The organism is Rhizobium sp. BR 314, assembly GCF_047445805.1.
GTDB classification, from domain to species: Bacteria; Pseudomonadota; Alphaproteobacteria; order Rhizobiales; family Rhizobiaceae; genus Rhizobium; species Rhizobium lusitanum_B.
In genome coordinates this window covers 57,153-170,467 of record NZ_JARWLA010000009.1, presented here as the reverse complement: position 1 = coordinate 170,467, position 113,315 = coordinate 57,153, and the positions used below count along the sequence as shown (strand labels likewise).

The 113,315-nt window shown below is 58.7% G+C and carries 109 protein-coding genes and 8 tRNA genes (2 of these 117 cut by a window edge); 62 read left to right on the top strand and 55 right to left on the bottom strand.

The genetic code is table 11. The features are described 5' to 3' along the window. A protein-coding gene (locus QD461_RS14900) for an adenylate/guanylate cyclase domain-containing protein (RefSeq protein ID WP_414088432.1) crosses the window boundary here: on the top strand, nt 1–543 show its 3' portion. The gene continues 162 nt to the left of window position 1, outside the view; 543 of the gene's 705 nt are visible here — the last part of the coding sequence; its start codon lies off the left edge, out of view; the stop codon is at nt 541–543. Between the two features lie 20 nt (nt 544–563). On the opposite strand, the gene QD461_RS14895 is transcribed toward QD461_RS14900, so the two are convergent. Next, nucleotides 564–1,787, bottom strand: a complete 1,224-nt coding sequence (locus QD461_RS14895) for a tyrosine-type recombinase/integrase (RefSeq protein WP_414088431.1) — start codon at nt 1,785–1,787, stop codon at nt 564–566. Between the two features lie 598 nt (nt 1,788–2,385). On the opposite strand from QD461_RS14895, the gene ilvA reads away from it, so the two are divergent. Together ilvA and QD461_RS14885 are read left to right on the top strand one after the other, a co-directional pair. Further along, the gene (gene ilvA, locus QD461_RS14890) at nt 2,386–3,636 is read left to right on the top strand and encodes a threonine ammonia-lyase (RefSeq protein WP_414088430.1); all 1,251 of its coding nucleotides are present in this window, start codon (nt 2,386–2,388) and stop codon (nt 3,634–3,636) included. A 37-nt stretch (nt 3,637–3,673) separates the two neighbouring features. Continuing rightward, nucleotides 3,674–4,012 (top strand): HlyU family transcriptional regulator, encoded by a 339-nt coding sequence (locus QD461_RS14885; RefSeq protein WP_414088429.1) that lies wholly within the window; start codon nt 3,674–3,676, stop codon nt 4,010–4,012. 112 nt (nt 4,013–4,124) lie between these two features. Here the strand turns inward: QD461_RS14885 and QD461_RS14880 are convergent, their stop codons facing one another. Further along, the gene (locus QD461_RS14880) at nt 4,125–4,901 is read right to left on the bottom strand and encodes an SDR family NAD(P)-dependent oxidoreductase (RefSeq protein ID WP_414088428.1); all 777 of its coding nucleotides are present in this window, start codon (nt 4,899–4,901) and stop codon (nt 4,125–4,127) included. 105 nt (nt 4,902–5,006) lie between these two features. Between QD461_RS14880 and QD461_RS14875 the strand changes: the two genes are divergently transcribed. Next, on the top strand, nt 5,007–5,588 hold the full coding sequence (locus QD461_RS14875) for a TetR/AcrR family transcriptional regulator (RefSeq protein ID WP_414088427.1): 582 nt from the start codon (nt 5,007–5,009) through the stop codon (nt 5,586–5,588). 53 nt (nt 5,589–5,641) lie between these two features. Here QD461_RS14875 and QD461_RS14870 read toward each other — a convergent pair whose 3' ends face one another. Then, nucleotides 5,642–6,256 carry an FMN-dependent NADH-azoreductase gene (locus QD461_RS14870; protein ID WP_414088426.1) on the bottom strand — a complete coding sequence of 205 codons (615 nt, stop codon included), beginning with the start codon at nt 6,254–6,256 and terminating at the stop codon, nt 5,642–5,644. Nucleotides 6,257–6,393: 137 nt separating this feature from the next. Between QD461_RS14870 and QD461_RS14865 the strand changes: the two genes are divergently transcribed. Further along, nucleotides 6,394–7,362 carry a LysR family transcriptional regulator gene (locus QD461_RS14865; RefSeq protein ID WP_414088425.1) on the top strand — a complete coding sequence of 323 codons (969 nt, stop codon included), beginning with the start codon at nt 6,394–6,396 and terminating at the stop codon, nt 7,360–7,362. Nucleotides 7,363–7,506: 144 nt separating this feature from the next. Here QD461_RS14865 and QD461_RS14860 read toward each other — a convergent pair whose 3' ends face one another. Beyond that, complete coding sequence (locus QD461_RS14860; RefSeq protein ID WP_414088424.1) at nt 7,507–9,495, bottom strand: bifunctional 2',3'-cyclic-nucleotide 2'-phosphodiesterase/3'-nucleotidase; 1,989 nt, start codon at nt 9,493–9,495, stop codon at nt 7,507–7,509. Nucleotides 9,496–9,633: 138 nt separating this feature from the next. Further along, nucleotides 9,634–9,993 (bottom strand): PilZ domain-containing protein, encoded by a 360-nt coding sequence (locus QD461_RS14855; RefSeq protein WP_199088092.1) that lies wholly within the window; start codon nt 9,991–9,993, stop codon nt 9,634–9,636. Between the two features lie 161 nt (nt 9,994–10,154). On the opposite strand from QD461_RS14855, the gene QD461_RS14850 reads away from it, so the two are divergent. Then, the gene (locus QD461_RS14850) at nt 10,155–10,958 is read left to right on the top strand and encodes an endonuclease/exonuclease/phosphatase family protein (protein WP_414088423.1); all 804 of its coding nucleotides are present in this window, start codon (nt 10,155–10,157) and stop codon (nt 10,956–10,958) included. A gap of 6 nt (nt 10,959–10,964) precedes the next feature. Here the strand turns inward: QD461_RS14850 and QD461_RS14845 are convergent, their stop codons facing one another. Continuing rightward, nucleotides 10,965–11,426: an Lrp/AsnC family transcriptional regulator gene (locus QD461_RS14845; protein WP_414088422.1), complete on the bottom strand. Its 462-nt coding sequence runs from the start codon at nt 11,424–11,426 to the stop codon at nt 10,965–10,967. A gap of 150 nt (nt 11,427–11,576) precedes the next feature. On the opposite strand from QD461_RS14845, the gene ald reads away from it, so the two are divergent. Continuing rightward, a complete protein-coding gene (gene ald / locus QD461_RS14840) occupies nt 11,577–12,695 on the top strand; it encodes an alanine dehydrogenase (protein WP_414088421.1) in 1,119 nt (372 codons plus the stop codon). Nucleotides 12,696–12,701: 6 nt separating this feature from the next. Here ald and QD461_RS14835 read toward each other — a convergent pair whose 3' ends face one another. The 5 genes from QD461_RS14835 to QD461_RS14815 form a co-directional block, all read right to left on the bottom strand. After that, nucleotides 12,702–13,211, bottom strand: a complete 510-nt coding sequence (locus tag QD461_RS14835) for a DUF1203 domain-containing protein (RefSeq protein ID WP_414088420.1) — start codon at nt 13,209–13,211, stop codon at nt 12,702–12,704. Nucleotides 13,212–13,320: 109 nt separating this feature from the next. Beyond that, nucleotides 13,321–13,881: a GNAT family N-acetyltransferase gene (locus QD461_RS14830; protein ID WP_184702247.1), complete on the bottom strand. Its 561-nt coding sequence runs from the start codon at nt 13,879–13,881 to the stop codon at nt 13,321–13,323. Between the two features lie 8 nt (nt 13,882–13,889). After that, nucleotides 13,890–14,747, bottom strand: coding sequence for a 3-mercaptopyruvate sulfurtransferase (sseA, locus tag QD461_RS14825; RefSeq protein WP_414088419.1), 858 nt, complete (start codon nt 14,745–14,747; stop codon nt 13,890–13,892). Nucleotides 14,748–14,813: 66 nt separating this feature from the next. After that, on the bottom strand, nt 14,814–15,551 hold the full coding sequence (locus QD461_RS14820) for an alanyl-tRNA editing protein (RefSeq protein WP_414088418.1): 738 nt from the start codon (nt 15,549–15,551) through the stop codon (nt 14,814–14,816). A 4-nt stretch (nt 15,552–15,555) separates the two neighbouring features. Continuing rightward, a complete protein-coding gene (locus tag QD461_RS14815) occupies nt 15,556–16,596 on the bottom strand; it encodes a cysteine synthase A (RefSeq protein ID WP_414088417.1) in 1,041 nt (346 codons plus the stop codon). Nucleotides 16,597–16,892: 296 nt separating this feature from the next. Here QD461_RS14815 and QD461_RS14810 point away from each other — a divergent pair, with 296 nt between their 5' ends. Next, nucleotides 16,893–17,723 (top strand): SDR family NAD(P)-dependent oxidoreductase, encoded by an 831-nt coding sequence (locus QD461_RS14810; protein ID WP_414088416.1) that lies wholly within the window; start codon nt 16,893–16,895, stop codon nt 17,721–17,723. A 2-nt stretch (nt 17,724–17,725) separates the two neighbouring features. On the opposite strand, the gene QD461_RS14805 is transcribed toward QD461_RS14810, so the two are convergent. Then, complete coding sequence (locus QD461_RS14805) at nt 17,726–19,183, bottom strand: cryptochrome/photolyase family protein (RefSeq protein WP_414088415.1); 1,458 nt, start codon at nt 19,181–19,183, stop codon at nt 17,726–17,728. A gap of 247 nt (nt 19,184–19,430) precedes the next feature. Between QD461_RS14805 and QD461_RS14800 the strand changes: the two genes are divergently transcribed. Next, on the top strand, nt 19,431–20,543 hold the full coding sequence (locus tag QD461_RS14800) for a sn-glycerol-3-phosphate import ATP-binding protein UgpC (protein WP_184702052.1): 1,113 nt from the start codon (nt 19,431–19,433) through the stop codon (nt 20,541–20,543). A gap of 346 nt (nt 20,544–20,889) precedes the next feature. Here QD461_RS14800 and QD461_RS14795 read toward each other — a convergent pair whose 3' ends face one another. The 3 genes from QD461_RS14795 to QD461_RS14785 form a co-directional block, all read right to left on the bottom strand. Then, entirely contained in the window at nt 20,890–21,804 is a 915-nt protein-coding gene (locus QD461_RS14795) for an ABC transporter permease subunit (protein WP_414088414.1), read from the bottom strand. 7 nt (nt 21,805–21,811) lie between these two features. Further along, the gene (locus tag QD461_RS14790; RefSeq protein ID WP_184702056.1) at nt 21,812–22,696 is read right to left on the bottom strand and encodes a carbohydrate ABC transporter permease; all 885 of its coding nucleotides are present in this window, start codon (nt 22,694–22,696) and stop codon (nt 21,812–21,814) included. Nucleotides 22,697–22,794: 98 nt separating this feature from the next. After that, a complete protein-coding gene (locus QD461_RS14785) occupies nt 22,795–24,147 on the bottom strand; it encodes an extracellular solute-binding protein (protein WP_414088413.1) in 1,353 nt (450 codons plus the stop codon). A 327-nt stretch (nt 24,148–24,474) separates the two neighbouring features. On the opposite strand from QD461_RS14785, the gene QD461_RS14780 reads away from it, so the two are divergent. Continuing rightward, nucleotides 24,475–25,032 carry a sugar O-acetyltransferase gene (locus QD461_RS14780; protein ID WP_414088412.1) on the top strand — a complete coding sequence of 186 codons (558 nt, stop codon included), beginning with the start codon at nt 24,475–24,477 and terminating at the stop codon, nt 25,030–25,032. 109 nt (nt 25,033–25,141) lie between these two features. On the opposite strand, the gene QD461_RS14775 is transcribed toward QD461_RS14780, so the two are convergent. Then, complete coding sequence (locus tag QD461_RS14775) at nt 25,142–25,453, bottom strand: hypothetical protein (RefSeq protein WP_414088460.1); 312 nt, start codon at nt 25,451–25,453, stop codon at nt 25,142–25,144. A gap of 116 nt (nt 25,454–25,569) precedes the next feature. Between QD461_RS14775 and QD461_RS14770 the strand changes: the two genes are divergently transcribed. Together QD461_RS14770 and QD461_RS14765 are read left to right on the top strand one after the other, a co-directional pair. Next, a tRNA-Asn gene (locus QD461_RS14770) sits at nt 25,570–25,644 on the top strand. A gap of 755 nt (nt 25,645–26,399) precedes the next feature. Then, nucleotides 26,400–26,576: a hypothetical protein gene (locus QD461_RS14765; protein ID WP_414088411.1), complete on the top strand. Its 177-nt coding sequence runs from the start codon at nt 26,400–26,402 to the stop codon at nt 26,574–26,576. Nucleotides 26,577–26,726: 150 nt separating this feature from the next. Here QD461_RS14765 and QD461_RS14760 read toward each other — a convergent pair whose 3' ends face one another. From QD461_RS14760 to QD461_RS14725, 8 genes are all read right to left on the bottom strand, one after another. Then, a complete protein-coding gene (locus QD461_RS14760; protein WP_414088410.1) occupies nt 26,727–27,056 on the bottom strand; it encodes a hypothetical protein in 330 nt (109 codons plus the stop codon). 212 nt (nt 27,057–27,268) lie between these two features. Continuing rightward, nucleotides 27,269–28,372, bottom strand: a complete 1,104-nt coding sequence (locus tag QD461_RS14755; RefSeq protein WP_184702066.1) for a porin — start codon at nt 28,370–28,372, stop codon at nt 27,269–27,271. Between the two features lie 694 nt (nt 28,373–29,066). Then, on the bottom strand, nt 29,067–29,543 hold the full coding sequence (locus QD461_RS14750) for an acetyltransferase (RefSeq protein WP_414088409.1): 477 nt from the start codon (nt 29,541–29,543) through the stop codon (nt 29,067–29,069). 168 nt (nt 29,544–29,711) lie between these two features. Then, the gene (locus QD461_RS14745; RefSeq protein ID WP_414088408.1) at nt 29,712–31,565 is read right to left on the bottom strand and encodes an ABC transporter ATP-binding protein; all 1,854 of its coding nucleotides are present in this window, start codon (nt 31,563–31,565) and stop codon (nt 29,712–29,714) included. A 197-nt stretch (nt 31,566–31,762) separates the two neighbouring features. Beyond that, complete coding sequence (locus QD461_RS14740; RefSeq protein WP_414088407.1) at nt 31,763–32,521, bottom strand: GNAT family N-acetyltransferase; 759 nt, start codon at nt 32,519–32,521, stop codon at nt 31,763–31,765. 178 nt (nt 32,522–32,699) lie between these two features. Beyond that, nucleotides 32,700–32,996, bottom strand: coding sequence for a hypothetical protein (locus QD461_RS14735; RefSeq protein WP_414088406.1), 297 nt, complete (start codon nt 32,994–32,996; stop codon nt 32,700–32,702). 315 nt (nt 32,997–33,311) lie between these two features. Further along, a tRNA-Cys gene (locus QD461_RS14730) sits at nt 33,312–33,385 on the bottom strand. Between the two features lie 251 nt (nt 33,386–33,636). Continuing rightward, nucleotides 33,637–34,062, bottom strand: coding sequence for a Rap1a/Tai family immunity protein (locus QD461_RS14725; protein WP_184702076.1), 426 nt, complete (start codon nt 34,060–34,062; stop codon nt 33,637–33,639). A gap of 513 nt (nt 34,063–34,575) precedes the next feature. Between QD461_RS14725 and QD461_RS14720 the strand changes: the two genes are divergently transcribed. The 6 genes from QD461_RS14720 (at nt 34,576) to exoR (ending at nt 42,516) form a co-directional block, all read left to right on the top strand. Beyond that, a complete protein-coding gene (locus QD461_RS14720; RefSeq protein WP_414088405.1) occupies nt 34,576–35,247 on the top strand; it encodes a protein-L-isoaspartate O-methyltransferase family protein in 672 nt (223 codons plus the stop codon). A 246-nt stretch (nt 35,248–35,493) separates the two neighbouring features. Further along, nucleotides 35,494–36,393, top strand: a complete 900-nt coding sequence (locus tag QD461_RS14715; protein WP_414088404.1) for a DUF2497 domain-containing protein — start codon at nt 35,494–35,496, stop codon at nt 36,391–36,393. 122 nt (nt 36,394–36,515) lie between these two features. Continuing rightward, complete coding sequence (locus QD461_RS14710; RefSeq protein ID WP_414088403.1) at nt 36,516–39,359, top strand: valine--tRNA ligase; 2,844 nt, start codon at nt 36,516–36,518, stop codon at nt 39,357–39,359. A 412-nt stretch (nt 39,360–39,771) separates the two neighbouring features. Further along, the gene (locus QD461_RS14705; RefSeq protein WP_414088402.1) at nt 39,772–41,028 is read left to right on the top strand and encodes an OmpP1/FadL family transporter; all 1,257 of its coding nucleotides are present in this window, start codon (nt 39,772–39,774) and stop codon (nt 41,026–41,028) included. Nucleotides 41,029–41,342: 314 nt separating this feature from the next. Beyond that, the gene (locus QD461_RS14700) at nt 41,343–41,720 is read left to right on the top strand and encodes a hypothetical protein (RefSeq protein ID WP_414088401.1); all 378 of its coding nucleotides are present in this window, start codon (nt 41,343–41,345) and stop codon (nt 41,718–41,720) included. After that, on the top strand, nt 41,713–42,516 hold the full coding sequence (gene exoR, locus QD461_RS14695) for an exopolysaccharide production regulator ExoR (RefSeq protein WP_184702086.1): 804 nt from the start codon (nt 41,713–41,715) through the stop codon (nt 42,514–42,516). The genes QD461_RS14700 and exoR overlap by 8 nt, the downstream gene beginning before the upstream one ends. A gap of 70 nt (nt 42,517–42,586) precedes the next feature. On the opposite strand, the gene xth is transcribed toward exoR, so the two are convergent. Together xth and erpA are read right to left on the bottom strand one after the other, a co-directional pair. Then, nucleotides 42,587–43,378 carry an exodeoxyribonuclease III gene (gene xth, locus QD461_RS14690; protein WP_414088400.1) on the bottom strand — a complete coding sequence of 264 codons (792 nt, stop codon included), beginning with the start codon at nt 43,376–43,378 and terminating at the stop codon, nt 42,587–42,589. Between the two features lie 127 nt (nt 43,379–43,505). After that, nucleotides 43,506–43,838 carry an iron-sulfur cluster insertion protein ErpA gene (erpA, locus tag QD461_RS14685; protein WP_184702090.1) on the bottom strand — a complete coding sequence of 111 codons (333 nt, stop codon included), beginning with the start codon at nt 43,836–43,838 and terminating at the stop codon, nt 43,506–43,508. Between the two features lie 303 nt (nt 43,839–44,141). Between erpA and QD461_RS14680 the strand changes: the two genes are divergently transcribed. The 14 genes from QD461_RS14680 (at nt 44,142) to QD461_RS14615 (ending at nt 59,982) form a co-directional block, all read left to right on the top strand. After that, nucleotides 44,142–45,359, top strand: a complete 1,218-nt coding sequence (locus QD461_RS14680; RefSeq protein WP_184702092.1) for a deoxyguanosinetriphosphate triphosphohydrolase — start codon at nt 44,142–44,144, stop codon at nt 45,357–45,359. A 54-nt stretch (nt 45,360–45,413) separates the two neighbouring features. Beyond that, nucleotides 45,414–47,174: an arginine--tRNA ligase gene (gene argS / locus QD461_RS14675; RefSeq protein WP_414088399.1), complete on the top strand. Its 1,761-nt coding sequence runs from the start codon at nt 45,414–45,416 to the stop codon at nt 47,172–47,174. Between the two features lie 62 nt (nt 47,175–47,236). Further along, nucleotides 47,237–49,945, top strand: a complete 2,709-nt coding sequence (locus tag QD461_RS14670) for an SPOR domain-containing protein (protein ID WP_414088398.1) — start codon at nt 47,237–47,239, stop codon at nt 49,943–49,945. A 133-nt stretch (nt 49,946–50,078) separates the two neighbouring features. After that, nucleotides 50,079–50,579, top strand: coding sequence for a GNAT family N-acetyltransferase (locus QD461_RS14665; RefSeq protein WP_414088397.1), 501 nt, complete (start codon nt 50,079–50,081; stop codon nt 50,577–50,579). A gap of 120 nt (nt 50,580–50,699) precedes the next feature. Beyond that, nucleotides 50,700–51,713 (top strand): beta-N-acetylhexosaminidase, encoded by a 1,014-nt coding sequence (gene nagZ, locus QD461_RS14660; protein WP_414088396.1) that lies wholly within the window; start codon nt 50,700–50,702, stop codon nt 51,711–51,713. 23 nt (nt 51,714–51,736) lie between these two features. Next, nucleotides 51,737–52,582, top strand: coding sequence for a segregation and condensation protein A (locus QD461_RS14655; protein ID WP_414088395.1), 846 nt, complete (start codon nt 51,737–51,739; stop codon nt 52,580–52,582). Between the two features lie 16 nt (nt 52,583–52,598). Further along, nucleotides 52,599–53,321, top strand: a complete 723-nt coding sequence (scpB, locus tag QD461_RS14650; protein ID WP_414088394.1) for an SMC-Scp complex subunit ScpB — start codon at nt 52,599–52,601, stop codon at nt 53,319–53,321. Nucleotides 53,322–53,556: 235 nt separating this feature from the next. Beyond that, nucleotides 53,557–53,769: a twin-arginine translocase TatA/TatE family subunit gene (locus tag QD461_RS14645; protein ID WP_184702105.1), complete on the top strand. Its 213-nt coding sequence runs from the start codon at nt 53,557–53,559 to the stop codon at nt 53,767–53,769. A gap of 54 nt (nt 53,770–53,823) precedes the next feature. Continuing rightward, nucleotides 53,824–54,492 carry a Sec-independent protein translocase protein TatB gene (tatB, locus tag QD461_RS14640; RefSeq protein WP_414088393.1) on the top strand — a complete coding sequence of 223 codons (669 nt, stop codon included), beginning with the start codon at nt 53,824–53,826 and terminating at the stop codon, nt 54,490–54,492. Continuing rightward, nucleotides 54,489–55,310 carry a twin-arginine translocase subunit TatC gene (gene tatC / locus QD461_RS14635; protein ID WP_184702109.1) on the top strand — a complete coding sequence of 274 codons (822 nt, stop codon included), beginning with the start codon at nt 54,489–54,491 and terminating at the stop codon, nt 55,308–55,310. The genes tatB and tatC overlap by 4 nt, the downstream gene beginning before the upstream one ends. A gap of 108 nt (nt 55,311–55,418) precedes the next feature. Next, a complete protein-coding gene (gene serS / locus QD461_RS14630; protein ID WP_414088392.1) occupies nt 55,419–56,702 on the top strand; it encodes a serine--tRNA ligase in 1,284 nt (427 codons plus the stop codon). Between the two features lie 16 nt (nt 56,703–56,718). After that, nucleotides 56,719–57,483: a 5'/3'-nucleotidase SurE gene (gene surE / locus QD461_RS14625; RefSeq protein ID WP_414088391.1), complete on the top strand. Its 765-nt coding sequence runs from the start codon at nt 56,719–56,721 to the stop codon at nt 57,481–57,483. A gap of 4 nt (nt 57,484–57,487) precedes the next feature. Then, the gene (locus QD461_RS14620) at nt 57,488–58,141 is read left to right on the top strand and encodes a protein-L-isoaspartate(D-aspartate) O-methyltransferase (RefSeq protein ID WP_184702114.1); all 654 of its coding nucleotides are present in this window, start codon (nt 57,488–57,490) and stop codon (nt 58,139–58,141) included. Nucleotides 58,142–58,311: 170 nt separating this feature from the next. Continuing rightward, entirely contained in the window at nt 58,312–59,982 is a 1,671-nt protein-coding gene (locus tag QD461_RS14615; RefSeq protein ID WP_414088390.1) for a peptidoglycan DD-metalloendopeptidase family protein, read from the top strand. A gap of 77 nt (nt 59,983–60,059) precedes the next feature. On the opposite strand, the gene QD461_RS14610 is transcribed toward QD461_RS14615, so the two are convergent. Continuing rightward, nucleotides 60,060–60,932 (bottom strand): ATP-binding protein, encoded by an 873-nt coding sequence (locus QD461_RS14610; RefSeq protein ID WP_414088389.1) that lies wholly within the window; start codon nt 60,930–60,932, stop codon nt 60,060–60,062. Between the two features lie 207 nt (nt 60,933–61,139). Between QD461_RS14610 and yajC the strand changes: the two genes are divergently transcribed. The 5 genes from yajC (at nt 61,140) to QD461_RS14585 (ending at nt 65,990) form a co-directional block, all read left to right on the top strand. Next, nucleotides 61,140–61,487 carry a preprotein translocase subunit YajC gene (gene yajC, locus QD461_RS14605; protein WP_414088388.1) on the top strand — a complete coding sequence of 116 codons (348 nt, stop codon included), beginning with the start codon at nt 61,140–61,142 and terminating at the stop codon, nt 61,485–61,487. A gap of 158 nt (nt 61,488–61,645) precedes the next feature. Further along, nucleotides 61,646–64,183 carry a protein translocase subunit SecDF gene (gene secDF, locus QD461_RS14600; protein ID WP_414088387.1) on the top strand — a complete coding sequence of 846 codons (2,538 nt, stop codon included), beginning with the start codon at nt 61,646–61,648 and terminating at the stop codon, nt 64,181–64,183. Nucleotides 64,184–64,187: 4 nt separating this feature from the next. Beyond that, nucleotides 64,188–64,574, top strand: coding sequence for an Mth938-like domain-containing protein (locus QD461_RS14595; protein WP_184702124.1), 387 nt, complete (start codon nt 64,188–64,190; stop codon nt 64,572–64,574). Nucleotides 64,575–64,589: 15 nt separating this feature from the next. Next, nucleotides 64,590–65,450 (top strand): phytoene/squalene synthase family protein, encoded by an 861-nt coding sequence (locus QD461_RS14590; RefSeq protein ID WP_414088386.1) that lies wholly within the window; start codon nt 64,590–64,592, stop codon nt 65,448–65,450. Nucleotides 65,451–65,528: 78 nt separating this feature from the next. Then, entirely contained in the window at nt 65,529–65,990 is a 462-nt protein-coding gene (locus QD461_RS14585; RefSeq protein WP_414088385.1) for a hypothetical protein, read from the top strand. 11 nt (nt 65,991–66,001) lie between these two features. On the opposite strand, the gene trmFO is transcribed toward QD461_RS14585, so the two are convergent. The 3 genes from trmFO to QD461_RS14570 form a co-directional block, all read right to left on the bottom strand. After that, entirely contained in the window at nt 66,002–67,444 is a 1,443-nt protein-coding gene (gene trmFO / locus QD461_RS14580; RefSeq protein ID WP_414088384.1) for a methylenetetrahydrofolate--tRNA-(uracil(54)-C(5))-methyltransferase (FADH(2)-oxidizing) TrmFO, read from the bottom strand. A 213-nt stretch (nt 67,445–67,657) separates the two neighbouring features. Then, complete coding sequence (locus tag QD461_RS14575; protein ID WP_069611985.1) at nt 67,658–67,801, bottom strand: DUF1127 domain-containing protein; 144 nt, start codon at nt 67,799–67,801, stop codon at nt 67,658–67,660. A 299-nt stretch (nt 67,802–68,100) separates the two neighbouring features. Beyond that, on the bottom strand, nt 68,101–68,247 hold the full coding sequence (locus QD461_RS14570) for a DUF1127 domain-containing protein (protein WP_081615319.1): 147 nt from the start codon (nt 68,245–68,247) through the stop codon (nt 68,101–68,103). A gap of 861 nt (nt 68,248–69,108) precedes the next feature. Between QD461_RS14570 and QD461_RS14565 the strand changes: the two genes are divergently transcribed. The 5 genes from QD461_RS14565 (at nt 69,109) to QD461_RS14545 (ending at nt 73,903) form a co-directional block, all read left to right on the top strand. Then, nucleotides 69,109–70,248 (top strand): DUF2157 domain-containing protein, encoded by a 1,140-nt coding sequence (locus tag QD461_RS14565; protein ID WP_414088383.1) that lies wholly within the window; start codon nt 69,109–69,111, stop codon nt 70,246–70,248. Nucleotides 70,249–70,253: 5 nt separating this feature from the next. After that, nucleotides 70,254–70,862 (top strand): GDYXXLXY domain-containing protein, encoded by a 609-nt coding sequence (locus QD461_RS14560; protein WP_414088459.1) that lies wholly within the window; start codon nt 70,254–70,256, stop codon nt 70,860–70,862. Between the two features lie 144 nt (nt 70,863–71,006). Next, nucleotides 71,007–71,091: transfer RNA gene (locus tag QD461_RS14555), tRNA-Leu, on the top strand. 277 nt (nt 71,092–71,368) lie between these two features. Then, nucleotides 71,369–72,859, top strand: coding sequence for a trigger factor (tig, locus tag QD461_RS14550; protein WP_414088382.1), 1,491 nt, complete (start codon nt 71,369–71,371; stop codon nt 72,857–72,859). Between the two features lie 366 nt (nt 72,860–73,225). Then, nucleotides 73,226–73,903 (top strand): HAD family hydrolase, encoded by a 678-nt coding sequence (locus QD461_RS14545; protein WP_414088381.1) that lies wholly within the window; start codon nt 73,226–73,228, stop codon nt 73,901–73,903. A gap of 18 nt (nt 73,904–73,921) precedes the next feature. Here the strand turns inward: QD461_RS14545 and sthA are convergent, their stop codons facing one another. From sthA to phaC, 6 genes are all read right to left on the bottom strand, one after another. Then, complete coding sequence (gene sthA, locus QD461_RS14540) at nt 73,922–75,328, bottom strand: Si-specific NAD(P)(+) transhydrogenase (RefSeq protein WP_414088380.1); 1,407 nt, start codon at nt 75,326–75,328, stop codon at nt 73,922–73,924. A 107-nt stretch (nt 75,329–75,435) separates the two neighbouring features. After that, entirely contained in the window at nt 75,436–76,032 is a 597-nt protein-coding gene (locus QD461_RS14535) for a dual specificity protein phosphatase family protein (RefSeq protein WP_414088379.1), read from the bottom strand. Nucleotides 76,033–76,264: 232 nt separating this feature from the next. Next, nucleotides 76,265–77,083, bottom strand: coding sequence for a RadC family protein (gene radC, locus QD461_RS14530; RefSeq protein ID WP_414088378.1), 819 nt, complete (start codon nt 77,081–77,083; stop codon nt 76,265–76,267). A gap of 3 nt (nt 77,084–77,086) precedes the next feature. After that, nucleotides 77,087–77,923, bottom strand: coding sequence for a type I methionyl aminopeptidase (gene map, locus QD461_RS14525; protein ID WP_414088377.1), 837 nt, complete (start codon nt 77,921–77,923; stop codon nt 77,087–77,089). Between the two features lie 2 nt (nt 77,924–77,925). Further along, on the bottom strand, nt 77,926–78,675 hold the full coding sequence (gene sfsA / locus QD461_RS14520; RefSeq protein ID WP_414088376.1) for a DNA/RNA nuclease SfsA: 750 nt from the start codon (nt 78,673–78,675) through the stop codon (nt 77,926–77,928). A gap of 15 nt (nt 78,676–78,690) precedes the next feature. After that, the gene (gene phaC, locus QD461_RS14515; protein WP_414088375.1) at nt 78,691–80,538 is read right to left on the bottom strand and encodes a class I poly(R)-hydroxyalkanoic acid synthase; all 1,848 of its coding nucleotides are present in this window, start codon (nt 80,536–80,538) and stop codon (nt 78,691–78,693) included. Nucleotides 80,539–80,697: 159 nt separating this feature from the next. Here phaC and QD461_RS14510 point away from each other — a divergent pair, with 159 nt between their 5' ends. From QD461_RS14510 to QD461_RS14490, 5 genes are all read left to right on the top strand, one after another. Then, nucleotides 80,698–81,150 (top strand): hypothetical protein, encoded by a 453-nt coding sequence (locus tag QD461_RS14510; protein WP_184702152.1) that lies wholly within the window; start codon nt 80,698–80,700, stop codon nt 81,148–81,150. A 224-nt stretch (nt 81,151–81,374) separates the two neighbouring features. Next, nucleotides 81,375–82,595 carry an LL-diaminopimelate aminotransferase gene (locus QD461_RS14505; RefSeq protein ID WP_414088374.1) on the top strand — a complete coding sequence of 407 codons (1,221 nt, stop codon included), beginning with the start codon at nt 81,375–81,377 and terminating at the stop codon, nt 82,593–82,595. A 58-nt stretch (nt 82,596–82,653) separates the two neighbouring features. Then, nucleotides 82,654–83,973, top strand: coding sequence for a homoserine dehydrogenase (locus QD461_RS14500; RefSeq protein WP_184702156.1), 1,320 nt, complete (start codon nt 82,654–82,656; stop codon nt 83,971–83,973). Nucleotides 83,974–84,022: 49 nt separating this feature from the next. Further along, entirely contained in the window at nt 84,023–85,828 is a 1,806-nt protein-coding gene (recJ, locus tag QD461_RS14495; RefSeq protein ID WP_414088373.1) for a single-stranded-DNA-specific exonuclease RecJ, read from the top strand. Nucleotides 85,829–86,346: 518 nt separating this feature from the next. Further along, nucleotides 86,347–86,940 (top strand): phosphodiester glycosidase family protein, encoded by a 594-nt coding sequence (locus tag QD461_RS14490; RefSeq protein ID WP_414088372.1) that lies wholly within the window; start codon nt 86,347–86,349, stop codon nt 86,938–86,940. Nucleotides 86,941–86,979: 39 nt separating this feature from the next. Here QD461_RS14490 and QD461_RS14485 read toward each other — a convergent pair. The 5 genes from QD461_RS14485 to QD461_RS14465 form a co-directional block, all read right to left on the bottom strand. Next, a tRNA-Glu gene (locus QD461_RS14485) sits at nt 86,980–87,054 on the bottom strand. Nucleotides 87,055–87,183: 129 nt separating this feature from the next. Then, a tRNA-Glu gene (locus QD461_RS14480) sits at nt 87,184–87,258 on the bottom strand. A gap of 82 nt (nt 87,259–87,340) precedes the next feature. Next, a tRNA-Glu gene (locus QD461_RS14475) sits at nt 87,341–87,415 on the bottom strand. Between the two features lie 173 nt (nt 87,416–87,588). Beyond that, entirely contained in the window at nt 87,589–88,386 is a 798-nt protein-coding gene (locus QD461_RS14470; protein WP_414088371.1) for a hypothetical protein, read from the bottom strand. Nucleotides 88,387–88,589: 203 nt separating this feature from the next. Continuing rightward, complete coding sequence (locus QD461_RS14465; protein ID WP_414088370.1) at nt 88,590–89,030, bottom strand: VOC family protein; 441 nt, start codon at nt 89,028–89,030, stop codon at nt 88,590–88,592. Between the two features lie 198 nt (nt 89,031–89,228). Here QD461_RS14465 and QD461_RS14460 point away from each other — a divergent pair, with 198 nt between their 5' ends. The 3 genes from QD461_RS14460 to QD461_RS14450 all read left to right on the top strand — a co-directional run bounded on the left by QD461_RS14460 (nt 89,229) and on the right by QD461_RS14450 (nt 90,562). Then, nucleotides 89,229–89,807 (top strand): cold-shock protein, encoded by a 579-nt coding sequence (locus QD461_RS14460; RefSeq protein WP_184702162.1) that lies wholly within the window; start codon nt 89,229–89,231, stop codon nt 89,805–89,807. 1 nt (nt 89,808) lies between these two features. After that, nucleotides 89,809–90,321, top strand: a complete 513-nt coding sequence (locus QD461_RS14455; protein ID WP_414088369.1) for a DUF192 domain-containing protein — start codon at nt 89,809–89,811, stop codon at nt 90,319–90,321. A 164-nt stretch (nt 90,322–90,485) separates the two neighbouring features. Further along, a tRNA-Pro gene (locus QD461_RS14450) sits at nt 90,486–90,562 on the top strand. 200 nt (nt 90,563–90,762) lie between these two features. On the opposite strand, the gene QD461_RS14445 is transcribed toward QD461_RS14450, so the two are convergent. Continuing rightward, the gene (locus tag QD461_RS14445; RefSeq protein ID WP_414088368.1) at nt 90,763–91,359 is read right to left on the bottom strand and encodes a GNAT family N-acetyltransferase; all 597 of its coding nucleotides are present in this window, start codon (nt 91,357–91,359) and stop codon (nt 90,763–90,765) included. 808 nt (nt 91,360–92,167) lie between these two features. On the opposite strand from QD461_RS14445, the gene QD461_RS14440 reads away from it, so the two are divergent. Next, the gene (locus tag QD461_RS14440; RefSeq protein WP_184708573.1) at nt 92,168–92,473 is read left to right on the top strand and encodes an ETC complex I subunit; all 306 of its coding nucleotides are present in this window, start codon (nt 92,168–92,170) and stop codon (nt 92,471–92,473) included. A 90-nt stretch (nt 92,474–92,563) separates the two neighbouring features. Beyond that, nucleotides 92,564–92,640, top strand: a tRNA-Arg gene (locus tag QD461_RS14435). Nucleotides 92,641–92,719: 79 nt separating this feature from the next. On the opposite strand, the gene QD461_RS14430 is transcribed toward QD461_RS14435, so the two are convergent. Both QD461_RS14430 and QD461_RS14425 read right to left on the bottom strand, forming a co-directional pair. Next, the gene (locus QD461_RS14430) at nt 92,720–92,881 is read right to left on the bottom strand and encodes a hypothetical protein (RefSeq protein ID WP_414088367.1); all 162 of its coding nucleotides are present in this window, start codon (nt 92,879–92,881) and stop codon (nt 92,720–92,722) included. 92 nt (nt 92,882–92,973) lie between these two features. Beyond that, on the bottom strand, nt 92,974–93,585 hold the full coding sequence (locus QD461_RS14425; protein WP_414088366.1) for a LysE family translocator: 612 nt from the start codon (nt 93,583–93,585) through the stop codon (nt 92,974–92,976). A 104-nt stretch (nt 93,586–93,689) separates the two neighbouring features. On the opposite strand from QD461_RS14425, the gene QD461_RS14420 reads away from it, so the two are divergent. Next, nucleotides 93,690–94,157: an Lrp/AsnC family transcriptional regulator gene (locus QD461_RS14420; RefSeq protein WP_414088365.1), complete on the top strand. Its 468-nt coding sequence runs from the start codon at nt 93,690–93,692 to the stop codon at nt 94,155–94,157. Between the two features lie 84 nt (nt 94,158–94,241). Here QD461_RS14420 and QD461_RS14415 read toward each other — a convergent pair whose 3' ends face one another. The 4 genes from QD461_RS14415 to QD461_RS14400 all read right to left on the bottom strand — a co-directional run bounded on the left by QD461_RS14415 (nt 94,242) and on the right by QD461_RS14400 (nt 98,505). Next, nucleotides 94,242–95,015, bottom strand: coding sequence for an amino acid ABC transporter ATP-binding protein (locus QD461_RS14415; RefSeq protein ID WP_184708553.1), 774 nt, complete (start codon nt 95,013–95,015; stop codon nt 94,242–94,244). Nucleotides 95,016–95,035: 20 nt separating this feature from the next. Next, nucleotides 95,036–96,190, bottom strand: a complete 1,155-nt coding sequence (locus QD461_RS14410) for an amino acid ABC transporter permease (RefSeq protein ID WP_414088364.1) — start codon at nt 96,188–96,190, stop codon at nt 95,036–95,038. A 1-nt stretch (nt 96,191) separates the two neighbouring features. Beyond that, entirely contained in the window at nt 96,192–97,382 is a 1,191-nt protein-coding gene (locus tag QD461_RS14405; RefSeq protein ID WP_414088363.1) for an amino acid ABC transporter permease, read from the bottom strand. Nucleotides 97,383–97,479: 97 nt separating this feature from the next. After that, nucleotides 97,480–98,505 carry an amino acid ABC transporter substrate-binding protein gene (locus tag QD461_RS14400; RefSeq protein WP_184708547.1) on the bottom strand — a complete coding sequence of 342 codons (1,026 nt, stop codon included), beginning with the start codon at nt 98,503–98,505 and terminating at the stop codon, nt 97,480–97,482. A gap of 373 nt (nt 98,506–98,878) precedes the next feature. Here QD461_RS14400 and QD461_RS14395 point away from each other — a divergent pair, with 373 nt between their 5' ends. Continuing rightward, complete coding sequence (locus QD461_RS14395; protein WP_414088362.1) at nt 98,879–100,069, top strand: cystathionine beta-lyase; 1,191 nt, start codon at nt 98,879–98,881, stop codon at nt 100,067–100,069. An 84-nt stretch (nt 100,070–100,153) separates the two neighbouring features. Here the strand turns inward: QD461_RS14395 and QD461_RS14390 are convergent, their stop codons facing one another. Together QD461_RS14390 and QD461_RS14385 are read right to left on the bottom strand one after the other, a co-directional pair. Continuing rightward, nucleotides 100,154–101,326 (bottom strand): FAD-dependent monooxygenase, encoded by a 1,173-nt coding sequence (locus tag QD461_RS14390; RefSeq protein WP_414088361.1) that lies wholly within the window; start codon nt 101,324–101,326, stop codon nt 100,154–100,156. Between the two features lie 29 nt (nt 101,327–101,355). Then, on the bottom strand, nt 101,356–101,601 hold the full coding sequence (locus tag QD461_RS14385; protein WP_184708541.1) for a zinc-finger domain-containing protein: 246 nt from the start codon (nt 101,599–101,601) through the stop codon (nt 101,356–101,358). Between the two features lie 202 nt (nt 101,602–101,803). Between QD461_RS14385 and QD461_RS14380 the strand changes: the two genes are divergently transcribed. Beyond that, nucleotides 101,804–102,589 (top strand): alpha/beta fold hydrolase, encoded by a 786-nt coding sequence (locus QD461_RS14380; protein WP_414088360.1) that lies wholly within the window; start codon nt 101,804–101,806, stop codon nt 102,587–102,589. Between the two features lie 21 nt (nt 102,590–102,610). Here the strand turns inward: QD461_RS14380 and QD461_RS14375 are convergent, their stop codons facing one another. After that, nucleotides 102,611–103,411 carry an enoyl-CoA hydratase-related protein gene (locus QD461_RS14375; RefSeq protein WP_184708537.1) on the bottom strand — a complete coding sequence of 267 codons (801 nt, stop codon included), beginning with the start codon at nt 103,409–103,411 and terminating at the stop codon, nt 102,611–102,613. A gap of 76 nt (nt 103,412–103,487) precedes the next feature. On the opposite strand from QD461_RS14375, the gene cysE reads away from it, so the two are divergent. From cysE to clpA, 5 genes are all read left to right on the top strand, one after another. Then, complete coding sequence (gene cysE / locus QD461_RS14370; RefSeq protein ID WP_414088359.1) at nt 103,488–104,351, top strand: serine O-acetyltransferase; 864 nt, start codon at nt 103,488–103,490, stop codon at nt 104,349–104,351. 127 nt (nt 104,352–104,478) lie between these two features. Then, complete coding sequence (locus tag QD461_RS14365) at nt 104,479–104,682, top strand: DUF3126 family protein (RefSeq protein ID WP_168806070.1); 204 nt, start codon at nt 104,479–104,481, stop codon at nt 104,680–104,682. Nucleotides 104,683–105,058: 376 nt separating this feature from the next. Continuing rightward, a complete protein-coding gene (locus tag QD461_RS14360; RefSeq protein WP_414088358.1) occupies nt 105,059–105,424 on the top strand; it encodes a phasin family protein in 366 nt (121 codons plus the stop codon). Between the two features lie 287 nt (nt 105,425–105,711). Beyond that, complete coding sequence (gene clpS, locus QD461_RS14355; RefSeq protein WP_184708531.1) at nt 105,712–106,065, top strand: ATP-dependent Clp protease adapter ClpS; 354 nt, start codon at nt 105,712–105,714, stop codon at nt 106,063–106,065. A gap of 10 nt (nt 106,066–106,075) precedes the next feature. Next, entirely contained in the window at nt 106,076–108,604 is a 2,529-nt protein-coding gene (gene clpA, locus QD461_RS14350) for an ATP-dependent Clp protease ATP-binding subunit ClpA (RefSeq protein ID WP_184708529.1), read from the top strand. A 109-nt stretch (nt 108,605–108,713) separates the two neighbouring features. Here clpA and QD461_RS14345 read toward each other — a convergent pair whose 3' ends face one another. From QD461_RS14345 to QD461_RS14330, 4 genes are all read right to left on the bottom strand, one after another. Then, entirely contained in the window at nt 108,714–109,145 is a 432-nt protein-coding gene (locus QD461_RS14345) for an HIT family protein (protein ID WP_414088357.1), read from the bottom strand. A gap of 41 nt (nt 109,146–109,186) precedes the next feature. After that, nucleotides 109,187–110,374: a GNAT family N-acetyltransferase gene (locus QD461_RS14340; protein ID WP_414088356.1), complete on the bottom strand. Its 1,188-nt coding sequence runs from the start codon at nt 110,372–110,374 to the stop codon at nt 109,187–109,189. A 219-nt stretch (nt 110,375–110,593) separates the two neighbouring features. Continuing rightward, the gene (locus QD461_RS14335; protein ID WP_414088355.1) at nt 110,594–111,313 is read right to left on the bottom strand and encodes a glycerophosphodiester phosphodiesterase; all 720 of its coding nucleotides are present in this window, start codon (nt 111,311–111,313) and stop codon (nt 110,594–110,596) included. Beyond that, the gene (locus tag QD461_RS14330; RefSeq protein WP_414088354.1) at nt 111,313–111,780 is read right to left on the bottom strand and encodes a RidA family protein; all 468 of its coding nucleotides are present in this window, start codon (nt 111,778–111,780) and stop codon (nt 111,313–111,315) included. The genes QD461_RS14335 and QD461_RS14330 overlap by 1 nt, the downstream gene beginning before the upstream one ends. Nucleotides 111,781–111,915: 135 nt before the next feature. Between QD461_RS14330 and QD461_RS14325 the strand changes: the two genes are divergently transcribed. Together QD461_RS14325 and QD461_RS14320 are read left to right on the top strand one after the other, a co-directional pair. Beyond that, nucleotides 111,916–112,743, top strand: a complete 828-nt coding sequence (locus tag QD461_RS14325; RefSeq protein ID WP_414088353.1) for a cell envelope integrity EipB family protein — start codon at nt 111,916–111,918, stop codon at nt 112,741–112,743. Between the two features lie 206 nt (nt 112,744–112,949). Next, a protein-coding gene (locus tag QD461_RS14320; protein ID WP_414088352.1) for a toxic anion resistance protein crosses the window boundary here: on the top strand, nt 112,950–113,315 show its 5' end (the start). It continues 714 nt past the right edge of the window; only the first 366 of its 1,080 coding nucleotides appear in the window; its start codon is at nt 112,950–112,952; its stop codon lies off the right edge, out of view.

The following is a 113,315-nucleotide window of genomic DNA, read 5'->3' as shown; positions in this document are numbered from 1 at the left end:
TCGACCAACATGGTCGACACTCTCGGATGGGAAAAAGCTGCCGAGATATACAAGTCGTTTCTGTTTTGCTCCGGAAAGATCATCCGCAACAAGGGCGGCACCATCACATCCTACGATGGCGACCGCGTAATGGGTGTTTTCGTTGGGGATCATCAATCTACGTCGGCAGCAAAGTGTGGGTTGATGATCAATTGGGCTGTGCAGGAAATCATTAATCCAGCGCTGAACAAGCAATATACGGGCAACACATTCACCGTCAGCCAAGTCGTTGGCATCGACACCAGCGAGGTCCGGGCCGCCCGCACCGGAGTGCGCGGCGATAACGATATCGTCTGGGTCGGCCGAGCGGCAAACTACGCGGCTAAGCTGACGGAGATAAAGCAAGCGGAGCGGACTTGGATCACCAAAGACGTCTATGACCGGATGGCTGAGGAAGCAAAAATAGGGGGAAATCCTAAGCAAGATATGTGGAAGAGATATAAATGGTCAGAGCACGACGGCTCAACCATTTATGGGTCAACTTGGCGGTGGTCGTTCGACTAGCCTTCTCTTAGGTATAGCAATCATCCCCGGTGCACATTCCGCTTCTCATGCTCAGCAATCTGCTTCTTCGACTTCACCTTACGCCGCACGTTCACGGCGGCGGCGCTGATGCTCGTCGCAATGTGTGAAGCGTAGTATTTCTCGATCATCTCGACGCTGGTGCGGCAGTTCTTGGCCACCTGATAAATGTCGGCACCCTCCATCAGCCGCAGGCAGATGTAGGTATGACGGAGGCTATAGGCCGTGCGGCGATTGCCCTCACGGTCGAACTTCAAGCCTTCCTCCTCCAGAATATTGTTGAACATCTCCGTGTGGCTGTCCTCGAAGATCAGCGCATCCGGCTTCGGGTCGTTTCGCTTGAGGAGACGCTCGAACGGATGCACTGCGCTGGGCATGCTCTTGCAATAGCCCACGCCGCGCTTGCCGCGCACCTGGATCAGGAGAATGGTCTCCTTGGTTTCTTCGTCCTCGACGATTTCAACATCCCGATATTGAAGCCGCTTGGCCTCATCCGGCCGCAAGCCGGTATTGGCCATGAACAGTACGTAATCGTGCAACTGCTGCGCATTCCACTCGAAGCGCTTGCCTTGGTGCTCTTCGGCGCGTTTCCGGGTCGCCGTATAGAGCTGCTTGTACTCGGCGGCAGAGAACCACGCCCGGTGCGAGATCTTCTCCGCCGACTTGTACGGAGTCGACAGATCCGGCAAGTGGGTGAGCCAACCGTGGCGGATGGCCGTCTTGAGAACCTGCCGGAGCACCACGATTTCCTGATGCAGGGTGTTCTTGGCGGGCAGCTTCTTGACCGGCTTGCCGTCGGGATCGTTTGCCGGCGTCACCTCGGGTGCCGTGGTGTACCGCATCACCCGATACTCCTGCACCTTGCCGGTCGTCACCTCCGACAAGCCAAGCTCGCCGAAGAACGGCGTCAGATAAAGGCGTAACCGGCGCTCGTTGCCGCCAACGTAGGTGCGGTTGCGGGTGCCGCCGGTCACCACGTCATATTCTTCAAGATAGCGCTTTGCGGCCTCCTTGAAGGTTTTCTCGTCCTTCAGCCCGCCACCTTTCTCCTTGGCCTTCATCCGGAAGAACCAGTCCTCCGCGAATTCCTTCGCAAGGGCAAGGCTGTCCTCGCGGGTACTCGTCCGCCAGTTCTTGCCGTTGATGCGGGTCGAGCACTGCCACAGCTTGCTGTTCTCACGGCGGTAGACCAGAACCTTGCCGCCCAAAATCTCATGACTGGCCATGCTTCAATTCCATCCTTGCGTTCCGAAAAGTGTGATTCAGACTGTGTATGGAATGTGTACGCCGAAATGGCGGATATTTTATGGCGGTATAAATTCTAAATAGCTGATTTTATGCGATTAAATTCGACTTCGTGAACCCGTGCAGCCAAAGGCCGAGGGATTTTAAGTCCCTTGCGTCTACCAGTTTCGCCACGTCCGCGTGCTTTTTCCCTTCAAGCACTTGAGCGATTCAGTCAAGGAAATGTTTTTCAAGGCAAGCCAAGTTATGTGCCTGCCGCGCACGGATTTATGTCCTGCGAGGCCACAGCGGCTCCTGAAGAGGCCGGATAGGCTCAGGCGAAGCCCGCCTGCGCCGACGGATCGGTGTTGGGGCGGGCCTCTGACCATCATCATGATGGCTGTGTCATATTGGACGCAGGGGAAGCTTTGCTGTCAACTCGCAGATTTTGGGAATTCCGCTGTCAGAGACATAAATAGTTAATTGCGGGTAAGCGGCGGCAATATCGCTGCGACAGATCCGAAAGAACCACAAACAGGCTTTCTTTGCTCATGTTTCCTGTGTCATAGCGGGTGCTTATTGAAGAAGGACGGATAAGCCGTGGACAAACAGACTGTTCTCGAAGCAACCGAGGCCATGCGTGGCCTTTTTCCCGCAACGCCGCTACAGCTGAACGAGCACCTTTCCGCCCGCTATGGTGCCGATATTTGGCTGAAGCGTGAAGATCTGACGCCGGTGCGTTCCTACAAGATCCGTGGCGCCTTCAACTTCTTCCGCAAGGTGATTGCAAAGGGCGGCACGGGAAAGACCTTCGTCTGCGCATCCGCCGGTAATCATGCCCAGGGCTTTGCTTTCGTCTGCCGCCATTTCGGCGTGCCAGGCGTGGTCTACATGCCGGTTACCACGCCGCAGCAGAAGATCGACAAAACCCGCATCTTCGGCGGCGAGTTCATCACGATAAAGCTCTTCGGCGATTTTTTCGATCAATGCTATCAGGCAGCCCGCGAGCATGTTGAGAGCATCGATGGCGTGATGGTGCCGCCCTTCGATCATGCCGACATCATCGAAGGGCAGGCGACCGTTGCAGCCGAAATCGTCGAACAATTGCCTGATGGCGTCGTTGCCGACCGCATCCTGCTGCCCGTCGGCGGCGGCGGTCTCGCAGCAGGGATCACCGGCTATTTTGCCGACACGGTTGCCCGCGACGCCTTCACCTTCGCCGAGCCGGCCGGTGCACCGAGCCTGCGCCGCAGCATCGAGGCAGGGCATGTCGTTGCGCTGACCAAGGTGGATAATTTCGTCGATGGCGCTGCCGTCGGCCGGATCGGCGATCTGAACTTCGCCGCGCTTAAGGATTTTTCGGCGGGGCAGGTCCACCTCATCGAGGAAAACGCCATCTGCGTCACGATCACCGATATGCTGAACGTCGAAGGCGTAGTGCTGGAGCCGGCCGGGGCGCTGGCGATCACGGCGCTCGAAAAGCTCGATCGAGACAGCATTCGCGGCAAGACCGTCGTTGCCGTCGTTTCCGGCGGCAATTTCGATTTCGAGCGCCTGCCTGACGTCAAGGAACGCGCCATGCGCTATGCCGGGCTGAAGAAATACTTCATTCTGCGTCTGGCGCAACGCCCCGGCGCGCTTCGCGATTTCTTGAACATGCTCGGCCCTGAGGATGACATCTCACGCTTCGAATATCTGAAGAAGAGCGCCCGCAATTTCGGCTCCATCCTGATTGGCATCGAGACGAAGAATCCGGATAATTTCAAACAGCTTATCGCCAATTTCGAAAGCTCCGGCATGGGCTACGAGGACATCACTGAAAACGAGATCCTGGCAAACCTGATCATTTGACTTTGCGAGCCTACAACCTTCATGCTAAAGGCGATCCATGGCTTCGTTCTTTTCAAATATCATCTCGATCTTCACCGGTGGTCCGGCACAGCCGGGCGCTGAGAAATCTGGCGGCTCTACGGTCAGCGCAGAGCCGCAGGTTCATGCCGGCTGCACGATCCATGCGACCCCGCAGCGCGAGGGTAACCAATTCCGCCTCATGGGCCGGATCGAGAAGGACGTGAACGGCGAGATTCTGGTGCGTACTTTCATCCGTGCCGATGTCTTCACCTCCTCGGACGATGCCGTGGAATCGACCTTCCGCAAGGCACAGCAGATCATCGACCAGAACGGCCCCTCGCTGTTCGGCGACGGCGAAAAGGTTCGCCAGGTCTGATCGGTATCGGGTTTCTGTCATACCCGTATGATCGCCGGGCCGCCTCCCGCAATGGCTATGGCGGCCCATGATACTCATTCAAATCGCTTGCTGATTGGATTTTCGCTCAGGCTCAAGCCGCGCGAAACATCTTGGCGCCGGATGGAGCGTTGATGGCGCCGCCGTCGACGGTGATTTCGATGGCCGTGACGTTGGCGGAATCATCCGAGGCGAAATAGAGCGCAGCCTTGGCGATTTCGTCTGCCTCGCTCATGCGGCCAAGCGGGGTCATATTGCCATAGCGGGTCTGCAGCGCGTCCAAAGCTTCCGGCGTGGCGGCGCGTGGATCCCAGATCGGCGTCTTGGTTGCGCCAGGCGTGACCTGGTTGACGCGGATGCCGCGCGGTGCAAGTTCAGACGCGAGATTGCGCGTCATGGCGCGAACGGCACCCTTGGTGCCGGCATAGGCCGAAGCGCCGGGGATGCCGAGGACGGCATGGACCGAGCCATTGAGGATTACCGAGCCGCCGTCGTTCAGGTGCGGCAAAGCCGCTTGCACCGTGAAGAAGACGCCGGTGAAATTGATGCGCACGATGGTTTCGAACTGCTCAAGCGTGGTCTTGCCGAGTGGGGTTTCTCCGGCAATTCCGGCGTTGGCGAAGACGATATCGAATTTTCCAAGCTTTTCGGCGGCCTCGGCAAATGCCTTCTCCATGGCCGGGATGTCGGTCGTGTCGGCCTGCAATGCCAGAATGCCGCTACCGAGTTCTTCAGCAACTGCAGCCAGTGTTTTCGCGTTGCGGCCTGTTATGGCGACCTTGGCGCCTTCGGCGAGGAAGAGGCGGGCTGTGGCAAGCCCGATACCGCTGTTTCCGCCGGTGATGACAGCAACCTTGTTCTTGAGACGCATGTTCGTAGCTCCTGTTGGCTTTCGTTATGATCTGGATTATGATCGCTATCTATAAGGATTACGATCGTAATCCATTTTGTCAAGCCGGGCACGAAGGGATTTTCGATGGGCCGCTCGCAACTGGAAAAGCAGAAGACGCACGAACGCATCGTCACGCTCGCTGCCAAGCGTCTGCGTGAAGAAGGATTGGAAGGAATTGGCGTCGCCGATCTGATGAAGGAGGCTGGTCTGACAGTCGGCGGCTTCTACAAGCATTTCGGCTCCCGCGACGAACTTGTGGCGGAAGCCATGGAATCGGCAATCGGATCGTGGCGGCGGCAACAGGAGAAGCAGGGAATTGCTCCCGAAAGCATATCGCTGAACGACTATGTCGACGGCTACCTTAGCGAACGTCACCGGGATCATTGCGGCGAGGGCTGTGCCTATGCAGCGCTGACGGCGGATATGGCGCGCAGCAGCGATGCGGTTCGCGCAGTCGCGACCGAAGGCTTGCGAATGAATTTCGAGACCATGACGACACGTATGCCGGAGCCTGAGACCGCAGAAGCCAGGCGCAGGGCGATTATCGCCTCCTGTCTTATGACCGGCGCGCTCGGCCTTGCGCGCGTGGCGAACGACGAGGCGCTTTCGAACGAAATTCTGGAGACGGTGAAGCAGTTCGTGAAAGTACTGCCACAGGCTAAATAGCAAAGCGGCCGGTTGGAGCCGGCCGCCTGTTATTGTCGGAATAATGCTGTCGATTAAGCGGCGAGGGCCAGCTCGGAAGCGCGGGCCTGAGCGGCGCCGATAGCCTTCTCGGCAGCTTCCGGACCAAAGGCGACGCCTTCCACATAGACGGTCTCGACATCGGTGATGCCGATGAAGGCCAGAACCGACTTCAGGTAGGGAACAGCGTGGTTCAGCGGAGCAGCCGGGCCTTCGGAGTAGACGCCGCCGGAGGCGAGCACGATATAGGCCTTCTTGCCGGTTGCGAGACCCTTCGGGCCGGTTTCGGTGTAGGTGAAGGTACGGCCGGCGCGAGCGACGTTGTCGATCCAGGTCTTAAGCGACGAATAGATGTTGAAGTTGATGAGGCCGGTGCCGATGACGACCGTGTCGGCTGCGAGCAGCTCGTCAACCAGCGCGTCGGAAACCTTGACGAGTTCTTGCTGTTCGGGAGTGCGGGCGTCGGCCGGCGTGCGGATAGCGGCCGTGAAGGGGCCGTCGATGTGCGGCAGGTTGTCGGCTGCGAGGTCGCGCGTGACGAGCGTCTTGCCCGGATTATTGGCCTTGATCTTCTCCGCAAGCTCGACGGCGATCTTGGTGGAGAGCGAGTCCGGGCGCGGGCTGGAAGTCAGAAGCAGAATGGAGGACATATCCGTTTTCCTTTTCAATGGGTTGCGAAAATCGGCTGGGAGAGTCCGATCTCGTTCGGGTTAATAGATAAGTCCTCAGTGCTATCGAGAAAAACTGTGATAATATGGATTGTAATTATCGATAGAATGGATGGCCGATGCTTCCCAATCCCACCCTTGACCAGCTGCAGGTGTTCCTGACCGTTGCAGAGTCCGGCAGCTTTTCCGCGGCTTCGCGCGTTCTCAATCGTGCGCAATCGGTCATCAGCTACACGATCGCCAATCTGGAGGCCCAGCTGGAAATGCCGCTGTTCGAGCGTTCCGGCTCTCGTCAGCCGAAGTTGACGGATGAGGGCAGGGTGATGCTGGAGGATGCGCGCCGGATCCTCGCCGATCTTCAGGTGATGCGCGCCAGGGTGAAGGGTCTGAAAACCGGGCTTGAGGCGGAGGTGGCTGTCGCCATCAGCGTCATGGTCCCTGTGCACGCCACCGTCGAGGTGCTGCGCGAATTCCGCGATCGCTTTCCCTATGTGTCGCTGCGGCTCGATACGGGCGAGCTCGGCACGATGATGGAGCTGGTCAATAGTGGCAAGTCGACCATCGGTATCGGCGGCGCTGTCGTCAAACAGGATGATGCGCTGGTCATCGAGCGCATCGGCCACTCCTTCATGATGCCGGTCGCAGCACCCACGCATCCGCTGGCGCAGCTCGGAAGGCCGCTGACGCTGGCGGATGTGCGCGAAGAGGTTCAGCTTGTCGTCACCGATGCTTCAAGCCTCACCAGCGGCAAGGATTTCAATGTCCTGTCCTACAAGACCTGGCGCGTCAGCGATATCGCCACCAAGCATCAGCTGGTCAGAGGTGGTCTGGGCTGGGGCGGCTTGCCGGCATCTTTCATCATGGAAGATCTGCAGAAAGGCCGGCTCGTGCCGCTGCCTCTCGATGCCTACGATCAAAGCGAATATCCAATCTATGCCATCCGCAAGCTCGATAATCCGCCCGGACCGGCTGCAGCGTGGATGATCGAAGCCTTCCGTTCACGCCTGTCGCACTGCCCGAACCAGGCGGATTTCAAGGCGGCGGTCGAGATGTTTAATCCTGAAGAAAAGCGCTTGGCCGCTGAGTGAAAGTCCTCTCCTCGCTCAAGCAATTCCAGGAAAAGTGCATAGCGGTTTTCCGTCCGGAATTGCGTAAAAATAAGGTGAGAGAGCGGTCCAGAATTTCCGTGAAAAACTGAACCGCTCTTAAGGAGAGGGCCTTTCGTTGCGGGCTTAGAGCACCAGCCGGTAGTTGCGGAAGCCATCCGCACCTTCGCCGGCGTCTTCGATCTTCACGCTCTTGATCTGACCGAGGAAATCCTTGGCCTTCGGTGAGCTCTGGAAGACGACGGTCGTGCCCGGCAGCGGCTTGAAGGTCCAGTTGCCGTCGGCGGTCGGATTGATCGTGCCCTGTTCGTGAACATAGCGCACGATGACGTCACGGTTGGTATCGGGCGCCTGGTAGATCACCTTGTCGGCGCCGATTTCCGGGAAGTTGCCGCCGCCGCCAGCGCGGTAGTTATTGGTGACGACGACGAATTTCTGCGCAGGGTCGATCGGCTTGCCGTTGAACTGCAGGTTCTGGATACGGTTCGAATCGGCATTCGCGACCTTGCCGTCATCGCTGAAGCGGCGCGGCTGCGAGACGTCGATCTGGTACGTCACGCCGTCGATGACGTCGAAATTGTAGGACGGGAAGCTGTTGTTGATGATATCCGCATCCTTGGCGCCAGGCTTGACCTGATTGAACATCGCGGCCGACATTTCCAGCCAGTTCTTGACCTGCGCGCCGTTGATGACGACAGCCTGCACTGTGTTCGGATAGAGATAGAGGTCGGCGACGTTCTTGATCGCGATATCGCCGGCCGGAACGTCCGTATAGTAGTCGGCGCCGTTGCGGCCGCCGCATTTGAAGGGGGCTGCAGCCGAAAGAACCGGTAGGTCCTTATACTGCGTCTCCTTCAGCATCTGCTTGATGTACCAGACCTGCGCCTGGCTGACGATCTGCACCGACGGATCGTCAGCGACCAGCGCGAAGTAGGAATAGAGCGGCGCCGAGGTCTTGCCGACAGGCGTGCGGACGTAGGTCAGCGTTGCTTCGTGCTCGGCCTTGGCGGCTTCGACGACTTCCTTCTTGTCGGCGACATCAGCGATGACCTTCTTCTTGTCGTCGCGATGGTAGATCGGCCGCGCTTCGGAGGTGAAGTCGACAATCTTCCAGCCCTTGCCGTCCTTTTCCAGCAAGAGGTCGATGAGGCCGAGATGCGAGCCCCAGAAGCCGGCCATGACGGCGGGCTTGCCGTGCAGCGTGCCCTTGACCGGATCGGCATCCTTGACGCCGTCCCAGGTCTTCGGGCCGGGGAAGACGAGATGCTGGTGGCCGGTGAAGACGGCATCGATGCCATCGACCGACGCAACATAGAGCGAGGCGTTTTCCATCTTCTCGCTCGGGCCGCTGCCGTCGATGCCGGAATGCGAGAGTGCGATGATGATGTCGGCGCCTTCGGCCTTCATGACCGGCACCCAGGCCTTGGCAGCCTGAACGATATCGCGGGTCTGCGCCTTGCCTTCGAGGTTCTTGATGTCCCAGAGCATGATCTGCGGCGGCACGAAGCCGATGAAGCCGATCTTGATCGGGCTTTCATTGCCGGCGCCATCTTTGATCTTCTTTTCGAGGATCAGATACGGCTTGAAGAACAGGTCGTCCTTCGTCGGGTCGGAGGCGAGCTGGCCCTTGGTCAGGTTGGCGCAGACGAATGGGAAGTTCGCACCGGCCAGCACCTTGAACATGAAGTCGAGGCCATAATTGAATTCGTGGTTGCCGAGCGTTCCCACAGAGTAGCCGAGCGTGTTCATCGCCTTGATGACCGGGTGGACGTCGCCGTCCTTCATGCCGTGCTGATAGGCCATGTAGTCGCCCATCGGGTTGCCCTGCAGCACGTCGCCATTGTCGATGAGGAGCGAGTTGGTGGCTTCTGCGCGGATATTGTCGATGATCGTTGCCGTGCGCGTCAGGCCCATCGTGTCGTTCGGCTTGTCGGCATAATAGTCATAAGGGAAGACGTTGACATGGATGTCGGTCGTTTCCATGAGGCGCAGATGCGCCTGGTTGCCGGCTGCGCGCGCGGCGAAAGGATGCAGCACGATCAGCGCCGCCGTGGCGCTGAGGCCTTGCAGCAGGGAACGGCGCGACATGCTGGGCAGATCCAGAATGGAAGACATGGAACACTCCTTCAACGATAGGGCTATTGTCCGTCGATCATCTCTCGGGCGAGCGGAGATTAGGACGATTTGCGAAGGTGTGCACCAGGAATGTGACAGGCTTATTGTGGTTGTGAGTTCATGAACGCGAACTTTTGATCAGCGTTTCAGAACCGGCTTTATGTCCTTGTGGAAAAAGCGAAAATAGGAAGCGACCTTTGCCGATGCATTGGACGAGCGGTCGAATTCGATGCCGATGCGGCCATTGTGGGTCCAGCGCACGAAGCCATCCAGCAAACCGATATCATCGCACTCGACACGAACCTTGCTGCCGGCTGCGGCATAGAGCGGCGATTGCAGATCGAGAGCGATCCCGTTTGTGGAAATATCGACGACCCGACCGGCGACAAGCTTGGTGAAGTAGCGAACCTGGCCCATCAACCGGGCATGGTGGCGCGGCGAACCTCGTGTCTTGATTTTGAGATTGCCTTGCACGAGAGATTTCGAAGAGAACTGCATGATGTTATCCCAGCCCGTACATCTTTTCACATCTTGAATAGCAGGTGTGCATTGAGAGATGCTTAGGGTAATCGCTAAGATTGTAGCGAGCCGTCCCGAATCGGACCGAACTTGGGTGCCCGAGCCTCGACCGGCGATAGGACTATTGAGAGGTGCGGAACATGCGTATCGTATCGTTGAATGCCTGGGGCGGCCGGCTACATGGGCCGCTGATGCGCTATCTTGTGGACGTCAATGCGGACGTTCTGTGCCTGCAGGAAGTGGTCCGAACGCAGGATGCGGATGCAGGATGGCTGGTCTATCGCGATCATGGCGTCGAACTTCCGCAGCGCGCCAACCTCTTCGAGGAGTTGAAAGCTGCTTTGCCGGCTTATGATGCCTTCTTCCACCCGGTTGCTAGGGGCGATCTCTTCGACGGCGACCGGCGGCTCTTCTCCGAGTTCGGGCTAGCGACCTTTGTGCGCAGGACGCACCCGGTCATTGCTCAGGCGGCGCGCTTCGTCCATGGGGATTTTTCGAGCGACGGCTATGGGCCGCACCCGCGCTCGCGCAACGCTCATTGCATCCGTCTGTTCGACTACCGATGCGGCTCTCGCATCACGATTGCTCATATGCATGGCCTGCGCGATCTTGAGGGCAAGGGTGACACGCCAGCACGCCGCCATCAGGCCAATGCATTGGTGGATTTGATCCGGCAGGTAAAACAGGATGGCGATCGGCTTGTCGTCTGCGGCGATTTCAATCTGCTACCGGGCAGTGAAACCTTCGAAATACTGGGCACGCTGGGATTGATCGATCTTATCACCTTGCGAGGACATGACGACACGCGAACCTCTCACTATCGCAAGCAGCCACGTTTTGCTGACTACATGCTGGTGACGCCGGATATCGAGGTCATCGACTTCGATCCGGTTGCCGAGCCCGAAGTTTCCGATCACCGCGCATTGCTGCTGGATATTCGCTAACGAAGGTCAGAGGCCGACATTCGGCCGCTCGATGACTTCGCGCAATGCGAAGCTCGAATTGATCTTCACGACATGGGGCAGGGCGGAGAGCCAGTCGCGATGGATGCGCTCGTAGTCCTCAAGGTCCCGCGCAGCGACGCGCAGGATATAGTCGTACTCGCCGGACATGAGGTAGCAGGCAAGCACGTTCGGACAGCGTTTCACCGCCGTCTCGAATTCCGAGAGCGTCTTGGCAAACTGGCCGGACAGCGAGATATGCACGATGGCAATCATCTTGTAGTCCAGCGCCTTCTGCGAGAGATGCGCGTGGTAGCCGGCAATCACGCTGCCCTTTTCGAGGATATCGAGCCTTCGCGAGCAGGCTGAGGGGGACAGGCCGACTTTTTCGGCCAGTTCCGTATTGGTGATCCTCGCATTCTGCTGCAGCATCCGCAGAATCGAATGATCTATGGCGTCGAGGTCGGACATTCGAAGAACTTTCGAAAAAACTCCTGTTTGCGCAATAAATCACGAAAAATGACTGCAGTGCAAATTGTCTTTGCAAGGACATTGCGGGGCTGTGGTGGTCTGATTTCGATCGGAGAAAATAAGACGCACAAGCATTCGAGGAGGAGTGAAATGCGCGTTGGTTGCCCCAAGGAAATCAAGAACCACGAATATCGAGTCGGCCTGACGCCGGCGTCGGTTCGTGAATATGTCGCCCACGGCCACGAGGTCTGGGTGGAAACGAAAGCCGGTGCCGGTATCGGAGCCGACGATCATGCCTATGCTGCCGCCGGCGCAAAGATCGCCGCGAGCGCCAAGGATATTTTCGAGAAGTGCGACATGATCGTGAAGGTCAAGGAGCCGCAGCCCTCGGAGTGGGCGCAGCTCCGTGAAGGCCAGCTTCTCTATACCTACCTGCACCTTGCACCTGATCCGGAACAGACCAAGGGCCTGCTGGCCTCGGGCGTGACCGCCGTCGCTTACGAAACGGTGACTGACGAGCGCGGCGGCCTGCCGCTTCTGGCGCCGATGTCCGAAGTTGCCGGCCGCCTGTCCATTCAGGCGGGTGCCACGGCTTTGCAGAAGGCCAATGGCGGCCTCGGCATCCTGCTCGGCGGCGTGCCGGGCGTGCTGCCGGCCAAGGTGACGATCATCGGCGGCGGCGTCGTCGGCCTGCATGCCGCCAAGATGGCAGCCGGCCTCGGCGCCGACGTCAGCATCCTCGACCGCTCCCTGCCGCGCCTGCGCCAGCTGGATGATATCTTCAACGGCCGGGTGCACACGCGCTACTCCAGCATTCAGGCGCTGGAAGAGGAAGTCTTCTCCGCGGATCTCGTCATCGGCGCTGTCCTCATTCCCGGTGCAGCCGCACCGAAGCTGGTCACGCGCGAAATGCTGTCAGGCATGAAGAAAGGCTCTGTCATCGTCGACGTCGCCATCGACCAGGGCGGCTGTTTCGAAACCTCGCACGCGACCACTCATTCCGAGCCGACCTATGTGGTCGATGGCGTCGTGCACTATTGTGTTGCCAACATGCCGGGCGCGGTGCCCGTCACCTCGGCACATGCGTTGAACAACGCCACCATCTATTACGGCCTCGCGCTGGCGGATCGTGGCCTCCGCGCCATTGCGGAAGACAAGCATCTCCGCAACGGCCTTAATGTTCATAAGGGCCGCGTCACCAACAAGCCGGTAGCCGAAGCGTTGGGCTACGAGGCCGTCGCGCCCGAAAGCATCCTCAACGTAGCCTGATACCAATCAGATAAAGGCGCCGGCATCCGCAAGTGCCGGCGTCTCGACTTTGTCGATCCGGCACTGATAGCAATTGTTGCGTGCCGAGCGGACGTGGACATAGGCAATGTCGGGCCGTCCCAGCAGCGCCGCCGCATAGGCGGGAATATCTCCGGTCGGCGTCACCGCGCCGGTGCCGTAGACGATGCGATCGTTGTTTCCGTAGCCGCGCACGATGAAATCCCGGCTGCTCGCCAACATCGGCGGCAGGACTTCTTCCGCTTCGTAACGCTTACAGGGCATCTTGTGCAGAAAGATCGGGCCGGTCTCCGCATAGGGCTGCAGTTCCGGGAAGGGACGATAGGCAAGGACGAACAGCTCCTCGCCGGCTTTGATGTTGTGCAGGCAATGCCGGCAGGGATGGCCCGGGCCGTCCGAGATCATGGTTTCGGGTTGACGGCCATAGGCATCCGCGCCGCCACTCCAGAGAACTTCCGCGTCGAATGTCGGCATGGCTGCAAAAGCGATGGAAGGCATGGCAAAACTCCTTTCGAGATCTGCCATGTGATGCGCTGGAGCGAGATGGGAAACCACCCGATTCCTGCTACCGGCCGGAAAGCCGCCGCGTTCAGGTGTTGGAAATGCACTAGCCGTTCTTCGCGAGTTCCAGCAGCTCTTTGTCGCTCAAGGGGCGGACGATGCCCTTGCCGGTGGAAATCGGCGAGAAACCGAACATCTGATAGAGCTGAAGCGCTCGCGGGTGATCGAGATCGTTGGTGGTCGTCACGATGCGCTGCGGGTTCAACGACCATATGGCATAGAGCGACTGGAGCAGGAACCACTTGCCGATGCCGAGGCCGAGCGCATGCTCGATAAGGCCGAAATGGCTGAGCTCGATCGTTTCCTCATCCTGGCGGAAATATTCGAAGAAGCCTGCGGGAGCGCCGTTGACGTAGAGCACACTGATATCGTTGCGCTGATCGTGAAGCACCGCAGCCAGCTCCTCGTCGGAGAGGCGAAGGCGATCCACCCAGTGCCAGCGCGCGCCGACCTGACGATACAGATAGCGATAGAACGGCAGGGGAATGCCGGGCGAACGCATGATGGCCGTCTGGATGTTGACGGGCACCGCCAGGCTGGTCTTGGGCGGTGCGGTCATCTCCAGACGAGTGATGTGAACCTTGATCGACGAAGGTGTTTTCACGATCTTGATGCTCAATCTTGACCGGTGACGATGGGGGTATCCGTGCGGCTGCCCCATTCCGACCAGGAGCCGTCATAGAGCCTGTTGCTGCCATGGCCGAGAGATTCGAGCGCCAGCGTGATAATTGCGGCGGTAATCCCCGAGCCGCATGTCGTTACGACAGGTTTTTCCAGATTGATGCCCGCTTTCTCGATCGTCTCGCGCAGTTCCGGCAGGGACTTGAATTTGCCGTTCGTGGCGAAGACGCCCGATGGCAGGCTCCTTGCACTCGGCATGTGGCCGGAACGCATGCCTTCGCGCGGCTCCGGTTCGGTTGCGGCAAAGCGGCCGGCGCTGCGGGCATCGGCGATCTGCGAGGAGCTGCTGTCGACAATGCTGCGCATCTCGTCGAGAGCGACGACGCGGTCGCCGTTGAACTTCGGCTTGAATATTGCTGGCTCGAAGGCCGGTAGCACCGTTTCCAGCGGCCGTCCCTCAGCCTTCCAGCCATCCAGGCCACCATCGAGCACGTAGACGTTCGGTGCGCCCATGACGATGTGGAACAGCCACCAGACGCGCGGCGAGGCAAACACGCCCGGGCCGTCATAGACGACGATGCGATCCGTTTCGCTGATGCCGAGCTTGCCGACCTCCGCCGCGAAGAATTCGGGCGAGGGAACCATATGCGCGAGATTAGTCGAGTGATCGGCTATCCTGTCCTGATCGAAGCGGATAGCGCCTGGAATATGGCCACTGGCATATTCTGCGTCGGCATTGCGCTTCTGCGCCGGCAGGTAGAAGGACGCGTCGAGAATGCGCAGGTCTTTGGCGCCCAGCTCGCCTTGCAGCCACTCGGCGGATACGACGAAACGGCTCTTGTCCGCTGCCATGATGATCTCTCCCTGCTGTAGTTTATTGGTCTTGATGTCGAGATATGGAGACGAGCGCCAGCCCGGTCAATTCTCGTCGGCCGGGGTGCCGAAACGAATGCGGAAGCGGCGGTTTTCCTTGCCCTTCTTCTCGATCTTCGCAATGTAGATCGCGCCGACCTCCTGCGTCTCCGACACATGCGTGCCGCCGCAGGGCTGGCTGTCGACGGCCGAATCCTCGCCGATGCAGACGAGGCTCACGCGACCGAGGCCCATCGGCGGGCGCACATTCTTGGATTTGACAATGCCCGGATTGGCAATCAGTTCCTCGTCGGTGATCCACTGGACGAAAACCGGATGGTTCTCGTTGACCAGCGCCATCATTCGCGCCGTCACCTCGTCTTTGTCGATCGTCTCGCTCATGTCGAAATCGACGCGGCTTTCCTCTTCGCCGACAGCAGCGCCAGTGATCGGATAGGAGCAAACCACCGAGAGCAGGTGGCAGGCGGTGTGCATACGCATCAGCTTGTAGCGGCGCGACCAATCGACATGCAGCACCAGCTTTTCGCCAACGATGGGCAATGGTTCGCCCTCGAGCGGCACATGGATGATGATATCCTTGATCGGACCATGCTTCGTCTGGCCGAGCATGATCCTGGAGCCGTCACCGCGCTCCAGAAAACCGGTGTCGCCCGGCTGACCGCCCGAGGTGGCGTAGAAACAGGTCTGATCGAGCTCGATGCCCCCGTCTTCGTGGATCGCGGTTACGACTGCTTCAGTGGTCGAGAGATAGAAATCGTCACGATAGAGGGCATTGACGGTCATTTGATCACGCTGTTGTTTCGTATGGGACGGCGATATCCGCCCGCTTTTCCAAATAGGCCGGCAACGGCAAGCCCTTGGACTTCAGGAAGTCGCGATTGAATAGCTTGGACTGATAGCGATTGCCGTAATCGCACAGGATGGTCACGATGGTATGTCCGGGACCGAGATCCCTGGCTAGGCGAACCGCGCCGGCGATATTGATGGCCGTCGAGCCGCCCAGGCACAGGCCCTCATGCTCGACCAGATCGAAGACGTAGGGAAGCGCTTCCGTATCGGTGATCTGATAGGCGTAATCGGGCGTAAAGCCCTGCAGGTTCGCTGTGATGCGGCCCTGGCCGATGCCTTCGGTGATCGAGGAGCCGGAGGATTTCAGCTCGCCGTTCTTATAGAACTCGTAGAGTGCGGCGCCTTCCGGATCGGCAATGCCGATTTTGATATCTTTGTTGAAGGCGTGCAGGCCAATCGCGACACCTGCCAGCGTGCCGCCGGAGCCGACCGAGCAGATAAAGCCGTCGACCTTGCCATTCGTATCGGCCCAGATTTCCTTGGCCGTCGTCTCGACATGGGCCTGACGATTGGCAACGTTGTCGAACTGGTTCGCCCAGATCGCACCGCTCGGCTCGGTCTTTGCCAGCTGTTCGGCAAGCCGGCCCGAAACCTTCACGTAGTTGTTCGGGTTCTTGTAGGGGACGGCCGGAACCTCGACCAGTTCGGCGCCGAGCAGCTTCAGTGCGTCCTTCTTTTCCTGGCTCTGGGTTTCCGGAATGACGATGACTGTGCGGTAGCCGAGCGCCTTGGCAACCAGCGTCAGGCCGATGCCGGTATTGCCGGCAGTACCTTCGACGATGACGCCGCCGGGCCTCAGTAGGCCCTTCTTCTCGGCATCGCGGATGATGTAGAGCGCTGCGCGGTCCTTGACCGATTGGCCCGGATTCAAAAACTCGGCCTTGCCGAGAATGGTCGAGCCCGTCGCCTCGGAGGCGCCCTTGAGCTTGATCAACGGCGTATTGCCAATTGCTTCGAGGACGGACGGATGGACGGTCATTGGAATCTGCCTTCTGTTCGCAACTACTGTAAGAACGGTCTTTTCCCTTCACAAGGCTGCATAGGCAAGAAATTCTGTTCCTCGCTATTTGTTCATGCCGCAAAATTCGACTTGGCGGCGATCATCGGCCTTTGCTTTTTCCTCGATTGGTCTGTCTCCGTTTGGTGACATTGTATTCCTCGCCAAGCCGCCAAACTGGCCGAAAGCGGCCACAATGATGCGCTAGTTCTAAAATGCCACGGACGACCGCTGTTTAAGCGTTTGATATAGGCGGCCGCCAGCCAAGGAGAAGAGCCATGAGCCCGTTCATCGCACGCCCTGAACACGGAGTCGTCTGGATCACCGGCGCCAGTTCCGGTATCGGCCGCGCGCTTGCACTGAAGCTGGCCGAAGAAGGCTATAAGGTTGCGGTTACAGCGCGCAGCCATGAGAAGCTCTTGGCGTTGCAGGTTGAGGCGAGCGCGCTTGCAGGCAGCATCGTTGTTCTCGACGGAGATGTCACCAATTCCGAGGATATGGAGCACACCGTTGCCGCTATCGAATATCAGCATGGCCCGGTTGCCCTGGTGATTCTGAACGCCGGCATCTATCTGCCGGCGCGGGGAGAGGATCTCAACCACGAAGCCTTCGAACGCAGCTTCGCCGTCAACCTTCATGGTGTCGTCAATTGTCTCGTTCCGGCAGTACGTCATATGCGGGCAAGAGGCTATGGCCAGATCGCATTCGTATCCTCCTTGGCGGGCTATAGCGGCCTGCCAGGTACGGCTGCCTACGGGGCCAGCAAAGCCGCCATCATCAATATGGCCGAGAGCCTGAAATTCGAACTCGACCGCATGGGTATCCATATCCAGCTCGTCACGCCAGGCTATGTCGACACGCCGCTGACGGCGCAGAACACATTCAAGATGCCGGATATGGTATCGGCGCAGCAGGCGGCCGACGCGATCGCCGCAGGATTGAAATCGTCAACCTTCGACATCAGCTTCCCGAAGCGCATGGTCTATCGGGCAAAGCTGATGAGGTTCTTGCCCTATAGTCTCTATTTCCGAGTGCTCAGATATTTTCTCGGTAGCGGCCGCAAGCGCCGGGCGGTCGGAACGCCGGCGACCCCGCATCCGGCGGAATAGGACTATTCATCACGCCTCAGCGACGCGTGCGCATCGAGCGCGCGTTGCCGTGCGGCGGCATGATCGATGATGGGGCGCGGATAGTGCGTGCCGAGTTCTATGCCCGCGCACTTCAATACATCGTCAGGCGCCTCGAATGGCCGATGGATGTATTTTCTGTCGAGAGCGGCAAGCTCCGGCACGAAGGTTCTGACATAGTGGCCATCCCGATCGAATTTCTCCCCTTGCAGTACCGGATTGAAGATGCGGAAGAAGGGCGAGGCATCGGCCCCGGATCCCGCCACCCATTGCCAGTTTGCTGCATTCGCCGCCGGATCGGCATCAACGAGCGTATCGCGAAACCAGGCTTCGCCTTCGCGCCAGTCGATCAACAGATCCTTGATCAGGAATGATGCGACGATCATCCGGACGCGATTGTGCATCCAGCCATGGCGCCAGAGCTGCCGCATGCCAGCATCGACGATCGGATAGCCCGTCTGCCCGCGCCGCCAGCTGTCGAACAGCTTAGGATCCTCACGCCATGGAAAATCGTCGTAGCGGTCGCTCCAGTTCGCGTAACCGAGTTTCGGGAACTGGAACAGCTGGTGGTAGCAGAATTCGCGCCAGGCAAGCTCCTTGCGGAAACGAACGATATTGTCGGTCGGGATCTTGCCCGAGAGACCGCGCGTTGCATGCCATACGCGCGCCGGGGAAATCTCGCCGAGCGCCAAGTGGGGCGAGAGCAGGGAAGTCGCCGGCTTGTCGGGAAAATCGCGATCGACCGCGTAGCCGTCGATTGCGGCATCGATGAACTCCTCGAGTTTTTCATGTGCCGCGGCTTCTCCCGGTGTCCACATATCGGGGAAGTCGTACGCCCAATTCGGTTTCGAGGGGAGCAAGGACCAGCAGTCCAGCTTGTCCGACCGCGGCCAGCGCTGAGGTGCTGCGAGCTTCCCAGGCGCATCGATGGGAAAGGGCGGTTCGCCGGATTGCTCCAGCGCCCGCCAGAACGGCGTGTAGGTCTTATAGGGCGTGCCGGAGCCGGTGCGCAGGCGTGACGGCTCATGCAACAGCTGGCCGGCAAAGCTGTTGGCCTCGATGCCCTTGTTTCGCAGCGCCGTCTTTATGTGCGTGTCCACCGCTATGCCGGCGGGATCGTAGCGCCGGTTCCAGACCACGGCTTCCGCATCGGTCTCCGCAAGAAGCGCTTCAAGCACCGTTAGCGCATCGCCCTCTCGAAGGATGAGCTTGCTGCCGAGCCTGTCGAGCGACTCCTGCAATGCAGCAAGCGAATGATGCAGCCACCACTCTTGCGCGGCACCGAGCGGTCCGCAGCCTTTCGCTTCCGGCTCGCGAATATAGACGGGAATGATCGGGCGGTCCGATATCGCCGCAGCATGCAGGGCATGATTGTCATCCAGGCGCAAATCCTTGCGAAACCAAAGCAGGATGGGGTGAGGCTCTTCCTTCGATGTCGTCATGGCTCTGGCCGTTCGCCTCTTCATTGCTTTTCAAAATGCTCTGCCGCTGCCGGAACCCTTATACGGCGGTTGCCTCCAAATGGTTCCACCACCCCGCGTTTTATAAGGAAATCCAACACGCAACTCTCGTGAGGAAATCTGAATGTCGAATGTGATATAAGGGATCCTTGTCACTGTTCTGTAATGCAAATTCGTTAGCAGTCCACCCGATTGACGTGCCCAGAATTGACAGACGGGGAAGATTGAAATGGCGGAAATTCGGATCGAACAAGTTCGCAAGGCGTATGGACGCAATCAGGTTGTCCATGGCGTTGACCTGAACTTTCGCTCGGGAGAATTCGTCGTCATTCTCGGACCGTCCGGCTGCGGCAAGTCCACGCTGCTGCGCATGATCGCCGGCCTTGAGGATATTTCCTCTGGCGAGATCATCATCGACGGCAAGGTGGTCAACCAGCTTGAGCCGCGCGAACGCGGCTGCGCCATGGTTTTCCAGAACTACGCGCTCTATCCGCACATGGATGTCGCCGCGAACATGGGCTATGCCCTGAAGGTTGCCGGCGTGCCGCGCGAGGAGCGTGACCGCCGCATCAAGGAAACCGCCAAGATCGTCGGCCTCGAAGATTTCCTCGCCCGCAAGCCCGCCGAGCTTTCCGGTGGCCAGCGTCAGCGCGTCGCCATGGGCCGCGCCATCATCCGCGAACCGAAGGTTTTCCTTTTCGACGAGCCGCTTTCCAACCTCGATGCCAAGCTGCGCGTGCAGATGCGCGTCGAAATCCGCCGCCTGCACAAGCGTCTGTCGGCCACCTCGGTCTTCGTGACCCATGATCAGGTCGAGGCCATGACGCTCGCCGACAAGCTCGTCGTCATGTACAAAGGCAATGTCGAGCAGGTCGGTACGCCGCTTGAAATCTACAACACGCCGCGCACCCGCTTCGTCGGCTCCTTCATCGGCTCTCCGGCGATGAACTTTCTCGAAGGCACCTTCTCAGCCACAGGCGAGCAATTCATCTTCGATGGCCTGCCGATCGGCATCGACGCCAATATCGGCAAACGTCACGCCGGCAACCCGGTCGCGCTTGGCATTCGTCCTGAACATGTACGTCTTGTGCCGGCAGGCACGCCGGGCGCCATTCCGGCCACGGTCGACTTCGTCGAAGAGCTCGGCGCCGGCCGCGTCATTCATTGCGATATCAACGGATCGAGCTTTGCCGTTGCCGTATCGGATCACACCACCGGCCAAACCGGCCAGTCCGTCGGACTTGAGCTGCCACAGCAGCACACGCATCTCTTTGCCCAGGATACCGGTTTGCGGCTTGACGCCATTGCCGCCGTCACGCCTCTCAAGGTGCTGGCACACTAAAGTTTCAAACATCAATTTTCAGTACGTGCGCCCGGAAATCCTCACCGATTTCCGGGCTTTTTTCGCAAGCGAATAGCGATGCCGCCAGAGGCCCAGCCTGGTCGTGTGCTGAGATTCGGCGTATCGCGCACACCGTCGCTGTCAGCTGCTCGCAACGATCGCCTGTTTCGAAATCAAATCTTGGTAGGGGGCGGGGCCGCCATCTCGGCGGAAGCTTGATGGGCGCGGTTTGGTTCCGCTCTCGCCGGGGAGAAGAATGGCTGATCAGCGATAGCCGATCCACGCTTGCAGGTGGGCCAAGGTAGGCGCCTGCCGCTCGCCCGATAGAAAGCGGCAGGCAATTCGATCACTTTTCAGTGGCGATCAGGCCGCGAACGAACCAGCGCTGCATCAGGACTACGACGAAGAGCGGCGGCAGCATGATGATCAGCGTGCCGGCCATGGCGATATGCCATTCGGGGAGGCCGCCAAAATTCGGTATGAGTGACTTGAGCTCGTGTACCGCTGTGACATGCGCGGGATCGGTGGTCACCAGCAGCGGCCAAAGATACTGGTTCCACGCCCACAGGAACATGATGGTGCCGAGCGCGGCCATGTTGGTGCGTGACAACGGTATCAGAATGTCGACGAAGAAGCGCAGTGCTCCCGCGCCATCCATGCGTGCTGCCTCGGTCAGCTCGTCCGGTATCGTCAAGAAGAACTGACGATAGAGGAAGGTACCGGTCGCGGTCGCGATCAGCGGCAAGATCAGGCCGATCGATGAGTTGAGCAACCCCAGATTCAGCGCGACCTCGATGCCTGTGAGTTTTTGGATGAGCCAGCTGATACCGGTGATGTCGAGGATCGCCTGATAGGGCGACAGAACGTTCGCAGCGACCGCATAGGTCGGCACGATACGCACTTCGAGCGGCAACATCAGCGTTATGAAGATCAGCCAGAAGATGAAGTGGCGGCCTGGATAGCGGAAATAGACCAGCGAGAAGGCGGTGATTGCCGAAATAAGCACCTTGCCTATTGCCACCCCGGTAGCGAAGATCAGGCTGTTCAGCAGCTTGGGTCCGAGATTGGCGGTCGTCCAGGCTGTCTTCATGTTGACCCAGAAATCCGACCCGGGGATCAACGACATCGGCACCTTGTTGACGTCGGCAAGATTGTGGGATGCAGCAATGGCGACGATGGTTATCGGTCCAATCGCCACCACGAAGCCGATGAGCAAAATCAGATGGGTAAAGAAATTAAGGATAGGTGTGCGCTCGACCATGTCAGCCTCAACGGTAATGAACGCGCTTCTCGATGAAGCGGAACTGGAAAACGGTGAGCACGATGATCAGCAGCATCAGAATGATGCTCTGTGCCGCCGCACCAGAAAAATCGAGGCCTTTGAAGCCATCCGAATAGATCTTGTAGACCATGAGATTGGTCGAGTTGTGCGGCCCGCCAGAGGTCATGATGTCCACAATACCGAATGAATCCTGAAAGCTCTCGGTGATGTTGATGACGAGCAGGAAGAAGATCGTCGGCGTAATCAACGGGAACTGGACGTCCCAGAAGCGGCGCAGCACGCTCGATCCGTCCATGGCCGCCGCTTCGATCAGTGAGCGCGGAATAGCCTGAAAGGCCGCTAGGAAGAAGATGAAGCTATAGCCGATATATTTCCAGGAAAAGGCGGCGATAATGCACGCCATGGCGGCATTGCCGTCCAGGCCCGGATCCCATATGCCGGGCCACCATTGATTGACCACGGCGATCAGGCCGGCTTCCGGTGCGAGGATAAAGCGGAAAGCCATAGCCGATGCTGGAGCTGCAATTCCGTACGGCCAGATGAGTACGACGCGGTAGATTTTCGAGCCGCGAAGCTGCCTGTCGGTCAGGGCTGCGAGTATCAGCGCACCGATCATGGAAATACTGGTACTGATCGCTGCGAAAATGATGCTGATCGTGACCGAATTCCAGTAGTCGGAACTGGCGAGGATCGATTTGAAATTGTCGAGCCCGACCCAGATGTTGCCACCGCCCCAAGGCTGCTGCAACGTCAGCGACCAGAAGACAGCCTGTCCGGCCGGCCAATAGAAAAAGGTGAAGATGAGGAGCAGTTGCGGCACTGCGAACAGAATGCCGACGCTCCATTTGCTGAAGGTTATGCGCTTTTCCATTGTCTCTTCCGGCTTGGGATCCCGATACCACGCTGGTTCTCATAACGAACGTCCGCCGAGAAACCCCGGCGGACGCTGTCTGTCATGAGCAGGGCTGCTTACGGCAGCTGCTTGCCCTTGTAGGTGGCTTCGAAACGCTCGAGAACGGCGTCGCTGTTCTTGACCAGGTTGTCGATGCCTTCCTGAACGCTGACCTTGTTGGCGAAGATGGCCTGCATCTGATTGCCGAATTCGGCGCGGATCTGCGTGAAGTTGCCGAGGCGGACGCCGCGGGTGATCGGGGTCGGCTCGGAAGCGGTCAGGCTGGCGATGGCGACTTCGCGGCCCTTATAGGGAGCCTTGTCGTAGAAACCGCTGGACTTCATGAAGTCGAAGCCGGACTTCTTGACCGGGATATAGCCGGTGTTGGTCGACCAGAAGAGGGCGGTTTCAGGCTTGCCGATGAAGTCGAGGAATGCTGCAGCACCCTTGTATTCGGCGGCAGACTTGCCCGAGAGAACCCAAAGCGATGCGCCGCCGACGAGCGAGTTCTTGCGCTCGGTACCAGCGTAGACCGGAAGTTCGGCAACATCCCAGTTCATGCCAGCCTTCTGGGTCTTGCCGACCGTGCCGTGGTCGCCAACCGAGGTCATGATCATCTGGCAATCACCGGAAGCGAAGGCCTGAACCATGTCCTGACCGAGGTCCTTGGACTTGATCTTGATGAGGCCCTGGTCATACCAGCTCTTGAGGTCCGTCACATACTTGACGAACTTGGTCTTGTTGACGGTCAGGCGTGCGTCGAGGCCGTCATAGCCGTTGTTCTTGGTGGCAACCGGCTGATCGTGGATGGCAGAGAACTGTTCCATCAGCTGCCAGCTTTCGTTGGCAGAGATGTTGATGGCCATCGGGCACTCGTAGCCAGCGCCCTTCAGCGCCTTCATGGCTTCGGCGGCTTCTTCCCAGGTCTTCGGAGCAGCAGTCTTGCCGATCTTGGCAAACGCGTCCTTGTTCCAATAGAGCAGGGCCGTCGAGGAGTTGAACGGGAAGGAGAGCAGTTCGCCCTTCGACGTTGCGTAGTAACGGGCGATGCCGGGGAAGTAGTCGTTCCAGTCGACCTTGTGGCCGTTTTCCGACATCAGCTTGCTGACTGGGTAGTAGGCGCCCGAGAGCATCATCGTTGCTGTGCCGACGTCGTAGACCTGAACGATGGTCGGCTGCTTGCCGGCGCGGAAGGCGGCAATCGTGTTCTGCAGAGCGGCGTCGTAGTTGCCCTGGCTGACGCAGGAAACTTCATAATCCTTCTGGGAATCGTTGAAGTTCTTGCAGAGCGTCTGAACGACGCGTTCGAGGTCGCCCGACAGGCCGAACCAGAAATCGAACTTGGCCGGAGCGGCAGCAGCAGGCAGAGCCAGCGCTACGCTCATGACACCGGCTGCTGCAGCCGAAATGCAGTTTTTAAGTTTAAACATAATCCCTATTTCCTTTTTGAAAGCTCGGAACCGGTGGTCTTGCGCAAGTCCGCGGTAGCGGCGTTATAGACAAGCTGTGTGACAGTTTGTTGAGGGCAAGAATCCCCGTTTTGGCGGGATTTTTCGCCAAATGGGCGCACTTTCGGACGGATCGTTCCTTGCAGGATTGTGCATATGACGCCTCGCCAATCACGGCGTGCAAGCCGTCCTTCTCCTCCACAGCTTGGCGGCGGGTGGGCGAGGCGAGGTCGTCTTGGTTGCTGAGGAGGCGAGCACCGTTGCAAGATGAAGCTCAGCGAATCCCGGAGGCGATGGAGGAATGAGAGCATGGGTCTGAGCGAGCGTCAGAAGATGGTTGGCGGGGAATGGTATTGCTGCTTCGATCCCGAACTCGATGATCTGCGTTGGCAGGCGCGGGAAGCCGTCCACGAGCACAATACGATGTCGCCTGCCCAGCGCGGCAATCTCGGTCCTGCTCTGGCCAAGCTCCTAGGCGATGTCGCCGAGACCGCATTTATCGAAGCGCCGTTCCATTGCGCATACGGGATCAACATCTCGCTCGGCCACCGGGTCTATCTCAATGCCGGCTGCACCATTCTCGATAGCGGAAGCGTGCGCATCGGTGAGGGCAGCATGCTGGGGCCTGGCGTGCATATATATTGTGCCGAGCATCATAAGGATCCGGCGCTGCGTGGAGCGGGTCTCGAAATCGCTCGCCCGGTCGCGATCGGCGCGAATGTATGGATCGGCGGCGGAGCGATCCTCATGGCGGGTGTAACGATCGGCGACGGAGCTATTATAGGGGCGGGAGCGGTCGTGACGAAGGACGTTGCGCCAGGTGCGACCGTTGTCGGCAATCCTGCGCGACCGATCGGCGCGAGATAGGCGCCCTCAAAGCATGTCGGGCAAACCGTGCGGCGGTCTTGCGACAACGGCATGTGCGACATCAAAGATCTATGGCAGGGGATACGAATCTCGGAGAGGGCGACGTTCCTCAGTTTACGGGGCGGCGCTTTCTTGCCCACCAGACTGAAAAGCGGCGACGCCAGCGGCGCACGGCGGGCATATCGTGCGACAGCACGATGAGGCCCAACGGCAACATCCAGAAGCCAAGCACAGGCAGAAAACCGAGCAGCCCGCCAAAAACGAGCGCTATCCCCAGGCCAACGCGCGCAAGGCGAGATCGGGGCAGTGGAATTCTCACAGAACCGAAAACCAGCTCGCGAGTGGATGGATCTATGCCAAAACGCCTTGTTTTCCGGGCGTTTCGGTCGGTATTTGCTGTCGTTCCGCTGTGATCGGTCATCCACAGGAAATGGTGAGGCGACGAAATAATGCAAGAGAAATGCATTTTTTTGAAAAAACCGCTTGGCAAATCGGGAAAGCATTTGTAGAAGCCCACTCACACCGCGCCAAGCGCATTCCCTGGTAGCTCAGCGGTAGAGCATTCGACTGTTAATCGACAGGTCGCCGGTTCGAATCCGGCCCGGGGAGCCACTCTTTCTTCAGATGAAGCAAGAAAAAATCATACGCATATAGCCCAATAAGGCTTATTGCGATGTGCTGAACATCCCGGCTTTTCCCTAAATCACTAAAATCAATTTGGCCCGCGCAACGTTGCCCGTCGTCGTTTCGATGTGGCGTTTGCCTTGTTCTTTCCGAGCTGGCTTCTCTTTCGATCCCAGTTGTCGCCGTACCTCGACGGCCTTGAACTCAAAGCAGGCGGCGATGCGAGTCGGCTTTGCCCTGTTCCAGGGGCCGTGGTTCCTGGCGCAAACCCTGTGACAAACCTTTTGGGACAGCGCTTCCTGCGCCGCTTTTGTGGCGGAAGGGTAGGTCTATCAATACAACTTAAAAGATCATATCTAGCCGTCTCGGCCAAAGGTGGTTCCTGCTTCTTGGAGGAGTGGGCCGTACTTCTCCGCGGACGACTGCCACGATGGAGCGAAACAGGAGGACGCGGGGGGGGGGCGACCGGCTGTCATTGTCCAGCAACAACAGGCGCTTGCATCCACGTCGGGCCATTGCTTCTCGATCGGAGCGTGCGTTCGAGGGGGATACACCACTCCGATACAGCCATGATTCCTGGCAGCCTCATCGCAGACCCATGCGGCGTTTCATTAAATTTTGTTCACCTTACGGTTGCTTCCGGGAATATGCGTAGATGTTCATGTGGCATTAATATGAGCCGGCGCATCTACTTGGATGCGTGAAATGCGCAGCATAGTCCCCCAATGCTTTAGAGGTTCGACATGAAAAACCTGCTTCTTGCATCCGCACTTGCACTGGCATCGGTCTTCGCCTTCAGCGCACCGTCCGAGGCAGCTCCGATGCATCATCGTCACCATCATCAGCACTGCCATATGAAAAAGGTGAAGCATAAGGTTCACGGCCGCTGGGTCGTTCGCAACGTCCGCGTCTGCCGTTAGACGGTTCGAACTGGCGCAAATTCCCTACACAGCAATTCGGCCGCTCCCGATAGTCTCGGAAGCGGCCGTTGGTTTTTTGGATAACTTTGTGACCGGGATGCATGGCCGGCGGTTCGCTACCCTACACAACCACCGCGGACCTGCGCCGCGTCAGGGACGGATTTCCAGCATCACGCCGCCATGGTGTCGGTGATAATAGGGGCGGTCGTCATACCAGCCGCGATGCCAGCCTCGGTTCCAATGCCGACGATCCCAATCCCGCTCTCCGTCATTGCGCCAATGGTGACGGGCACGCCAGTAAGACCGGCGATCATAGTCTGAATCAGGGTGCCAGCGTGAACCCTGTTCCTGCACGAGAATGACATTGGGGGGCGGTGCCGGTGAAACGCCGAACGGGGCTGCCATTGTCGGCAGCGCGACCGACAGCAAGGACCCAACGGTCAATGCGGTGGTCAGAGCGATTGAAGCGATATATTTCAAGGCGGTAACTCCTTTATTCAGCTTCGTCCCTTTCATCCTTAAACGCCACGGCCGCGACAAGGTTCCCCCTTCTGGTTGATGGGGGCGATGCCGCGACACGCGTTTTTGGAGAGGAAGCCTTCGTTTTCAGGAGCTTGCCGGCAAGAAAAAAGGGGGCCGGCAGGGAAAGCCGGACCCCTTCCTTCTCTGATCGGAGGTCAAATCTGATCAGGTTAGAAGTTGCGCTCGAAGCGGAGAATGCCGGAGATGGTGTCATCATGGGCATAGTCATAGTGAACGTAAGTCAGTTCCGGCTCGACCAGGAGGTTCTTGACCGGGTTGAACTTCAGGTTCGTCGTTGCTTCGAAGATCTTGGAGTCGCTGTAGGCGAGCTGAACATTCCACTTCAGCTTGTCGTTGACCGGAACGCCAACGCCGCCCCAAACTGCCCAATCGCCCCAGCCGCACTTCGATGCATTGACAGTGCCGTTCGGCGCCGTGCAAGCGGAAACGTCCTGGTTGGTGCCGGCATACTTGTTGAGCTTGCTGCCGTCGGTGTTCCAGCCGCCCATCAAGAAGGCCGAGAATGCGCCGAAGTCAGCATCGATACGAGCCTTGATGGCGCCTTCTTCGACGATCGAGTCGTAACCGCCAACGACCTTGAAGCCCCATGCACCGGACTTGAAGCCAGCACCGGCAACAACGTCAGGAGCGTAGTGGTTTGCTTCGTCGTCGGTCCACCAGCTTGCACCGTAGGAAGCGCCGGAGCCGCTGGAGTTGCTGTCTTCAACCGAGACCACAGCCGAGAAGCCGTTGCCGGCATCATATTCATAGGTGATCTGGTTCAGTTCGTACGGACCGTCATAGATCACGTCGTCGTTGATGACGTCGCCGGCGTAGCCGATGTAGGAGTTGTACTGCGAGTCTTTCTTACCGACCGTGAAGCCGCCGAGGCTGATGTAGGACCACAGCAGGTTGGTGCTGGTAGCGTTACCGTCATGCCAGTCCCAACGAACGATGGTTTCGGTCTTCAGCGGACCGTATTCGGTGTCGGTTGCGGTGCTGACATTCAGCTCAGCACGGGTGTGCCACAGCGTGCCGTTATGGCTATTGCGGTTGTAAGCATCGTACCATTCACCTTCCGTACGAACCTTGCCGCCGATCTTGAGGCAGGTTTCGGTACCCGGGATGAAGAAGTAGCCCGCACCGTATGCGTCGCAGATGCGAACGTATTCCAGCGGCTCCGGCTCGGCGGCAACGATGGCATCCGCTGCGTGAGCACCGGATACTGCTGCCAGCGCAGCAGCGGAGCCAAGAAGAAGGCTCTTGATGTTCATAATAACTCCAATCTCTCTTGATTGGGCGTGAGATATCGCGCCGAAAATCGACGTGCCCAACCCCATCCCGTTCATGTTCCCTATCAGTAGGTGCGAAGTAATCAGCCTCGCGAACTATTTCCTGAACCTGCTTCACTGATTTGGCAAGATACTAAGATGAGCGAACTATATGTGCCCTATTCGAAAAATAAGTTTGTTGCAAAAATGACGCAATTCAACGGTGACACCGGTCAGGCGCCACATTTCGCTCTTCATCGGGATAATCGGAAAACGGTGCCGTTGGGCCGGACGCGACGGGAAACCTCGCGATAGCGCGGGCGGCAAAGGATTAGTTGGGTGGGAAAATCATGACGATTCACGGTCAATCGCATTTTGCAGCGATGCCACATGTCAGGCGGTTTTGCGGCTCTCTAGACCATGGCATAGACGAAGCCTGCCGGTCTCGTGGAGGTCCTTGGCGCCGCGCAGCGTCATAAGGGTGCGTCCGACGACACTACTGGGGGCGTAGTCTCATCGGACGCGGCACTGCCCGGCTCAGGGGTGGCATCTAAGCCGGTAGAAATGAGCCTAGCATCTACCATAGGTTTCTATAACCTACCTGAATGGGCTGGCCGAGCCGCTGCTCTGGCATGGCGCATTTGGCTGCCAACCGAGGAGGACCGGTCCGAGCTATCGAAGCGTCGAAAACAGCGGTTCAGCCCTTCGGCCTATCCCATCGCAGATGAAGGATCGGGTAGGGACGGCCCTGATCATCCAGTTCCGAACGGCTCGTCACCTTAAAGCCGAGACGTTCGTAGAAACCTGTCGCATCCGGGTTCTGTTCGTTGACATCGACCGTCACGGCATCTTTTCCTGCCCGAAAGCTGTCGAGAAGAAGACGGCCCAAGCCCATTCCCCGGCTGTCGGCGTGCACGAAAAGCGCATCCACATGATGTTCGGTGGTCCCCAGAAACGCGTGCGGGAGATCATGGTCGTTGACCGCTACCGTAAATTCGGCATTCGGCAGATATTCCTCAGCGACCATCTTGCCGATCGTCTCGCGATTGGCAGCATCGAGAAAATGGTGGGTAGCTTCGACCGCCGTCCGCCATATCTCGTAATTCCGCAGGAGGTCGGCCGAATTGGCCTGCCGCAAATGGAACACGTCATATCCTTGAGTGTCTTTTGCCATTGGTAATAGTCTTTTGAAGTTTTGGACCGCACACGGAAAAGTTGTCCGGCGGCAGAACCCGCCCTGTCGACCGGCTGCGCTGTACCTGGCTTCAAGCCTGTCGTCCATCACGAGGCGATAGGCAAATGGCCGATAGAACCGCCAATTTCAAACCCAGCGTGTCGGGAATTAGCCGACCTCCTTGGCGAGGAAGCCATCCGTTTGGCGTTTCCATAAGCGGGCAAACAGGCCGTCCCGTTTGACCAGCTCTTCCGGCGGACCTTCTTCCACTATGCGCCCGTGGTCGAGTACAATGATCCTGTCCATCTTGGCGATGGTTGAAAGACGATGCGCAATGGCGATGACAGTCTTTCCCTCCATCATCAGATTGAGCTTTTCCTGAATGGCTGCTTCCGATTCGCTGTCGAGAGCCGAAGTTGCCTCGTCCAGCACCAGAATCGGCGCATCCTTCAGCAGCACCCGCGCTATGGCGATGCGCTGGCGCTGACCGCCGGAGAGCCGTATGCCTCGATCGCCCACGAAGGCGCTATAGCCTTTGCGGCCTTCTCCATCGGCAAGGGCGGCGATGAAGGCTTCGGCGCTTGCCATCTTGGCGGCATGCTCGATCTCGTCCTGCCTCGCTTCGGGCCGGCCGTAGCGGATATTGTCACCGACCGAGCGATGTAGCAGCGCGACGTCCTGGGCGATGACGCCGATATTTCGGCGAAGGCTGGCTTGCGTAACCTCACGGATATCCTGTCCATCGACGAGGATTGCGCCGCCCTTCAGCTCGTAGAAACGCAGCAGCAGGTTCACCAGCGTGGTCTTGCCGGCGCCCGAGAGGCCGACGAGCCCGACTTTTTCGCCTGCGCGCACAGTGACCGACAGGCCATCGATGATTGGTTTCCCGGCTTTGTAGGCGAAATGGATGTCCTCGAAGCGTATTTCTCCGCGACTAACAGTCAGTTCGCCCGCGCCGGGCCGATCTGTAATGGTGGGTGGTGTCGTCATCACCGGCATGGCATCCTTGATGGTGCCGATCGCCTGAAAGATCTGCTGAGCCATCTGCAGGAACGTGAAGGTCTGCCCGGAGAGGCGGTGCAGAATATAGACCGCCGCGACGAACTGCCCAATCGTGAGAAAGCCCGCGACGAGGCCGGAAAGGCCAATGGAAAGTATCGACAGCCAAAGCGCCATGTTGAGCGCCACGACAATGAGTTCCGAGGTGCGATAGATGCGCTGTTCCCTATGCTGCGTCTGCACCGATTTCTGGATGATGCTGCGGATCGCGCCGGCTTCAGTGTCTTCTGCCGCGAACTGCTTGATCATCTGCATGTTGCTGTAGAGATCGGTGATGGCACCGGCGACGAGGCTGCGCTGCTTGGCCGTGCGGCGCGAGCGTTCGGCGAAGGTCGGTGCCATCTTCAAGGCGAGAACGACGTTGAGCGCGATCCATATTAAGACCGGCAGCGTAAGCTGCCATGACAAGGCACCGAGAAGAACTACGGATCCGACCATTTGCAGCAGGAACCGCGGAATGGTCTGGAAGCCGATGATGATCTGCTGTTGGACGGCCGACGCCACCTGCGACAGGCGTGACGCGACCTGTCCGGCAAAGAGATCATGAAAGAAGGCGAGATCCTGCCGTTCCACCGCTTTGTGACCTTGCCACTGGATCGCAGCGGGCATGCCGACGCTCAGAGTATGAGAGGTGAGGGTGTTGGTGAGGAACGAGGCGATGGGCATCGCCGGAAAGATCAGGAGCCCGAGGAAGGCAAGCAGCAGCCAATCATTGTGAACGAAGGCAGGCGCGCCCATTTTCGTAACGCCGTCGACGATAACAGACAGTCCCCAGACAATCGCCAGATTGATGGCTTCGACCGCCATGGAGGCAAGGGTCATGGCGATCAGGATGCCGCGAAACATCGATATGAAATGCAGAAGCACCATCACCGGCCCCTTGGTAGGCAGCGGTTGATATGGGATGTCCAGCGGTTTGATCAGCGCTTCGAAGGGACGATAGATTGCGTCTGAAATCGACATGGGCCGCTCGAGTCAAAATGGGGGTGAGACGCGGGCACTCGGTTACGCGGATCACATAGAATCATCTTCCGGCTGTAATCTCAACGGGGAATATGCTGTTGATTGATCTGGGCGCGCGACGCCGCTGCGACAATACACTCGATATGCGGTTGCGAGGCGCCCGGGCAGCCGCCTTGCGAGACAGGATGGGGTTTCGATCAGCTTAGGGAATCGGTTGCAACGACCTCCCACTTCCCGAACTCTGTCAGGCCGATGGCCGTCGCTAGCGCCATCGAGGCGTGATTGTCGAGCTGGCAGCGATATTGCGGTTCGTATCCCTGCGCATAGGCTTGCCGGCTGATGGCCCGCACCACGTTTCGGGCATGACCTTTTCCCCGGAATGCGGTCAGCGTCAATACGCCGACATCGGCGATGAGGGCGTCGTTCCACGGATAGATGCTGGCGGCGCAGACGAGATGCGGTCCTTCAAACGCACCGAATACCAGCCAGTGGTCCAGCTCCACATAAGCCGCGTCCAGGTCCTCATCCGAAGCTGCCGCCTGAAACTCCTCGAATATAGCGCGATCCAGCTCCGTCAATTGCCGTACTTGGTTTGGGGAGGTCTCCTGCAGAAACGATTGTTTCGCCGGCTCAAGATAATAGAAAACTGCATCCGCGCCATTGAGAATTATCTCGGCGTTTTCCAGCTCCCGACGAAATTCGGCCTCAGAGAGGTCAGCTTTCTCGTGCAGGCCTAACCTGTCGGCGACCGCCGTTGTCACAGCCGCTTGAACCGCAGCCTCGGGCCGATGCAGCATCATCGCGCGGTTGTCGTCATCAAGATCGGGGCAGACTGCGAGAGAAAATTGATCGTCGCGATGAAGGATCGTGCCGGTCTGGAAGTGCTTTCGCCAAAATGCCGTCACCGTCGCGGAAAAGAGGTCGCGTTGGTGATTCAACCGTGATGTGTCGCTCATCTGTATATGTCCCCTTGGGGTGTATAGGCGTCAGTTAGTCCGATCCGGGTCATGTTGCAATTGTCATGGGCAATTTCATGCCTATGCTGGCTTCTCAGGCCTTGTTGTCGCCGACGCGGCCCGACCGCTGGCGATCGGGCATAAATCTCTTGTTGGCATCGGTGTCGAATCGCCGGCGCTAATCCGTGAGCTTGCCAATTACGAGATCGGCAAAGAGGCCGAGAAGGGCGGTCGCGACGAGGATCGAGCTTGTGGCGGTTGGATTCTCCCTTGCCGCCTGCACGACATTTCGCCCCTCTGCGCGTGCGTGGTCGGCAATGTGGGTGACTTTCGCCTTGGTCGAAGAAAGGGCTTCGTCAGCTCGCTCAGAGGCACTGTCGATCCTTTTCACCAGGTCGGCCGAAAGCTTGCCGATCTGGTTTCGAAATTCCTCGATTTGCGCGTTGATGTCGTGATCGAGCTTCATATCGGCCATGATGTTTTCCTGACGAATAGTGAAAGTGCCTGTCAGGAACGACCGGGATTCAATTCGGTTCCGCAGCCGGCGCGATTTGACGCGGGACGGAGGTGGATCATCGTTGAAACGGTTGCCGCTATCAATGATGTGATGATCCGTCAGACCGGGAAGCTGCTCAGAAAACCTCACGGCGAAAGCATCCGACTGCCACAAGAAGAACGGATCAATCTTTGCTGCTTGCGGGGAAGCGAAGTAGCCTGAGCGTAAACAGCCAAATCCGAAACTCTCGGTGCGATTTGAACTGCTTAAGACGGCAATGTCAAAGGGGAGGGATGGAGGCCTCGCCCGGAATCGAACCGGGGTGCAAGGATTTGCAGTCCTCTGCGTAACCACTCCGCCACGAGGCCATCCGATGTATGAAGGCGAGTGATGGCGGGCGTTTAGAACGAATCTTGAATCGGCGCAAGGGCCTCGATTTGAATATCGTTCTTTTTTCACTGTCAGCCGCAGATTGCTGTCGGCTCACGCACTCACTGAAGATCGCTGCCTACCGGCAAAACCCTGCAATCATCGCCAGATGCAGTCGCACATTTATCCAGAGATACGCAAATCGCCACTACAGCACCTCCATTACCGCGAAATCAGGATCTTGGGGGGCTCACTCTTCCAGGCAGGGGAAGGCGAATTTGAAGGAGCGTGCGATCAGTCCGCTGGCTGGCCGTTCGAGCTGCCAGGAATGCTCTGCCATCCATTTGCACGCGATCAGGGTCGCCCGCGTGTTGGTGAGATCGGGCGGGAGGCAAAAAGCGCCGACAAACTGTTGAAGATAGCGCTCATAACGCGAAGAGTTCTTCGGTGTCTGCTTGGTCGCGTGGATCGTCAGGTTCTTCGTGCGCTGCGCTTCGTCGAGAATGCCCTGCACGTAAACGGAGGCAAGTCCGCGTTCTTCCTCGCACCATTCATCGAGCTGCTTGCCGGTAACGACATGCCCGATCACGGGCGCGGGCTTTTCTGGTTCTTCATCGCTCAAAGCGACCTGGGGTATGAGAAGAAGGGACGCTGCGAGGAAGAGCGAAAGCCGCATTCGACGACCTACATCATTGAAGAGAGACTGGCAGCCAGAAAAACCACTAGCGGCAGAGACGTTGCCACGAAAAGCACGAGAGAGACAGGCATCCAGCCACCTTCTATTGAAATTTAATCTTAACCCGAATGACTTCGGGCCGGAAGGTCGATCAGTCGCCAAGTTCAGGCGGTCCAATGGAGGCAAGCGTGGTCTTGGGAAGTTAACATTTTATTAATGGAGCGTTCCGCCTTGAAGCACCTTCTAATCTTTGGATAACGAATGGAAGCGTCGTCCGTGAGCCGTTCCGTGTCTTGGCGCACCATTCCGGCCAGAGTTTGTCCACATTCGGAGATGTGCGCATGGATGGAAGCGGCATTGCTTCCATCCATGCAATGTCGGCTGTTGTCTGGAGGCGACGCATCTGCATGAATCTCGGCGCGTGTTGCAGCGATGCCTTGAAAGCGTAGCCGCAGGCGATTAAGAAACGCGTAGCACTGTAGCAAAGCCGGCCTGACAAGGGCGCAAGAGGATATGATGGATTTCGAAGCAGCACGCGTGAAGATGGTCGAGAACCAGATCCGTACGACGGATGTCACCTCCCATTCCGTGTTGAATGCATTTTTCGCGGTTCCGCGCGAAAATTTCGTACCTGAGAAGTCGAAGCTCCTGGCCTATATCGATTGCGATATCGAGGTTGCGCCGGCTTCAGCCGGTAGGCCTGGCCGTTTCCTGATGGAAGCCTCGCCGCTGGCCAAGCTGCTGCAGCTCGGCGCCATTACCAAGGAAGACAAGGTTCTCGATGTCGGCTGCGGCACCGGTTACGTCTCCGCCGTCCTGTCGCTTGTCGCCGGCAAGGTCGTCGCGCTCGAATCCGATGAGGATCTGGCGGCCCAGGCAAAGACCAATCTTACTGCGCTCGGCTATGAAAACGTCACCGTCGTCACCGGCGACCTCGAAAAGGGCCATGCAGGCAACGGGCCTTATGACGTTATTTTCCTGAACGGATCGATCGAGCAGCTGCCGCAGGGGCTGCTGGACCAGCTCAGCGAAGACGGTCGCCTGATCACGGTACTTGGCTATGGCCATGCCGCACGCGCCACCGTTTTCATGCGCGAGCGCGGCGCCTTCTCGGAAAACGTATTCTTCAACGCCTCGATCAAGCCGTTGCCGGGCTTTGCCAAGGCCAAGGAATTCGTATTCTGATCTTTCGACACGGTTGAAGATTGCATTCGGCAGGCGTCTTCGGGCGCCTGTTTTTTATTGTCCAGGCCTGTGGCAGAATCAATCTCATCAAAGCGATTCGCAGCAATCGTTACAAAACTGTGCATCACCGGGTTTAGTGCTTTCCAGGTGATTTTTTTCCCGAGGACAGTCATCTAGGGTGGCACTGATTCGGGTGCCCACCCTCGCGGGTTTCCGGTCGCTGAATATGGGAAAACGGGGATGAATATGGCTCAGCCAAATGTAGTGCGTGAACCGTCCATGGAAGAGATCCTGGCGTCGATCCGCCGGATTATCGAAAGCAACGAGCCGGGTAACGCCAAGTCGGTGCCGCCAACCCATTTTGCCGCCGAACGTGATGACGATATTCAGCTGACTGTCGACGAGGAGTTTGCCGCCGCAGATCGTGCCCGGGCCGCTGGGCAGGATCCGCGTTTCGTTGCTGCAAACTCGCAAGTCCCCGTCGCTGAGCCGGAAGGCGCGAACCGCGGTCTGTCGCTGGCGGATGTTGCCGCGCGCGTTCGTGCCGCTTCCGAGCGGAATGCCGCCATGCTGAGCGCCGGGCGCGAACTGCCCCAGCCGCGCGAGCTGCCGCCGGCCATGGCCGCACGCCTTGCGGAAGTCCGGGTCGAGCCGGTTGTCGATTATCCGCTGCGAAACATGATTCCCGATGTTGCTCCGCCTGTGGCCGAAGCGACGCCAATGGCCGAGCTGGAGCGAACGATCGTAGAGACCGCGTCGCGTGAAGCTGTTGTTGCTCCGCTTGTCGTGGAAGCGCCGCAAGTCGCAGCTCCGGTGGAAACGCCGGTCTTTCAAACGCCGGATGCACACCGACCCGTCACGCAGGAGGCCGAGCCCGTTCTCGAGCAGGCAGAGACTCCTCTCGCTGCGATGCAGCCCGTTTCGTCATCGCCGTTGATGTCGGAAGCCGCCGGCGCACAAGTCTCCCGTTCGTTCGAAGAGCTTGCAGCTATCGTCGATGGCGGTCCGCGCCGCTCGCTCGATGAGCTGGCGCAGGAGATGCTGCGGCCGATGCTGCAGGAGTGGCTCGACGATAACCTGCCGACCTTGGTCGAGCGCCTTGTGCGCGAAGAAATCGAGCGAGTGGCCCGCGGCCCGCGCCGCTGACAAGCCTGAGCTTAGGGTAACCGATCCGCCGCTCCGGGCTCCGGGGCGGCTTTTTTATTGACTTGCCTACGGCCATCCTATTTACAACCCGCATCACCCAGTCCTCTAGATCCGGTCAAAACATGCTCGACAAAACCTATGATTCCGCCGCCGTCGAACCGAAGATCGCCCAAAAATGGGATGAAGCCGACGCTTTTCGCGCCGGTGTGAACGCCAAGCCGGGCGCCGAAACCTTTACCATCGTCATCCCGCCGCCGAACGTGACCGGTTCGCTGCATATGGGCCATGCGCTGAACAACACGCTGCAGGACATCATGGTGCGGTTCGAGCGCATGCGCGGCAAGGACGTTCTCTGGCAGCCCGGCATGGACCATGCCGGCATCGCCACGCAGATGGTCGTCGAACGCCGTCTCGCCGAGCGCCAGCAGCCGGACCGCCACAAGATGGGCCGCGAAGCCTTCATCGAGAAGGTCTGGGAATGGAAGGACGAGTCCGGCGGGTTGATCTTCAACCAGCTGAAGCGCCTCGGCGCTTCCTGTGACTGGTCGCGCGAGCGCTTCACCATGGATGAGGGCCTGTCCAAGGCCGTTCTCGAAGTTTTCGTCACGCTCTACAAGGAAGGTTTGATCTATCGCGACAAGCGGCTGGTCAACTGGGATCCGAAGATGCTGACGGCGATTTCGGACATCGAAGTCGAGCAGCACGAGGTCAACGGCAACCTCTGGTACCTGCGTTATCCGCTGGAGCCGGGCGTCACCTATCAGCATCCGGTCGCCTTTGATGAAGAGGGCAAGCCGACCGAATGGGAAACGCGCGACTATCTCGTCGTCGCGACCACCCGTCCCGAAACCATGCTCGGCGATACCGGCGTTGCTGTTAGCCCGGAGGACGAACGCTACAAGCCGCTCGTCGGCAAGCATGTCATCCTGCCGATCGTCGGTCGCCGTATTCCGATCGTCGCCGACGAATATCCCGACCCGACGGCTGGAACCGGCGCGGTCAAGATGACGCCTGCGCATGATTTCAACGACTTCGACGTCGGCAAGCGTCGCGGTTTGCGCGTTGTCAACATTCTGACTCCGGAAGCCACCGTCACCATAAAGGACAACGAGGATTTCCTTGAAGGCCTTGACAATCCTGCGGCCCTGCATGGAGCCTGGGACGAGCTGGAAGGTAAGGATCGCTTCGAGGCGCGTAAGATTATCGTCCGCATTTTCGAAGAATCGGGCCTGCTGGACAAGATCGAGCCGCACAAGCACATGGTTCCGCATGGCGACCGCGGCGGTGTGCCGATCGAGCCGCGCCTGACGGAACAGTGGTATGTCGATGCCAAGACGCTCGCCGAACCGGCGATCGCATCGGTTCGCGAAGGCCGCACCAAACTCGTTCCGAAGAGCTGGGACAAGACCTATTACGACTGGATGGAGAACATCCAGCCATGGTGCGTTTCCCGTCAGCTGTGGTGGGGCCATCAGATTCCCGCCTGGTACGGTCCGGATGGCCAGGTTTTCGTCGAAAAAACCGAGGAAGAGGCGCTGCAGGCCGCGATCCAGCATTACCTTTCGCATGAAGGGCCGATGAAGGCCTATGTCGAAGACCTGTTGGAGAACTTCAAGCCGGGCGAAATCCTGACGCGCGACGAAGACGTGCTCGACACCTGGTTCTCGTCGGCGCTCTGGCCGTTCTCGACGCTCGGCTGGCCGGATGAAACGCCGGAACTGGCGCGCTACTATCCGACGAACGTCCTCGTCACCGGCTTCGACATCATCTTTTTCTGGGTTGCCCGCATGATGATGATGAGCCTTCACTTCATGAAGGACGAGAATGGCGAGCCTGTCGAGCCGTTCAACACGGTCTATGTCCACGCTCTGGTGCGCGACAAGAACGGGCAGAAGATGTCGAAGTCCAAGGGCAACGTCATCGATCCGCTCGAGCTGATCGATCAGTACGGTGCCGATTCGCTGCGTTTCACCCTGGCGATCATGGCTGCGCAGGGCCGCGACGTGAAGCTCGACCCCGCCCGCATCGCGGGCTACCGCAACTTCGGCACCAAGCTATGGAACGCCACCCGCTTTGCCGAAATGAACGGCGCCAAGAGCGATCCGCATTTTGTGCCGGAAGCGGCCGAGCTCACCGTTAACCGATGGATCCTCACGGAACTGGCGCGGGCAGAGCGTGACGTGACCGAAGCGCTTGAAAGCTTCCGCTTCAACGATGCGGCAGGGGCGCTTTATCGCTTCATCTGGAATCAGTTCTGCGATTGGTATCTCGAGCTCCTGAAGCCGATCTTCGGCGGCGAAGACGAAAATGCAAAGGCAGAGTCGCAGGCCTGCGCAGCCTACGTCCTCGAGGAGACCTACAAGCTGCTGCATCCGTTCATGCCGTTCATGACCGAAGAACTCTGGGCGCATACGGCGGGTGAGGGCAAAGAACGTGACGGCCTGATCTGCCACGCGGATTGGCCTGCACCGTCCTATGCAGACAATGTTGCCGCAGACGAGATCAATTGGCTGATCGACCTCGTTTCCGGCATCCGCTCGGTTCGTTCCGAAATGAACGTTCCGCCGTCGGCGACTGCGCCGCTGGTCGTCGTCGATGCCAACAGCCTGACGCGCGAGCGCCTGTTCCGCCACGACGCCGCTATCAAGCGGCTTGCACGTGTCGAAACAATCTCTCTCGCCGACACGGCGCCGAAGGGAGCCGCGCAGATTGTTGTCGGCGAAGCGACCGTCTGCCTTCCGCTTGGCAGCCTCATCGATCTGTCGGCCGAAAAAGCCCGTCTGGAAAAGGCGATTGGCAAGAACGACCAGGAGATCGCCCGCATCTTCGGCAAGCTTTCGAACGAGAAATTCGTGGCGAACGCCAATCCGGACGTCGTTGCTGCCGAACGCGAACGTCTCGGCGAGCTTGAAGGGCAGCAGGCAAGCTTGAAGGTGGCCCTGGCGCGGGTCAGCGAAGCCGGCTGACGGCGAAAGTCTAACGAGTCTAAATAGTTAGTGGGGCATGCGGTGAGAGCCGCGTGCCTCTTTTTTTGGCCGATCGATTCGGAATGGCTTTGGAGCGCTGAGAGATCAGTCGCCGCCAGCTTCGCACAGGTGAAATGAATTACCCCTAAAATTGGTAGGCAATTTCGAAAAGCAGAACTGTTGTCGGATTGTAACAGAAATGTTGCAGTGAAGAATGAGAATCTACGCAGGGGTAAAAATGTCATTCAAAGAGCAAAATATATCTAATTTTTTAGGCGCCTGGAAGCAGAGTTCACTTTCTTACGTAAATCAATTGCTAACTTCCTTGGTCGTTGCTCGTCATGGCCGCATTGCCAATTCATTCGATCGTCGCAACAATCGAATAAATGAATGCACCAGTGGGGGAGACACAATGGCATTTTCTCTTGCGTTGAGGGGCGCGGCCGCTCTCGTCATCGGCTCGTCTTTCGCCAGCGCAGCTTTTGCAGGCGGCCTGGATCGCGGCGGTTACGATATCGATCTGTTGTTCGATAAGGGACGTTATGCTTTCGAATCCGGCGTCACCTACGTAATGCCCGATCGTAAGGTGAAGAATGCTCGGGATACCTATCCGAACGACGGCAATCTGAACAATCGCAGCCACTCGGCCGATGCGTCGTCCAACTATGCGGTACCCTATATCGCCTTCAAGGTTGGTATTACCGATGATCTCGACTGTATGGCTGATTACTCGCAGCCGTTCGGCGGTCACCTCAACGAGGGCCTGAATTGGGCCGGCGCCAACAATGAAATCGAGACCAAGGTGCGCACGAACAATTATTCGGCCACCTGCTCTTACAAGTTCGATATGGGGCCGGGACAGTTCCGTGTGATCGGCGGCGGCTTCTATCAGGAAGTCAGCGGTTACAAGTCGCGCTTGGTCTACGACACGGTCGGACCTGTTGCCGCGATTTACAACGGCGTCGGCTCGCTTGATGTCGACGGCCACGGTTGGGGCTGGCGCGCTGGTCTGGCCTATGAAATTCCGGAATATGCCTTCCGTACCAGCCTCGTCTACAACAGCCGGGTCAAGTACGACAACCTCAAGGGCACCGTCGATCTCACCGAAGTGCCTCCTCCGGTCGTTCCCGGTGGTTTCGGCGGCAAGGTGACCTCCGTCTTCGGATCGGCCGATGCGCCCGACTCGCTGGAATGGAAGGTTCAGACCGGTATCGCGCCCGATTGGCTTGCCTTCGGCTCGGTCAAGTGGACGAACTGGAGCATTCTGCAAAGCATTTCGCTTTGCCCGACCGCTAACAGCAGCATCGCTTGCAACAAGCGGACGCAGTTAACGTCGCTCGATCTTCTGTATCAGGACGGCTGGACGATTACCGGCGGCATCGGTCACAAGTTTAATGACAAATGGAGCGGGGCCGTCAGCCTGACATGGGACCGCGGCACGAGCGAAGGCTACGGCATGAACTCCGATACCTGGACGCTTGGCGCCGGCCTTGCCTATAAGGCGACGGACCATGTTCAGTTCAATTTCGGTGGCGCGCTCGGCCTGATGACATCGGGCAAATCCGGACCGGTCACGCGCGGCGGTGTCGTGTATGGCAATGATGTCTCGTATAGCTTCGGTAATGACTTGGTCGCAGCTCTTCAGACTTCAATGAAGGTCAGCTTCTAAGGATAACCCCTTGGATTGAAGCAGGTTTATCGCCTGCCTCCCACCATCGCCATCGACGCTGCGAGCTCTATCAGGCCTCGCAGCGTTTCCTTGTCGGGCGTAGCTCGTCAAGGTACCAAAACGGTCTGTTTGCGCGGTTTATGGTTAAGAAAATCTCTGCGCCGATAAATTTTTTGTGACGAATTAGCAACACTCTATTTCAACGTATTGCAAGCTCGTGATGGGATTACAATTTGTCCATTTCCCGCCACAAATGGGGAGCAGCGATTACACGGGCACAGGGGCAAGCCTTGTAGAAAGTGCATAAGCGGTCGATGGGTGAACTTCCACTTTGGCATAAGCAAAAATCCGGGATCGGGGCTGCAGGGCTTCCGGTGCGGCTGGAGAATCTTTGTCTCTCAAGGGAAGTCGTCAATCCGGCTATGTTAGATCTCACTCTTCGGGATGCTCATGAGAGCGACGGTTCGGTGGTGAGATATGATATCGGCCGCTCGAATGCTGGTTTGGACACAATTGCAAGCTATGCTCGCAATTGTGGCAAACGGCTTCGGTTGAGTGTCACAGGAAGCCTCCTTTCCGGGAGCGCTTCGGTCTCGTGCGCCATCAGGGAAAACATTCGTGAAACCGACGGCGGCGATGCAATTGCCGTTATGGGTCCGAATGGAGCGAAAGAAATCGACTGTTATGTTTAAGTCCGAGTTCATATCAGCGAGAGTCATGATGCTCAGCCTGTCCCTTGCCACAGCGGTGGTGCTGACAGGTCAAGCCCGGGCATTCGATATCAATGCCGGCGTCTCCAAGGAATCAGGCCCGTTCGACCTCTTCAAATTCGGCTTCAAGGCCTACAAGAACGGGCAGAAGGAAGAAGCGGTAGAGGCTTATCGTTACGCGGCCGAAAAAGGCCATACAGGCTCGCGCTGGGCTCTTGCCAATATGTATGCCGATGGCGACGGCGTCAGACAGAACGATTTCGAAGCCTTCAAGATCTATAGCGAGATCGCGCAGCAGGGCGTGGAGCCGGGCTCTGAGGATACCGGCTTTTTCATCAATGCGCTGCTTGCTCTTGCAGGCTATTACAAGACCGGTATTGCCAACAGCCCGGTGAAGGTCGATCTCGGCCAGGCTCGCCAGCTTTATTTCCAAGTCGCGTCGACCTTCGGCGTTCCGGAGGCTCAGTTCCAGCTCGCGCAGATGATGCTGTCGGGCGAGGGCGGCTCTCCTAATGTCCAGCAGGCGAAGAAATGGCTGAACCAGGCGCGCAAGAGCGGCCATCCCGGCGCTATGGCCGTCTTCGGCAATCTTCTTTTCCAGGAAGGACAGTCGATTCGTGGATTGGCCTTCATGACGGCGGCGCTCGACAAGTGTAAGCCGAAGGATTGCGGCTGGATGGAAGACATCCAGGAGCAAGCTTTCTCGGTTGCCAACGAGAATGACCGCCGTGTCGCGGTCTCGATGGCGCATCAGCTTGATGTTGCGGGCTCCGACTGAACTGACATGAGCTGCCGCGTAGCACAGTGGCCGTAAACGGCGCCGAGCCCGAACCTGTCAGATTTGAGGCCTAGTTGCCGAAATTAAGATGCGCGATGACGGGCACATGGTCCGAAGGCTTTTCCCAGGCACGCACATGCTTTTCGATTGCCGTTGTCGTTAGGCGATCGGCAGCTTCCGGCGACAACATCAGATGATCGATGCGGATGCCATTGTTCTTCGGCCATGCCCCGGCCTGATAATCCCAGAATGAGTAGAGCTTGACGGCATCGGTCGTTGCCCGCACCGCATCTGTGAAGCCGAGATGCTCGAGCTGACGGAAGGCCTGACGCGTTTGCGGCAGGAACAGTGCATCGTTTTCCCAAACCTTCGGATCGAAGCAATCATGCGGCTCGGGGATGACGTTGTAGTCGCCGGCGAGCATAAGAGGCTCCTCCAATGCAAGGCGATCAACCGCGAATTTCCGCAGTCGCTCCATCCAGGCGAGCTTGTAGGGGTATTTTTCCGTATCGACCGGATTGCCATTCGGCAGGTAGAGGCAGCAGATGCGCAGCGCGCCATGCCCTTCGATTGAAAACACCGCTTCCATGAAGCGAGCCTGCTCATCACCATCGTCGCCCGGCAGGCCGCGCGTCACTTCGTCCGGCTTGGTCTTGGAGAGAATCGCAACGCCGTTGAAGCCCTTCTGCCCATGCGTCTCGACATGATAGCCGAGCGCCTCGATCTCCAGCCGCGGAAAGCCTTCGTCGACCGTCTTAATCTCCTGCAGGCAAACGATGTCTGGGCTCGAAGCCTTCAGCCACTGGCAGAGGTTCTCGATACGCGCTTTGACACCGTTGATGTTCCAGGTGGCGATTTTCATGGGCGGCCCATCCTTTGCTTCGCCCCGTTGTATCCGCAGCGCATCGACTTGACTACAGCTCATATGAGAACCGGCCAGGAGCGAAGGCTCCGAGCCGGTGATCAAACTGTGGAAAAAGGGCTGGGGGTCAGATGGCGAAACTCGTGCCGCAGCCGCAGCTTGCGACCGCGTTCGGATTCTTGATCTGAAAGGACTGGCCAAGAAGGTTGTCGACGAAATCGATCTCGGAACCGGCCATGTAGACCAGGGAGAGCTGGTCGATCAAAACAGTCGCGTCGCCTTTTTCGACGACGATATCGTCATCCTCCGGGCCATCGACCAAGTCGAACTTGTATGAAAAGCCGGAACAGCCGCCGCCTTCGACCGCGACGCGTAGCGCGTGCTTTCCGGCCTCTGCGCCGACGATGGCGGCGATTCGCTTTGCCGCAGCATCGGATAGGGTAACACTTGTCTCAGTCATATTTCCTCCTGCCGGGGTCAAGATCCGGAGAGAACCAATGGGCCGCCGAGCTTTCAAACGGCTGATATCGATAGCCTTTATCATGAAAGCCAGGCCGGTGACAGCTTTGGTTTGGTTGTTGAGCCCCACACCATTTTGCTGTTTTCTTGTCTATAGGTATGAAGGCCGCAGAGCGGCGTCAATGGCTGGGATGTTCGAGATTCGGCTGTTTGCCCGGATTGGCGGCAACCCGAGCGATCGATTGCAATGGAGTGGCTGTCGCGCCGAGGAGGTGCGGAAGCCAAATGCCGGAATGGATTGAAAATGACAATTGATACGCATGCATTGGGTTTCGGATATGGCGAAAAGGCAGTCTATGCGACGGATCCTTGGGCGTCGCGAGGAAGGCTCTATGAGGAGGGCGGCAGCCCGACACGCTCCGAATTCCAGCGTGATCGCGATCGGATCGTCCACACCACCGCTTTCCGCCGGCTGAAGCATAAGACGCAGGTATTCATCGCCCAGGATGGCGATCACTACCGTACCCGGTTGACGCATACGATCGAGGTGGCGCAGATCGCCCGTGCCTTGGCCCGTGCCTTGAAGCTGGATGAGGATCTGGCGGAAGGCGTGGCGCTGGTGCACGATTTCGGCCATACGCCCTTCGGTCACACCGGCGAGGATGCGCTGCATGAAGTGTTGCTGCCCTATGGCGGCTTCGATCACAATGCCCAGTCTCTGCGCATCGTCACCAAGCTCGAGCGTCGCTATGCCGATTTCGACGGGCTCAATCTGACGTGGGAGACGCTCGAAGGCCTGGTCAAGCACAATGGCCCGTTGATGACGCCAGACGGCAAAGGCATCCGTGGACCAGTGCCGCAGCCTATTCTCGATTACTGTGAAATCCACGATCTGGAAATCGCCTCCTATGCCAGTCTCGAAGCGCAGGTTGCGGCGATCGCCGATGACATCGCCTACAATACGCATGATATCGATGATGGCTTGCGGTCCGGCTACCTCACCTTCGACATGCTGGAAGAAGTGCCGTTTCTCTCTGGGTTGATGGCGGAGGTGAGGGAACGCTACCCGCATCTGGAGGCCAGCCGTTTCACCCATGAAATCATGCGCCGGCAGATCACCCGCATGGTCGAGGACGTCATCGCCGTTTCGCAGCAGGCACTTGCCGAAATCAAGCCGGGGAATGTTGCCGACATCCGCGCCGCCGGGCGCGTCACCGCGACCTTCTCGCCCGCGATGGCCGAAACCGACAAGCAAATCAAACAGATGTTGTTCAAGCGCATCTATCGCCACCCGGACATCATGCGCATCCGCGCCGGTGCCGCGCAGATCGTCACGGATCTGTTCCAGGCCTATATGGACAACCCCAAGGAGATGCAGAGCCATTACTGGGTCGACCATATCGCCGGGCTTGCCGTTGCGGCCAAGGCACGGCATGTGGGCGACTATCTGGCCGGTATGACGGACACTTACGCCATCAGCGCCCACAAGCGGCTGTTTGACCAGACTCCCGATTTGCGGTAGGCAGCGCGGCGTTGGGCCGACACCGGCCCGCCCAAGCTATGCGTGGATCAGAACATGAACCTTTTCACCGATTTCGAAGTAAGAATTAAGAGCGCTCTCGAACAAATTGATATTGTAAGAGAAAAGCGATCGGAACTTGATTTCGGGCGCGTTGGCGTGGAGCCACCGCGAGATGCCAGTCACGGCGATGTCGCCACCAACGCGGCCATGGTTCTGTCCAAGCCGCTGGGAATGAACCCGCGTGCGCTTGCCGAAATTATCGTCGCCAAGCTGAAGGAAGACGCCGACGTCGCCGAGATTTCCGTCGCCGGTCCGGGCTTTATCAATATCCGCCTTGCGGTCGGCTACTGGCAGCGCCTGCTGTCGACGATGGTCTCCGAGGGCGAGAAATTCGGACGTTCTGCTCTCGGCGAAGGCCAGAAGGTCAACGTCGAATATGTATCGGCCAATCCGACCGGCCCGATGCATGTCGGCCATTGCCGTGGCGCCGTTGTCGGCGATGCGCTGGCGAACCTGCTCGCCTTTGCCGGCTATGCGGTCACCAAGGAATATTACATCAACGATGCCGGCTCGCAGATCGACGTGCTGGCGCGGTCGGTCTTCATTCGTTACCGCGAAGCGCTCGGCGAGCCGGTCGGCGAAATTCCCGCGGGCCTTTATCCGGGCGACTATCTGGTTCCGGTCGGCGAAGCGCTTGCCAAGGAGTTCGGCACCAAGCTGCGCGGCATGCCGGAGGATCAATGGCTCCCGATCATCAAGGAACGGGCGATCGACGCGATGATGGCGATGATCCGCGAGGATCTGGATGCCCTGAACGTTCACCACGATGTCTTCTTTTCCGAACGCACGCTGCACGCCAATAGCGCAGCCCTGATCCGGACTGCGATCAACGACCTGACCTTCAAGGGCTATGTCTACAAGGGCGCGCTGCCGCCGCCGAAGGGGCAGTTGCCGGAGGATTGGGAGGATCGCGAACAGACGCTCTTCCGCTCGACGGAAGTTGGCGACGATATCGATCGTCCGCTGATCAAGTCGGATGGCTCCTATACCTATTTCGCCGCCGACGTCGCCTACTTCAAGAACAAGTTCGACCGTGGTTTCAACGAGATGATCTATATTCTCGGTGCGGACCATGGCGGCTACGTCAAGCGACTCGAAGCCGTGGCGCGCGGAGTGTCGGACGGGGAGGCAAAGCTGACTGTGCTGCTCTGCCAGCTCGTCAAGCTCTTCCGCGACGGCGAACCCGTAAAGATGTCCAAGCGCTCAGGCGACTTCGTCACTCTGCGCGAAGTTGTCGATGAAGTCGGCCGCGATTCGGTCCGCTTCATGATGCTGTATCGGAAGAGTTCCGAACCGCTGGATTTCGATTTTGCGAAGGTGACCGAGCAGTCCAAGGACAATCCGGTCTTCTACGTGCAATATGCGCATGCCCGCTGCATGTCGGTCTTCCGCCAGGCCAAGGAAGCGTTCCCGGATCTCGATATCGCCTCGCTCGATCTCTCAAAGGCGGTCATAGACACGATCTCCGACCCGGCGGAGCTGCAGCTGATCGCCAAGGTTGCGGAGTTCCCGCGAATCATCGAAGCTGCGGCACAGTCGCAGGAGCCGCATCGCATCGCGTTTTACCTTTATGATCTGGCTAGTTCCTTCCATGGACACTGGAATAAAGGTAAAGATTTACCTGAATTACGATTTGTTAACGATAAGAACCGAGAATTGAGCATTGCCAGACTTGGGCTGGTGTACGCTGTCGCGTCGGTTTTGAAGTCGGGTCTCGGTATAACCGGGACCGCAGCGCCGGATGAAATGCGATAAACGTCACCATTTACCCACATTGCACTGGCATTTAACTGTAGCGTTTGCGAGTGGAACGGGTGATGGCAGAAAAACAGTTGGCGTATCGCGCAAGCGGAAACGACGGGTTCTTTGCGGAGGATGATCCGCTCGCGGAACTTGCCCGCATCGTGGGTTTCGAGCCGCGCCCCGCTGCTCAGGCGGCTCCTGCTTCTCAGCGTCAGGAGCCCGCCTTCAATCTCGAAGACGAGCTTCTTCGCGAGTTCGAGCGTTACGATACGCCTCGCATGAATCCGGCAAATGACACCTCGGCTCCGTCGGCCCAAGTTGCTCCGGTCGATCCAGTTCCGGCCCCGGCTTCGCGGCCTGTCGAACCGGTACGGGCCGAGCCCACCTTCGAAGAGATGCCGCAGCCAGCGGCTCCGGCAAGGCCGATTATGGGCGCCCGCGATCTGATCGAAGAGCTGGAGATGTCGATTGCTCCGGCGCTGCAGCAGGTTTCCCAATTGGAGCCAAAGGCTGCACCGATCCAGCCGCCCGCATCGCCGGTCGCCAAGATACCCCAGTCTGCAGCTGCCACGGTCCGGCTGCCACTCGCCAATTTCACGCTGGCATCTGCCCAGACGCAGCGCGAACAGCCGGCGCCGGCTGCGGTTTCCCCGGTTGCCCCGCCGCAAAGCACTGCTCCCGTCGATGCGTTGCTCGACGAGATGGCTATCGATTTCGGGTCGCCTCAGGCCGCCGAGCCCGCATACCAGCCGCAGGCGGCAATCGCGCCACAGCCTGCTCCTGCCGTTGCCCGGGTGCCGGAGACGCAGAAATCCGCGCAGGTCGATGCTGCAGCTCTTTCGGCTGAAATCGATGCCCTGTTGGCGGATGTTGATCGTTATCCGGTTCCGGCGAAGTCGAATGCGGTCGTTACGAAAAACGAGCCTGCTTTCGGGAACTTCGGTGTAACCGCCACCGAATATCCGGTCGCGCCGGTAGCGCCTGCGCCGCGCCACGAAGATCCGAAGCCGATCACCTTTGGCGTCGAGGATCCGTTCGCAGATCAGGATTTTGAGTTCGATCTGGCCGATATCGAAATGGAGCTCGCCGAGCTTGATTTCGCAGAGGCTGAGAAGCCGGCTTCCCGGCAGCCGACCCAGGCTGCTCCGTTCGTTGAGCCGCTGGTCTCCCGTGCCGCACCGACGCTCTCTGCTCCGGCAACTGCAGCAGTAGCGCCACAGCCGGTTCCGGCGGCGCCCGTCGCCGCACCCGTGTCGCAGCATGCAGCGCCTGTCTTTGAAGCCGATCAGGCTCTGCCCTTCGACCCGACGGAGATTTCCGAGACGGAAGAGCGCGTCGAAACCTTCGAGGGTTCGCACGTTCCGCACCTGCCGGCGATCGAGCCGGAAGAACCGATCGCCGTTCCGCCCGAATATGATTTCGATATCGATTCAGAGATGGCGAGCCTTCTCGGCACGCCCGCAAAGGAAACCTCACCCGAGCCATTCAAGCCTGCCGCTGCCGCAGCGCTGGGTGTCGGCGTCGCGGCGGCTGCTTCCTGGTCGAAGAACACAGCCGCCCAACCGGCTGCAGCGGTCGCCAAACAGCCGATCGAAGAGTTCGATGAATTCGAGCGTGCGCTGGAAGAAGATTTCCGCCGCAGCTATCGCGAAGCATCCACTCCGGTCGAGAACGTCGCTCGCATGACGCTGAACCCGGCAGCGGGAAACCGCCGCACCGGTCGTTCCGTGCGTGGCATGGTGACGGCTGCTGCCGTTATCGTCGCGCTCGGTGCAGGCGGCTACGGTGCCTATAGCTGGGTGCGCCATGGCGCGCCGATCTCCAATTTCTCCGGCGAGCCGCGCGTCATCACTGCCGATGCGGATCCGGTGAAGGTGGCTCCGGAAAATCCGGGCGGCACCGTTGTCCCGAATCAGGACAAGGCCGTTTATGACCGTGTGGCTGGTGACAGCACCGCTGCGCCGAAGCAGAAGGAACTGGTTTCCTCCAATGAGCAGCCCGTCGATGTCGTTCAGAAGACGCTAATCCCCGAATCCATCTCTCCCGACGATGGTAGCGGAGATCAGGTAACGCCGACTGCCGTTGGCGAGACCTCGGACCCGCGTCTGTTGCCGAACCAAAATGGCGGCAATGCCAATGTTGCCGCCAATGGCGACGATCAGGTTCCCGCCGTGTCGCCGCGCAAGGTGCGGACGATGATCGTGAAGCCGGACGGTTCGTTGGTCCCGCGTGACGAACCTGCGCTTGCTCCGGCGACGGCTGCCAAGACGGCGCCTGCTGCAACGAACAATCAGGTTGCTTCGACCGGTGCACGTCCGGCGGCAGCCAATACCCAGCCTGCAGCACAGCCCGACAATGGCGACGCAGCAAGCGCCGAAAGCACGCCGATCCGCGTCGTCAAGACTAATCCGGTTCCGACGGCTCGCCCTGAAACCGCCAAGGCAAGCACCGTTGCTGCGGCACCGGATGCCCAGCCGAAGCCTCAGCAGTCGAAGCAGGTTGCAGCGGCGGCTCCGGTCGCGACCGCTGCGGCGAGCGGTGGCGCCTACGGGGTGCAGATCGCATCCCTGCCGACCGAAGCCGATGCGCAGAAGTCGCAGGCCAACCTCAAGGTCAAGTTTGCCAACATCATCGGCAACCATCCGCTTGAGATCCGCAGGGCCGACATCGCCGGCAAGGGCACCTACTATCGTGTCCGCGTCGTTGCCGGCACGAAGGATGAAGCTGCGGCGATTTGTGAGCGTTACCGTGCCGCTGGCGGCACCTGCCTGATCTCGAAGTAAAGAGCTGGGCTGGCAGCGCAGCCCAAATCGAACGAAACAATCCGCCCGCGGCGTTCAGGCTGCGGGCGGATTTGCTTTTGTGGGATCTTTGCCCGCATATCCGGGCGTGGAATGCCCGATAAAGAGGCCGGACATGCATCTATCGACCCAACGCACGATCCTCAGGCCTTTTGCGCCCGGCGACGCGCCGGATATCTTTGCTTGCATGTCGCCGGCAATTACGCGCTTTATGGCCTGGGAGCCGCCATCCACGCCGGGCGATTTCGAAAAGGTCTGGCGAGCATGGCTGGATGCGGCACGGGATGGAACGGAGTTTCATTTCGTTGCCCGTTCTTGCAATGACAATCGCTTCCTCGGCATCGTCGGTGTGCATGCAGCCCGCTCCGATACGCCTGAGCTCGGGATTTGGCTCCGCAGCGATGTGCATGGAAAAGGTCTTGGCCGCGAATTGATCGGGGCGGTGATCGGATGGGCAAGCGGATCGTTCCCTGTCCGTCACTTCGAATATCCGGTCGCCGAAGAGAATGTCGTCAGCAGGCGTATCGCCGAAACATATGGCGGCGAGGTGAGGGCACGCAGAAGCGATCCCAAATATCAATCTGTCGTCTATCATATCCCGCCGCGGCGGACGTAAGCCCGCCTCGGGGGCAGGCCACGGCTCTTGAACCCGCAATATCAGGCCGATAACGCTGTTTTTGTGTATCTTGCCTTGACCTCACTCGCGTTTCGCGTCGCCAGTCTCTATGATTCGGAAATGACCGAATCGAAATCCATGATCCTTGGCTGTAGCGGCCATACCATCACACCCGAAGAACGCTCCTTCTATCAGGCCGAGCAACCTTGGGGTTTCATCCTGTTTGGACGCAATATCTCCGAGCCGACGCAGATCGCCGACCTCGTTGCGTCCTTGCGCGATAGCGTTGGCCGCGATGCGCCTGTTTTCATCGATCAGGAAGGCGGCAGGGTGCAGCGCATCCGCCCGCCGATCATTCAGCATTACCCCTCCGGGCAGGCTTTGGGCGACATCTATCGTCAGGACCGCGAGCGCGGACTGCGCGCCGCTTGGCTGATGTCGCGGCTGCACGCTTTCGATTTGCTGAAATTCGGCATCAATGTCGATTGCCTGCCGGTGTTGGATGTTCCGGTGGAGGGGTCGAGCAATGTCATCGGCAATCGGGCCTATGGCTCCGATCCAGTGACGGTGACGGAGATGGGCCGCGCGGCGGCCGAAGGCTTGAAAGCCGGTGGTGTGCTGCCCGTTATGAAGCATATGCCTGGCCACGGCCGTGGTTTTGCCGACTCGCATCACGAGTTGCCCGTCGTTTCCGTGCCGCGTGCGGAGCTTGAGGCTCATGATTTTGCCCCGTTCGTCGCGTTGAAGGACGAATTGATGGCGATGACGTGCCATGTGGTCTTCACCGACATCGATCCGAGCAACCCTGCCACAACGTCGCGCAAGGTGGTCGAAGAGATTATCCGTGGCTATATCGGCTTCGATGGGCTGCTTCTGTCCGACGATACCTCGATGAATGCCTTGAAGGGCACGATCGGCGAGCGCGCTGCGAATATCATTGCTGGCGGGTGCGATATCGTGCTGCATTGCAATGGCGTTATGGACGAGATGCAGCAGGTAGTTCGCAATGTTCCTGCGCTGGCGGGTGCATCGCTGGCAAGAGCTAAGGCGGTCGAAGCGGCGTTCGGCAAAAATGATGGGTCTGACGAAGCTGCCATTCGCGCAGAATTCGATGCGATGTTTGCGGTGGCGTAAACCGGACTCGGAGGAGCTGACGGGTGAACAAGGTAGGCGGCACGGAAAAGCCTCAGCAGGCGGCAACGCCGATGGACAGGATCTGGCAGGAGGGCGAGACGCCGCGCGGCTCGCACGAGCCGGCTCTGGTCGTCGATATCGCCGGCTTCGAAGGGCCGCTTGACCTGTTGCTGCATCTCGCCCGCACGCAGAAGGTCGATCTATCGAGAATTTCGGTGCTCGCGCTTGCCGAGCAGTATCTTTCCTTCGTCGATGATGCCCGGCGCATCCGCATTGAACTTGCCGCTGACTATCTCGTGATGGCCGCATGGCTTGCCTATCTGAAATCCAAGCTGCTTATTCCGCAGCAAAGCAAGGAAGAAGGCCCGACCGGCGAGGAAATGGCGGCAACGCTCGCTTTCCGCCTGAAGCGCCTTGAAGCGATGCGCGATGCGGCAGCGAACCTCGTCAACCGCAATCGACTGGGTCGCGATATCTTCGTCCGCGGCGCGCCCGAGCATATTCCGGATCGGCGCCAGTCCGCCTTCGATGCCAGCCTTTACGACTTGCTCACCGCCTATGCGGGCCTGCGGCAGCGACAGGCGATCACGCAGGTGACGATCGAGAAACGCCGCGTCTGGTCGCTGGCTGACGCCCGCGTGATCCTGGACCGGATGATCGGCGAAATCACCGATTGGACGGCTTTGGAACATTATTTGCTGCGCTATATGACAAGCTCAAGCGATCGCGTTACGGCCATAGCCAGCGCTTTTGCTGCGTCGCTCGAACTCGTTCGCGAAGGCCAGATGGAAATTCGCCAAGAAGGCGCATTTCAGCCGCTCTACATGCGGCGCGGTCCGAAACATTCCTCGCTTGAAGCTGCGGAATAGGGCGGGGGATACGAGCGTGATCGAGCCGCATGACGATCAGCATGGCAACGAGCGCGAGGCCGCGGTCTCGGAGGCTGACGATCGCCGCGCCAGCGAGGCTGAGCGCATCGCCGAAGCTCTAGTTTTCGCGTCAGCACAGCCCGTTTCCGAGGCGTTCATCGCCGAACGTGTCGCGAAGGACATCGATGTTGCCGCTATCATGCGGAAACTCAAGGCGGATTATGCCATGCGCGGCGTCAATCTCGTGCAGATCGATGGCGCCTGGGCCTTTCGAACGGCGGCCGATCTCTCATTTGTGATCCGGCGTGATGAAAGCGAAGTTCGGAAGCTCTCGCGTGCCGCGCTGGAAGTTCTGGCTATCATCGCCTATCACCAGCCGGTGACGCGCGCCGAGATCGAAGACATCAGAGGCGTGCAGACCTCCAAGGGCACGCTCGATGTGCTGATGGAGTCAGGTTGGGTTCGTTTCCGTGGCCGCCGTCGTACGCCCGGCCGACCGGTCACGCTTGGCACCACAAGGGATTTTCTCGATCATTTTGGCCTGGAAGAACTCCGCGATCTGCCGGGAATCGAGGAATTGAAGGGGGCAGGGCTGCTGTCTGGCCGCATTCCGGCCAACTTCAGCATACCGTCACCCTTGATGAGCGACGAGCTCACGGAAGACGAAGATCCGATCACGCAGATGGATCTGGAAGAACTGGGCCTCCTGCCGCCTAGCGGCGAATCCTCAGGCGACTGAGCCTCTTCTCGCATCGTCATCGCAATATTGGCCGCTCCTTTCAAAAGATAGCGGCAGGTCTCTCTTTTGCCATCAGTAGATGCGAATATGAAACCACCCTCCTGACCTGGAGACGCGCGCTCGCTGCTCGCGACGTTTGTCATCCCCATCTGCGTGGATGCAGCGCATTTTGTTGTTTGAAAAACAAACGTAAACGTCTTACATCGTGAGGACATTGAAATCGGGAGTTATCGCAATGGGTTCTCTAAGCATATGGCACTGGCTCATCGTCCTGGCCATCGCGCTTTTGTTGTTCGGCCGTGGAAAGATCCCGGAGCTGATGGGGGACGTCGCTAAGGGCATCAAGAGCTTCAAGAAGGGCATGAGCGACGAGGACGAAACCTCTGCGCAGACGACGTCAACATCGACGTCCCGCACTGTCGAGCACAAGGCTGACGAAACGAAGTAAACATGTCGGGCAAGCGGAGGCCTGGCGGCTTCCCGTGTGCCCAGGAGCCTTTGCATGTTCGATATAGGCTGGTCGGAGCTGGTGGTTATTGCCGTCGTGGCCCTCGTGGTCATCGGCCCGAAGGAACTGCCGGCAACGCTGCGGACAATCGGCAAGATGACGGCGCGCGCCCGTAAAGTCGCCGGCGATTTTCGTGCCCAGTTCGACGAAGCGATGCGTGAAGCGGATCTGAATGACGTCCGGCAGACGATTGCCGATGCGCAGAAGCTCAATCCGGTGAATTCTCTGCGTGAGGCAATGAACCCGTTGCGCGAGATGGGCAACGAGATAAAGGCCGATCTCCAGCGTTCGACGACGCCGGACAAGCCAGCAATTGCCGCCACGCCGCTGCCGGCAGAGCCGGTACCGGGTGTCTCGGCCGGCCTGCCGGAAGCGCTTTCGGCAACTGCCGCGCCGAGCAATCCGTCGCCAGCGGCGGCGGCTGCGACGCAATCGGTCCCGATTGTCAGCGAAACCGTCGCAAAGCCGAAGAAGCCCAGAGCCAAAACGACCGCGAAGGCCGACGAAGTCGCCGCCGGCGCGGTAAAGACGCCCGTTGTCACGGAAAAGCCAAAGCGTGCGCCACGTAAAGTGGCAACCGCTGCCGTAGCGAAAACGCCCGCAGCTCCCAGGAAGCGTGCTACAGCTAGCAAGACAACGCCGAAGAAGAAGGACGACGCATGACGGGTGATATCGACGATAAGCCGCAGCCGCTTATCGAACACCTTATGGAATTGCGCACGCGGCTCATCTGGTCGCTCGTGTCGTTTTTCGTTGCCTTCATCGCATGTTTCGCCGTGGCGAAACATCTCTTCAACTATCTGGTCTATCCCTATAAATGGGCGGTCGAATGGGCGAATCTCGACCTTGCAAAGGCCGAGCTGATCTATACCGCGCCGCAGGAATTTTTCTTTACCCAGGTCAAAGTCGCCATGTTCGGCGCCCTGGTAATTTCCTTCCCGATCATCGCCGCCCAGATCTACAAGTTCGTGGCGCCAGGCCTCTATAAGAACGAACGCTCGGCCTTCCTGCCGTTCTTGATCGCGTCGCCGATCCTGTTTCTGATGGGCGCGGCGCTCGTCTATTTCTTCTTCACGCCCATGGTGATGTGGTTCTTCCTGAAGATGCAGCAGGCGCCGGGCGACGGTCAGGTGGGTATCGCGCTGATGCCGAAGGTCTCGGAATATCTGAGCCTGATCATGACGCTGGTCTTCTCTTTCGGCCTTGTCTTCCAGTTGCCGGTCATTACCACGCTGCTGGCGCGCGTCGGTCTGTTGACGTCGACCTGGCTTGCGGAAAAGCGCAAATTCGCGATCGTCTTCGCCTTTATCGTCGCCGCCGTGCTTACGCCGCCGGATCCGATGTCCCAGATCGGCCTTGCACTGCCGACGATCCTTCTCTACGAGATTTCCATCTACGCGGCGCGACTCGTGGAACGCCAGCGTACTCGGCAAGCGCTTGAAGAGGGTGGCGAGAGTTCCGACGTTGCCAAGACGGATTGACGTTTAGGCGAGGGAGGCCTCAGCCTCGTTTCTCAGGTATTTGCCGTTTCGACCTCCGACCGAAGTCTCGGTCGGAGTTTTACTCATGTGAAACGACCTGGAACGAAGATGCTTGATATCAGATGGATTCGTGAGAATGCCGAGGCTTTCGATGCAGCGCTTGCCAAGCGCGGCATGGAGTCTCTGTCGCAAAGCCTCATCGCGCTCGACGAGAAGCGCCGGTCCGTCGTGCAGTCCGTCCAGGATATGCAATCCCGCCGTAATACCGCCTCCAAGGAGATCGGCGCGGCGATGGCGCAAAAGAATACTGAGCTTGCCGAGAAGCTGAAGGCGGAAGTTGCCGACATCAAGGTCTCGCTGCCGGCTGCGGAAGAGCAGGAGCGCGCGCTGACGGCCGAGCTCAACGATGCGCTGTCGCGCATTCCCAATATCCCGCTTGAGGATGTGCCAGTCGGCAAGGACGAGCATGATAATGTCGTCAAGCATTCCTGGGGTGCCAAGCCGACGTGGAACCATCAGCCGAAGGAACACTACGAGATCGGCGAAGAGCTTGGCTATATGGATTTCGAGCGCGCCACGAAGCTTTCTGGCTCGCGCTTCACCGTGCTGACATCGCAGTTGGCACGCCTGGAGCGTGCGCTCGGCCAATTCATGCTCGATCTGCATACCGGCGAGCATGGTTACACTGAAGTCAGCTCGCCTCTGCTGGTGCGTGACGAGGCGATGTTCGGAACCGGCCAGCTGCCGAAATTTGCAGAGGATCTGTTCAGAACCACGGATGGTCGCTGGCTGATCCCGACCGCGGAGGTTTCGCTGACCAACCTCGTTTCTGGCGAGATCCTTGATCATGAGAAGCTGCCGCTGCGCTTCACGGCTCTGACGCCATCCTTCCGCTCTGAAGCAGGCTCGGCTGGCCGCGATACGCGCGGCATGCTGCGTCAGCACCAGTTCTGGAAGTGCGAGCTGGTGTCGATCACCGATGCGGAAAGCTCCATTGCCGAGCATGAGCGGATGACCGCCTGCGCCGAAGAAGTGCTGAAGCGCCTTGGCCTTCACTATCGCGTCATGACGCTGTCGACCGGCGATATGGGCTTCGGCGCTCGCAAGACCTATGATCTCGAAGTCTGGCTGCCGGGGCAGGATACCTATCGCGAAATCTCTTCCTGCTCGGTCTGCGGCGATTTCCAGGCCCGGCGGATGAATGCGCGCTATCGCGGTAAGGAAGACAAGAGCACGAAGTTCGTTCACACGCTGAACGGCTCCGGCACGGCCGTCGGCCGCTGCCTGATCGCAGTGCTTGAGAATTATCTGAACGCCGACGGCTCCGTCACTGTCCCCGACGCACTGCTGCCATATATGGGTGGTGTGAAGAGGATCGAGAAAGCGGCTTAAATCGAGGGGTGGGGCGATGCGCATACTTCTGACCAATGATGACGGCATTCATGCCGAAGGTCTGGCGGCACTGGAGCGCATTGCCCGCACCCTCTCCGATGACGTCTGGGTCGTGGCGCCCGAAACCGATCAGAGCGGCCTTGCCCATTCGCTGAGCCTGTCGGAGCCGCTGCGCATGCGCAAGGTTTCCGACAAGCACTTCGCGCTGCGGGGCACTCCGACCGATTGCGTCATCATGGCGATCCGCCAGGTTCTGGACAAAAAGCCCGACATCATCCTTTCAGGGGTCAATTCGGGCTCAAACGTCGCCGATGACGTTACCTATTCCGGAACCATTGCCGGGGCGATCGAAGGGACGTTGCAAGGCGTTCGTTCTTTCGCGCTGAGCCAAGCATATGTGTACGAGAATGGTGCCCGCATCGTGCCCTGGGAAGTGGCGGAGGCGCATGCTCCGGCTCTGCTTGGCAAGCTCATGAATGTCGATCTGCCCGACGGCACCTTCCTGAACCTGAACTTCCCGAACTGTCGCCCGGACGAAGTTGCCGGGACGGAAGTGACGGCGCAGGGCAATCTCGCCTTCAACGTTCAGGTGGAAGAGCGTGCCGATGGCCGCGGCTTCCCTTACTACTGGCTGCGTTTCGGTGAACGCAGCGGCATCTTCCGTCCGGGAACGGATATTCAGGCGTTGAAGCAAAATCGCATTTCGGTAACGCCTTTGAAACTGGATCTGACGGATTATTCGGCGCAAGACCGCGTGGCGCGGGCGCTTGGTATGGAGTAACGGATTGACGCCTCGTTTGGTGGAGAAGGAAGGCTTTGCAGCTGTTGTTCTGCGGCTGCGGGCTGAAGGCATATTGGATATCGATCTGATGACGGCCGTCGAGCAGACGCCGCGCCTGCCTTTCGTGCCGCCGCAATTTGCCGAGGATGCCTATTCCAGCCGGACGATTCCGATCGAGTGCGGCGCCTTCATGGAAGGCATCGACCTTGTCGTGCGCATCCTTCACAGCCTGAAGATTAAGCCGGGCCATCGCGTGCTCGAAATCGGCACGGGCAGCGGCTTTACTGCCGCCGTCATGGGGCGAATCGTCGAGCGCGTGCTCACCGTCGATCGCTACAAGACCCTGACGACATCAGCGCAGCAGCGCATGGATGCTCTGGGCCTGCGCAACGTCATTATTCGTCAGGCCGATGGCAGCGTCGGGCTGCAAAGCGAGGGCACTTTCGACCGCATCCTGGTGACATCAGCCTTTTCGACCATGCCGCGCTTCTATGCTGAGCAGTTGGTGTCGGGCGGATCAATGATCGCGCCGCTGATCGTCTCCGAGGATGTTTGCCGCCTGGTGCGGCTGACGAAGACCGGTAGCCGCTTCGAGCGCGAGGAGCTTTTCGACGTTCCTTACCAGCCCATCGTGCCGATGCTCGCCTCTTATCTTTGAGGCTCAATTCAGGCGGATGCAGCCGAAGCGGCAGGGCCGAAGGCTGCTTCTTTTTTCTATGGTTAGCAATTCCTCAAAAAAACACATGCCGCACCAGTGCTTTAACCGCATGGTAAGATTAACGCGCTTTAATCGACCCATAAACGGTTGCGTCTTAAGTGGGTCGAGTCATGGGTTTCAGTCTTTCTTCAAACTTCGGTAAATCGGCAGGGAAAGTCCTTGTGGCCATTCTTCTGGCGAGCACTGCAACAGCTTGTAGCTCAGACACGACCCGTTTCAGCGGGCTCTTCAACAAGACGGACAATGTGACGACGGGTTCGATAAACCGTCGAAGCCTCAATGGTCCGAACGGCGATCCGGTGCCGCGCGCCGATGTTGCGCAAGCCGGGGGCTACGGCCGGCAGGATTATTCGCAGCAGAGCGCACCGGTCTCGCAACCCTATCCGAACTCCCCGGCTCGCTATAATCCCTCTTACTCCAGCGCGCGGGCATCCGCGGCGCCGGTCGCAATTCAGCGCTCCGAACTTGCTCCTCCCGGCGCTTCCGCCGAGATCGCTCGTCCGCGAGCCGTCTCCAGGGCTGAAAACGAGGCCTTGGCCCAGCCATTCCCGGCGACGCGTGGCAATAGCGGTTCGCGCAACGCTCCGGCGCTCGCACCGGACACCCTGTCGACCGGCACGATCAAGACGGCCGCCACTACGCCGCAAATGTCTCCGGGCTGGACCACGGTCAATGCTCCGAGCGTGACGCTGCATCAGGGCGAAAACATCGCACTGCTGTCGCGCCGCTATGGGGTTCCGGAGAAGGAAATTCTGCGGGCCAATGGTCTGCGCAACGGCGCCGGTGCTCAGCCCGGTCAGCAGATCATCATCCCGACCCAGAATGGCGCAGGTGCCTCGAGCCCTGCGAAGATGGCTTCGGAAGCTACGGATCTGTCGAAGGGCGGCAAGATGCCAGGTCCGGGCAAGGCTCCGCAGCAAGACGCGCTTGCGCTGCCGTCCGGCAACCAGATGCGCGGCAAGTCTCAGGCCGGTCTTCCCGACCCGAACAAGCTTGCCGCCGGTAACGGAAAAGGCCCCGGCCCGAAGGGTGCTGGCAGCTATGTCGTCAAACCGGGCGACTCGCTGGCGAGAATTGCCAAGGAAAGCGGCGTTAGTGTTGCCGAACTGAAGCGGGCGAACAACATGCAGGCCGGCGACAGCATTCGCATCGGTCAGGCGCTGGCATTGCCGCATGGCGCCGTTGCCTCGGCCGATCCGGTCAAGACCGCTTCTATCGAGCCGCAGAAGGTCTCGGTTAAGCCGGGCGCCGTGCCTGTCGCTGAACCCGCTGCCAAGCAGGCACCCAAGGTTGCCGCGGTAGCCGATGCTCCGAAGGCGAAAGAGGTGGCCTCGATCGCTCCGAACCAGTCGATCAACGATGCGGCCAAATCAGACACGCAGGCGGATGCGCCCGAGGCAACCGGCATCGGCAAATACCGTTGGCCGGTCCGCGGTGCTGTCGTCGCCAGCTACGGCGCCAACGTCAATGGCAGCCGTAACGATGGTATCGACATCTCCGTTCCCGAGGGTACGCCCATCAAGGCCGCCGAGAACGGCGTCGTCATCTATGCCGGCAATGGCCTGAAGGAACTCGGCAATACGGTCCTCGTCCGTCACGACGACGGCACGGTTACGGTCTACGGCCACGCCGACGCACTCAGCGTTGCTCGCGGCCAGAAGGTTCAACGCGGTCAGACCCTCGCGACATCGGGCATGAGCGGCAATGTCAGCCAGCCGCAGCTCCATTTCGAAGTCCGTAAGAATTCGGCTCCAGTCAACCCAATGACGTTCCTTGAATAGGTCGTGCGTCTCAAGGACTCTGCAAAAAGCCCGGCGTTTGTCGGGCTTTTTGTCGTTTGGAGCATTGTATTCGCCGATCAGTCGCGCTCGAGGACGATGCGCAGCCGCCCGGCGAGATCCTGGATGTATTGCCATGCAACGCGGCCCGATCTTGCGCCGCGCGTCGTCGCCCATTCCAGCGCTTCGTGGTGTATCTTGGTGCGGTCGAGATCGAGCTTGAAATGGTCGGCATAGGCGTCGATCATTTGCAGATAGTCTTCCTGGCTGCACTTGTGAAAGCCGAGCCAGAGACCGAAGCGATCGGAGAGTGAAACCTTCTCTTCGACTGCCTCTGACGGATTGATCGCCGTCGACTGCTCGTTCTCCATCATGTGGCGCGGCAGCAGATGGCGACGGTTCGAGGTGGCATAGAACAATACATTGTCCGGGCGTCCCTCGACGCCGCCGTCGAGCGCTGCTTTTAGCGACTTGTAGGCGGTGTCGTCGTGGTCGAAGGAGAGGTCGTCGCAGAAAATGATGATGCGATGCGGCGCGGCCTTCAGAATGTCGAGCAGCACCGGCAGCGACGAGATATCTTCGCGATGGACTTCGATGAGCTTCAGCGACACGCCGGTCGCGCGGCGTACATCCTCATGGACCGCTTTGACGAGCGAGGACTTGCCCATGCCACGCGCGCCCCACAGCAGCACGTTGTTGGCAGCAAAACCCTCGGCGAAACGCAGAGTGTTTTCGTGCAGAATGTCGCGCACATGATCGACACCGCGAATAAGGGTGATCGCCACCCGGTTCGGCCGCGGCACGGGCTGCAGATGCAGTCGGGCAGGAGCCCATACGAAGCAGTCGGCGGCATTCCAGTCATTGATGGCCGGAGCCGGCCCGGCCAGACGTTCGACAGCATCGGCAAGGCGACGAACTTCGGCAAGGATCAGGGCGTTTTGGTCTTCAGTCACCGTTTTCCTCCTGAATATTGAACAAGAAAGTCGTAAAATGCGCGCGCTGTCTTGCCGGGTATCATGCTCCTTTCGGGCCTGAAAGGCTAAGAGACCGGGAAAACGGTACGGTTGGCGGCTGTTTTTGTTGCAATCGCCATGCGCGTAACTATATTCCGGCCACCTGACGCGGGCCCGGTTCCCGCAAGGAGTTCAAGGGAGTTCTCGATGTTTATCACCAACGCATATGCGCAGAGCGCTACAGAGTCGGCCGCTAGCGCTTTCGGCGGTTCCGGCTTTGAAATGATCATCCTGTTTGTGCCGCTGATGGTCGTTTGGTATTTCCTTCTCATCCGTCCGCAGCGTGCGCAGGCGAAGAAGCGTGACGAGATCCTGAAGAACATTCGCCGCGGCGATCAGATCGTTACCAGCGGCATTGTCGGCAAGGTCACGAAGGTCATCGACGAGAAGGAACTCGAAGTCGAAATCGCAGACGGCGTTCGCATCCGCGTCGTCCGCAGCGCCATTTCCGAAGTTCGCGTCAAGGGTGAGCCCGTCAAGGCCGACGCAGCGTAAGCTTCTCGCGTGCAGGCAGCTCGCCTGGCGAGTGCATGTCTTCGAAAATCGGAATCGACTTTCTTGAGAGACTGTGCACAAATTCAAGGTGTTACTGCGCCCATTGCAATTCCTATGGAGAGCGGGGCGCAGTAGAGAAGCCCAAATTCGAGAGAGCGATGCTGCACGTCTCCTGGTGGAAGACCACCCTGATCTGGTTCGCCGTTCTCTTGAGCGTGCTTCTTGCCATCCCCAACCTGCTTGGGGAGCATACAGTTTCCTCGCTTCCTTCCTGGTGGGCGCATAGAAAGATCGGGCTCGGGCTGGATCTGCGCGGCGGCTCGCATCTTCTGCTGAAGATAGAACGGGACGATGTCGAGAAGGATCGCCTTGAAAATCTCGTCAGCGATATCGCGAGCCGGCTGCGCACCGTCAATATTGCCTATTCCGGCCTGACCGGGACCGGACGGAAGATTGAGCTTCGCATCAACGACACCGCACAGGTCCAGGCTGCCCTGACGGCATTGCACCCGCTCACGGCAGGATCGGATAAGCCGCCGGTCAAGCTTTCCCAGGGCGCGAACGGCGCAATGACCTTCGATATCACCGACGAGGATATCAATAGTCACGTCTCCTCCGCTGTCGTCCGCTCGATGAAGGTTATTCGTGATCGCATTGCGCAACTGGGCGTGGGCGAGCCTTTGATCCGCCGTCAGGGGCGGGATCGCATTGTCGTGCAAGTCCCCGACCTTGCAGATCCACAGCGGTTGAAGAACCTTCTCGGGCAGCCAGCCGAACTCAGTTTCCGCTTGGTCGATCAGTCCATGACGGTACAGGCGGCCATGGATGGCCATCCGCCCGCCGGCTCAGACGTCATGTTTTCCGAGGACGATCCGCCAGTCGGTTATCTCGTCCAACGACAGCCTATCCTCTCAAACGTGGATTTCGCCGACGCCGAGGCTGTGGTCAACAACGGAGGCGGGACGGTTTCCGTCAAGTTGACGCCGGAAGCAGGCCATCGTTTCGCGCAAACGACGGCAAGCAATCTTGGCCGGATCGTTGTCGTGGTGCTCGACGATCAGATCATCTCCACCGCCGCGCTGAAAACGGTGATCGCAACCGGGGAAGTCGATATCCCCGGCGACTTCACGGCCCAGGGATCCCAGGACCTTGCCGTGATGATCAAGAGCGGACCGTTGCCCGCAACGCTGACACCGGTCGAAGAGCGAACCATCCAGCCCGGCCTGGGCAACGAGGCGGCGCGCTTCGGCATCATTGCCTGCATCGCCGCCGCATTGTTCGTGACCGCCCTGATGATCGGCTTCTATCGTCTGCTCGGCGTTGTCGCGACCATCTCGCTGATCATCAACATCGTGATGGTCGTCGCTATCATGGGATTGTTCGGCATAGCACTGACATTGCCCGGTGTTGCCGCAATCGTCCTCATCATCGGTATCGGGCTCGATGCTCTGGTTTTGATCTACGAGCGCGTGCGCGAGGAGGAAAAGAAGACCCATCTCCTCGTCGATGCGCTTCGCCATGGCTTCAATAGGGCCGCGGCAACCGTGGCCGACGCCAATCTGACGGTGCTCATCGTCGCTGCCATTCTGTTTTACGCCAGCAGTGGCTCCGTGCGTGGCTTCGCAGCGACCCTGATCATCGGCGTTTTCACGACCTTCTTCACCTCATGCTTCGTCACTCGCTCGCTCGTGGACATGTGGATATCGCATCGCAAGCCGCGCACACTGCTTGTCGGTGTTCGCAGCGGTGTTTTCGACAATGCCAATATCCGCTTCATGGGCATTCGCCGCTTCACCTTCACGATATCGGCGGCTCTGTCGGTTGCGACCCTTCTCGCCTTCGCGACGGTCGGCATGCATCTAGGCATCGATTTCGCCGGCGGCTCCATCATCGAGGTTCGCGCCAAGCAGGGTGTTGCCGATCCGGCAGATATTCAATCCCGCCTTGAGAATATCATTCCAGGCGACGTCCAGGTCGATAGGCTCACCGATCGCCTGGGAGCGGTCATTCGCGTGCATGCGCAGGATGGGGGAGAGAATGCGGAACAGTCAGCTGTAACTCTCGTGCGCGAGGAATTGGGCAAAGACTATGATTTTGCCCGCGTCGAGGTCGTTGGTCCCGCCGTTTCCGGCGAAATCACGACCACCGCCTCGTTTGCCGTTCTCGCGGCACTGATTGCAATTTTGATCTACATCTGGCTGCGGTTCGAATGGCAGTTCGCAGTCGGCGCGATCATCGCCACACTGCACGACGTCATCCTGACGCTCGGCCTTTTCGTGCTATCAGGCATGGAATTCAACATGACCGGCATTGCCGCGATCCTGACCATCGTCGGCTATTCGCTGAACGATACGGTGGTGGTCTACGACCGGATGCGCGAGAACTTGAAGCGCTATTCGCAGATGCCGCTGCCGATCCTGATCGATGCCTCCATCAATCAGACACTATCTCGGACCATTCTGACATCCGCGACGACGCTTCTGGCACTGTTCGCGCTCTACATTTTCGGCGGCCAGGTGATACGTTCGTTCACCTTCGTGCTGCTTTTCGGCGTCGCCGTCGGCACTTTCTCGTCGATTTATATTGCGGCGCCCGTGCTGATCCTGTTCAAGCTGCGTCCGGACAAGTTCCAGGCCGGCGGTGAAAGCAATGGGCCTGCAGCCGGCGACATTCAGTCAGGCAAACCAGCGGTGTAAGACATTGGCAAAAGGTATAGAAATTCGCAACGCGCATTTTCCAGGGCGCGCACCGATCGACGCTTATGGCAATGGTGGCTTCCGCTTTGCCGACATGTCGCATCGTGGTTCGCTGCTTTGCCTGCCATCGGGCATTTACGGCTGGGACATGCTGCAGGGCGATGCTCTGACGCCAGATCGTTTTCAGAGGGTTCTCGATGAGGCCGCCGATATTGAAGTGCTGCTCGTCGGCACGGGCATGGAGCTGCGGCCGCTGCCGGCCGACCTCAAGGCTGCCTTACGCGCCAAGCAGATTTCGTCGGACCCGATGAGCACAGGGGCGGCGGTACGCACCTTCAATATCATGCTATCCGAGTCGCGCGCCGTGGCCGCTGCACTGATTGCGGTTTGAGATCCGGACCGAAGCATGACGACGACAGCCGCGCCGCGCGACAATCGAGACATTTGCCTCGCCACGCTTCGAGATACCGATCGTGATCGTTATCTCGCCTGCCTGCTGGCACCGGAAGACAAGCGCCCCGCGCTTGCTGCGCTCTATGCCTTCAATGCCGAATTGGCACGCATTCGCGATCTCGTGCATGAGCCACTGCCGGGCGAAGTGCGAATGCAATATTGGCGCGATCTTCTCGAAGGCCAGGCGCACGGGTCGAGCGAAGCCAATCCGATTGCCGCCGAGCTCCTGACGGCGATCGAGCAATACCGGTTGCCGCGCCAGACGCTGATCGACATGATCGATGCGCGCATTTTCGACCTCTACGACGATCCGATGGAGACGCGTGGCAATCTCGAAGGCTATGCCGGCGAGACGGCATCAGCTCTCATCCAGCTTGCGAGCCTGGTTCTATCGGCGGAAGAGGCGAAGCGTTCGGCCGATGCCGCGGGTCACGCCGGCGTCGCCCAGGCGATTGCCGGGTTGCTGTTGCTCATGCCGCTCTATCGTCATCGCGGCCAGCTGTATCTGCCTCTTGAGATTCTCACTGCGACAGGCCTCGATCGCGATTCATTCCTTGCCGGTGAAGATCGGGCCCGTATTTCCGTGGCGATCGAGGCATTCGCAGGTCTCGGCCGCGAGCACTTGGCCAAGGCCAGGGCGGCTGGCGCCATCCCGGCTGCGGTGTTTCCGGCGTTTCTGCCTGCCACGCTGGCAGAGCCCGTCTTGAAGAAGGCCCAATCGCTCGGAGCCGGTCTTTTCGACCATCCGCTGGCGCTGCCGCAATGGCGTCGTCAGATGCGCATGGCGATAGCGTCGATCACAAAGAAAATCTAAAATACACCAAGCTCGCGCAAGTCTCGCCGTCTATGACGACGGATGGGCAACTTGATTTGCATTTCAGGGGGATCTGCCGTGGGTATTGTCGTCTGGTGCATACTGTTTGCGATCGTCATCTTCTTTGCCTATTTCGCGACGCGCATGGCGTCGCAGAACAAGGAAGATGGTCTGCACGACACCGGCCTCGCCATTCTGGAATTTGGCCGGGCCTTTCCGATGGAGGCTATCCGCCAGCTGCAGACGACGGCGGACGGGCAGGCGGTCTTCGTACGTCTGCATGATGACAAGGCCGGCTTCATGCGCAACGTGCGCAATCATTTCAGTGTCCATCTGATCGAGCCCGGCCGGGCACGTGCCAAGCTTTCAGGAACCGGTCGCGGCCTGACGGTCGATTTTCTCGACGTGCCGCATCACAACGGCACATTCGAATTCAAGAGCCCGGATGAAGCTGCGGAGGTCTCGCTCTGGCTTCTCGGCAATTATGTTGCCGGTGATGACATGAAGCTCGAGCATCACGCCCCGCCGGCAAAGGCCTGAACGTCAAAGCCTTAGGTTTCAGGCGTTTCCGCAAGCATGGGTGCCTGCACGCCCAGCCACTTGGCGCAATCGCCAAGCGCGCGCTTCGCGATGAGCTGGCGCTTCATGATCGTCTTGTCTTTGCCGCGGAAGCGCTTGATGCCTTCCGGCTTGACGATCGAACCCGGCTCCAATTCTGGAAAAAGTCCGAAATTGATGTTCATCGGCTGGAAGGAGCGCTTGCCCGGCTCTTCGTCAGAAACGATGTGTCCGCCGGTGATGTGGTTGAGCAGCGAGCCGAGCGCAGTCGTATTGGGCGGCAGGGATGCCGCTTCACCCTTGCGCTCAGCAGCCGCAAAACGGCCGGCGAGCAGGCCGATGCTGGCGCTTTCGACATAGCCTTCGCAGCCGGTGATCTGACCGGCAAAGCGCAAGCCCGGCCGCGACTTCAGCACCAGTGAGCGATAGAGCAAGGTCGGCGAATTGATGTAGGTATTACGATGCAGGCCGCCCAGGCGGGCGAATTCCGCATTCTCGAGGCCTGGAATCAGCCGGAAGATCTCGGCCTGCGCGCCATATTTCAGCTTCGTCTGGAAGCCGACCATATTGTAAAGCGTGCCGAGCGCATTGTCCTGGCGCAGCTGCACCACAGCATAGGCCTTGACCGTGGGGTTATGCGCATTGGTGAGCCCCATTGGCTTCATCGGGCCATGGCGCAGTGTCTCGCGACCGCGCTCGGCCATGACTTCGATCGGAAGGCAGCCGTCGAAATAGGGCGTGCCTTCCCATTCCTTGAAGCCAACGGCGTCGCCGGCAATCAGCGCATCGAGGAAGGCGTTGTATTGCGCCTCGTCCATCGGGCAGTTGATGTAGTCCTTGCCCGTACCGCCCGGTCCAACCTTGTCGTAGCGGGACTGATACCAGCAGAGATCCATGTTGATGCTGTCGCGATAGACGATCGGCGCGATGGCATCGAAGAAGGCGAGCGCATCGGCGCCGGTTTCGGCCTGAATGGCGCTGGCGAGCCCTGGCGCCGTCAGCGGGCCGGTGGCGATGATCGCCTGGTCCCATTCCCTCGGTGGCAGGCCCTGGATCTCTTCGCGGATGACTGTGATCAATGGATGGCTCTGCACCGCCTGCGTCACCGCCGCGGAAAAGCCGTCGCGGTCGACGGCGAGCGCGCCACCGGCCGGCACCTGATGCTTGTCGGCACATGCCATGATCAGCGAGCCGGCCATACGCATCTCAGCATGGATGACGCCGACCGCATTGCTGGTCGCGTCGTCCGAGCGGAACGAATTGGAGCATACGAGCTCGGCGAGGTCGTCGGTCTTGTGTGCCTCGGTGCCGCGTACGCCGCGCATTTCATGCAGGATGACGGGTACTCCGGCATTGGCGATTTGCCACGCGGCTTCCGAGCCGGCGAGGCCGCCGCCAATGACGTGGATTGGGGAGTGAGAACTAGTCTGTGTCATGTGCGCGTCATTATCACGAGCAGGGCGGCGATCCAAACGCTTTACCGGAGCAGGGCACGCAAAAGTGGGCAGAGATTCGGTGAAAGCGATAGGCGCAGAACCCGCAAGTCAACCACAACGAGGCAAGTTGATGGGTATCGACGAACATAACCGCCCGGAATCAAAAACGGCGCCGAAAGGCGCCGTCTTGAAGCAGTCTGCAGTTTCGACCGATTAACGGAAAGAACGAGCAGCGATGTTGCGGATTTCGTAGCGGCTGACGCCGATGTCCGAAAGGGTCTGGCTGGAGAGGTTGCCGAGTTCATTCAGAGTGCGGCGGTAGCTGATCCAGTTCTTTGCAATGCGAATCGGGTTCATGATCTTATCCTCAGTATCTTGTTTGCGGGCGGTACGATTACCGCCTCAGCTGTTGCACTCTATATAGGCGCAAACGCGCCTTTTGTGCAGTGCAAATAAAAGGCGTCTGCTATGCATTTGTGCAATATGACGCCCAAAAACCTACCAATGCTTAGAATTTGGTCGACTTGCATCTCGCGAATGGTTCAGAGCGGATCATGGAATGTTGCGATGCACAATGAACAAAAAGAACGCCCGTCGCGGAGGTCCGCAACGGGCGTTGTGAAGGCTTTCGCTAGTGGGCGAAGCCTATCCGGCGATTAGCGGCCGGTGGCTTCGCGAGCAACGCGATGAATGTCGGCGCGGTCGATGCCGAGGTCGTGCAGTTCACGAGCGCTCATGCGGCCGAGTTCGTTTACGGTCTGACGATACTTGCGCCAGTTGTTGAAGGAGCGGGTCAGGTTCATTTCAGTCCCTTTCGAGGATTTGGAGATCTCGTAGCCCCGTGATTGGTGCCGCCGTCGATCTGATGCCTCCTTATATATGCTGCGCCGCAAGAACTAAAAGCGCCAAAGCTTCATGTCACCCATGCACCTGATGCATATCGTGTGGGCAGTCTGCCCAAGAAGATGGCTGCTTTATGTGCATATCGCGGCTGAAGCGGGGGTGGACTTGGGCGCATGACACCAGTCCCAACCGGCATTTCAAGGCTGGTTGCGGTGCTCGCCGTCATTCGGCCATGTTTTCGCCAGCCTTGCGGTTTTGAGGGAGGTCGACTGGTCGTGGCTGATCTGGGGGAGCCGCCGGAAACTGCGCTGAGAACGCAATCCGTCATCTGGTCGCATTTCACGGATGTCGCGCATAAACCGATTGAAACGGGCAAAAAATAACGCCCACCGCGGGAGGAGGATGCGGTGGGCGTCATTTATAGTGATTGACGACTGGGAGGAGGAGGGTCGTCAATCCATCGGAGCGCACTGGGAGGAGGAGTGTGCGGCTCCGAATTCCGTGTCGGGAAAATCGATCCCAAGGCTCTTTCCGACTAAGGCCGGCCCGGCGCGCCACCGCCGTGCAGTGTTGAGTTATAAATAGTATGACTTTTATCTTTTGTGCAGCGCAATAATTTCATAATAGGCATGTCGTCAGCGCATGTCTCGTATGGGTATCTCGATACCGATCTTTAGAATACACAGCAATCGCTTAATATCACATTAACGAAACAGCTCTCGGCAGTGGACGATCATTTGGCCGTCCGTGCTGGGGCGCATCGATTGCATGATGATTTGTGATAACTCTTCTCGGATGGGGAATCGCAGCGAGGAGCCGGGATGTATAGAGGCAGGCTGGAGCGGGATCTGAAGATCTGGGTCGACAAGGGCCTTGTCGACGCGGCGGCGGCAGAGGCTATGCTGCAAGAATATGATGGTCGCCAGACGAGTTTTAGTGCTGGTCGGGTTCTGGCCATTATTGCGGCCACGCTTCTCGGCCTTGCACTGCTGCTCTTCATTTCCGCCAATTGGGAAGCGATCCCGAGGCTTGCGCGTCTGGCGGCGCTGGTCGCCATGATATGGGCCTTTTATCTCGGCGCCGCCTACCTGCTGGCCCTGGGGCGCTCGATTCTTGCCGCAGCGCTGCTCATTCTCGGCACGCTGAGCTTCGGCGGCGCCATGGCTCTGGTCGGACAGATGTATAATATGTCCGGCGACGAACTGACGATGATGATCGTCTGGTTTGCTTCGGCCTGCATCGTGGCGGCGTTGTTTCGCTCAAGCGCGCAGGTCGCGCTTGCGGGCTTTCTCGCCTGGACATTTTGCGGCTTCTATCTTTGGGATCATTTCAACGACTGGGATGGCCTCATGCCTTGGGTGCCGCCCCTGATGTCAGTAGTTCTGATCATCCTCGTCAGATATGTCGACGCACCGGGGGCACGGCACTTCGCCTATCTCATGCTTGTCGGATGGCTGACATGGCTTTTTGGCCAGCATGAAAGTCAGAATGCGGCGATCCTTTTCGCGGCCGTCGGAATGGTGGTCTTCCTTGCCGTCAGCGTTCCAGCCTCGCCACTCATGCCTGTCGTGCGGTCGGCGGGGGCCGTGCCCGGCTTTTATGCCTTTCTTCTTGCCTCGATCGGCCTCTTCCTTGTCCATGCGGAAATCGGCGGCGGCATTTTCTCCAGCAGTGCTTGGGTCGACCACAGGCTGCCGCTTATCCTCGTGGCAGCCGCAACGCTGGCAAGCGCGGTGGTGGCGATCGCTCTTGGCGGCCGTGACAATGGCGCAGTGCGCTATCTCGCTTACTTCGTCTTTGCCTGCGAGGTTCTTTATATAGCCAGCGAGACCATCGGTTCGATCATCGGCACGGCAGGTTTCTTCCTGATCGCCGGCCTGATGGTAGCGTTTGCCGCATGGGTGGTCATCCAGCTCGAGCGACGATTCTCCAACGCAGACAGGCAGGAGACACGGGCATGACCGATATGGCCGACAAGAACATTGCCACCGTCACTCCGCGCCGACTGTGGGCAGCAGCCATTATCGTCGCCATCCTGCAGACCGCCGTCCTTGGCTATATGGTCGGCGAACGGGCTTGGGGCTTGCGAAGCGGTGTCGAAGTCATTCTGAAGACAGCGCCTGTCGATCCCCGCGATCTCCTGCGCGGCGACTACGTCACCTTGAACTACGACATTTCGCGGGTTCCGATGTCGACGCTGCGCGACGGACCGCCGAAAATGAGCCTGACCACTCAGGTCCTGTCCGTTCGGTTGAAAAAGCAGGAGGACGGCTATTGGGGCATTGTCGAATCATCCTTTAAGCCGCTTGAGCCAAAGCCTGATACCGTCATCCTGAAAAGCTTGCCGTTCGACTATACATTTTATGGCGACGCCACCGATGCGTCGCAGGAGATGATCGGCGTGATCTATGGCATCGAGCGCTATTATGTGCCCGAAGGACAGGGGCACGACATCGAAAGCGCACGCAATGCCAATCGCGTCGCTATCGCCGCTCGTATCTCTTCCGACGGCAAAGCCCACATCAGAAGCCTGCTTCTCGATGGCAAATCCGTCTATGAAGAGCCGCTTTACTGACGATATTGGCCCGAAGATGCCGATAAGCTTTGTGAGCAGTCGTGGAACCGTCATTTTTCCTTTGCGTGGTTTGAAACGGGTGATATAGAGACGCCGCGCTCCGGAAGCCCCCATGGGCAGGCATTGCCATGCGGTTTTGGGAACGCGGGTATGGTGAAATTGGTAGACACGCCAGATTTAGGTTCTGGTGCCGCAAGGCGTGGGAGTTCAAGTCTCTCTACCCGCACCAAGACGTCTTATGGACGGGGGAGGCTGATGAAGTCCGTCTCCCGATATGCCGTAGGACGCGCCATTTTGCCCAGGCATCCCGCTTCGAATGGGGAGTGGATCAGATGCTCTGGCTCGAAACGAGGATTGAGCTGCCTTTTGCGCGTTCGTTGGAAGGCGCGGCGCTCTTGGCAAAATGATAGAGAATTGCATCCAAGCCACGCTCGGGATTTTCCGGCGTCGTGCTCATCGTAACGAACGGCTGTCTGGGCACGGCCGCCATGAATGAAGGTAGGACAATGCAGGTTATCGAAACGCTCGCTGAAGGGCTGAAGCGCGAAATCAAGGTGGTCATCCCGGCCAAGGACATGGAAGTGCGCATGAACGAGCGCCTGGCCGAGGTCAAGGACAAGGTCCGCATCAACGGCTTCCGTCCCGGCAAGGTTCCGGTTGCTCACCTGAAGAAGGTCTACGGCAAGTCGATCATGGCTGATCTCGTCAACGAAATCGTTCGCGACCAGCCGCCGGCAATCCTGACTGAGCGCGGCGAAAAGTCGGCTACCCAGCCGGAAATCGCCATGACCGAGGACAAGGACGAGGCAGAAAAGATCCTCGCTGCCGAAGCTGATTTCGAATTCACGCTCTCCTACGAAGTCATCCCGGCGATCGAGCTGAAGTCCGTCAAGGGCATCAAGGTCACTCGCGAAGTCGCTGAAATCGCCGAAGACGAAGTTACCGAGCAGATCCTCAAGATCGCTGAAAGCGCTCGTAGCTACGAAACCAAGAAGGGCAAGGCTGCCAACGGCGACCGCGTCACCATCGATTACCTCGGCAAGGTCGACGGCGTTGCCTTCGACGGCGGCAAGGACGAAGATTCGCAGCTGGTTCTCGGTTCGAACCGCTTCATCCCGGGCTTCGAAGAGCAGCTCGTCGGCGTCAAGGCTGGCGAAGAGAAGGTCATCACCGTAACCTTCCCGGCTGACTACCCGGCCAAGAACCTCGCAGGCAAGGAAGCCACCTTCGACATCAACGTCAAGGAAGTCGCTGCTCCCGGCGAAATCGAAATCAACGACGAACTCGCTTCCAAGCTCGGCCTCGAATCTGCCGATCGCCTGAAGGAAATCGTTCGCGGCCAGATCGAAAGCCAGTACGGCTCGGTTACTCGCCAGAAGGTCAAGCGTCAGATTCTCGACCAGCTCGACGAAATGTATCAGTTCGACACGCCGCAGAAGCTTGTCGACGCTGAGTTCGCGAGCATCTGGCGCCAGATCCAGGCGGATCTGGCTGAATCCGGCAAGACCTTCGAAGACGAAGACACGACCGAAGAAAAGGCTCGCGAAGAATACCGCAAGCTCGCTGAGCGTCGTGTTCGCCTCGGTCTCRTTCTCTCCGAAATCGGCGAGAAGGCCGGTGTCGAAGTCAGCGAAGACGAACTGCAGCGCGCTCTCTATGCTCAGCTCCAGCAGTTCCCGGGCCAGGAAAAGGAAATCCTGGAATTCTTCCGCAACACGCCTGGCGCTTCCGCTAACCTGCGCGCTCCGATCTTCGAAGAAAAGGTCATCGACCACCTGCTGACTGAAGTCGACGTTACGGACAAGACCGTTTCCAAGGAAGCGTTGCTGGCCGACGACGATGACGAAGACAAGCCGGCTGCCAAGAAGGCTGCTCCGAAGAAGAAGGCTGCTGCCAAGGCTGAAGCGACCGAAGCTGCTGCCGAAGGCGAGGAAGCTGCCGCTCCGAAGAAGAAGGCAGCTCCGAAAAAGAAGGCTGCTGAGGACAGCGCCGAGTAATCGGTTCTTCTTCCGGACTGAAATCAAGAGCCCTGCCGTTTGCGGCAGGGCTTTTTTGTTGTGTCAACGCAGGGACTCTTTTGTCGCTTCCCTTTATCCGCGATTGGGGCTGTAGTGCCTGTTGCGGTGGCGGCTGGAAGACCGACTCTCCTTTGAGGCACTGCCTGCAGCGCAGATCGTCATCGGATACGATGGGCAATTCTTGCCTGCGTTATCGGTCCTCCATCTCGAAGCGCAGCACGATAGAGCAATTCCAGGAAAAGTGCGCAGCGCTTTTCCGTCCGGAATTGCTTGCAACAAGGGGATAGAGTTTTTTGCGGCTCGAAGAAAAGCGGAAAGGCCCCAAGATTATGAAGGAGGTCGAATTTGATTGAAGCCGCGATGTTTGATCTGGATGAAACCCTCATCGACCGGCGCGCTGCGCTGATGGCATTCCTGCCGGATCAGTTTAAGCGACTGGGGGACCAATTAAAGGGCGTCACTTTTCAGAATTTTCAGGACACGTTCTTTGCCTTGGAGAAGCACGGATTCCTCGACAAACAGAAACTTTACCCGCGATTGGCGGCAGCGCTTGGCCTGGGGAGCGATTGTGAAACTCTCTTGCTTTCCGATTTTCAGAGGCGATACCCGCAATTCGCGAGACTGTCGTTTGGCGCCCTCGAAGCGCTCATTGCGTTGCGGCGGCATGGCTTGAAGACAGCCATTATCAGCAACGGCCACACAAACGTTCAAGCTGCAAAAATCGAGATCACCGGGCTTCGGAATGTGGTCGATCTCGTTGTCATTTCGGAGGATATCGGTTTGCGAAAACCGGACCCGCGAATTTTTCAGCTAGCGGCCGAACGTCTGGACGTAGTCCCGGCACGCTGCATTTTTGTCGGCGACAATCCAGAGGCGGATGTCGGGGGTGCGGAATCAGCGGGAATGACAGGCGTGTTTTATGGCGCCGGCTCATCTTGGCCGGACGCGCTGCCATCCCCGAAATACCGGATCGACACTTTCGCCGAAGTCCTCCCCCTGATTGAAACCCTGCATGGAGCTTAACGTAAGCTTCATGGGTGCTCAAAGCTCCGACTTGATGTCGCCCATGCGGTTCCACGCGTCGAGGCCAGCAATCTTGTAGGCTTCGGCGAGGGTCGGGTAGTTGAAGGTGTTCTCGACGAAATATTCGACGGTGCCTTTGAGGTTCAGCACAGCCTGGCCGATATGGACGAGCTCGGTGGCACCTTCGCCGACGATATGGACGCCGAGCAGGCGGCGTGTCTTCAGCGAGAAGATCATCTTCAGGAGGCCGGTGTCGAGGCCCATGATATGGCCACGCGAGGTCTCGCGGAACCGGGCGATGCCGCATTCATAGGGGATGTGCCGTTCCTTGACTTCTTCCTCGGAAAGGCCGCAGGTGGAAATCTCCGGCACGGCATAGATGCCGTAGGGGAAGTACTTCGGCGGCTCCTTGGCGATCGCGCCGACGGCGACGCGGGCGGCGATACGGCCTTGTTCCATGGACGTCGAGGCAAGGCTCGGGAAGCCGACGACATCGCCGGCGGCGAAGATATGCGGAACCTTGGTGGCAAAGGTTTCCGGATTGACGCTCAGGCGGCCACGACTGTCAGCTTCGAGCCCGGCGGCTTCGAGGTTGAGCGTATCGGTCGCGCCCATCCGCCCGGCGGCGAACAGAACCATGTCCGTCGTAATGTGGCGTCCGTTGTCGAGCGTCAGCTCCACTTTGCCGTTCGGCAGGCGCTCCACTTTTTCGGCTTTCTGTCCCAACAGCAGCTTCATGTTGCGGTCGCGCAGCTGGTAGATGAAATCCTCGACAATCTCCTTGTCGATGAAGTCGAGCATGGTGGATTTCGGATCGATCAGCGTCACCTGCGTATCGAGCGCGCTGAAGATGGTCGCATATTCGATGCCGATGACGCCGGCGCCGATGACGACCATCGACCGGGGCAATTCCTCGATCTCCAGCAGCTCGTCGCTATCGAGCACCGTCTTGTTGTCGAAAGGCATGTAGTCGGGACGAAACGGCTTTGTGCCGACTGCGAGCAGAATGCTGGCGGCGGATACGGTCACCACCTCGCCATCATCCTTAACGATCTGCATGGTCTGGGGATCGACGAAGCTTGCCTTGCCGCGAATGTGCTGAACCCGATTGCGCGCAAACTGATGCTCGAGCACCTCGACTTCATGGTCGAGGGTAATGAGCAGACGACGGCGGAGGTCCTCGGCGCTGATCTCCTGTTTGACGCGATAGGCGCGTCCATAGAAGCCGCGTTCGCGCCAGCCGGAGAGATTGAGTGCGGTTTCACGCAATGTCTTTGAAGGAATGGTGCCGGTATGGACCGATACGCCGCCGACGCGCTTGCCTTGCTCGACGACGAGCACCTTCTTGCCGAGTTTGGCGGCTTGAATGGCGCCTCTGCGGCCGGCAGGGCCGCTGCCCACCACTAGGAGATCGAATTGGTCCATCGGGAAGCCTCGGATGATTGAATAGGGAATCAATGTCGCAACGCAACATGCTCCGTCAACCGGTAGCTGCTCAATGTTACAGAATATCTAACGCAAACTTCGCGTCTTCAGGAGGCAGAAAGCCGAAGCCAGGGTTCCAGCTTCTCGAAGGTGCGATCCATCGCATAGGCGCGCAGAAAGGAGAGTGAGATGTGCCCGTAGACGATCGACATCTGATGCTCCGCAGTCGCTTCGTCGACCTTGGCGATGGCGGCGAGATAAAGCGCGGAGGCAAGTCCGGTACGATCCGAGCCCGCCTGACAGTGAATGAGAATAGGCTTCGGCGCGTCGCGCATGATGGCGACCAGTTGCTCCGCCTGTTCCTGCGTCAACTCACGGGCCGACGACATGCGGAAGTCGATGTGGTTGATATCGAGCTGTTTGGCTTCGGCAACCTCGTTGTCGTACCAATGATGGCCGCTATTGTCGCCGCGCAGATTGATGATGGTCTTGATGCCATACTGCTTCTGAAATTGCGCTATCGTCTCGGCAGAGGGCTGCGAAGAACGATAGACTTCGCCTTCGATGACGGGATGGAAGTTGGTCGTCCAGACCATGTGAGCATAGAAGCCGCCAGCGGTCACCGCGAACCCTCCGACTAGAACAGCCGCAACGCGCGCCGCACGACGGAGATAACCGGTAAACGTTGGTGATGTCTTCTGCATATGATCTCCGGATCGGCCGAACTCTCAAACGAATAGGCCAAATCAAAACAATGGCTTCCGCCGGCGGACACGCCAGTTTAGGCTTATTATTTCTTCTGCCAGATCATCCTGACGCCGAACTGAAAAACGGCCGAAGCAATGAAACGAGTCGATTCTATTCGCGGATGTGGAATATTTAATATAAGAATATTAAATTATATTAATGTTTATTGCGCTGCTTTGATGCGATACTTCAAATAAGTCGCAATGCGCGGAAGCTGACGTGCCCGTTCTTGCCGATGATAATATGATCGTGAACGGTAACGCCCAGAGGCTTGGCCGTGTCGATGATCGTCTTGGTCATCTCTATATCGGCCCGCGAGGGAGTAGGGTCCCCTGATGGACGGTTGTGCACGAGGATCACGGCTGAGGCGGAGAGCTCAAGCGCACGTTTGACGACTTCGCGTGGATAGACCGGCGTGTGATCGATCGTGTCGAAACCCTGAATTTCGTCCGCGATCAGCGCATTCTTCTTGTCGAGGAAGAGCAGTCGGAATTGTTCTCGCGCTTCGTGCGCCATAGCGGTGTGACAGTTGTCGATCAGCGCTTTCCATGAGGACAGCACCGGCTTGCCCGCCAGTTCGGTCTTCAGCATGCGCTGCGCCACGCTCGCCATCAGCTTCAGATCGAGCGCAACGGCGTCGCCGACACCCTTGACCTCGGTCAGCAGATTGACGGGAGCGCCGAACACTCCGCCGAGCGTGCCGAAGCGGGCAAGCAGAGCTTTTGCGATCGGCTTGGTGTCACGGCGCGGGATCAGCCGGAAAAGCAGCAGTTCCAGAATTTCATAGTCGGCAAGCGCCGCATCGCCGCCATCGCGATAGCGGTTTCGCAGCCGTTCGCGATGGCCGTGATAGTCGGCCTCGGCCTTGGCAGGCGCAAGCTTTGCCGCTTTTGTCGGGAAGAACAATCGCTCGTCGAAAAGAGGAGCCTCTTCCAAAGCCTCCGCAGTCCCACCGCCATCTAGGCGCATGTCTCCATGTCCAGTGGAAAGAGCGGGACGCTTCGCCATGAATTATCCCCGCAACGGCGGCAGGCCGGGGCGATCGAGACCGCCGGGCGATAGGGTAAAGATCTCGCAGCCCGTTGCGGTCACGCCGACCGTGTGTTCGTATTGAGCCGAGAGTGAACGGTCACGCGTAACGGCGGTCCAGCCATCACCCAGCACCTTCACATGCGGCTTGCCGAGATTGATCATTGGCTCGATGGTGAAGATCATGCCTTCGCGCAGCTCCGGTCCGTCGCCGGAGCGGCCGTAATGCAGGATGTTCGGCGAGTCATGGAAAAGGCTGCCGACGCCATGGCCGCAGAAGTCGCGAACGACCGAGCATCGCTCACCCTCGGCATAGACCTGGATCGCTTCGCCGATTGCGCCGGTGCGGGCACCGGGATGTACGGCGGCAATGCCGCGCATCAGGGATTCGTAGGTAACTTCGAGAAGTCGCTCGGCCGAGCGCTTGATCTCGCCGACCGGATACATGCGGCTGGAATCGCCATGCCAGCCCTCGAGCACGTAGGTTACGTCGATATTGACGATATCGCCTTCGCGCAGCGGCTTGTCGTTGGGAATGCCATGACAGACGACATGGTTGATCGACGTGCAGGAGGATTTCATGTAGCCGCGATAGTTCAGCGTCGCCGGATAGGCGCCATGATCCATGCCGAATTCGAAGACGAAGCGATCGATGGTGTCGGTTGGCACGCCGGGTCCGACGATGGCGGCGAGTTCATCGAGGCAACGGGCGGTCAGCTGGCATGCCTTGCGCATCCCGGCAAACGCGTCCTGTCCGTAGATGCGGATAGCGCCCGTGTTTTTTGCCGGCGCCGTTGCCGCTTCGATGTAGTTCACCATGGTTAGCCTTTAGCAGAGATCTTTGTACTGGTATCTAATGCAGCTATGCCGGGTTCGTCTATCGGGATCAACCCGGCAGGCGCTAATTCTGTCGGCGAAACCCTGCATTTCAGTGCGTACACCTCCACGCCACGCGTCAACGCACGATCGAAGGCTTTCGCATAGACGGGATCGAGATCGCCGCAGATCCGGAAGCGATTGCAATCATGCCGCTGGATCACGAAGAGCATGATGGCGCGGTGGCCTGCCTCCACCATATCGCCCAGCTCCTCCAGGTGCTTGGCGCCCCGGGCTGTCGCTGTATCGGGAAATTCGGCGAGCCCTTGTTGTCGCATGAAATGGACGTTTTTCACCTCGACATAGGTGGTTGTCCGCCGAGGGTCGGTCAAGAGCAGGTCGATCCGTGAGTTGCGGCCATAATTCTGTTCACGCCTGACCGTGGTATATTCGCCGAGGTCTGAGACTTGCCCGAGAGCAATTGCCTCGGCGGCGATCCGGTTCGGCATGGCGGTATTGACCCCGACCGTCGTCCCGTCTGCCTCGATCAGCTCGAAGACATGCCGATATTTGCGCTTGGCGCCGTCGTGCTCGGAGAGCCAGATCCGCGAGCCGGGGGCAGTGAGCCCCATCATGGAGCCGGTGTTCGGGCACGAGCCGGTGATTAAGGTCCCGTCCTCCAGCTCTGCATCGAAGAGGAAACGCTTGTAGCGCGCAATCAGTCGGGCGGGAACGAGGGGGGAGTTGAACAGCATGTGCGGATCGACCGGTTAGGCCCGTTCCATCACATAGCTGCCGGGCGCCTCCTCAAGCGCGTTGAGCGCCAGGCCGCCGGGTTGCCGTGCCGGAGCCATGCGATGGTCCTGGGAGAGGATCCAGGCATGCCAATGCGTCCACCACGAGCCGGGCGTTTCGTTGGCACTCTCCAGCCAGCGCTCGTATTCGCCTTTCACCGGGCCGCCGGTCCAGAACTGATACTTGTGCTTGTCCGGCGGGTTGACGACACCGGCAATATGGCCAGAGCCGGTCAGCACAAATTCCACAGGGCCGCCGAAGCACTGGCTGCCGACGAAGACGGATTTGGCGGGAGCGATATGGTCTTCGCGCGTTGCCAGATTATAGACCGGAATGCGCACATCCTTCAGCGACAATGTCTTGCCGTCGAGCACCATCTTGCCTTGGCTCAAGGTATTGTTGAGATAGCAATTACGCAAATAAAACGAGTGGTTGGCGGAGGCCATTCGAGTGGAATCTGCGTTCCAGAACAGAAGATCGAAGGGCAGGGGATCCTGACCCTTCAGATAGCTGTTGATGAAATAGGGCCATATGAGCTCGGAGGCGCGCAGCATATTGAAGGCCGTCGCCATCTTCGAGCCTTCCAGATAGCCGACGACATTCATCTGCTGTTCGAGCGACGCGATTTGTTCCTCGTCGACAAAAACCTTGAGGTCGCCGGCAAAGGTGAAGTCGACCTGCGTGGTCAGGAAGGTCACGGTGCGGATGCGCTTGTTCTTTTCCTTGGCGTGCAGGGCGAGCGTCGCCGCCAAGAGCGTGCCGCCGACGCAATAGCCCACGGCATTGACCTCCTGTTCGCCGGTTGCTTTCTCGACGGTCTCCAGCGCGAAATCGATGCCCTCGCGCGCATAGGAGGTCCAGTCCTTTGTCGCATGCCGTTGATCGGGATTGACCCACGAGATGACGAAGACGGTGTGACCTTGCTCCACACACCATTTTACAAAGGATTTCTGCGGGTTAAGGTCGAGAATGTAGAATTTGTTGATCCATGGAGGGCAGATCAGCAACGGCCGCTTCAGAACCTTGTCCGTTGCTGGCTGGTATTGGATGATCTGGCAGACATCGCTTTGCGCGATCACCTTGCCTGGGGTCAGTGCCATGTCGCGCCCGACGGCGAATTTGGTCATATCGGTCTGGCGCAGCCGCAAATCCCCGCGGCCAAGGCTGATGTCCTCAGCGAGCATCTTCATACCACGCACGAGGTTTTCGGCGTTGGAGGCGACGGTTTCCCTGTAGAGCTGCGGGTTGGTCGCAACGAAATTGGTCGGCGAAAAGGCGGCCGTGATCTGCTTTGTATAGAACGCTGCCTTGTGACGCGTGTGTTCGTCTAATCCTTCCGCATCGCCGACCAGCTTCTCAGCCCAGCCCGCGGTCAGGAGGTAGGTTTGCTTTAGAAAGTCGAAGAAGGGGTTCTTCTGCCAGTCGTCGTCGGCAAAGCGCTTGTCCTTGACCGGTTCGGCTTCTGATGTCGCGGACGAATCGCCGCTGAGGCGCTGCATGGTTTTTGTCCACAGGCCGAAATAGCCCGAGAGTAGGTAGGTTTGCGCTTCCAGCGTTCGCCGCGGATCGGAAAGCCAGTATTCGCCGACCTTGGAGAGAGTTTTGACAATGTCGGTGATCGGATCGGCAACGGTGTCGACCTTCTCGCCGCGCTCGCGCGGAGCGAGCCATGCGGATGCTGCTTTTCCGAGGTTTTCCAGGGCGCGCGCGAAGTTGACAGCCATCGCCTCGGGATCTCTGACGATGTAAGGCTCGACTGACTTTGGATCGAAACCCGCAAAGCCGCCATTTCCTTCATTCTTATCCCGCTTGCTGTCGGTCACGCATCATCCTCCCGGCGGCAGCTGTGTCTTGTTTTCCATTTGTACATCTTGCGGGAAAAGGAATACAAGTCGAATGAAACGCAAGCCTGCTCTTGCTTTGCCGCTGCGACAAATTTAACAGTCTCAGCCCACGGCAAGGAATTGGGCAGGACGACAATTATGGGCGGCGGCATGGTGGCAAGACTGAACCGGTATTCCGTACTCTGCGGAGCGATGTGCGGAATTCTCGCGTTGACGCTCGCGGGCTGCTCGACGCCTGAGGAAAAGGCGGCATACGCCAAGCGCAAGCAGCCGCCGCAGGCGGTTATTGTGAAGCCCGCAAAGGGCAGCCCCGTCAACGATGTGAGCACGCAGCAATTCTATAAGGACGGCTATCCTTCCTTTAACGCACCGCCTACCGCCGCCAATGTGCAGATCAACGATCAGCAGGCGGGCGACATGGTTAAGCAGATGACAGCGCTGGGTGCGCAGCGCAAGGCCGGCACGATCTCGGAGGCCGAGTATCAGAAGCGCGTCGCCGCGATGCGCAAGCTTGCCGCCGAACATGGCCAGGATACGCTGCAGGAAATTCAGAAAGAGGGCAGCAGCCAGCCGGGCCAGACGCAGAATTAGCCTTGCGTTTCAGGCGATTTCGACGCAAAGCGTTCGGACAGGCCGAGTTTGGATGCGTCTTTATCGGTTAAGTGCACTTTGCGTGCGCAGCCGCCCAAGATTCACCGTATCTTTCGAGAAGACATTGGTTGCGGCGCCGCGAGTTCCAAGTTCGTATCGCGGCTGTCCGGGAGAGCAACGAACTTAAGTGCGGTTTTGAGGGCCGCTGTCCCATGGGGAAAGAAATGGAAGAGTTTCATAAAGTCCGGCGTTTGCCGCCCTACGTTTTCGAACAGGTCAACCGTTTGAAAGCAAGCGCGCGAGCGGGCGGGGCGGACATTATCGATCTCGGCATGGGCAATCCAGACCTTCCTACCCCCAAGGCCATCGTCGATAAGCTGTGCGAGGTGGTCCAGGACCCGCGTACGCATCGCTATTCCTCCTCCAAGGGCATTCCGGGCCTTCGCCGGGCCCAGGCGGCTTATTACGCCCGTCGATTTGGCGTGAAGCTCAATCCTGATACGCAGGTGGTCGCCACCCTCGGCTCCAAGGAAGGCTTCGCCAATATGGCGCAGGCAATCACCGCGCCGGGCGATGTCATTCTCTGCCCGAACCCGACCTATCCGATCCATGCTTTCGGTTTCCTGATGGCGGGCGGCGTGATCCGTTCGATACCGGTCGAGCCGGATGACAGTTTCTTTCCGCCGCTTGAGCGCGCTGTGCGTCACTCGATCCCGAAGCCGCTCGCACTCATCCTGAACTACCCGTCGAACCCGACGGCCTATGTGGCGACGCTCGATTTCTACAAGGAAGTCGTGGCCTTCGCGAAGAAGCACGACATCATCGTGTTGTCGGATCTCGCCTATTCCGAGATCTATTTCGACGACGTGCCGCCGCCGTCGGTGCTTGAGGTTCCAGGTGCCATCGACGTCGCCGTCGAGTTCACCTCGATGTCGAAGACTTTCTCCATGCCCGGCTGGCGCATGGGTTTTGCCGTCGGCAATGAACGGCTGATCGCGGCCTTGACACGCGTGAAGTCCTACCTCGACTACGGCGCCTTCACGCCGATCCAGGTGGCGGCGACGCATGCGCTCAACGGCGACGGCTCCGACATCGCGGAAGTGCGCAACATCTACAAGCGCCGCCGCGACATTCTGGTTGAGAGCTTCGGTAAGGCCGGCTTCGACGTGCCGCCGCCGGCTGCAACCATGTTCGCCTGGGCGAAGATCCCGGAAAAGTTCCGTCATCTCGGTTCGCTGGAGTTTTCCAAGCTGCTGGTCGAAAAAGCCGATATCGCGGTTGCACCGGGCATCGGCTTTGGCGAGCAGGGCGACGATTATGTCCGCATCGCGCTCGTTGAAAACGAGCACCGCATTCGGCAGGCAGCGCGCAATCTCAAGCGCTTCCTCTCCGCTGCGGATGAAACGATGCACAATGTGATTTCGCTGAACGCACATCGTTCGTAATGTTCTGTGGCAGCCGTCTCGGCGGCTGCCGCCCCAATATACTGATCAGGAATTTTCCATGGCAGATGCCCTCAAAATCGGCATTGCGGGCTTGGGTACCGTCGGTGCCTCGCTCGTCCGCATCATCCAGAGTCGCGCTAAAGAGCTTGCCGCTACCTGCGGTCGCCCCGTCAAGATCGTCGCAGTCACGGCGCGCGACCGTACTAAGGATCGTGGCATCGACCTTACTGATATCGAGTGGTTCGGCGGTCCGGTGGATCTAGCCCAGAAGGCTGATATCGATGTGTTCGTCGAGCTGATCGGCGGCTCCGAGGGTGCTGCCAATGCAGCTGTGCGGGCAGCGCTTGCGCGTGGTCTGCATGTCGTCACAGCCAACAAGGCGCTGCTTGCCTATCATGGCGTCGAACTGGCTGAGATTGCGGAAGAAAAGGGCGCGCTGCTGAATTTCGAAGCGGCGGTCGCCGGCGGCATTCCCGTCATCAAGGCCCTGCGCGAATCCCTGACGGGCAATACGATTTCGCGCGTTTACGGCATCATGAACGGCACCTGCAACTACATCCTGACCCGGATGGAGAAGGAGGGCCTGTCCTTCGCAGATTGCCTCAAGGAAGCGCAGCGCCTCGGCTATGCCGAAGCGGATCCCGCTTTCGATATCGAAGGCAACGATACCGCCCATAAGCTGGCCATCCTGACAACGCTCGCTTTCGGCAACCGCATCGCGGCTGACGACATCTATCTCGAGGGCATTACCAACGTCTCCATAGAGGACATCCGTGCGGCCGCCGACCTCGGCTACCGTATCAAGCTGCTCGGCGTCGCCCAGCGCACGGAAACCGGCATCGAACAGCGCGTGCATCCGACCATGGTACCGCTCGATTCGGTCATCGCCCAGGTTGATGGCGTCACCAACGCCGTAGCGATCGAATCCGATATTCTCGGCGAATTGCTGATGGTTGGCCCGGGTGCGGGCGGCAACGCCACCGCATCGTCCGTGCTGGGTGATATCGCCGATATCGCCAAGAGTCGCCCGGGCGAGCAGCGCGTGCCGGTGCTTGGCCATCCGGCCAAGGCGCTCGAGCCCTATCGTAAGGCGCAAATGCAGAGCCATGAAGGTGGCTACTTCATTCGCCTGACGGTCCTCGACCGCACCGGCGTCTTCGCAAGCGTCGCCACACGCATGGCGGAAAATCATATCTCGCTCGAATCGATCGTCCAGCGGTCGACGCAGCATCTGTCGCCCTCGGCGCATCAGACGATCATCCTCGTCACCCACGCGACGACGGAAGATTCGGTTCGCAAGGCTGTCGCGGCCATCAAGACCGAGGGCTACCTGGTCGGCGAACCGCAGGTCATCCGCATTGAGCGGCCGAAGGAATAGGCTGACTGGCGGCGTCCGCTGACGCTGCCGTCCTCATGATTTGGGAGAGATGGTGGAGCAACCGGTCGATCCAGTTCAGCGTGCCTTTCTGGGCGTCGAGCATTCCGTTTCCGGCAATCGCTGGGTTTCCCGTCTCGATCAGGCTGGTCAGAACAGGGCGCTTGCGATCGCGCAGGTGCACGGCCTGCCGGAACTGATTGCCCGTGTGCTTGCCGGACGTGGCGTCGGCATCGATGAGGCCATGGCCTTCCTCGATCCGACGATCCGCAGTCTGATGCCGGATCCTTATTTGCTGACCGATTGCGAGAAGGCGGCGCAGCGCCTTCTGCGCGCGATCAAGGCGGGTGAGACTGTTGCGATCTTCGGCGACTACGACGTCGACGGAGCGGCCTCCTCGGCGCTGCTTTATCGTTTCCTGACCCATTTCGGCGTCCCTGCGAGCATCTACATCCCGGACCGCATTTTCGAAGGTTACGGCCCCAATCCCAATGCCATCAATCAGCTCATCGACAATGGCGCGAAGCTGATCGTGACCGTCGATTGCGGCTCCACGAGCTTCGAAGCGCTCGAGGCGGCGAGGGCGCGAGACATCGACGTCGTGGTCATCGATCACCATCAGGTCGGGCACGAACTGCCGCCATGCCAGGCATTGGTCAACCCGAACCGCGAGGACGATCTATCCGGGCAAGGGCATCTCTGCGCCGCAGGCGTCGTCTTTCTCGTTCTGGTCGCGGCCTTGAAGCAGCTGCGAGAGGCGGGCGATTCCCACGTGCGTTCGATCGATCTGCTTGCCTGGCTCGATATCGTCGCGCTCGCGACCGTCTGCGACGTCGTGCCGCTCAAGGGGCTCAACCGCGCCTATGTCGTCAAGGGCCTGATTGCGGCCCGGCATCAGGGCAATCCCGGTCTTGCGGCTCTCTTCCGCAAGGCGGGGCTCGGTGGTCCGGTGACGCCCTATCATTTCGGCTTCCTGATCGGCCCGCGCATCAATGCGGGCGGCCGAATCGGCGATGCAGCGCTTGGAGCGCGCCTACTGACGCTGGACGACACAGGCGAAGCCGAGACGATCGCCGGCAAGCTCGATGAACTCAATCGCGAGCGCCAGGCCATGGAGGCCGCGATGCTGCAGGAGGCGGAGGCCGAGGCACTGGCGGAATACGGCAATGGCGACGGCGCCTCGGTTATCATCACGGCGCGGGAAAACTGGCACCCCGGCATCGTCGGCTTGATCGCATCGCGGCTGAAGGAAAAGTTTCGCCGCCCGGCCTTTGCCATCGCCTTTGATCCGATGGGCAAGGGCACAGGCTCCGGTCGTTCGATCAGCGGCTTCGATATGGGGCGTATGGTTCGCGCTGCCGTGGATGCCGGATTGCTGGTCAAAGGCGGCGGCCACGCGATGGCAGCTGGCCTGACGGTGGAACGAAGCAATCTCGGAAAACTGCGCGGCTTCTTCACGGAAAAGGCCGAGAAGCAGGTGGCAGGCCTGGTGGCGAATGAAACACTGAAGATCGACGGCGCAATCGGTGCAAGCGGCGCGACCGTGGAGCTGATAGATCGCCTCGAAACCGCCGGTCCCTACGGCTCCGGCCATCCGCAGCCTATTTTCGCTCTGCCGAGCCATCGGCTGCGCGATTCCCGCCTTGTCGGCCAATCGCACATCAAGATCACCCTGGAAGCGCAGGATGGCGGCCGCGTCGATGGCATCGCATTCCGCGCTGCAGAGACGCCGCTCGGCCAGCTTCTGATGTCGTCCCGCGGCGCTCAGATCCATGTCGCAGGCACGCTCGGTGCCGATCACTGGCAGGGAAGCCGCCGCGTACAACTCCGCGTCACGGACGCTGCCAAGGCTCCCTGAGCGACCATTAGAACAGCCCAAGCGATGAGCTTCGGCGATAGCAATGAACTATCGTCTCGCAGCATTCGATAACTGCGTCCAACTATTGCCATCTCTGCCGAAATATTCGTTCAAATCACGCAGCGCTGCGATCGATGATCTTGGATGGTACCGATGTCCTTCAGACTTAGGTTTTTGGTGTCGCTCACGACAGCGGGAGCTGCCGGTTGGCTATGGGCGCGCAATGGCGCTTACGGCTTCAACACTTTTTTGCGGCGTGGCGGCACCTACTGGATTTCAGTCAAGCCTGACGATTCGCGCCTGTCACCCTCCATGCGGCTGGCGCTCCGCGATCCGCAGCCGGTGGCGCAACCAGGCCCTCTTGTGTGGCAGGAGCCTCGGAAAGGCTTCGAGGTTGCTGAACTGCCCGTCATGGTGAACGGGAGTGAAGCTGATCGCATCTTGCTGAACCGCATAGATCCCGCGCTATATCGTTTCGTAGCGAGAAATTCGCCGGACGGAGACAGAGGCATCGATGAATGGAGCGCGTATTGCCGGAAGCGCTCCTCATTGTTAACGGCAGCTACTACGACCTCAAGGGGATGCCGGATACGCCGATCAAAAGCAATGGTATCGCCATGGGGCCGGCGACATACGATGCAAAGGCCGGCGCTTTTATCGCAGGCGATGGATTCGCCGATATCAGGGATCTGACCCATCAGGACTGGCAAGGAGCGTTCGCAGGCGCGGCCAACGCCATGGTCTCTTACCCTCTGCTGATTGGTTCCGATGGACAGACCCACGTCAACGCCAAAAGCCGTTGGCTGGCCAACCGCACCTTCGTCGGCAAAGATGGTGCGGGCCGCATCATTGTCGGGACCACAAAGGAAGCTTTCTTTCCGCTCGCAGCATTGGCAGTGTTTTTAAAAAGCTCCCCTCTGGATCTAAAGAAAGCGCTTAACTTCGATGGCGGGCCGATTGCCCGCCAACGCGTCCGTTTGCCGGGATTCCAGAGAAAGTTCTACGCGCGTTGGGAAGCGCAGGCCCATGGCAATGACGTTCAGCTTCTGAGGTGGCCGATATCAAGCGCTGCGTGGTCTATGCCGATGGTTTTGACCGTCGAACCGAAGTAGCGCGCAGCTTTGAAACTTCTCGATAATTGGGAGAAACAGTGGCACGCCCTAGGGGAGTCGAACCCCTCTTTACAGAATGAAAATCTGTCGTCCTAACCGATAGACGAAGGGCGCGTGCTGTGGCGCCCTTATAGTCAGCACCTTTCATTCCCGCAAGCGGAAAATCGAGAAAAATCCCAGAAAAATCCATGGCTAGAGAAAGATTTTTCGAGGCATTGTGGAAAACTTCGAAGCATCGGGATCTGGTACGCCCTAGGGGAGTCGAACCCCTCTTTACAGAATGAGAATCTGTCGTCCTAACCGATAGACGAAGGGCGCGTGGCGCATAAGCAAGATAAGAATAGCCTAATCGCTTTGCAAGCAATGTCTTAAATGATTTGGTTCGGGAAGGAAACAACAGTGGCACGCCCTAGGGGAGTCGAACCCCTCTTTACAGAATGAAAATCTGTCGTCCTAACCGATAGACGAAGGGCGCGTGCAGCTGTTGTGTGGCGCGCTTATAGCGAGGTGATTTCATTCCTGCAAGCGGCAATTTTGCTTTTTTGTGGAAAAAATGACAGATGGATGAAATTGCCGCCGGCGATGAATAAGTGAGACTTAACAGGGCCTTGCTGGCGGCACCGCAGATTTCTTGCAAAGCCGGGCTCTTTATTCCTCAGGAGCACCCTTTGCAGGTTCCACCAGCAGCTTGCCGTTTTGGGGTTGGTTTTTCGAAGCCACGAACTGCGCCAGGATCGCTGCCTGCTTGCTGTTCAGTTCACGGACATTCGGGTTTGGCGTGGCCGAGACTCCCGATGCCGTGACCTGCGCAACCGGCTGTGACGAATTTGCCGTGGGGGCTGTTGCGTTGCGAATGACGGGGGGCGGCAGCACATCCGCGGAGGTGAGGCCGTTTACAGCGGCAGGTTCGGGCGATTGCTCCGTCATGGGCTGCACCATGGCGGGTGGCGTGCTGTAGACGCTACGCATCATCGGTGTGATCGCCTGCCCACCGTCAGGCTGATTCTTGGCGAGCGTTCCGTCCGGATTGGCGGCGATCGGCGCCGGCGCGGCAAAGATGCTGTTTCTGCTCGCGTTGACACCCGTCGGCTGCGTCACCAGTCCGGCAATGCCGGTCTGCGCATCGGTGGGAGGCGCCGCAGGGGCAGGGTAGAACGCCTGATTCTGCTGGGTGACGATCTGCTGGCGCGTGTTGGCGACGCTATGAACCAACGGGTCACGATAGGCAAGGTCGCCCTTGCGACGCCGGGCATCGGCCTTGTCGTTCATGTCGGCGGCGAGCTGCTCGGCTGCTGTTGGTTGAGTTGCAGGCTCTGCCGCGGCTGCAGCTGTTTCCTTCGGCGTCTTGCCCGTTGTGGCACAGCCAGCGATCATTACAAATGACGCAATGACGGCAATAGTACTTGCGAGCTTTTTCCCGCCGTATAAAATCTGTTGATCGCCCATAGGACATTCCCCGCAAAAAGGTTTGCATCGGAACGGCCTCTGGCGAGGGACGACGATATCGCACGCGCTCACTGGGAACGATAACGTGCCATATCCGATGCATGATGCTTCGAGTCGTCCAAGCATGCCGGAGGATGGGCATTGGCGGCAAGCGCGAAACGGATGGTCCCGCGCGTGCCGTAAGCCTCGCGAAAGTTTCCGTCTTACCAGGCGCCGGTGTTGGGCATGGAGGCCCATGGTTCGGCAGAAGGAAGGTTGGCGCCCTTTTGCAGGATTTCGATGGAGATACCGTCCGGAGAGCGCACGAACGCCATGTGGCCATCGCGCGGCGGGCGGTTGATTGTGATGCCGTTGTCCACCAGATTCTGGCAGGTCGCATAGATATCGTCGACCTCATAGGCGAGGTGACCGAAGTTGCGTCCGCCGGCATATTCCTCCGGATCCCAGTTGTAGGTCAGTTCCAGGCTGGGCGCGCCGTTGCTTCGAGACGACTCGGCATCTTCGCTGGCGGCAAGGAAGACGAGTGTAAAGCGACCCTTCTCGTTTTCGTAGCGGCGGGTTTCGACAAGCCCGAACAAGGTGCTATAAAAGTGCAACGAGGCGTCGAGATCGGTGACGCGAACCATCGTATGGAGATAACGCATTCTATTTCCTCTCTTTAATGTGAAGCTGGCCAGATCTTCGAACAAAGCACCAGCTTCGCGCAAGTCTTGGAGCGATAATCTTAGGGTGGGAATAACCGAAAACTAGGACTTGCGCTTTTCCGTTACCAAGATGTTAATCTTGATATCAGGGAATCAGTTAACCGTAACAGTGTGACGCGTAATCGAGGGCTGGCTAAGATGGGTGACAGAATTTCATCGAAGGGAATTGTCGACTTCGAAGAGATGTCGGGTGATGCCGTCGAGCTCATCGAAATTTCGGGCGTGGTCAAATGGTTCGATGTCGCCAAGGGCTTCGGTTTCATCGTGCCTGATAACGGCATGCAGGATGTGCTGCTGCACGTGACTTGCCTGCGTCGCGATGGCTATCAAACGATCCTCGAAGGCACGCGCATCGTTGCCTTGATCCAGCGTCGCGAGCGCGGTTATCAGGCCTTCAAGATTCTCTCCATGGATCAGTCCACAGCTGTGCATCCCTCGCAGATGCCGCCGGTGCGCACGCATGTGCAGGTCACCGCTACGAGCGGCCTGGAGCGCGCACTGGTGAAGTGGTTCAACCGCACCAAGGGCTTCGGCTTCCTGACGCGGGGCGAGGGCACCGAGGATATCTTCGTGCATATGGAAACATTGCGCCGTTTCGGCCTGGCAGAGCTGAGGCCGGGGCAGGTGGTGCTCGTGCGCTTCGGACCCGGCGAAAAGGGGCTAATGGCTGCGGAGATCCATCCGGATGCGCCAAGCCCGGCAACGCGGCCTCACTGACATGAAAAGAGATTTGGTTCTCAAGGTTTTAAAAAGCGCCGTTTTGGCGCTTTTTATTGTTGGAGCGGGTGCCTCCGCTTCGTTTGCCGCACAAACGACAGAACAGCAGTCGGTGAAGTTCGAATCAGAGCCGTTGTCGATCGTGTCCGCCAAGGGCGGCATGCATAAGTTCACGGTGGAACTGGCCGCGACGCCGCCGCAGCTGGAATACGGACTGATGTACCGCGACAAGATGCCGGCCGATCACGGTATGCTGTTCGATTTCGGCACGTCGCGTCCCGTGATGATGTGGATGAAGAACACCAAGCTGTCGCTCGACATGCTGTTCCTGGATCAGAAGGGGGTCGTCACGCATATCCAGGAAAACGCTGTGCCCTATTCGGAAGCGATCATTAGTTCTAACGGGCCAGTTGCCTATGTCATCGAGCTGAACGGCGGTATCGTCAAGAAGCTCGGCCTTGCCATCGGCGACAAGGTGACGAATGCCACCATTTCCGCGAAGGCCGCCAAATAGATTTTCACCGGGGAAGATTTCCCCAGCATGATTTTAGCTGTTGCAGCGAGCGGATGAACCGTGTATCTCCCCACTCGTTCCGCCAGACAGCTATCTGGCGGTGCAAAGCAGAGACATGAAGCCATTTGCCGAAAAGCGATGTTCTGGCGATCATGTCGACGGTACGGAGTGTAGCGCAGTCTGGTAGCGCATCTGGTTTGGGACCAGAGGGTCGGGAGTTCGAATCTCTCCACTCCGACCATTTAAATAGCTGATCCGTTTCCCATAAAATCAGGTTTGTGAGCAGCAAGTCTATTGGTGCGTGCCGAATCATGTCGGCTTTGGCGCCCTTTGATATTTCCTCGTTGCGCTTCTGCTGTTTTCGGACTCTCCACGCAGGCCCCAATGTCACGCATCTCTGCAGGAGATTGCTCTTGTTGCACACGATGTTTGCCAGCCATTTCATGCCCGCATCAGCGGCTGCCGTGCAAGGACCCAATATTCTCGCTCGGTTACCTTTTCGAAGCATAGGATCTCGTCATTGAAGCCCAGCCGGCGATAGAAAGACAGACTGAGCGGATTGAACGTCTCTAGAAAGCACGTCGCGCCTTGGCGGTCAGCTCGGTTCAACGTCATTTCGACGAGACGTTGCGCCAATCTCTGCCCTCGCGCTTGCGGTCGTACGCCTAGAATCGGCAGATACCATCCGTCGAAAACTTGCTGAGGGACTTGATCGGCCATCGATTCCGAAATCCGGAGATAATTGTCAAATCCCCGGGCTCCCAACAGCTTGGCAAGCCCTTGCCGGCGTGTAGCGACGTGGATTTCAATATCGCTGCTGCTCGCCTCATAGGTATGCCAGAGGGCCGCGCCATCGGTGCCGCCATATTGTACCTCGCCGATTGCCCGCGCTTCGGTGATTGCAAGATCGAAGTACTTGGCGAGAACGGCTTGTCTTCCTTCTTCGTCGTCACTGGATTCGATCGTTATCGCACGATAGAACGGGTCGTCGCGGAAGGCCTCGACGAGGGGCGTGCAAACGAGCGAAATCTGGTTCACAAACAGCTCCGGGAATGAAGGGTGGATGTGTTTGGGCGCTTTCGTTTGTTTGGAGAGCCTAACGCCGTCATCCTAGGAGGCCAGGGTTGTCTAGGTCCAGTTGAAAATGCGGCTATGATGCCACGTCATGCATCATAGGTTGCCGTCGGCCATGGACGTCCTGGGTGTATCGAGCCGAACTCAGATCACGTGGAATTATACGTATCGCCCGGCCAGTCTCATCGAAATCTGAAAGCGATAGAGGAAGGGCAACTCGTTGCGGCGATCAGTGGAAAAGCTGCAACGCCATAAGGCCTATAGTCGTCAATGCCGACGATACGGTCAGAGCAATCAGCAACGAAGTCGACATCATATCGCTCCCAAGGGATCCCGCTGAAAACACGGGACGTTGTTTGGCGAGACGTTGTCTATCGGAACCGACGCGTTCCGTCGCGTGACACAAGGCGTGACACGGCGATACCGCACCGATATCCCCAGGCAGTGCATCCGACATCAGAATCGCTTAGCTGCGCATAGCTTGGCGAGAGATCGGGCGCGGTTGCCTAGGCAAACGCAGAGAAATGGTCAGGTTCCAGGGACGTACAATCGCTAGTTCCCAGCGTGCTTCGAGCTTTGGCCTTGCATATCGCCCACGTTTTGAGGTGCCTCAGCAGGCGTGAATTTGCGCCGCTTTTAACGGTCTTTTTGCTTGAAACTAAAGGGATTCGCGGCTAATCAAACGACATACATGCTCGGCCCTGAGGGGGCGTTGCAAGACAAGTGAAGCACAAGGCGGGTCGCTCCCGCTTCATTCGGAGGCGCTGTAGCGATGCCTGCCAAGATCTACCGTCCAGCAAAGACCGCCATGCAATCGGGCAAGGCCAAAACCAATATATGGGTTCTGGAATTCGATCAGGAAACCCCGCGCAAGATCGATCCGATCATGGGTTACACCTCGTCGGCCGATACGCGCCAGCAGTTGAAGCTGACGTTCGATACGCAGCAGCAGGCCGAAGACTATGCCAAGCGCGAAGGCATCGACTATCGCGTCATCGCGCCGAAGGACCCGATCCGGCAGGTGGTGTCCTATACCGACAATTTCCGCTTCAACCGCATCCAGCCCTGGACTCACTGAAGGCAGGAACTTATTGAACGCTGCCCATTGAGTTGGGCGGCAGTTTCAGGCATGTGTTGGCCGCCGCGCGCAAGGCGCGGCAGGCTTCACGGCCCCTTAGCTCAGCTGGATAGAGCACTTGCCTTCTAAGCATGTGGTCGCAGGTTCGAATCCTGCAGGGGTCGCCATTTCTATATCTCATATTGCGCAGCTGCGTGATTGCGGCACCGGGGATATCCGCCGGGAATGCGCAAACCGGTGGTGGCCTCAACGGGCAGCTGCTGGCCAGCCGCCCACGGCTGCCGGTCTCGTCGCGTCCAGCGCCATCTGGAAAAGATCGTAGCCGAACATTGACCCGCTTAGTTTGATGACGATGATGGCGGCGCTCAGAAGAGCAAGTCCGCCGATAATCCTGTCGCTTCTCTTCACAGCCCGCTTCCCCTAACGCTTTGTGAATGCCCCATATTTCGCGATTATCGGGGCAGTATATCGCGTTTTGCGTGAAGTGCTACATCGCTCGTTCAAGCCGCCAGTCGCCCCGCAGCGATTAGCAGGAGACCGCCGGCGATGCCTTCGATCCAGCGACGGCGGCGGTCGCTCACGACTGTTCGGGAGCTGAATGATGTGAGAACGAGGCTGAGACAGGCATAGAACACACCGCAGAGCCCGATGAAAACGGCAGAGAGCAGGGCTGCCTGCAACGCTATGTTTCCAGCGTGGCTGATAAACTGCGGCAGGATGGCGAAATAGATCATCATCCCCTTCGGATTGAGAACGGCTGTGAGAAAACCGCGCCGGAGCGCATCCGCGGCGGCCACCGCTCGCGCCGGAGCTGATGTGCCGGCCTTCATCGAGGAAATGAGCAGGCGAGCGGCGAGATAGGCAAGATAGGCGATACCGAGCCAGCGCAGGAGCATGAACAGGCCCGGCGAGGCGGCAATAATTGCGGCGACCCCGAGCGCGGCAAGCGCGGAATGGACGAGGTAGCCGGTACAGATTCCAGCCGTCGAGCGCAGCCCGGCGCCAGCGCCGCCGGACATTGCCTGAGATGCTACGAACAACATATCGGGCCCCGGCGTACAAATGAGTGGCAGGACGGTGCTCGCGAAAAGAAGGATATTGGTGTTTTCCATAAATGAAAGCTTAGAGCCAAGCAGGCGCAATTGGCTTGCGTAGATGCCAATTTCATGAGGATAATTGGCATTGCAATTCAATCCTTGAGCTATTTTGGTAGAGGATGCCAATGAGACTGGATGAGATCGACAAGCGCATCCTGCGCGCGCTGCAGCGGGACGGGCGGATGCAAAATGTGGAACTCGCCAAGGAGGTAGGGCTTTCGCCATCGCCTTGTCTGCGGCGCGTGAAGCTTCTTGAAGATGCCGGCGTCATCGATCGCTATGTGGCCGTAGTAAATCCCGTCAAAGTCGGTTTGCCGCTTTCATTGTTTGCTCGCGTCTGGCTGACGGCCCAGGATGCCGAGACCATCGATCATTTCATCGCCGCGATGAGGAAGCTGCCTGAAGTTATGGAGTGCTACATCATGCTGGGAGAAAGCGATGCGCTGTTGCGCGTCGCCGTTTCCGATCTTGATGACTACAGGCAGTTCCAGTCCACGCATCTGACGAAGGTGAACGGCATCCAGAACGTCAAGACGGACGTGCCGAGCCAGGTTGTCAAGCAGACCTACGCTCTGCCCTTGCGTTGAACTTCTTCGGCTGTCGTGCCATACGAAAACCCGCCGGTTGCAGTGCCGCCGGCGGGTTTTCACTACGATATTGTTGCTGTCAGCCTAGTGCAGGATCTGGCTGAGGAAGAGCTTGGTGCGCTCATGCTGCGGATTGTCAAAGAATTCCTTCGGGGAATTCTGTTCGACGATCTGGCCCTGGTCCATGAAGATGACGCGGTTGGCGACTTGGCGGGCAAAGCCCATTTCGTGGGTCACGCACAGCATGGTCATGCCTTCCTCAGCAAGACCGACCATCGTATCGAGCACTTCCTTGATCATTTCCGGGTCGAGCGCTGAGGTCGGCTCATCGAACAGCATGATCTTCGGGTTCATGCAGAGCGAGCGGGCGATCGCCACACGCTGCTGCTGACCGCCGGAAAGTTGGCCTGGATATTTCTTCGCCTGTTCCGGAATCTTGACGCGGGTGAGGAAGTGCATGGCGATTTCTTCCGCCTGCTTCTTCGGCATCTTGCGCACCCAGATCGGCGCCAGCGTGCAATTTTCCAGGATGGTCAGGTGCGGGAAGAGATTGAAGTGCTGGAACACCATGCCGACCTCGCGGCGCACTTCATCGATTTTCTTCAGATCGTTCGTCAGTTCCGTGCCATCGACAATGATCTGACCCTTCTGATGCTCTTCCAGACGGTTGATGCAGCGGATCATCGTCGACTTGCCGGAACCGGAAGGGCCAGCAATGACGATGCGCTCTCCGCGCATGACCTTCAGGTTGATATCGCGCAACACATGAAAGTCGCCGTACCACTTGTTCATGTTGACGATGTCGACCGCGACTTCCGTCTCGGAGATGGTCAGTTTTTTGGGTTGGGCTTCAGCCATATTTGTAGTTCCCTCAGTTTTTATCGCTTGTGGCCGGTATCGAGATGGCGCTCCACGAAACCTGAATAGCGCGACATTGCGAAACAGAACAGCCAAAATGTGAAACCGGCGAAAATTAGGCCGGTGACTGGCGTCACCGCGCTTGCCCAATTCGCATCCGAGAAGTTTTGCCGGACGATGCCGAGCAGGTCGAACATGCCGATGATCGCAACCAGCGACGTGTCCTTGAACATGCCGATATAGGTGTTGACGATGCCGGGAATGACCAGCTTGATGGCCTGCGGCAACACGATCAGCCGCATCTTCTGCCAGTAGCCGAGGCCGAGTGAATCGGCTCCTTCGAACTGGCCCTTCGGCACGGCCTGCAGGCCGCCGCGGATGACTTCGGCCATATAAGCCGAGGTGAAGATCGAGACGCCCACCACGGCGCGCAGCAGCTTATCCACAGTCCAGCCCTGCGGCATGAAGAGCGGTAGCATGTAGCTGGCCATGAACAGCACGGTGATCAACGGCACGCCGCGGATGATCTCGATGAAGATCACGCACAACATACGCACGACGGGCATCTTAGAGCGGCGCCCGAGTGCGAGCAGGATGCCGAACGGGAAGGAGACCGCGATCGCCACGAAGGCAATGACCAGAGTCACCAGCAGGCCACCCCATCTTTCCGTTTCAACTGTCTCAAGGCCAAAGCCGCCATGAAGCAGGAAGAATGAAATAACCGGCAGCACGAAGAATGCGATGATCGCGTTCAATCCCTTTCGGGGAGCCGACGGTATGAGCAACGGCGCGAAGCCGATGATCATCAGGATCGCGACGAGTATCGGCCGCCAGCGTTCGTCCGGCGGGTAGAGGCCGAACATGAAGACGAGGAATTTCGCGCGGACGAAGGCCCAGCAGGCGGCATTCCAGCCGTCCGGCTGCGTGCCGCCCTGGACGGTCGTGGCGCAGAAGGTGCGGTCGGTTCCGTTCCAGACTGCGTGCACGAACAGCCAGTCGACCAAATGCGGGATTGCCCAGGCGAGCAGGGCTACGGCGAGGACCGTCAAAACGACGTCCTTCGGCGTGGCGAAGAGATTCTTCTTGGCCCAGTGCCAAGGCCCTTTTTCGCTGGCGGGTGCCGGCTGTGCCGACAAGAGCGATTTGCTGACGAAGCTCTGATTTGCAGCAGACATCTTATCTCTCCACCAGAGCCATTTTGGCGTTGAACCAGTTCATGAACAGCGATGTGATGATGCTCAGGACGAGATAGATGACCATCCAGATAATGACGACTTCGACGGCACGACCGGACTGATTGAGGATTACGCCGCCGACCGCGACGATATCGGCGTAACCGATGGCGATGGCGAGCGAAGAGTTCTTGATCAGGTTGAGATACTGGCTCGTCAGCGGCGGAATGATGATGCGCATAGCCTGCGGGATGACGATCAGCCTCGTGATGGCCGATGCCCGAAGACCCAGCGCGCCAGCAGCTTCCGACTGGCCCTTGGGCACGCCGCGAATGCCGGCGCGCACGATCTCGGCAATGTAAGTCGCTGTATAGAGGGAAAGCGCCAGCAGGAGAGCTATGAATTCCGGCCCGACGACCGCCCCGCCCGTCAGATTGAACTTACCGGCGATCGGATAGTCGAAGGAAAGGGGCATGCCGGTTGCGAAGAAAATTAGCAATGGCAGGCCGATCAATATGCCGACCGCCGCCCAGATCGTGTGGAATTGCTGTCCCGTCACCGCCTGACGCTTGTGCGCCCAGCGCGCCACGAAGAACGCCGCGCCAATGGCGATCAGCAGGGCAATGCCAACGGCCCACATGCCTTGGCCGAAGATTGGTTTCGGGAAAGCCAGGCCGCGATTGCTGAGAAAGCTGGAGAATGGCAGATGCACGGCATCGCGCGCCTGCGGCAGCAGCACCAGAACGCCGCTATACCAGAAGAAGATAACCAGCAGCGGCGGAATGTTGCGAAAGATCTCGACATAGGTCTGGGAAAGCTTGGCGATCAGCCAGTTGCTGGAAAGCCTGCCGATGCCGATGAGGAAGCCGACGATGGTCGCGGCAAAGATACCGACGACCGATATCAGGAGCGTGTTGAGCAGGCCGACGAGCAGTGCATCGATATTGGTGGAATCACTGGAGTAGGGGATCAGGGCCTGTCCCAGGTTGAAACCGGCGCGTCCTTCGAGAAAGCCAAATCCGAAGCTGCGGTTCAACGCATGCAGGTTGTCGACCGTGTTCGTCACGACGAACCAGCAAAGGCCGGCGAGGACGACGATCGTCAGAGCCTGATAGAATGCCCCTCTGACTCTGGGATCGTAGAATACAGATGCGGATGATCGCTCGCCGCTAGGCGAATTTGCTGTAATTGCCATGCAAAATTTTTCCCCAATGTGCCTGTTTCAGGCTTGTTTTCTTTAGGGGAGAAAGGCGGCGTTCCGCCTCTCTCTAGAAGTTGGCCTTGTCTAAGGCTTAGCGCACCGGAGGTGCGTACTGGATGCCACCCTTGTTCCACAAAGCGTTGAGGCCGCGGGCGATCTTCAGCGGGCTGCCTGCGCCGATGTTGCGGTCGAAGACTTCGCCGTAGTTACCGACGCCCTTGATGATATTGTAGGCCCAGTCGTTGGTCAGGCCGAGATCGGTGCCGATCGTGGAGCCCTGCTCGGCGCCGAGGAAGCGCTTGATGTCCGGGTTTGCCGAGTTTTTCATCTCGTCGACATTTTTCTGCGTGATGCCGAATTCCTCGGCATTGACGAGCGCATAGGCCGTCCAGCTGACGATGTTGAACCACTGGTCGTCGCCCTGGCGGACAGCCGGGCCAAGCGGTTCCTTGGAGATGATTTCGGGCAGAACGACGTTGTCGTCCGGGTTCTTCAAGGTCAGGCGGAGCGCATAGAGACCCGACTGGTCCGTCGTGTAGACGTCGCAGCGGCCGGAATCGTATGCCGTGTTGACTTCCTCAAGCTTGTCGAAAACAACCGGATTGTACTGCAGGTTGTTGGTCTTGAAGTAGTCGGCGAGGTTGAGTTCGGTCGTCGTGCCAGACTGGACGCAGATGGCAGCACCGGAAAGCTCGAGCGCCGACTTCACGTTCAGTTCCTTGCGAACCATGAAGCCCTGGCCGTCATAATAGGTGACCGGACGGAACTTGAGACCGAGCGCGGTATCGCGGTTGATGGTCCAGGTGGTGTTGCGAGAAAGCACGTCGATTTCGCCCGACTGCAGCGCGGTAAAGCGGTCCTTGGCGCTGAGAGGAGTGAACTTCACCTTGGTCGGATCGCCGAAGACGGCCGAAGCGACTGCGCGGCAGAAGTCGATGTCGAAGCCGGCCCAATTGCCGGATGCATCGGGCTGCGCAAAGCCGAGAAGGCCCGTATTCGCGCCGCATTGAATGAAGCCCTTGGCCTTGACGTCGCTCAGCGTCGAAGCCGAGGCACCAGAAACGGAGTAAGCCAATGCTGCGGCTCCGAGAAATGCGGAGAGAGCAAACTTGTTCATCTTTCCCAACCTTTGTTCTATTGTTTTATAGTTAAAGCGTATCGCTCCCGAAGCGGGTTCTTGCCGAACCTCATTTCCTCACTCTCCAGGGGCGAGTGGTCCTATCACAGTCGCAAATGGATTGGCGGTCAAGAGAGCGCTCGGATTATTGGCCGTTTATTCGGAGATTTCGCCTTTTGGGGCTGAGAAACGGGCATTTGGCGTCAAAATGAGCACTGTTTTGCCAAAAATCTGCACGAAACCGAGGATTCGCGCACTGCTTTCGTTATTTTAGCCTTGTAATAATATGCTATGTCGACAGGATCGGGGTTGACCCAACTGGACTTGCTCGCCACAAATCCAGCTTCCTACAGCGCCAAAGGCATATCCGGACATGAAAGACAAAGACACACTCCTGCAGACCGCCGGCATCAACACGCGTTTGTCCCATATCGGCAATTCGCCATTCGACTTCCACGGCTTCGTCAACCCGCCCGTGGTGCATGCCTCGACGGTGCTGTTTCCCAATGCCCGCGTGATGGAGACGCACGACCAGAAATATACCTACGGCACCCGCGGCACGCCGACGACCGACGCATTGTGCGAGGCGATGGATGCGCTGGAAGGTTCGGCCGGAACGATCATCGTGCCCTCAGGCCTTGCCGCGGTCACCGTACCGTTTCTTGCCTATCTGTCCGCTGGCGATCACGCCCTGATCGTCGATTCGGTCTATGGTCCTACGCGTTTCTTCTGCGATACCATGCTGAAGCGCCTCGGCATCGAGGTCGACTACTATGATCCGTTGGTCGGCACCGGTATCGAACAATTGTTCAAGCCGAACACCAGGCTGGTTCATACCGAGGCACCGGGTTCCAACACCTTCGAAATGCAGGATATTCCGGCGATTTCGGCCGCCGCTCATCGGCATGGTTGCGTGGTGACGATGGACAATACCTGGGCAACGCCGCTCTATTTCAAGCCGCTTGATCATGGTGTCGACGTTTCCATTCATGCGGTGACGAAGTATCCGGCGGGCCATTCGGATATCGTCATGGGAACCGTATCCGCCAATGCGGCCCACTGGGAGCGCTTGCTCGACGCGCACGGCCAGCTTGGTATTTGCGGTGCCCCGGACGATGCCTATCAAGTGCTGCGCGGGCTGCGTACCATGGGCGTGCGTCTCGACCGCCATCAGGAGAGCGCGCTTGAGATCGCGCGCTGGCTTGAGGGCAGGGAAGAAGTCGCACGGGTTCTGCACCCGGCGCTGCCGAGTTTCCCGAGCCACGAGATCTGGAAGCGTGACTTCAAGGGCTCCAGCGGCATCTTCTCCTTCGTGCTGGCGGTCGACAGCCCCGAGAAGTTCAAGCTCAAAGCACATGCCTTCCTCGATGCGTTGCGGATCTTCGGTCTCGGCTATTCGTGGGGTGGCTTCGAAAGCCTTGCACTGCAGGTGAACCTCAACGACCGGCGTGTCACCAAGGTGCCGACCGAAGGACCGGTCATCCGCCTGCAGATCGGCCTTGAGGATGTGGCAGATATCAGGGCTGACATCGAAAAGGGCTTTGCGGCGGTCAGGGAGGCTTGATCAGCCGATAGGGCAATTCCAGCGAAAGTGTATCGCGATTTCGCGCCTGGAATTGCCTGAAAGCAAACAGCCGGAGCATTTCTGTCAAACCGGAGATGCTCCAGCGCGATATGAGTAAATCCAGTCCATATCCGTCGCAAGACTTTGCGGCGGCCGCAGGGAGAGGACGAGGTCGCGTGCCAGGCGGATAGGCCCGCGGGCATGGTAGGCGAATTGATTGAAGGCGGCGCGCTGGCGCAGCCGGGCAATGCGCGGCGTACGATGCTTCTCGAAGAGATTGAGTGCCTCCGTCGGTGAGCGCGTCGCCAGCATGCCGGCGAGCTCGAAGGCGTCCTCGATCGCCATGGCCGCACCCTGGGCCGCAAACGGCATCATCGCGTGCGCGGCGTCGCCGATGAGCACCGTGTCGCTGCCATTATGCCAACGGCCAGCCTTCATCTCGTAAAGCGGCCAGAAGGTAGCCTGTTCCTGCGCTTCCAGCATTCGCAGGATTTCACTGTTCCAACCGGAAAAGCCGCGAAGCATCTGCTCACGCTGCGCCTTATTGCCGGCGGTGCTCCAATCGCGGCTCGAACCGCTGCCGGAAACGATGGCGACGATGTTGAAGGCGGCATTTTCCCGGATCGGATAACAGACTAGATGGCTGGACGAACCCAGAAATGCCGTCACGCTCGACTTGTTTAGCAGGGAGGGAGCTGTCGCTTCGGCAACCGAGAAGCGCCAGGCAATATTGCCGGAGAAGAGCGGCGCGGGTGCGCCGGGCACCATCGCATGCGCCCTGGACCACACGCCGTCTGCACCGATGATGAGATCGAGCTCGCTGCCGGCGATCTCCTCCAATGCTCGCTTGTCCTTGATGTCGATGCGCCGACCGAGATGCAACGTGCAGAGCGCGTTGGCGGTAACCGCATCCAGCAGCGCCTTCAGCAAGGTCGCGCGATGTGCGGTGCCATAAGGCGCACCCCAGCGCTCCAAGGCAAATTTCCCACAAGGGACGGATGCGACGGGGCGCAGCGACGAACCGGAGACGAGCCGAACTTCGTCCGGCTCGAGCCAAACCGATCTTAGCGCATCGAGTACGCCGAGTGTGTCGAGGATACGGGAAGCATTCGGGGAGATCTGCAGGCCGGCGCCGACTTCGGTCAGCGCCTCTGCCTGTTCGAAAATTTCGGAACGGATGCCGTGCCTTGCCAGCGCCAGCGCCGCCGTCAATCCAGCTATTCCGGCGCCGATGATTGCGGCTGTCTTGATCGGCATCTCGCTATGTCCGATCGAAGGCTACGGGTTTACGCCGCCTTGAAATGGAAGACGCAGCCGGGCGGGTTGGTCTGGTCTGCCTTCAGCGACGGATTGTAGCGATAAAGCGTCGAGCAGTAGGAACAAACCTTCTCGGTTTCGTCGCCGAGATCGATGAAGATATGCGGGTGATCGTAGGGGACCGATGCGCCGGTGCACATGAATTCCTTCACGCCGATCTCGATGACACGGTGTCCGCCGTCGTTCTGGAAGTGGGGAATATTGTGACCGGCCATGATGATCTCCAAATGCGTCTTGCCTTGAGCGGCATGAATGTTGCGCCAGACTTGGTAGCCACTCTTTATAATCCTTCTTCTCGATTGTGTAGTGCGAAAGTCCGGTTCGGCGCAGAGTTTTTCGCCGATGCGGGGTTCACCTGATATCGTCGATAAAATATGGTCCCGCATCAGGAAAACCCCTGTTTGCAAAGATAATGTCATGAATTTGAATGCTCCTTCGATGTCCCATTTCGTCAGGGGCGGATTGAAGCTCGCCTTTTTCGACGAAGGTGATCCGAACGGTCCGCCCGTGTTGCTGATTCACGGCTTTGCTTCCACGGCCATTGCAAACTGGGTGCATCCGGGTTGGCTGAAGACGCTCGGCGATGCCGGATATCGCGTGATCGCGATCGATAATCGTGGCCATGGCGTAAGCGACAAGCTCTATGACGCCGACGTCTACCATCCGTGGATCATGGCCGAAGATGCGGTTGCGCTGCTCGACCACTTGGGCATCTCAGAGGCTCATGTCATGGGTTATTCCATGGGCGCTCGTGTCGCGACCTTCATGGCAATAGCGCATCCCGATCGCGTCCGTTCACTTGTGCTCGGCGGTCTTGGAATAGGTATGGTCGAAGGTGTCGGCGATTGGGATCCGATCGCGGATGCGCTCGTCGCTGTGTCGCTCGATGACGTCACCCATCAGCGCGGGCGCATGTTCCGCGCCTTTGCGGAACAGACCAGGAGCGACCGTCAGGCGCTTGCCGCCTGCATACAGGGGTCGCGCGATCTGGCGACAAAGGAGGATGTGGCGAAGATCGAAGCGCCGACCCTGATCGCCGTCGGCACCAAGGATGACATCGCCGGTTCGGCGCAGGCGCTAGCCGATCTGATGCAACATGCCGAGGTCGTCGATATACCGAACCGCGATCACATGCTTGCCGTCGGCGACAAGGTCTTCAAAACAGCGGTTCTCGAATTCTACAAGCGGATCGAACACCGGTAAGGCCGGACTCGATCGGTCAAGTCACTTGCCGGTGAAATGTGGCTTCCGGCGCGCGGCAAAGGCGGCGCGTCCCTCGGCATAATCCTCACTGTCGAAGGTTTCCGCGCCGATTATCTCCGCCTCGCGCAGCAGGTCTCCATTCTGTTCGAGGGCGGCGCGGACCGCGAGTTTCGAAGCATGCAGCGAAATCGGCGCATTGGCGGCGATCGCATGGGCGAGGGCGGAGATTTCGCTCTCGAAGGAAGCGGACTCAATCTCCTCCAGCAGAAATCCGGCCATCGCCATTTTCTCGCTGGACATCGGCGCGCCCGTAAACAGCGCGACCTTGGCCATCTGGGTGCCGAGCGCGTTGACAATGTCCTGTACGGCATCGGCCGGATAGGCGATGCCGAGGCGAGCTGCCGGAATGGAGAAACGCGCTCCTTGCTCGGCGATCCGCAGGTCGCAGGCCGCGGCGAGCCCGAAGCCGCCGCCGTAGCAGATGCCGCGAATTGCTGCGATGGTCGGAACCCGGCAATGGCGGATGGCCTCGAAAGCCTGGCTGTTCAGCGCTTCGTAGGCGACGGCAGTCTTTGAGTTCTTGCGTACGCTATCGAATTCGCTGATGTCGGCGCCGGCGGAAAAATCGGCGCCGATGCCGCACAGAACGATCACATGGGCCTCTGCCTTGTCGGTCAGCATGCGCACGGCCTGGGGAATGGCGCGCCACATGGCGGCGGTTAAGGCATTCTTCCTGGCGGGATTGTTGATCGTGATCGTGCCTATGGCATCGCCACTGGTGACACGCAGGAGACCGCCGGCAAAATCATGTTCCAAATTCATGCGCACTCGATCCATTTGTCTTGTGTGGCATTTAATCTATATAATGCATTCCTGACAGCAAATCGGGAGACCGCCAATGGTCGCAGTAACGGATATTCGCCCCTTGGAGGGCATGAGCGCGGTTAAGATTGTGGATCCCATATGGGATAGCATGCGCGAGGAAGCTCGCACCGCCGCCGAGCGCGATCCGCTTCTGGCGGCCTTCCTCTATTCGACGATCATCAATCACCGTTCGCTGGAAGAATGCGTCATCTACCGCATCTGCGAGCGCCTCGATCATCCGGACATGCAGGCGATCCTTCTGCGGCAGACGTTCGAGGAAATGCTGGCCGATTGGCCAGAATGGGGATCGATCCTGCGGGTCGACATCCAGGCGATCTACGATCGCGACCCGGCCTGCCTGCGTTTCCTTGAAGCGGTGCTCTATTTCAAGGGTTTCCACGCGCTGCAGACGCACCGTCTCGCGCACTGGCTTTATAATCGCGGTCGCCGCGATTTCGCTCTTTATCTGCAGAGCCGCTCCTCCAGCGTCTTCCAGACGGACATCAACCCGGCGGCGCGTATCGGCAAGGGCATCTTCCTCGATCACGCGACCGGCCTCGTCGTTGGCGAAACGGCCGTGATCGGCGACAACGTATCCATCCTGCACGGCGTCACCCTTGGCGGCACCGGCAAAGAAGGTAGCGACCGTCACCCGAAGATCGCCCATGGCGTCCTGATCGGCGCGGGCGCCAAGATTCTCGGCAATATCCAGATCGGCCATTGCTCGCGCATTGCCGCCGGCTCCGTCGTGCTGAAGGAAGTTCCGCCGAAGACCACGGTTGCTGGCGTGCCGGCCAAGGTCGTCGGAGAAGCTGGGTGTTCGGAACCCTCGCGCTCCATGGACCAGCTTCTGACCGAACAGTTGGTCGTTGATCAGATCATGGGTGCTGGAATCTAGCGGAAATTTAGCCTGATTTACGGAAACGTGCGGCGCTTCAAAAGGTGTATGGCGCGGTTCCGGTCTTTACACTGCCGCTTTTCCTATGCAAGAAGCGGCCAACCAGAGATCCTCACGGAGAAGCATTGTGAAGCCCGAAGAAATCAAGAAACTCGACGCCTATTTCAAGCGCACGTTCAACCCGCAGATGGTCGTGAAGGCCCGCCCGCGCAAGAACGACTCGGCCGAAGTTTACCTTGATGAAGAGTTCCTGGGTGTCGTGTATATCGACGACGAAGATGGCGATCGTTCCTACAATTTCTCGATGGCCATCCTGGACGTCGATCTGTAAATCGCCTGAGCGATTCTCCATTTCAGTCGAATTTATGAGCCGTATTTCATTGAAATACGGCTCTTTTCTTTGATCTCTGCAGGGAATGCAGCGATTGACGGCCCCAAATGCCGGCAAGGCTGGCGTTTGGCCTATTCATGATTTTCCGAGGGTCTGGCGATATTTCTGCCAAAGCCTCTGGTTGCAGGGGTAATGATATATATTAGGAAAATCAAAATGGTGCAGTGCAAACGTCGACATTGACACGGCTCTGTTACCGAATATGCAATCACTGATAGATTTTGCGGCGCACAAGACTACTTGACTAATTGTGCGTCGCATTTAAGTTTCCTGCCTGTAAACCGGCCGTCGGCCGACCAACAAGGGACGGAGACAGATGTTCAATTTCGACGAAGCAAATAAGAAGGGCAAGGAAGCCATCGACACGGCGCTGAAGAGCTACTCCGATGTCAGCAAGGGTTTCCAGGCGATTGCCGCTGAAACTGCTGAATATTCGAAGAAGTCGTTCCAGGATGGTGTCACGCATTTCGAAACGCTCGCCGGCGTCAAAAGCTTTGAGGCTGCTTTCGAACTCCAGAGCACCTATGTGAAGTCCGCCTATGAAAATTTCGTAGCCGAAGCCACCAAGCTTGGCGAAATGTATGCCGATCTGGCCAAGAATGCCTACAAGCCCTACGAGGCGCCGGTCGCTGCAGCGACGAAGGCCGCCAGCAAGGCTACAGCAACGGCAACCGCTGCTTGATCCCCAGCTGAAAGCTGAAGTTTCCGGAAAGACCGGCTGCGCAACGCGTAGCCGGTCTTTTTGTTTTCGCATATCGAACCGGCGCCGAATTTATGCCGCGACTTTTTCGGCCCGAGTCCGCTTTGTCAGCGAATTGTGATTGCAGTGTCCGGTAAGGGGCTTAAAATCACGCCAATATGAACTACCTTAGTGGTTCGGATATCTGGCCCGACCAAGTGAATGAACCAACCCCCCAGTGCCAAGTCGGAATGCGATAGCTTCTGCCGGATGATTTGAGGAAGAATGAAATGATCGCTCAGCCGATCCGGATGCAAAACAACAGCGAAAGGAACGGGGACAACGGAAATCGCGGGACCTCGGTGATTACGCGCACCAAGCCCAAAACCAAGAAACCCAACCTATACCGTGTGCTGCTTCTGAACGACGACTATACGCCCATGGACTTCGTGATCCATATCCTGGAGCGTTTCTTTCAAAAGGATCTCGAAAGTGCCACCCGCATCATGCTGCATGTCCACAACCATGGCGTCGGAGAATGCGGGATATATACATATGAAGTAGCAGAAACGAAGGTGAGCCAGGTGATGGATTTTGCCCGGGAACACCAGCATCCGCTGCAATGTGTTATGGAAAAGAAGTGAGGATCTGAACGTGCCAACATTTTCGCCTAGTCTTGAGAAGGCGCTGCACCAGGCACTGACTTACGCGAACGAGCGGCATCACGAGTATGCCACGCTGGAACATCTGCTTTTGGCGCTGGTAGACGATGCCGACGCCGCGGCTGTCATGGGCGCGTGCAATGTTGATCTCGACGCGCTCCGTAAGACTCTGACTGAATACGTCGATAATGAACTGTCCAACCTGATCACAGGCTATGACGAGGACTCCAAGCCGACCTCCGGCTTCCAGCGCGTCATTCAGCGCGCCGTGATCCATGTGCAGTCGTCCGGTCGCGAGGAAGTGACGGGCGCCAACGTTCTCGTCGCGATTTTCGCCGAACGGGAAAGCCACGCCGCATTCTTCCTGCAGGAACAGGAAATGACCCGCTACGACGCGGTCAACTACATCTCGCACGGCATCGGCAAGCGCCCGGGTTCTTCCCAGACCCGCACGCCGCGGGGCGCCGAGGAAAGCGAATCCGAGAGCAAGCCCACCGCCCGCGGTGAGCAGGAAGAAGGCAACGGCAAGAAGCAGCAGGATGCGCTGAAGGCCTATTGCGTCAACCTCAACGAGAAGGCCAAGAACGGCAAGATCGACCCGCTGATCGGCCGTCATTCGGAAGTCAATCGTACCATCCAGGTGCTTTGCCGCCGCTCGAAGAACAACCCACTTTACGTCGGTGATCCGGGCGTGGGCAAGACGGCGATTGCCGAAGGCCTTGCCAAGCGCATCGTCGAGGGCAAGGTTCCGGAAGCTCTGGCCGACGCGACGATCTTTTCGCTCGATATGGGCACGCTGCTTGCCGGCACCCGCTATCGCGGCGATTTCGAAGAACGCCTGAAGCAGGTCGTCAAGGAACTCGAAGAGTATCCGGGAGCCGTGCTGTTCATCGACGAGATCCACACCGTCATCGGTGCGGGCGCGACTTCCGGTGGGGCGATGGATGCGTCGAACCTGCTGAAGCCGGCCCTTTCCTCGGGTGCGATCCGTTGCATCGGTTCGACCACCTATAAGGAATATCGTCAGTTCTTCGAGAAGGACCGGGCGCTCGTCCGTCGCTTCCAGAAGATCGACGTCAACGAGCCGAGCATCGAGGATGCCATCGAAATCATGAAGGGCCTGAAGCCCTATTTCGAAGAGTATCACCACCTGCGCTACTCGAACGACGCCATCAAGTCGGCTGTAGAGTTGTCGGCCCGCTATATCTCCGACCGCAAGCTGCCGGATAAGGCGATCGACGTCATCGATGAAACCGGTGCCGCGCAAATGCTGCTGCCGCCGTCGAAGCGTCGCAAGCTGATAACCGAGCGCGAAATCGAAGTGACGATCGCTACCATGGCCCGCATTCCGCCGAAGACGGTTTCCAAGGATGACGAGATGGTTCTTGCCAACCTCGAACAGGAACTGCGTTCCGTCGTCTATGGGCAGGATACGGCGATCGAAGCTCTATCGACCTCGATCAAGCTGGCCCGTGCCGGTCTGCGCGAACCGAACAAGCCGATTGGCTGCTACGTCTTTTCCGGCCCCACGGGCGTCGGCAAGACTGAGGTCGCCAAGCAGTTGGCATCGTCGCTTGGCGTCGAACTGCTGCGCTTCGACATGTCGGAATATATGGAACGTCACACGGTTTCCCGTTTGCTCGGAGCTCCTCCCGGCTATGTCGGTTTCGACCAGGGCGGCCTCCTGACCGATGGCGTCGACCAGCATCCGCATAGCGTGGTCCTGCTCGACGAAATCGAGAAGGCGCATCCGGATATCTTCAATATCCTGCTGCAGGTCATGGACCATGGCGCGCTGACCGACCATAACGGCAAGAAGATCGACTTCCGCAACGTCATCCTAATCATGACGACCAATGCGGGTGCCTCGGAAATGGCCAAGGCCGCCATCGGCTTCGGCTCGTCCAAGCGTACGGGTGAGGACGAAGAGGCTCTGAACCGGATGTTCACCCCGGAATTCCGCAACCGTCTGGATGCGGTCATTCCGTTCGCCGCGCTGCCGACGACCGTTATCCACAAGGTCGTGCAGAAGTTCATCATGCAGCTGGAGGCTCAGCTTTCCGAACGGAACGTTACCTTCGACCTGCACGAGGACGCCATCGCCTGGCTGTCCGAGAAGGGTTACGACGACAAGATGGGCGCCCGACCACTGGCGCGCGTCATCCAGGAAAACATCAAGAAGCCGCTGGCCAACGAAATCCTCTTCGGCAAGCTGAAGAAAGGCGGCGTGGTCAACGTCACGGTCGGCAAGAAGGAAGACGGTTCGACCGGCATCGTGCTCGACGCGACCGCCGACACCGCGCCTATCCGGCCGAAGCCGGAAGCGGAAGTCGGCGAACCGCATGTCGAGGTGGAAGAGGTTGATGGCGATACCGCCGTCAAGACCAGAAGCCGCGTTAGCAAAGCCGGTGCAGCTGCCGATGCCCGTCGTTCGGCCAAGGCCGCTGCGGAAAGCGCAGAACCGCCGGAAAAATCGCCTCGCAAGGGCGGCGGCGCTGTGCCGAAGGTTCCGCGCAAATAACTGACGGATCCGGCATGAAAAATGAAAAGGCTGCATTGGAAACAATGCAGCCTTTTCATTTTGTTACAGAGTATTTCTGATGTGTTGCATCAGAAAACACAGACGTATGTCAGCCGCCGAGTGCTTCGATGATCTTTATTGCGTTTTCCGCCAATACCGCGCCGTCTTCCATCTTGCCCGAATGCGGCTTCAGCGCCACGCCTTCGAGGCGCGGGATAACATGGAAATGCAGATGGAACACGGTCTGGCCCGCGGACGGCTCATTGAACTGGGCGATGTAGACGCCGTCGGCGTCGAAGGCTTCCTGAACGGCGACAGCGATCTTCTGCACAACCGTGATTGCCTGCTGCAACGCGGCAGGATCGGCGTCGAAAATGTTGCGCGAGGGCGCCTTCGGCACGACAAGCGTATGGCCAGGCGACTGCGGCATCACATCCATGAAGGCGACAGTGTGCTCGTCTTCGTAGACGCGGTAGGAAGGGATATCGCCCCTCAGGATCTTCGCGAAGATATTGTTGTCGTCATAGGCGGGGCTGGTCATCCAGTGTCTCCTCGTCTTGCGTTTATGGTTATGTCAAACGGCTAGATATCCTGCCGATCCCCTTTGCGGAAGGGGCTGTGTTCGGTCAGGATTTCGCTCATTTCCTCTACCTGTTCCCGCTCGTGCTTCAGGTAGTCAGCAACAGCGCGCCGCAGGCCCTGATGTCCGATATAATGCGCCGAATGCGTGGCTACCGGCAGGTAGCCGCGTGCAAGCTTGTGCTCGCCCTGAGCGCCGGCTTCCACGCGCTTCAATTTCTTGGCGAGCGCAAAATCGATCGCCTGATGATAGCAGACCTCGAAATGCAGGAAGGGATGGTCCTCGATGCAGCCCCAGTGCCGGCCATAAAGTGTCTCATCGCCGATGAAATTGATGGCGCCAGCGATATAGCGACCCTCGCGTTTCGCCATGACGAGCAGCACATCGTCGGGCATGCGCTCGCCGATCAGTGAGTAGAATTTTCGGGTCAGGTAAGGCCGGCCCCATTTGCGGCTGCCCGTATCCATATAGAAGGCGAAAAACTGATCCCAAATGTTTTCGGTGAGGTCGCTGCCGGTCAGCCAGTCGATGCTGATACCGCCTTCGAGTGCTGCGCGGCGCTCCTTTTTCAGCGCCTTGCGCTTGCGCGAGGCAAGCGTTTCCAGGAAGGAGTTATGGTCCGCATAGCCTTCATTGATGAAATGGAACTGCTGATCGGTGCGATGCAGATAGCCATCGTCCTCGAATACCGCAGCTTCGTCTTCGGGCAGGAAGGTGATGTGGGCGGAGGAAACACCAAGCTGCCGTGTGACTTCCTTGAGGCTCTCGGTAAGCGCCGGCTGGATTGCCTCGCGGTCCTGCCCCTCGGCAACGAGCAGCCGCGGCCCCGTGGCGGGCGTGAAAGGTATCGAACATTGCAGTTTCGGATAGTAGCGGCCGCCGGCACGCTCGAAGGCATCGGCCCAACCATGGTCAAAGACATATTCGCCCTGACTGTGGCTCTTCAGATATCCAACGACGGCACCGATCAGTTCGCCGCCATCCGTTTCCAGCAGCAGATGGTTGCCGAGCCAGCCCGCCTTGTCGGTCGCAGAGCCGGACTCCTCGAGTGACGAGAGGAAGGCGTGCGAGATGAACGGATTGTATGGCAGAACGCTGCCGGTTCTGGATGCTCCGGCGAGCTTGGACCAGCTTTCCGGGGCGATGTTCTTGAAGGATCGTTCGACTCGAATGGATAATTCGTCTGTCATCAAATTCTTGCGCTAACGAGGAGGGCGGGCTCTTGCCGCTGCGCCATGCGTCCGATGGGATGAGTGGCGCAGCGGCAATCTAGAGCAATTCCAGCAAAAGTGCGTAGTGGTTTTGCGTCCGGAATTGCGCTCAAACAAGAGAACAGCGCATCTCCAGAATTCCGTTTGAAACGGAAATGCGCTGGTTTGCACGAAACCTCTCCTTCGATCGAACTCGATTTATGAGGTAGCGCGCGGATCAAAACCTTCGAAGGTCATCTGGTCTGCATTGGCGAATGTGTGCTTGCGGGCCGCTTCGTCGCGCACGGTCCAGGTTATGACCGGAATGCCGCGCTGGCGCTGCGCCGTGATGAAGGGGTTCGGCAGGTGGCCAAAGAAGTATGATATGAAGTCTAGCCCAAGATGCATGGCTTCGTCATGCTGAAAAAACGTCTCTGGCTTGTTTCCTTCAGCCGTGAGGCCGACAGGGTAAGGCGATTCCAGGGCCTTGAGGTCCTTGAGCAGCCATTGGTCGAAACTCATCAGCGCCACATGTCCCTTATAACCTTCGAGGATTTCGAGCACGGATTCGGCAAAGCCTTCATCATCGCCTTCGCGGCCCTTGAGTTCCAGCACGAGCGGCACCTTGCCGTCACAGAGCTGCAAAAGCTGCTTCAAGGTCGGGATCTTGTCCTTGGTGCCGCCGATCGAGAGCAGCCCGAGCTCGGCCGAGGTGCGCTCGCGTACCTCGCCGGGCAGGTTGCAGACGCGCTGCAGATCATCGTCATGGAAAACGACCGGAACGCCGTCCGAGGCATAGTGCAGGTCGCACTCGATGGCAAAGCCCGCCTCGATGGCTCGGCTGAAGGCCGAAAGCGTGTTCTCCCAGACTTCCTTGTTCATGTCATGATAGCCGCGATGGGCGACGGGGCGCTCGGTCAGCCAGGCAAGCTTGCTCATTATGCGATTTCCAGAATGGCATCGATTTCAACGACGGCATTGAGCGGCAGGGCTGCCATGCCGACGGCGGCGCGGGCATGCTTTCCGGCTTCGCCGAGTACATTTGCCAGAAGATTCGAGGCGCCGTTGATCACAAGATGTTGTTCGACGAAATCGGGCGTCGAGGCGACGAAGCCGTTGAGCTTGATCAGGCGTTTGATGCGGCCGAGGTCACCGCCAAGCGCTGCTTTTGCCTGGGCGAGAATGTTGATGGCGCAGAGTTCGGCTGCGCGCTGGCCGCCTGCAACATCGACATCCTTGCCGAGATGGCCCGTCACGCCGATCTTGCCGTTTTCCATCGGCAACTGGCCGGACAGATAGAGAAGATTGCCGCTGATGACATAGGGAACATAGTTGGCGGCCGGTGCTGCGGCCTGCGGCAAAGTGATACCAAGTTCCGTCAGACGAGCCTCTATGGCAGCGGACATTTTCATCTCCCGTTTTGTTGTAAAAACTTCAAAAATCCGGCATCAAGACTAAATTCCGTCAATCGGAACAGGCAGCCTCGTTTCAGCCGAAAGCGTTCTTATAACATCGCGTGCGAGTCCAACAGGAGATAATGAATGTTCCGCTCGAGTTTTGCTGCCACCGTTGTTTCGGGGCTGGGCATTCTGTCACTGGGAACCACCGCGACGCACGCGGCCGTCCCGAGCGGCTTGATCGCTCACCGGGCCGTCTATGATTTGGAGCTGAAGGATGCCTCCGATCGCTCCGGCATCGCCGGCATGTTTGGCCGCATGGTTTATGAGTTCAACGGTTCCGATTGCACCGGCTTTACCACCAATTTCCGTTTCGTGACGAAGATCGATACCGGCGACTCCACGCGCGTCAGCGATCAACAGACCACGACCTTCGAAGATCTCGGCAAGCGGATCTTTCGCTTCGAAACCAAATCCTACACGGATAGCCAACTCGACAAGGATGTGCGGGGCGCCGCCGTCGAGGACCAGAAGGGTATAAAGATCGATCTCACCCAGCCGCATAGCAAGCAGGTCGAAGTGATCGAGAGCCGCTTTCCGACGGAGCACATGCTCGACATCATTCACAATGCCAAGCTCGGCAAGAACTTCTTCGAGGCACAGGTCTTCGATGGCTCCGATGACGGCGACAAGCCGTTGCTCGCCACCACCGTCGTCGGCAAGGAGCAGACGCCTGCAAAGGATGATCCCGACGCCGAAAAGGCCGGCGCTTTCGCCAGCAAGACCTTCTGGCCCGTAACTGTCGCTTATTTCAACGAGAAGTCCACCGGCGACGCCATGCCCGTCTATCGCATGTCGTTCAAGTTGTACGAGAACGGCATAACCCGCGATCTTACCATGGACTACGGCGATTTCGTCCTGACCGGCAAGCTCACCAAGCTTGAGGTTCTCGACACCAAGGCGTGCCAATAGCCCACGATAACGCTCCTGACGCGAAATCGTCGTCATAAAACTGTGATCCAAGTTTCACTATTGTGTGGAACGGTCGGCAAGCGGTGGTGAGTCTATTTCACCTCGCGTCGACTTGGAATTGTAGTGGGGCGCGCGGGGGAATGATCGTCTGGGGCGATCGAAAGTTTTGCGGTCGGCTCCGTTTTATGGACGAGAAAGCGTGCCCCATGAGCAATGCCGATATCCCAGCCACGTCTCACGAGACGCTGCCCGTTGTTGCCGCCGACCCGGCGGAAATCGCTCGCATCGGCGATAGCATCGACCTGACCGATCGGGCCGGCATCTCCGTCTACGGCGATCGCGCGCAGCAGTCCGTTTCAGATTATTCCGACCGCATTTTGCGCGAGGTCCGTAACCGCGATCTCGGCGAAGTCGGCAAGCTGCTGACCGATATCATCGTCAAATCCAAGAATCTCGATCCGGCCTCGTTGAAGGACGAGGGCTTCCTGTCGCGGATGTTTTCCTCGTTCAGAGCACGGCTGGAGCGTTTCAAGGAGCAGTTCGAGGATGTCGCCGGCCAGATCGATCGCATC

Bases quoted from the DNA above. Each gene is read 5' to 3' on its own strand.
- tatC (WP_184702109.1), top strand. From the start codon at position 54,489: ATGACGGGTGATATCGACGATAAGCCGCAGCCGCTTATCGAACACCTT.
- QD461_RS14855 (WP_199088092.1), bottom strand. From the start codon at position 9,993: ATGCAGTTCTCTTCGAAATCTCTCGTGCAAGGCAATCTCAAAATCAAG.
- QD461_RS14440 (WP_184708573.1), top strand. From the start codon at position 92,168: ATGCCTGCCAAGATCTACCGTCCAGCAAAGACCGCCATGCAATCGGGC.
- cysE (WP_414088359.1), top strand. From the start codon at position 103,488: ATGGTCGCAGTAACGGATATTCGCCCCTTGGAGGGCATGAGCGCGGTT.
- QD461_RS14710 (WP_414088403.1), top strand. From the start codon at position 36,516: ATGCTCGACAAAACCTATGATTCCGCCGCCGTCGAACCGAAGATCGCC.
- QD461_RS14490 (WP_414088372.1), top strand. From the start codon at position 86,347: ATGGAGCGCGTATTGCCGGAAGCGCTCCTCATTGTTAACGGCAGCTAC.
- QD461_RS14560 (WP_414088459.1), top strand. From the start codon at position 70,254: ATGGCCGACAAGAACATTGCCACCGTCACTCCGCGCCGACTGTGGGCA.
- QD461_RS14400 (WP_184708547.1), bottom strand. From the start codon at position 98,505: ATGAACAAGTTTGCTCTCTCCGCATTTCTCGGAGCCGCAGCATTGGCT.
- QD461_RS14750 (WP_414088409.1), bottom strand. From the start codon at position 29,543: ATGGCAAAAGACACTCAAGGATATGACGTGTTCCATTTGCGGCAGGCC.
- QD461_RS14820 (WP_414088418.1), bottom strand. From the start codon at position 15,551: ATGACCGTCAATGCCCTCTATCGTGACGATTTCTATCTCTCGACCACT.
- sfsA (WP_414088376.1), bottom strand. From the start codon at position 78,675: ATGCTGTTCAACTCCCCCCTCGTTCCCGCCCGACTGATTGCGCGCTAC.
- QD461_RS14775 (WP_414088460.1), bottom strand. From the start codon at position 25,453: ATGACCGATCACAGCGGAACGACAGCAAATACCGACCGAAACGCCCGG.
- QD461_RS14785 (WP_414088413.1), bottom strand. From the start codon at position 24,147: ATGTTTAAACTTAAAAACTGCATTTCGGCTGCAGCAGCCGGTGTCATG.
- QD461_RS14420 (WP_414088365.1), top strand. From the start codon at position 93,690: ATGCCAATGAGACTGGATGAGATCGACAAGCGCATCCTGCGCGCGCTG.
- QD461_RS14720 (WP_414088405.1), top strand. From the start codon at position 34,576: ATGATGGATTTCGAAGCAGCACGCGTGAAGATGGTCGAGAACCAGATC.
- QD461_RS14815 (WP_414088417.1), bottom strand. From the start codon at position 16,596: ATGACCGTCCATCCGTCCGTCCTCGAAGCAATTGGCAATACGCCGTTG.
- QD461_RS14395 (WP_414088362.1), top strand. From the start codon at position 98,879: ATGAAAGACAAAGACACACTCCTGCAGACCGCCGGCATCAACACGCGT.
- yajC (WP_414088388.1), top strand. From the start codon at position 61,140: ATGTTTATCACCAACGCATATGCGCAGAGCGCTACAGAGTCGGCCGCT.
- exoR (WP_184702086.1), top strand. From the start codon at position 41,713: ATGTTTAAGTCCGAGTTCATATCAGCGAGAGTCATGATGCTCAGCCTG.
- surE (WP_414088391.1), top strand. From the start codon at position 56,719: ATGCGCATACTTCTGACCAATGATGACGGCATTCATGCCGAAGGTCTG.
- QD461_RS14345 (WP_414088357.1), bottom strand. From the start codon at position 109,145: ATGACCAGCCCCGCCTATGACGACAACAATATCTTCGCGAAGATCCTG.
- QD461_RS14405 (WP_414088363.1), bottom strand. From the start codon at position 97,382: ATGGCAATTACAGCAAATTCGCCTAGCGGCGAGCGATCATCCGCATCT.
- QD461_RS14670 (WP_414088398.1), top strand. From the start codon at position 47,237: ATGGCAGAAAAACAGTTGGCGTATCGCGCAAGCGGAAACGACGGGTTC.
- QD461_RS14795 (WP_414088414.1), bottom strand. From the start codon at position 21,804: ATGGTCGAGCGCACACCTATCCTTAATTTCTTTACCCATCTGATTTTG.
- QD461_RS14510 (WP_184702152.1), top strand. From the start codon at position 80,698: ATGGGCGGCGGCATGGTGGCAAGACTGAACCGGTATTCCGTACTCTGC.
- nagZ (WP_414088396.1), top strand. From the start codon at position 50,700: ATGACCGAATCGAAATCCATGATCCTTGGCTGTAGCGGCCATACCATC.
- QD461_RS14765 (WP_414088411.1), top strand. From the start codon at position 26,400: ATGAAAAACCTGCTTCTTGCATCCGCACTTGCACTGGCATCGGTCTTC.
- QD461_RS14845 (WP_414088422.1), bottom strand. From the start codon at position 11,426: ATGTCCGACCTCGACGCCATAGATCATTCGATTCTGCGGATGCTGCAG.
- tatB (WP_414088393.1), top strand. From the start codon at position 53,824: ATGTTCGATATAGGCTGGTCGGAGCTGGTGGTTATTGCCGTCGTGGCC.
- QD461_RS14810 (WP_414088416.1), top strand. From the start codon at position 16,893: ATGAGCCCGTTCATCGCACGCCCTGAACACGGAGTCGTCTGGATCACC.
- erpA (WP_184702090.1), bottom strand. From the start codon at position 43,838: ATGACTGAGACAAGTGTTACCCTATCCGATGCTGCGGCAAAGCGAATC.
- QD461_RS14680 (WP_184702092.1), top strand. From the start codon at position 44,142: ATGACAATTGATACGCATGCATTGGGTTTCGGATATGGCGAAAAGGCA.
- QD461_RS14570 (WP_081615319.1), bottom strand. From the start codon at position 68,247: ATGAACCTGACCCGCTCCTTCAACAACTGGCGCAAGTATCGTCAGACC.
- QD461_RS14500 (WP_184702156.1), top strand. From the start codon at position 82,654: ATGGCAGATGCCCTCAAAATCGGCATTGCGGGCTTGGGTACCGTCGGT.
- QD461_RS14870 (WP_414088426.1), bottom strand. From the start codon at position 6,256: ATGTCCTCCATTCTGCTTCTGACTTCCAGCCCGCGCCCGGACTCGCTC.
- QD461_RS14565 (WP_414088383.1), top strand. From the start codon at position 69,109: ATGTATAGAGGCAGGCTGGAGCGGGATCTGAAGATCTGGGTCGACAAG.
- QD461_RS14385 (WP_184708541.1), bottom strand. From the start codon at position 101,601: ATGGCCGGTCACAATATTCCCCACTTCCAGAACGACGGCGGACACCGT.
- QD461_RS14865 (WP_414088425.1), top strand. From the start codon at position 6,394: ATGCTTCCCAATCCCACCCTTGACCAGCTGCAGGTGTTCCTGACCGTT.
- QD461_RS14455 (WP_414088369.1), top strand. From the start codon at position 89,809: ATGAAAAGAGATTTGGTTCTCAAGGTTTTAAAAAGCGCCGTTTTGGCG.
- xth (WP_414088400.1), bottom strand. From the start codon at position 43,378: ATGAAAATCGCCACCTGGAACATCAACGGTGTCAAAGCGCGTATCGAG.
- QD461_RS14415 (WP_184708553.1), bottom strand. From the start codon at position 95,015: ATGGCTGAAGCCCAACCCAAAAAACTGACCATCTCCGAGACGGAAGTC.
- QD461_RS14470 (WP_414088371.1), bottom strand. From the start codon at position 88,386: ATGGGCGATCAACAGATTTTATACGGCGGGAAAAAGCTCGCAAGTACT.
- QD461_RS14465 (WP_414088370.1), bottom strand. From the start codon at position 89,030: ATGCGTTATCTCCATACGATGGTTCGCGTCACCGATCTCGACGCCTCG.
- QD461_RS14330 (WP_414088354.1), bottom strand. From the start codon at position 111,780: ATGTCCGCTGCCATAGAGGCTCGTCTGACGGAACTTGGTATCACTTTG.
- QD461_RS14715 (WP_414088404.1), top strand. From the start codon at position 35,494: ATGGCTCAGCCAAATGTAGTGCGTGAACCGTCCATGGAAGAGATCCTG.
- recJ (WP_414088373.1), top strand. From the start codon at position 84,023: ATGGTGGAGCAACCGGTCGATCCAGTTCAGCGTGCCTTTCTGGGCGTC.
- trmFO (WP_414088384.1), bottom strand. From the start codon at position 67,444: ATGACACAGACTAGTTCTCACTCCCCAATCCACGTCATTGGCGGCGGC.
- sthA (WP_414088380.1), bottom strand. From the start codon at position 75,328: ATGGACCAATTCGATCTCCTAGTGGTGGGCAGCGGCCCTGCCGGCCGC.
- QD461_RS14780 (WP_414088412.1), top strand. From the start codon at position 24,475: ATGGGTCTGAGCGAGCGTCAGAAGATGGTTGGCGGGGAATGGTATTGC.
- QD461_RS14805 (WP_414088415.1), bottom strand. From the start codon at position 19,183: ATGACGACATCGAAGGAAGAGCCTCACCCCATCCTGCTTTGGTTTCGC.
- QD461_RS14665 (WP_414088397.1), top strand. From the start codon at position 50,079: ATGCATCTATCGACCCAACGCACGATCCTCAGGCCTTTTGCGCCCGGC.
- map (WP_414088377.1), bottom strand. From the start codon at position 77,923: ATGGTGAACTACATCGAAGCGGCAACGGCGCCGGCAAAAAACACGGGC.
- QD461_RS14755 (WP_184702066.1), bottom strand. From the start codon at position 28,372: ATGAACATCAAGAGCCTTCTTCTTGGCTCCGCTGCTGCGCTGGCAGCA.
- QD461_RS14745 (WP_414088408.1), bottom strand. From the start codon at position 31,565: ATGTCGATTTCAGACGCAATCTATCGTCCCTTCGAAGCGCTGATCAAA.
- QD461_RS14375 (WP_184708537.1), bottom strand. From the start codon at position 103,411: ATGAATTTGGAACATGATTTTGCCGGCGGTCTCCTGCGTGTCACCAGT.
- secDF (WP_414088387.1), top strand. From the start codon at position 61,646: ATGCTGCACGTCTCCTGGTGGAAGACCACCCTGATCTGGTTCGCCGTT.
- sseA (WP_414088419.1), bottom strand. From the start codon at position 14,747: ATGGCAGCGGACAAGAGCCGTTTCGTCGTATCCGCCGAGTGGCTGCAA.
- QD461_RS14895 (WP_414088431.1), bottom strand. From the start codon at position 1,787: ATGGCCAGTCATGAGATTTTGGGCGGCAAGGTTCTGGTCTACCGCCGT.
- QD461_RS14645 (WP_184702105.1), top strand. From the start codon at position 53,557: ATGGGTTCTCTAAGCATATGGCACTGGCTCATCGTCCTGGCCATCGCG.
- QD461_RS14380 (WP_414088360.1), top strand. From the start codon at position 101,804: ATGAATTTGAATGCTCCTTCGATGTCCCATTTCGTCAGGGGCGGATTG.
- QD461_RS14705 (WP_414088402.1), top strand. From the start codon at position 39,772: ATGGCATTTTCTCTTGCGTTGAGGGGCGCGGCCGCTCTCGTCATCGGC.
- QD461_RS14505 (WP_414088374.1), top strand. From the start codon at position 81,375: ATGGAAGAGTTTCATAAAGTCCGGCGTTTGCCGCCCTACGTTTTCGAA.
- QD461_RS14740 (WP_414088407.1), bottom strand. From the start codon at position 32,521: ATGAGCGACACATCACGGTTGAATCACCAACGCGACCTCTTTTCCGCG.
- QD461_RS14335 (WP_414088355.1), bottom strand. From the start codon at position 111,313: ATGAGCAAGCTTGCCTGGCTGACCGAGCGCCCCGTCGCCCATCGCGGC.
- QD461_RS14735 (WP_414088406.1), bottom strand. From the start codon at position 32,996: ATGGCCGATATGAAGCTCGATCACGACATCAACGCGCAAATCGAGGAA.
- argS (WP_414088399.1), top strand. From the start codon at position 45,414: ATGAACCTTTTCACCGATTTCGAAGTAAGAATTAAGAGCGCTCTCGAA.
- QD461_RS14425 (WP_414088366.1), bottom strand. From the start codon at position 93,585: ATGGAAAACACCAATATCCTTCTTTTCGCGAGCACCGTCCTGCCACTC.
- QD461_RS14875 (WP_414088427.1), top strand. From the start codon at position 5,007: ATGGGCCGCTCGCAACTGGAAAAGCAGAAGACGCACGAACGCATCGTC.
- QD461_RS14860 (WP_414088424.1), bottom strand. From the start codon at position 9,495: ATGTCTTCCATTCTGGATCTGCCCAGCATGTCGCGCCGTTCCCTGCTG.
- QD461_RS14615 (WP_414088390.1), top strand. From the start codon at position 58,312: ATGGGTTTCAGTCTTTCTTCAAACTTCGGTAAATCGGCAGGGAAAGTC.
- QD461_RS14410 (WP_414088364.1), bottom strand. From the start codon at position 96,190: ATGTCTGCTGCAAATCAGAGCTTCGTCAGCAAATCGCTCTTGTCGGCA.
- QD461_RS14325 (WP_414088353.1), top strand. From the start codon at position 111,916: ATGTTCCGCTCGAGTTTTGCTGCCACCGTTGTTTCGGGGCTGGGCATT.
- clpS (WP_184708531.1), top strand. From the start codon at position 105,712: ATGATCGCTCAGCCGATCCGGATGCAAAACAACAGCGAAAGGAACGGG.
- QD461_RS14835 (WP_414088420.1), bottom strand. From the start codon at position 13,211: ATGCCTTCCATCGCTTTTGCAGCCATGCCGACATTCGACGCGGAAGTT.
- ald (WP_414088421.1), top strand. From the start codon at position 11,577: ATGCGCGTTGGTTGCCCCAAGGAAATCAAGAACCACGAATATCGAGTC.
- radC (WP_414088378.1), bottom strand. From the start codon at position 77,083: ATGGCGAAGCGTCCCGCTCTTTCCACTGGACATGGAGACATGCGCCTA.
- QD461_RS14700 (WP_414088401.1), top strand. From the start codon at position 41,343: ATGGGTGAACTTCCACTTTGGCATAAGCAAAAATCCGGGATCGGGGCT.
- QD461_RS14575 (WP_069611985.1), bottom strand. From the start codon at position 67,801: ATGAACCCGATTCGCATTGCAAAGAACTGGATCAGCTACCGCCGCACT.
- QD461_RS14590 (WP_414088386.1), top strand. From the start codon at position 64,590: ATGACGACGACAGCCGCGCCGCGCGACAATCGAGACATTTGCCTCGCC.
- QD461_RS14800 (WP_184702052.1), top strand. From the start codon at position 19,431: ATGGCGGAAATTCGGATCGAACAAGTTCGCAAGGCGTATGGACGCAAT.
- QD461_RS14885 (WP_414088429.1), top strand. From the start codon at position 3,674: ATGGCTTCGTTCTTTTCAAATATCATCTCGATCTTCACCGGTGGTCCG.
- QD461_RS14880 (WP_414088428.1), bottom strand. From the start codon at position 4,901: ATGCGTCTCAAGAACAAGGTTGCTGTCATCACCGGCGGAAACAGCGGT.
- QD461_RS14535 (WP_414088379.1), bottom strand. From the start codon at position 76,032: ATGCAGAAGACATCACCAACGTTTACCGGTTATCTCCGTCGTGCGGCG.
- QD461_RS14790 (WP_184702056.1), bottom strand. From the start codon at position 22,696: ATGGAAAAGCGCATAACCTTCAGCAAATGGAGCGTCGGCATTCTGTTC.
- QD461_RS14725 (WP_184702076.1), bottom strand. From the start codon at position 34,062: ATGCGGCTTTCGCTCTTCCTCGCAGCGTCCCTTCTTCTCATACCCCAG.
- QD461_RS14460 (WP_184702162.1), top strand. From the start codon at position 89,229: ATGGGTGACAGAATTTCATCGAAGGGAATTGTCGACTTCGAAGAGATG.
- QD461_RS14360 (WP_414088358.1), top strand. From the start codon at position 105,059: ATGTTCAATTTCGACGAAGCAAATAAGAAGGGCAAGGAAGCCATCGAC.
- QD461_RS14340 (WP_414088356.1), bottom strand. From the start codon at position 110,374: ATGACAGACGAATTATCCATTCGAGTCGAACGATCCTTCAAGAACATC.
- serS (WP_414088392.1), top strand. From the start codon at position 55,419: ATGCTTGATATCAGATGGATTCGTGAGAATGCCGAGGCTTTCGATGCA.
- QD461_RS14850 (WP_414088423.1), top strand. From the start codon at position 10,155: ATGCGTATCGTATCGTTGAATGCCTGGGGCGGCCGGCTACATGGGCCG.
- QD461_RS14390 (WP_414088361.1), bottom strand. From the start codon at position 101,326: ATGCCGATCAAGACAGCCGCAATCATCGGCGCCGGAATAGCTGGATTG.